Origin of the sequence: Bradyrhizobium sp. HKCCYLRH1030, assembly GCF_051168395.1 — a bacterium.
Taxonomy (GTDB): Bacteria; Pseudomonadota; Alphaproteobacteria; order Rhizobiales; family Xanthobacteraceae; genus Bradyrhizobium.
This window is the reverse complement of sequence record NZ_JBNPUY010000008.1, coordinates 285,102-384,142: the sequence shown is the minus strand read 5'-3', so window position 1 is coordinate 384,142 and position 99,041 is coordinate 285,102. Positions and strand designations below refer to the sequence as shown.

The following is a 99,041-nucleotide window of genomic DNA, read 5'->3' as shown; positions in this document are numbered from 1 at the left end:
GGCGGCTTGCCGTCCTCGGCGCGGGCAAGGCCGAGCCGCGCCCGCATGTCGACGACGGTCACGATGCGGCCGCGCAGGTTCAGGACCCCGGCGATCTCCGCCGATGACAGCGGCACCCGCGTCACCCGCTCCGGCATGAACACGTCCTGTACCCGGGAGATCGGCAGGCCGAACAGCTGGCCGCCGATCATCGCAGTGACGTATTCGACGGCGGCGCCCTCGGTGGTTTCGATCTTGCTGCTCATCGCACGCTACTCCTGTCCGCTTGCTGTCACGCGGCCCGCCGGTTGGCTTCGGCGCGGGCACGTTCCTCGATCTGTTCCTTCAGCGCCGCGATCAGGCCGGGCCGGTCGAACTTGGCGATGTAGTCGTAGAGGCCGGCCTGGCGGCCGCGCTCGATCGCCGCCGGCGACACCAGCGACGACACCGCGATGACCGGCATCTGGCTCAGGTTCTGGTCGGCGCGGATCGCCTCGGTGAACTCGAAGCCGTTCATCTCCGGCATCTCGATGTCGGTGACGACGATGTCGAAGCTGTGCCCGGAGCGCAGCGTGGCCAGGCCCTCGATCGCCGAGGCCGCCGTGCGCACCTTGTAGCCGGCCGACTTCAACACCGGCGCCAGCATGTTGCGGAAGAACGGCGAGTCGTCGACCAGCAGCACCGACTGCGTCTGCGCGTCGGTGTGCATCTCCTTGCGGATGAACCAGTCGGCGAAGGCCATCGGCAGGAAGTGGCCGACGTCGATCACCTCGGTCGCCTGGCCCTTGATCACCGCCGAGCCGAGGATGCCATCCTTGGCGCCGGAGACCTGGATGTTGAGCCGCTCCTCGACGATGTCGATGATCTCGTCGACCACGAGGCCCATCGCGCGGGTCTCGTCGGCGAACACCAGGATCGGCTGCGAGCCCGACGTCTGCACCGACACGCCTTCCATCTGCACCAAGGGCATCAGCTGGTCGCGGTACTGCACCATGTAGCGGCCGTTGGAGATCTCGATCTTGTCGGCCGCGATCTCCTCCAGGCGCGTGACCAGCGCCAGCGGCACCGCCTTGGGCTGCGCCGTGCCGGCGCGGAACACCAGCAGCGAGGTGAGCTGCTCGCCGCCGATGGCGTGATGCGCGGCGTGCTCGTCGGACACCGCCTGCGAGGCCGAGCCGGCGGCGCCGAGCGCTTTCGCAATGCCGTTCGGATCGATGATCATGATCACGGCGCCGTCGCCCAGGATGGTGTTGCCCGAGAACATGTCGATGTGACGCAGCTTGGTCGACATCGGCTTGACCACGATTTCCTCGGTGTGGAACACGCAGTCGACCACGATGCCGAAGGTCTGGTTGCCGACCTGCGTCACCACGATGAAGCCGTTCTCCGGATCGGTCGACGAGCCGTCGTCGATCTTCAGGAGCTTCTTCAGATGCATCAGCGGCAGCAGCTTGTTGCGCAAGCGCAAGACCGCGGTGTCCTTGATGCGCTCGATGCGGTGCTCGGAGTTGGCGCGCGCACGCACCAGCTCGACGACCGACAATTGCGGGATCGCGAAGCGGTCGCCGCCGGCTTCGACGATCAGCGCCGAGACGATCGCGAGCGTCAGCGGGATCTTGATGGTGACCGAGGTGCCCTCGCCGAGCACCGACTTGATGTCGATGGTGCCGCCGATCTGGTCGATGTTGGTGCGCACCACGTCCATGCCGACGCCGCGGCCCGAGACCGAGGTGACGGCGGCCGCGGTCGAGAAGCCCGGCTCGAAGATGAACTTGTGGATCTGCGCTTCCGTCATCTTCTCGAGCTCGGCCTCGGTGACGAGGCCGTTCGCCAAGGCCTTGGCCTTGATGCGCTCGGTGTTGAGGCCGCGGCCGTTGTCGGCGATGCAGATGATGATATGGCCGCCTTCGTGATAGGCGGACAGCCGGATGGTGCCCTGCTCGGCCTTGCCGGCCGCGGCGCGCTCGGCCATCGTCTCCAGGCCGTGATCGGCGGAGTTGCGCACCATGTGGGTGAGCGGGTCCTTGATCAGGTCGAGCACCTGGCGGTCGAGCTCGGTGTCGGCGCCGTGCATCTCGAGCTCGATCTGCTTGCCGAGTTCGGTGGCGAGGTCGCGGACGATGCGCGGCAGCTTCTGCCAGGCATTGCCGATCGGCTGCATGCGCGTCTTCATGACGCCCTCCTGCAGCTCGGCGGTGACGTTGGACAGCCGCTGCAGCGGCACCTTGAACTCGGTGTCCTCGTTGCGGCGGGCGATCTCCAGGAGCTGGTTGCGCGTCAGCACCAGCTCCGAGACCATCGTCATCAGATGTTCGAGCGTGTCGACGTTGACGCGGATCGACTGGTTGGCGACCTTGTCGTTCTCGTGCACCTCGCCGTCGGCATTGACCTTCGGCCGCGCCGCCTTCTTCGGCTCGGCCTTGGCCTCTGCTTCCGCCTTGGCAGGCCCGGCCTTGGCGACCGGCGCCGGGGCAGCGGCCTTGGGCTCAGGCGCCTTCTCATGCGCGGGCGGCAACTCGATCGCGGTCTCGCGGAAGGCCCGCTCGAGTTCGTCGAGCGACACTTCGCCCGGACGCAGCGGACGCTCCAGCGTCTGGTCGATCAGCGAGCCGTGCGTCACCGCGGGGGCGGGCGGCGCGGCCGGCACCAGCGGCGGGGCCGCTTCGCCCGCGGCCATCGCCGCCATGCCGCGCTCGACCATCGCCTCGAGCTCGCTGATGAGGTCGCGGTCCTCGCCCTCGGGCTCGGCCTCGTTGGCCTCGAGCTGTCCCAGGATGTCCTTGATGCGGTCGATCGTGGTCAGGATCAGCGTCACGGCCTCGCCGGTCACCGGCATGCCGTCGCGGAATTTGCCCATCAATGTTTCGGCGGCGTGCGCCAGCGCCTCGAGCCGTGGCAGGCCGAGGAAACCGCAGGTCCCCTTGATCGTGTGCACCAGCCGGAAGATGTTATCGAGGATCTTGGCGTTGTTCGGCTCCTGCTCGAACCGCACCAATTGATTGTCGACGGTATCCAGGCTCTCGCTGGTCTCCGTCAGGAACTCACGCAACAGGTCATCCATGAAACTGGCCTTCGCACGCAACGGAACGCGACATGACGCGCCCTTCAAACCGTGGCCAGTTTCGGTGCAAAGCGTTTAATATTAGTTGAGTAAGCGCAAATGAACGGACTCAACAAAGAGATAAGATGCATCCGGACAAATTCGGACACATCGGCAAGGCTTGATTAACCATGGTGAATGGATTGTTGCGTCTGTCCCACGACACGAGGTCGCAGGGACTGACGCGGCAGGACGTCCGCCCGATCAGGCCGCCTGCACGACCATCGCATTGCCGTCGGCGGTGAGCGTCACCTTGAGGCCGCAGGCATCGGCGAGCAGACGGGTGTAGTAGGGCTGCACCGCGTGGGCATCGATGGTCGATTGCAAGTCGCCACCGAGCAGATTGACGATGTTCTGCGGCAGCCGGGCATTGAGCCCGGTGGCGGCGACACGGAAGCTCATGGTCTCGCCATCGCCGATCGGGTCGACGGTCAGCATGCCGCCGCGCGGGATCGTCTGCTGCGCCACCACCATCATGTTGAGCAGCAGCTTGACCCGGTTCTTGGGCAACAGCAGCCGCGGCAGATTCCAGGTGATTGAGGTCTTGGCGTCCTCGATGTGGCCGCGCGCCATGGTCTGGGCGTCGCCGAGATCGATCTGCGCGCCCGCAGAGCCGGCCGCACCAAAGGCGAGGCGGCAGAATTGCAGCCGGGCCGACGCCGTCTTGGCGCTCTTGCGGATCAGCTCCAGCGCGAAGTCGCGATCCTCCGGCTTCGGATTGTCGTCGAGCACCTCGAGCCCATTGACGATGGCCCCGACCGGACTAATCAGGTCGTGGCAGACCTTCGAGCAGAGCAGAGCGGCAAGTTCGAGCGTATCGGGAGCGGGTATCGGATTGGCGATCTCGGGAGAGGACGTGCCGGACATTCGATGTTCCTGAAATCCGCGAACCTGGGCGAATCATGCTTGCGTTAACGCTTGATACACTGCGAAAGCATGGACCGCCACCGAACTGAGAGCGGCACACGGGAAAGTACGTAGCGGTTTTCCCGGCAGCCGCAATGAACGTGCGAACGGCCGTACCCGGATGCGCCGGGCGCCAGAACAGGGATACGATGATGCCAGCTGCGTACGGAACGGCCGGAAGGAGCACCGCGCAATGACGACGGCACCGACTGCAGGAACCGTCGGGGTCGAGGCCGCCGCGGCGCTGATGACGCCCCTGACGGAGCTCGTCGTCGAGGCGGCCTACGCGATCCTCGCCGTCAACCGGCGCGCCATGGCCGTCACCGACAAATCCGACGGCTCGCCGGTCACCGAGGCCGATCTTGCCGCCGACCGGGTCATTGCCGAGGGGCTGGCGCGGCTGGCGCCCGCGATTCCCGCGCTGTCGGAGGAGCGGGTCGGAACGAGCGCAGGACCGTTCGAGGGCAGCTTCTTCCTGATCGATCCGCTCGACGGCACCAAGGAGTTCGTCGCCGGGCGCGGCGAGTTCACGGTCAATCTGGCGCTGGTTACCGACGGTAGCCCGCTGCTCGGCATCGTCTGCGCGCCGGCCATTGGCCAGATCTGGCGCGGCCTGGTCGGCCTTGGCGCCGAGCGGCTGTCGTTCACCGAGACGGGTCTGGCGGCCGCCGAGCCGATCCGCACCCGGCCGATGCCGCCGCAAGGCGCGGCATGGGTCGCCGCGGTCAGCCGGTCGCATGGCGATGCCCGCACCGAAGCCTTCATTGCGGCGCGTCCGGGCGCGGTCCGCCTGCCGCTCGGCTCGGCCGTGAAGTTCGGCCGGCTCGCCGAAGGTCTGGCCGACATCTATCCGCGGCTCGGCCCGACCTCGGAATGGGACGTGGCGGCAGGCCACGCCGTGGTCGCAGCCGCCGGCGGCACCGTCACCAGCGAGACCGGCGCGCCGTTGCGCTATGGCGAGCGCCCCGACGGCTTCATCGTGCCGTCCTTCATCGCCTGGGGCGACCCGGCTGCGGTGAAGGTTTGAGACAGCCCTGCCGCGCTATTGCGGCAGGTCGCCCTCGAGCGCCGGCCAACGGGCCTCCGCACCCGGCAGATAGCGGCTCGGGTCGGCCGCGAAAGCGTCGCGGCTCTCTTCGCGGTTGAACAGGAACAGCCGTTCCTCGACCACGACGAAGAAGCGCGGGTTGCCGGCCACCGTCACGCCGCGAGCCACATCGGTCGGGTCGTAGCCGCCGAATTGCGGGCCATAGACCTCCGGATGGGCCAGGAACGAGGCGCGATTGCCCTCGTTGCGAAACCGCCAGACCACTCCACCCTGGGACGCCTCGAAATCCGGCAGCCCCGGCATGGCCCTGCCATCCACGAAATAGGAAACAGGGTCGAAGCCGTCGATCGCCAGCCCGCTGAAGCGGTCGGAGATGATGCGCTGCGTCGTGGCCGCCGGCGCGCCGACCGGCGGCAGCGCAGCGAGCGCGATAGCGGCAATTACAAGGCGAAACAGCGACTTTGACCCGGTCTGGGGCGGTTGTTGCCGTTGTGCGGTCATAGTTGGTGCCGATAACATGGGAGTCGCAGGGGCATCGCCCCTCGCCCGACAATCGCCCGATGTGATTGGCGTCAGGTTAAGGCGAGGCTCGGGCAGCCGATAGCAGGGGATTTCCATCGATGAGTTTCGCATCCCGCCTTGCCGCCACGACGTTCGCGGCCGTGCTGGCCATGACCGCGTCGGTCGCCGCGCAGCAGGCGCCCCCGCCTGCCGCGCCGCCGTATCAGCAGCCCGCCCCCCCGCCGCGCCCTGCGCCGAGCCCGGACAGCTTCAACCCGGACGAGCTCGTCAATGCCGGCCACCGCTTCTTCGGCAACGTCTCGCGCGGCCTCGCCTCGGTGATCGAGCGCGCCGTCAGCCAATGGGGCCTGCCGAATGGCTACATCCTGGGTGAGGAAGGCGCCGGTGCCTTCGTCGCCGGTCTCCGTTACGGCGAAGGCACGCTCTACACCAAGAACGCCGGCGACCTCCGCGTCTATTGGCAGGGCCCCTCGCTCGGCTTCGACTGGGGCGGCGACGGCGCCCGCACCATGACGCTGGTCTACAACCTGCCGGCCACCAGCGCGATCTACCAGCGCTTCGTCGGCATCGACGGCTCGGCCTATATCGTCGGCGGCTTCGGCATGACGGCGCTCACCGCCAACAACATCGTGCTGGTCCCGATCAGGTCCGGCATCGGCCTGCGGCTCGGCGCCAATGTCGGCTACCTCAAGTTCACGCCGAGCGCGACCTGGAACCCGTTCTGAGGCCGCCGCCGATACCGCCAATTGATGCCGCGAGGACACGTTCTCCCGTGACGGATCAAGGTTAACACGGCATTGGGCTGGCGTTGAATCAGCCCGCCGTGCATTGTGATTCCGTTAATCATTTCTGACCGGGAGTTGTGCGTCATGGTCGAGCCGATCATGTATTTTGCGATCGGTTTTCTGATCGCCATGCTCTGTGCGCTGATGATCGTGCCGCTGGTGCACAATCGTGCGGTGCGGCTGACGACGCGCCGGCTCGAGGCGGCGACGCCGCTGTCGATGGCCGAGATCCAGGCCGACAAGGACCAGCTGCGCGCGGAGTTCGCGATGTCGGCGCGGCGGCTGGAGATGAGCGTCGACGCGCTCAAGAACAAGGCCACCGGCCAGCTCGCCGACCTCGGCAAGAAGACCGACGCCATCAACCGCATGAAGATCGAGCTCGGCGAGAAGAACGCCGCGATCTTTGCGCTGGAGGCGCGCGAGAAGGCGCTGAAGGATCAGCTGCGCGCCACCGAGGAAGAATTCGCCGCCAAGACGGAGGCGCTGCGCGCCGCCGAGCAGGCGCTGAAGGAGAAGCAGGCCGAGCAGGTGCGCCTGACTGCCGAGCTCAACGACAAGGCTTTGCTGGCCGACAGCCGGCAGGTCGAGCTGGTGTCCGTTAGGACCCAGGTCGAGGAGCTGCGCAGCCGCGTGGCCGACGCCGAGAAGGAATTCTCCGCGACCCAGACGCGGCTCGCGCTGGAGCGCGACGAATCCGACACCGCGACCAAGGCGCTCAACGACGCCCGCGCGCGGGTCGAGAATCTCAGCCAGCGCGTCACCGAGCTCGACCGCCAGCTGATCGTCCAGGTCAAGGAAGCCGAGATGCTGGCGAGCCGCGTCGCCGACCTCGAGGGCCGGCTGTCGACCCAGGGCAAGCTGCTTGCCGAACGTGATTTCGAGAACAACCAGTTGCGCGAGGCCAACGTGGCCGCCGACCGCGCCTTGAAGGAGCTGCGCGAGGAGCTGGCCGGCATGGGCAGCGGCAAGTCGGCCGCGTTCGAGCGGCTCAAATCCGAGAAGGCCGCCCTCGAACAGCAGCTGCAGGCCGCCCGCGACGAGCGCACCAAGCTGCAGCGCGAGATGAACGCCATCCAGCAGCAGGCCGAGAGCACCTGGGCCCAGGAGCGGATGGAGAACGCGCTGTTGCGCGAACGTATCAACGACATCGCCGCCGAGGTCGCCAAGCTCGCGATGCAGATCGAGGGCCCGAACTCGACGATCGAGGCCATGCTGGCCGCCGAGCCGGCCCCCGCCAAGCCTGCCAACGCCAATGGCGTCGCCGCGGCGCCGGCTGCTGCGGCCGGCGGTGCGCCCCAGGGCGGTACCCTGGCCGACCGCATCCGCGCGCTGCAGTCTCATGCCTCGCGAGCACGGCAGCTCGGGGCCTGAGGCCGCCGGATCGGAGCCGAGTGCGGCGGATATCTGCCCCTCGCTTCAGTATGGAGGCCGGCCCGCGAGAGGGCCGGTTTCGGCCCCGATCGAGGACGGGCCACCGCACCCCGGCAGTTTTCCTCGCCATCTCCGCCGCAAATCCTTGACACCCCCTGCCCGCGCTTCGTAAATCGCGGGCTCCGACGGACTGCTTCGGCGGCTCGCTGGCTCACAGCCACGACCGCCACCGGCAACCGGGCGCATAGCTCAGCGGGAGAGCGTTCCCTTCACACGGGAGAGGTCCAAGGTTCGATCCCTTGTGCGCCCACCATTTGCCGTCCCCATCCTTTTCCTTTCATGCGATCGCTTGTGCTGGTTTGGCCCGTCGTCATGCCTCCGGCGACGCGATGGTCACGCAGGATTGAGCGGGATCAACGACTGCGTCGGCGCCTGGCTTATGTTAGCTGTCTCGCTCTGCGACCGGAAAGGTAACTCCATCTCGATGCGGCTCGTCCGTACCATCCTGGCGTTCGCGATTGCCCTGTCCGTGGCGATGCTGCCGATCGGCGCATCGGCGGCTGTGATGGCGTCGTCGGACGAGATGCAGACGAGCATGCAGATGGACGACGGGGCCGGCATGTCGATGGACGAATGCTGCCCCGACGACATGAAGGGCACCGGCTCTCCGTCGCACAACACCAAATGCAGCATGGGTTTCTGCTGCGCGGGAGGGACGGTTGCGCTCGGCGATGTCAGGGCCGTTGCCTTCGCGCCCCTCGCCGTGAGCGCGACCAGGATCGCCATTCCCGCCGATCAGGTCGCTTCCCTTCACAGCGGCAGTCCTCCGTTCCGACCTCCTCGAGTCTGATCTCGCACGAGCCGACGCGCACAATGTCTGCGCGCCGATGACTGACGTGCGCGCCGCGGGCGCCACGGCCGAGATCCATTCATGAGGACAGGACCATTCTTTCCAGAATCAGCACCGCGGCCCTCGCCGCCACCCTTTCGCTCGCCGCACCGGCCGCCATCGCCGGCGCCGCCGACTACAGCTTCGAGCCCGTCACGGCCGAGATGAAGAAGGGCGACGACGTCACGGTCGCCGTTCGTCTCACCCATAAGCAGACCGGCAAGGCCGTAACTGACGCGGTCATTTTCAAGACACGCGTCGACATGGCGCCGGACGGGATGGCCGACATGGTGTCGGAGGTGGCGCCGCTGCCGTCCAAGGAGCCCGGCGTCTACGCCTTCAAGACCGACCTGCCGATGGCCGGGCGCTACCAGGTCACACTCTCCGCGAAGGTGCAGGGCGAGCCGGAGACGGTCACCGGCAAGGTCGTCGTCAAGGCGACGAAGTGAGCCTGCGGGGCGCTCCCCGACGAGCGCCCCGCCCTTCCCAACGGATCGCGCGCGTCGCGCGCCTCACGGTGATGTCATGAACACATTGCGTCTGCTCGCGGCCGTTACGCTCGGCGCCGGCCTTGGTTTGGGTGGTCTCTGGTCGATCCAGACATCGCCGCCGTCGCTCCGCCCCCATCTTGCCGCCACGGCGGCGGAGCGGATGCCGCTGTATTATCGCGATCCCAGCGGCGCCCCTGCCTGGTCGGCAGGCCCCAGGAAGGACGAGCGCGGGCGGGACTACCTGCCGGTCTACGACGACGATCAAGCCGCGCCCGCCCCCGCCAAGCCGACGCAGCAGGCGGACTCCTCGCGCCGGATTCTCTACTACCGCAATCCCATGGGCCTGCCTGACACGTCGCCTTCTCCGAAGAAGGACCCGATGGGAATGGACTACGTTCCCGTCTACGAGGGCGACGATGCCGAGGATGGCGTGGTGAAGCTGTCGCCCGGCAAGATCCAGCGGACGGGCGTGAGATCCACGCCGGTCGAGCGGCGCACGCTCCGCATCGCCGTCAAGGCACCGGGAACGATCCAGCTCGACGAGCGCCGAGTCTCCGTGATCGCGATGCGGGCCGAGAGCTTCGTGCAGAAGGTCGCCGACGTGACCACGGGCACGCGCGTAAAGGCGGGCCAGCCGCTGATGGAGATCTACAGCTCTGCGATGGCCGCGGCCGCAGCCGAGTATCTCTCCACCATCAATTCCAGCATCGTCGGCGGCAACGCAACCTACGGCCGCGGCGCGCGCCAGCGCTTGACCAATCTGGACGTCCCGGAGCCGGTGATCATGGCGATGGAGAGGTCGCGCGTCGCACCGATCACGGTTCAATGGTCGGCGCCGCGCGATGGCGTCGTGCTGGAGCGCAATGCGACCGAAGGCATGCGCGCCAATCCGGGCGACGTGCTGTTCCGGATCGCCGACATCTCGACGGTCTGGGCCTTGGTCGATGTCGCCGAACGCGACCTCGGCAGCATCGCCGTCGGACAGCCCGTGACGATCCATGCGCGCAGCTTCGCGGGCCGAACCTTCGCCGGCTCGATCGCAGTCGTCTATCCCCAGGTGAACAAGGACACGCGGACGGCGCGCCTACGGATCGAGCTCGCCAATCCGGACCTCGCGCTGCTCCCCGACATGTATGTCGATGCCGAGATCGACACCGCGGACCCGGCGCCGCTCTTGGCCGTGCCCGCTGATGCCGTGCTCGACACCGGCAGGCGCCAGGCGGTCCTCATCGACAAGGGCGGCGGCCGCTACGAGCCGCGCGCCGTGACGCTCGGCCGGCGCGGCGCCGGCTATGTCGAGGTGCGCGATGGCCTGTCGGATGGCGAGGCGGTCGTCACCTCGGCCAACTTCCTGATCGACGCCGAAAGCAACCTGAAGGCCGCGCTGAAGAGCTTCGCGGACGCCGACGAAGCGCAATCCGCCGGCAGCGACCACGCCGGCATGGGAGACCACAAATGATCGCCCGCATCATTGCCTGGTCGGCGCGCAACCTGCTGCTGGTCCTGTTCGGGACCGGCTTCGCCGCAGCAGCCGGGCTCTACGCACTCATTCACCTGCCGCTCGACGCAATTCCCGATCTGTCGGACACCCAGGTGATCGTCTACACCGAGTATCCCGGTCAGGCGCCTGAGGTCATCGAAGACCAGGTCACCTATCCCCTGACGACCGCGATGCTCACGGTGCCGAAGTCGAAGGTCGTGCGCGGCTTCTCGTTCTTCGGCGTGTCGTTCGTCTACGTCATCTTCGAAGACGGCACCGACATCTACTGGGCGCGCTCGCGCGTGATGGAGTTCCTGAACAGCGCCGCCTCGCGGCTTCCGGCGGGGGTCACGCCGACGATCGGGCCGGACGCGACCGGCGTCGGCTGGGTCTATCAATACGCCGTCATGTCGAAGGAGCTGAATCTCGCCGACACCCGCACGATCCAGGACTGGAACCTGAAGTTCGCGCTCGCCAAGGCCGAGGGTGTCGCCGAGGTCGCGAGCATCGGCGGCTTCGTCAAGCAGTACAACGTCGTGCTCGATCCGCAGCGCATGCGCGACCGCGGCATCAGCCTGCAGAAGATCCGCGACGCGATCCGCGCCAGCAATGCCGATGTCGGCGGCCGGACGGTCGAGCTGTCCGAGTTCGAATACGTCATCCGCGGCAAGGGCTATCTGAAGAGCATCAACGATCTCGGCAACATCGTGCTCAAGAGCTCAGGCGGCACGCCCGTGCTGCTGCGCGACGTCGCCAATGTCGAGCTTGGCCCCGACGAACGGCGCGGCATCGCCGAGCTCAATGGCGAGGGCGAGGTCGCCAGCGGCATCGTACTACAGCGCTTCGGCGTCAACGCGCTCGACGTGATCGAGAACGTCAAGAAGCGCCTGCATGAGATCGCGAGCAGCCTGCCCAAATCGGTCGAGATCGTTCCGGTCTACGACCGCTCGAACCTGATCTATGCCGCCATCGACACGCTGAAGCACACGCTGCTCGAGGAGAGCATCGTCGTCGCCTTCGTCTGCATCGTGTTCCTGCTGCACGTCCGCAGCGCCCTGGTCGCCATCCTGATGTTGCCGGTCGGCGTGCTGATGGCGTTCGGCGCGATGAAGCTGCTCGGACTCGGCTCGAACATCATGAGCCTGGGGGGCATCGCGATCGCGATCGGCGCCATGGTGGATGCCGCGATCGTCATGATCGAGAACGCCCACAAGCATCTGGAGCGTGCCGAGCCCGACGCATCACGCGTCCAGATCCTGATCGACGCGGCCGCGGAGGTCGGCCCCGCCCTGTTCTTCAGCCTGCTGATCATCACCGTGTCGTTCATGCCGATCTTCACGTTGGAATCGCAGGAGGGCCGGCTGTTCAGCCCGCTCGCCTTCACCAAGACGTTCTCGATGGCGGCAGCGGCGCTACTCTCGGTGACGCTGGTGCCGGCGCTGATGGTGATCTTCGTGCGCGGCAGGATCGTTCCCGAGCATCGCAATCCGATCAACCGCTTGCTGATCTGGATCTACCGGCCGGTCATCAAGGGTGTGCTGCGGGCCAAGACGCTCGTGATCCTCGCCGCGGCCGCCGTGCTCGCCATCACCGTCTGGCCGGCACGCCAGCTCGGCACCGAATTCATGCCGAGCCTGAACGAGGGCACCCTGCTGTACATGCCGACCACCCTGCCCGGCATCTCCGTCACCAAGGCCGCCGAGCTGATGCAGATGCAGGATCGGATCATCAAGTCGTTCCCCGAGGTCGCCTCTGTCTACGGCAAGGCCGGGCGGGCGGCGACCGCCACCGACCCTGCGCCAACCGAGATGTTCGAGACGGTCGTCAACCTCAAGCCAAGGGAGCAGTGGCGTCCCGGCGTCAAGATCGACAGCCTCGTTGCCGAGATGGACAAGGCGCTGCAATTCCCCGGCGTCTCCAACGCCTGGACCATGCCGATCAAGGCTCGCATCGACATGCTCTCGACCGGCATCCGCACGCCGATCGGCGTCAAGGTGATGGGAACGGACCTCACCGAAATCGATCGGCTGGCGAAGCAGATCGAGCGGGTGATCAAGACCGTGCCCGGAACGTCCTCGGCCTATGCCGAGCGCGGCATCGGCGGCTATTATCTCGAGATCACGCCCGACCGCGAGGCCCTCGCCCGCTACGGCCTGCTAATCCAAGACGTCCAGGATACGATCGCCGCCGCGCTCGGCGGCCAGACGGTCACCACCACGGTGGAGGGCCGGCAGCGCTTCAGCGTGAACATGCGCTATCCGCGCGATCTCCGCGACAATCCGAAGGCCATCGCCAGCGACGTCCTGGTGCCGATGCCCTCGGGCGGCGCCGTGCCGCTCGGCGAGGTCGCCAAGATCAATCCGGCACGAGGCCCCACCTCGATCCGCACCGAGAACGGCCAGCTCGCGACCTACATCTATGTCGACATCCGCGACCGCGACATCGGCAGCTACGTCGCCGACGCGCAGCGCGCCGTCACCGAAAGCATTCAGTTCCCGGCCGGGTACTACGTGGTCTGGAGCGGGCAGTACGAATATCTGCAGCGGGCCGCCGCCCGGCTCAAGATCGTCATCCCTGTCACACTCACCATCATCTTCCTGCTACTGTATCTGAACTTCAGGGCCATGACCGAAACCCTGATCGTGATGCTGTCGCTGCCGTTCGCGCTGGTGGGCGGCATCTGGATGATGTGGTGGCTCGGCTTCAATCTGTCGGTCGCCGTCGCCGTCGGCTTCATCGCGCTTGCCGGCGTCGCCGCAGAGACCGGCGTCGTGATGCTGATCTATCTCGATCACGCGCTGGCCGCGGTGAAGGCGAGGGGCAGCGTCGAGGGCCGTCAGCTGAATCGGCAGGATCTCCAGGACGCGATCATGGAAGGCGCGGTCGAGCGCGTGCGCCCGAAGATGATGACCGTTGTCGCGATCATGGCGGGCCTGTTGCCGATCATGTGGAGTACGGGCACAGGGTCAGAGATCATGCAGCGCATCGCCGTGCCGATGATCGGCGGCATGATTTCGTCGACCCTTCTCACCCTGATCGTGATTCCGGCCATCTTCGGCCTGGTCAAGGGACGCAGCCTGTCGACCAGAACGGGGACGACGGCAGATGCCTCGGGCGGGTCGCAGGACGTGCAAAGGGCAGCTTGATCCACCGACCGCGAGAGGAGCGACGATGAGAAATTTCGCGACAGGAGCTCCGGTGGTCGCGGCGGCGCGGCGAAGGCGCCCGATCACGGTCAGCGACTAGCCGTACCGGCGCTGACAACGAACGATCGTCACCCCTGAGCCCGCCGACCGTTGATGTGGATCAACCTGAATGGCCCACGTCTGGCCATTGTTGATCGCCCCCTGAAGGAGGACTTGGTCATGCAAAAATTGCCCCTGGCTTTTCTGTTGGCGTTTTCTGCTTTGGCGCATCCCGCCTTTGCTCAATCCTCTAGTGACCATTCGGCCCATCATCCTGATCAGAAGGAAGCGCCAGCAACTGATGCCGGCAAATCGACCAGCGGGGCGAGTTCGTCACAGACCATGATGGGCGGCGGCATGATGAAGATGATGGACGGCATGCCGATGTCCAACATGATGCCGATGATGTCCGGCATGACGCGGCCGTCCGACGATTGTATGGGCGGCATGGAGGTGCTCGATCATGTGGAGGGACGGATCGCGTTCCTGCGGGCGGAGCTCAAGATCACGGACGCCCAGATGCCGGCATGGAACAGTTTCGCCGACGCGTTTCGCGCGCGTGCGAAGACGCTCGGCGATCTGCGGACTGCGATGATGTCGCAGGCCGGCTCGGAGACGGTGCTCGACCAGCTGACCGCACAGGAAAAATCGCTATCGGCTCGCCTCGACGCCACGCGAGCGATCAAGACCGCCCTGAGCGACCTCGTCGCAACCTTTTCCGACGAGCAGCGAAAGGTGGCCGACGAACTGCTCGCGCCCAATCTCGCCATGCCGCCGATGGGGATGCGGGGCGGCCGAATGAGCTCCATGCGGATGCAGCGGGGCCATTAGGAGAGGACCTGCTCCATGAAGCCGTCGACTCCGCCTCCGCCTGGCGGTCGTCAATCCGAACGGGGGATCCGCGGCGCTCGTCGGTTTCGTGCAATGACCGGTACGACGGGGTTGCCTGGGGCCGATCGGCAAGCGGATACGCCGCGAGCGTCGCATTCGACGTCTGCGGTCGACATGGGAAGTTGACCTATATAGGGTACCCCCCTATATTATCCCGATGTCGCACACCATCAAACACAAGTCCAAGCTCCTCGCACGGGTCCGGCGCATCAAGGGCCAGATCGATGCGGTGGAGCGCGCGCTCGAAGCGGAGTTGGGCTGCGCCGACGTGCTCATGCTCGTCGCGTCGGTCAGGGGCGCAATCGGAGGCCTGACCACCGAGCTGCTGGAAGATCACATCCGGCACCATGTCGTGGACCCCGCCCACGAAAGCGATCCCGACAAAGCCAAGGGCGCCGCCGACCTGATCGAAGTGGTCCGGACCTATCTGAAGTGAGACTGGCATGACCGATCTGTCTCAACTGCTCCAGCAAGGCAGCGCGCATGCGTGGCTGTTCGTGCCCAGCGCGATTGCCCTGGGTGCGCTGCATGGCCTGGAGCCCGGTCATTCCAAGACCATGATGGCCGCCTTCATCGTCGCAATCCGCGGCACCGTCCTGCAGGCCGTGCTGCTCGGCCTCTCGGCGACCATCTCCCACACCGCGATCGTATGGGTGATCGCACTCGCCGGTCTTCACTTCGGTCAGGAGCTTTCGGGCGAGCGCAGCGAAGCCCTTCTGCAACTGATCTCGGCCGTCGTCATCATCGGCATCGCGGCCTGGATGGTCTGGCGCACCTGGCGGGACCAGAGTGGACACCATGACGATCATCACCATCACGACGCGCTGCGATCGGTCGCGCTTGCCGGCCACGCGCTGTCGGTGGAGATCTTCGAAGATGGCGTGCCGCCGCGTTGGCGGATCCGGAACGAGACCGGCGCACTCCCACCCGCCGATACGCTCCACGTCACGACCGTTCGTGGAGACGGCCACGAGCAGCAGTTCAGTTTCCGGGCCAGCGGCGACGCCTTGGAGAGCATCGAGGAGATCCCCGAGCCGCACGCGTTCAAGGCACGCATCACGCTTGCTGGCGCCTCCGTCGAGATCCTGTTCGAGGAGCACACCCACGATCACATGGACCTCGGCGACGAGGACGATGCCCATGCGCGCGCCCACGCCGACGACATTCGACGGCGCTTCGCCGGCCGTACGGTCACGACCGCACAGATCGTCCTCTTCGGACTGAGCGGCGGTCTGATCCCTTGCCCCGCCGCCATCACGGTCCTGCTGTTGTGCCTTCAACTGAAGCAGTTCAGCCTGGGCTTCATCCTGGTGCTCTGCTTCGGCATCGGCCTGGCCATCACCATGGTGTCCGTCGGTGTTCTGGCCGCACTCAGCCTTCGGCATGTCGAGCGCCACTGGTCCGGCTTCAGCCGCCTCGCGCACCAGGCGCCCTATCTCTCGGCTGCTCTGATCGTACTGGTCGGGACCTATACGGGTTGGCTGGGACTGCACCAACTGATGACTTGAGGCGAAAGCGCGACCTAAGCCGATGCGGCGCCACAGAGGATTCATGGGCGAATTTGTCCCTGAATGTCGGCCGGACTAGCCTCTCATCGGCAGATCGAACCGCCGCCGATCGATCGCCTCGCGCTCCGACAGTCCCGCCGCCCGCGCAGAGATCCGGCGCGTAGATCTGACAGCGGCGCTCCTGGCTCTCCGTAGCGGCGTCGATGCGAGATCATCGATGTCGCGCGCAGCTTCCAGGCAGCGCCCGAGCTTGGCGGGAATGCCGAGGTCCTGGTCGTGGGCTCGAGCGACCTCCGCCAGGATCTCGGCACCGCGCTGAGGCCGATTGGCATGACATTCATTCCCATGACGCCGCGAGCCCACCGCATCGCGATGAGAGCCCGAAGCTCGCAGCCGCAGTTGGAGGCTGCTGCGTCGATGCACTGGGCCAAATTGGCCTCGCTCACCCGCGCATGGGCTCCCTGCGTCCGGCACAATCGTCACAGAATGCCCTCGCCGCTGCCCGTGCCGCCGGTGCAAGTCGGCTTTTGCGGGGCGGAACTCTCACGTTTTCCTGATTCCTGCGTCAGAACGCCGCTGGTCGAATTCGCCTATGGTCCGGCGCGTTTCCAACCCACGGAGGTTTTCCGCATGCGTAAACTGATCATCGCTACCGCCGCCCTCGCGTTCGTCTCGTCGGCCGCTCTTGCCCAGTCCACCGAGAAGCCGATGACGACCACCGGCCAGTCGGCGAAGAGCGGCGACGCCATGGGCGGGGGCGACGACATGAAGATGAGCAAGACGAAGAAGAAGTCGGCGAAGAAGTCGTCCGGCGACGCCATGTCGAAGTAAGGCGTGGGAGCGCCTGTCCGCAGGCTCCACATGCGCGACGAGATCGGGCCGCTCCTCTCAGGGGCGGTCCTTGTTCATTCGCGTCGACCGGCGATCGCGCACCTCTTCTGCGAGATGTCTCAGCCGGCGGCGAGTCCCATCTGCTGCAATCGCCCCGCGAACCAGGCCGACAAGACCGGATCGATCCGGGCGCCGACATAGACCTCCGGCGTGATCACGCTGCGGCGGTCGAGAATCACCAGCACGCCGATCCAATAGGCGAACCACAGATGCGGATCGGTCAGCGCCATCAGCTTGTGGCGGTCATGCGCCAGCGGCTGGTGGTTGCCGGCCTTGCGGACCTCGATCGCCAGCAGATTGTCGGGCACGGCACGCTTGTGCACGACGATGTCCGGGTAGACCGATTTTCCCAGCTCGTCGTCGGTCGAGACGATGGTGCCACGCGGCAGCAGCATGGCGCGGTCGCCGAGCCGGTTGTAATCGCAATCGACGTCCCACCCCAGGAAGTTGCGTTCGAGATGCACCGCCAGCCGATGCGTCAAGGCGCGCTCGCCGAGATCACGGTCGAGGATGAAGCGCTCGCGCGCATAGAACTCCTGCAGCGCAGAGATCAGCCGGTTCAATTCACTGTGCATGCCGCTCAGATACAGGAGAGAAGGACACCTCACCATCAACACGCGATCGGCGTGAGTCGCCAACCCCATAAATGAGGCGATGCGCCTTCCCTCGGCCGGCGGCCGTTTTGCGGCCGCCAGCGTTGCGGATTTACATCTGCACTTCGATCAGGCGCGGACCATAATCGGCGTTCGCCTCGGCCAGCGCGGCATTGAACTCGTCGGCCGAGGTGACAGCGCGGCCAGGGACGCCCATGCCCTTGGCCATGGCGACGAAGTCGAGCGTCGGACGGTCGATCTTGAGCATGTCCTGGGCGCGCTGGCCGGGCTCGCCGGCGCCGACGCCGTCGAACTCGCCGCGCAGGATCTGGTAGATCCTGTTGGCGAACACCACCGTGACGACGTTGAGGTTCTCGCGCGCCTGGGTCCACAGCGACTGGATCGTGTACATCGCGCTGCCGTCGCCCACGAGGCACATGACCTTGCGGTCCGGGCAGGCCACCGCGGCGCCGGTCGCGACCGGGGTCGAGAAGCCGATCGAGCCGCCCATGTTCTGCAGCCAGTCATGCGGCTTGGCGGCCGCTGTCGGCGGGAAGAAGCCGCGGCCCGTGGTGATGGATTCGTCGACGACGATCGCGTTCTCGGGGATCGCATAGGCGATCGCCTGGGCGATGGTGGTGTGGTTCAGCGCGCCGGTGGGCTTGATCAGCTCGGCGAGCGGCTGCGGCTTCACGTCGGCCGGCTTGGCGCCGAGATGGCCGGCCAGCGCCTCGAGCGCCGCGGCCGAGTTCTCGCCCCAGGCGGTCATGCGGTGTACCTCGGTGCCCTCGGCCTTGAGCATGCTCGGCTTGTTCGGATAGGCGAAGAAGGCGACGGGGTCGTTGGCCTCGACCAGCACGATGTGCTTGTAGTTCTTCAGGATCGGCAGCGCCTGCTCGATCACGTAAGGGATGCGGTCGATCGAGAAGCGGCCGGCGCCGCGCGCCATGCGCGGGTGATAGGTCTGGCCCATCACGCGGCAGCCGGTCTTGCCGGCAATCTGCTGGGCGAAGGTCAGCGCCTGCTCGGTCAGCGCGCCCGCCGTCATCAGCACCAGGGTCTCGGGGCCGTGGGCATGCAGGATCTTGGCCGCCTTCTCCACCGCGTCAGCCGAATAGCTCGGGCGCTGCGCCTCTCCCGGAACCTGGGCAATGCCGTCGGCCTCGTTCCAGGCGGTGTCGGCGGGCAGGATCAGGGTGGCGATCTGCGGCGGCGCGCTCCTGGCGGCGGCGATCGCGGCGGCGCCGTCGGCGGCCACAGCCTTGGCGCTCGGCGAGGTCCGCACCCAGTCCGACATCGGCCGCGCCAGGCCCTCAATGTCCGAGGTCAGCGGCGCGTTGAAGCCGATGTGGTAGGTGGCGTGCTGGCCGACGATGTTGACGATGCCCGAGCGGGCCTTCTTGGCGTTGTGCAAATTGGCAAGGCCGTTGGCGAGGCCGGGGCCGAGATGGAGAAGCGTCGAGGCCGGCGTGCCCTTCATGCGGAAATAGCCGTCGGCGGCGCCGGTCACCACGCCTTCGAACAGGCCGAGCACGCAGCGCATGCCCTCGACACGGTCGAGCGCGGCGACGAAGTGCATCTCGGAGGTGCCCGGATTGGTAAAGCAGACGTCAACGCCGCCCGCGACCAGGGTCCGCACCAGGCTTTCCGCACCGTTCATCCTATTCTCCTGCTGATTCCGCGCGCCATTTGCAATGCTGGGCAGATCAATCATTGTTCGCCCGCGGCGTCAAAGGGGCTGGCCGCATTGCTGCCATCGCCGCGGTGCTCATGCGCGGGCTTGGCTAACAGGATGTTGGTCCAGGACGCGCGCGATTTTCCGTGGGATTTGGGTCACGGACCGTCGCCACATACCGGCCTCACGCCGCCGTGGGTTGCGAAGTGCAACCGTTTATGGCCTGTCTGCGAACGGAATTTGATGTTTGCCAGGGGATGGAAATGAAGCGCTGTTTGGCTTTGGGAATTGCTGCGGTCGCGTCGGTGGCAAGCGCCGGGATGGCGCGGGCGGAAATGTTCGACACCAGGGACCTCTTCGGCGGCGGGCCGAACTTCTACCAGAGCGGCGTGAGCCCGATTCCGCGCCAGACCGTGATGTTCCAGAGCCAGTATGCGCCCGGCACGATCATCGTGAACACCAGCGAGCGCCGGCTCTATCTGGTCCTGCCCGGCGGCCAGGCGTTGCGCTACGGCATCGGTGTCGGCCGTGACGGGTTCCGCTGGAGCGGCGTGCACCGCATCACCGCGAAGAAGGAATGGCCGGCCTGGACCCCGCCGTCGCAGATGCTGCGGCGCCGGCCCGACCTGCCGCGCCACATGGCCGGCGGCATCGAGAACCCGCTCGGCGCCCGCGCGATGTATCTCGGCTCCACGCTGTACCGCATCCACGGCTCGAACGAGCCCGAGACGATCGGCCAGGCGGTATCGTCGGGCTGCTTCCGCATGACCAATGACGACGTCGCCGACCTCTACGACCGCGTCTCGGTCGGCACCACCGTGATCGTCAAGAACTGAGAGCCGCACGCGACCACGACGATGAGGCAATGTCACAGCGCGCATCCTCGCCGGCAGCACCGGTGCTCCGGGCGTCCCCTGCGGAGCGCGGTGGCTGCCGCGCTGGCTGCGCTCGTGACCGTGGTGGTCCCGCTGCCGGCGTCGGCCGCCGAAATTCCGGCGATCGCCGCCCGCCAGCGCATCGAGAAGAAGAGCTTCACCGACGCCGAGATCACCGACGGCTTCTTCAAGACCGCCTTCGGCGCCGAGTATCACCTGGCGGGCCGGGTTGACCGCATCCGGAAATACAGCGCGCCGGTGCGGGTGTTTGCCGACGGCCGCCGCGCCGACCGCAAGGCGCAGCTCGCCAAGGTCGTCAAAGATATCGCCGCCCGCATCCGCAACCTCGACATTGCGATGACCGAGACCGACGGCGACGCCAATGTCCGCGTCAAGCTGGTGCGCGACCGCGACCTCTACCACACCATCAGCCAGGCCTATGGCAGCGAGCGCGCGCGCGAGATCAAGACCTCGCTGGATCCGCAATGCCTGTCCGGCTTCCGCAAGAACGAGGCGTTCGAGATCGAGCGCTCCGACGTCATTCTGACCGTCGACAACGGCGATTTCGTCTTTCTCGACTGCGCCTATGAGGAGCTGCTGCAGTCGCTCGGGCCGATCAACGACACCTCGAGCGTGCCCTGGACGATGTTCAACGACAACGTCTCGATGGGCTATTTCGACGTCTACGACCAGTACATCCTCAACCTGCTGTACGACCCGCGCGTCAAGGCCGGCATGACGCTCGCCGACGTCAAGGCGGTGCTGCCGGACGTGCTGGTCGATGTGCGGGCCTGGGTGAGGAAGACCAACAATCTGGCGGAGTGAGCGGTCGGTTGATCCGAACGCGCTTGTGATCGCCTCATTGAGAGCCCGGACGCCGCCTCAGCCTCCGCTGTCGTCCCTGCGAACGCAGGGACCCATACGCCGCGGCCTCTGCAAGTGGCAAGCTGAGCGACGCCCGCTTCCAACAACAAGGTTCGGTGGTTATGGGTCCCTGCGTTCGCAGGGACGACACCGAATGTATGGCAACGCTGTCGGCACAAATCGACGCCAAGCGCAGCCGTCGCCCGAACGCCAAACGCGTCCCAATGCCTAGCGACAAATCCCCTTCAGCGCCTTCCACTCCTCCGCACTGAGCAGCGGCGGGCCGCTCGGCGGCCGGTCCTCGGCGCGCATGCGGGCGAGACGGTCCTCGCTGAGCGGATGGCTGGCCCACAGCGACGGGCGCTTGCCGTCCTCCTTGCCGGTGATGCGGAACAGCAATTCGCCCATCGGGCGCGTCGGCCGTCCGAGCTTCTGCATCACCTCGATGGCGAAGCCGTCCGCGGCCGCCTCCGCCTCGCGCGAATAGGACGCGTTGATCATGGCCCGCGAGGCGAAGATCGCCGCACCCGCGCCGGTGACGTCGCCGAACAGCAGGCCGATCAGGAACGAGCTGCCGCCATTGTGGATCAGCTGCCTCAGGTTGTCGCGGTGCTTGAGGTGGCCGAGCTCATGCGCCAGCACGCCGGCGACCTCGTCGGGGTCATTGGCCTTGTCGAGCAGCCCCCTGAACAGGAAGAATCGCCCGCCCGGCAGCGCGAAGGCGTTGGGGATCGGCGTGTCCAGCACCTGCGACGCGATGCTGTCGTCGAGGCCGGCGGGGCGGCGCAGCGCCGTCACCAGCTTGGCGAACGCGGCCTGCCCCGCCGCCTCGCTGCAGAGCTTGTCGCCGAACACGGTCTGGATCTGCACCACGGCGGCCTCGCCGAGATGCCGCTCCATGGTCGGCGGCACCAGGGGCGTCAGCCGGTCGGAGGCGAACGGAATCACCACCAGCACGACGGCGACGATCGAGGCGGCGGCGGCCAGCGACCAGCCGACGATGCGCGTGATGGCGCCGCGGGTCATCCTGTTCTGGTCGATGTGGCTGCAGCGCGCGATCAGCTCGGCCGACAGCGCTGCGTCGCGGATCTCCAGCCGCGCCAGCGGCGACGCCGACAGGCAGCTCATGCGCAGCGTGCCGCTCGGCCCATCGACGCGGCGGATGTCGGCATAGGGCCAGGAGACGAAATTGTCGGCGCTGCGCATCACCAGCTGATTGGCAAAGCCGATCGTGACTACCTGCCGCCGGTTGGACAGGCCGTCGAAATAGACCGCAGGGCCGCCGAGCGGAGCGGCAGGCTCGACCGGCGTGGCGGCGGCCGGCGCAGCAGCGCCCGCCGGCCCGGAATCAGAATCCGGCGACGTCGAGTCCATCGGCAAATCCTTCGCCGAGCGCGCTGGCCAGATCGCCCTTGGCGGCGACATTGGCCATGGCCTCGATGCCATGCACTTGAACCGACTGCAGCACGGTCGCCCACATGTCGCGCACCAGATAGAGCCGCATCACGACGTTGAGCGCCAGGATCCAGGCGACGTAGCCCAATCCGACCAGCACCAGCATCGGTATGTTGTCAGACAGCGCCTGCACCTGAGGCAGGCCGTCGCTTCCCGGCCCCAGCAGTTTGATCATCAGCGCTGCGACGCCACTGAAATAGGCGCCGGAGGCGACCGACAGCAGAAACCACCAGCCGATCACCTTCCAATACAGACCATAGAACGCGTTGCCGGGCAGGTCCGATTCCAGACGCACGCCGCCGAAGCGGATGCCCGACAGCCACCAGCGCCACTCGATCGCTTTGAACTGCGCATAGACGAACGGAAACAACGGAAACAGCAGCAGCGCAAACGGCGCGATGACCCACAGATACCAGGCGCGCTTGAAGAACTCCCAGCCGCGTCCCTCGAAGTCGCCGCTGAGATCGCCATAGTGCGAATGCCGCATCTTGTAGCGCTCGAGCGCGGCGGCGCGCCACGGCCAGGCCAGCCCCAGCGTGACCACCGTCAACAAGGTCCACAGCATGGCGCGCCCGGCATAGGCCCAGCCCGAGCCGGTCATCCAGAATCGGATGCCGCGCCAGACCGTGCGCGTCAGGCGGTAGCGGCGCGCGCGGAAGATCGCGAACTGGCCGAAGGCGTAGAAGGCGATCACCAGCGGCACGCTGGCGAAGGCCTTGAAGCGCTCGGCCTCGACGCCGACGAGGAAGTAGGCAAGGTAGATCGGGACCAGGATCGCCATCGCGAACAGGAAGCCAATCAGGAGCTCCTTGCCGCGGCCGGTATATTCGGCGGCATCACCGTCGACGGCCGTGTTGACCCAGAGATGACGGCGGATGTCGGTCGCCAGCCAGAACCGGTAGAAGCCCAGCGTGATCAGTTCGATGGCCGCCCCGCGGCTGACCAGCCGGAAGAACTCGCCACGCGCACCTGAGAAGGTGGCGGTGAGAGGCGGAAGCGGCGGCGGCTGCTCCGGAACGTAGCTCATCTGGTTCACGGCTCAAGCCTCCGACACCCGCAAAAGATCTACAATATACCTCGATGGTTCGTCGCCGGGACGACTTCGAGGTTCGACGTATTTTCTACGCAAGTCGGCCGGAAAAAAACACCGGCCTCGACGAGGATGACTAAAATATCTGCATCCGGCCGGTTGGCGAACGCATGTCCCGCATATGCCAACCGCTTGGTCTGCGCCTCAAGACGTCTTCTCGAACAATTCCCGCCCGATCAGCATGCGGCGGATCTCGCTGGTGCCGGCGCCGATCTCGTACAGCTTGGCGTCGCGCAGCAGCCGCCCGGTCGCATAGTCGTTGATATAGCCGTTGCCGCCGAGCAGCTGGATCGCATCGAGCGCACATTGCGTCGCCTTTTCGGCGGCGAACAGAATCGCGCCGGCGGCGTCCTCACGCGTCGTCTCGCCCCGATCGCAGGCCTTGGCCACGGCATAGACATAGGCGCGCGCGGCATTCATCGTCGTGTACATGTCGGCAACCTTGCCCTGCACGAGCTGGAAGGTGCCGATCGGCTGGCCGAACTGCTTGCGCTCGTGCACGTAGGGTAGCACCGCGTCCATGCAGGCCTGCATGATGCCGAGCGGACCTGCCGCGAGCACCGCGCGCTCGTAATCGAGGCCACTCATCAGCACGTTGACGCCGCGGCCGACCTGCCCCAGCACGTTCTCCTCCGGTACCTCGCAATCCTCGAACACCAGCTCGCAGGTGTCGGAGCCGCGCATGCCGAGCTTGTCGAGCTTCTGCGCGGTCGAGAAGCCCTTCATGCCCTTCTCGATGATGAACGCGGTGATGCCGCGCGGGCCTCCTTGCGGATCGGTCTTGGCATAGACCACCAGCGTCTCGGCGATCGGACCATTGGTGATCCACATCTTGTTGCCGTTGAGGACGAAGCGGTCTCCCTTCTTGTCGGCGCGGGTCTTCATCGACACCACGTCGGAGCCGGCCTGCGGCTCGGACATCGCCAGCGAGCCGACATGCTCGCCCGAGATCAGCTTGGGCAGATATTTGCGCTTCTGCGCCTCGTTGCCGTTGCGGCGGATCTGGTTGACGCAGAGGTTGGAGTGGGCGCCGTAGGACAGGCCCACCGAGGCCGAGGCGCGCGAGATCTCCTCCATGGCGATGCAGTGCTCGAGATAGCCGAGGCCGGCACCGCCATACTCTTCCTCCACCGTGATGCCGTGCAGACCGAGCTCGCCGATCCTGGGCCAGAGATCGCGCGGAAACTGGTTGGAGCGGTCGATCTCGGCAGCGCGCGGCGCGATCTGCTCTTGCGAAAAGCTCGCCACCGTCTCACGAATCGCGTCTGCGGTCTCGCCGAGATCGAAATTGAACATGCGCTGCGCGTTGGCGATCATGGGGCGGCCTCCTGCTAGTCTTCTGCTTTGCAACAATCGCCCAAAGCCATATTCCGTGACGTGGCGCTTGTCACGCCCGACGTCCGGACAAATACCAGCGTTGCGACGCAAGACCGGCCCGGCGGCCCCACTCCGCGCTTGCCCCGCGCTCCCGGGCAGGATGTAATCGCACCCAACATCGCCGGACAGCTCAAATCCGGCCATCAGGGAGACGTCCATGCACGGGACCACCACGACGGCCGAGGCACAGCGACACGCCGCAGCAGTCGAGCGCGTCGACGACACGGCCGCCAGCCGCGCCGCATCGTTGCCGCTCGCCGAATTCGACCCCGGTCATCCGGAGTTGTTCCGTACCGACACGCACTGGCCCTATTTCGACCGGCTGCGTCGCGAGGATCCGGTGCACTACTGCAAGGAGTCGATGTTCGGTCCCTACTGGTCGATCACCCGATACGACGACATCATGGAGATCGAGACAAACCACGCGGTGTTCTCCTCGGCGTCCGCGCTCGGCGGCATCACCATTCGCGACGTCGATCCTGACCTGCGCCGCGAGAGCTTCATCGCGATGGATCCGCCGCGCCATGCCGCGCAGCGCAAGACCGTGGCACCGATGTTCACGCCGACACATCTCGACGAGCTCGCGATCAACATCCGCAAGCGCTCCGCCGAATGCCTGGACAATCTGCCTGTCGGCGAGGTGTTCGACTGGGTCGATCGCGTCTCGATCGAGCTGACCACGCAGATGCTGGCGGTGCTGTTCGACTTCCCCTGGGAAGACCGCCGCAAGCTGACGCGCTGGTCGGATATCGCGACCACGATCCCCGGCCCCGATGGGCTTGTCGCGACCGAGGACGAACGGCAGGCCGAACTGATGGACTGTGCGCGCTATTTCGCCCGGCTCTGGCAGGAGCGCGTCAACCAGCCGCCGAAGAGCGACCTGCTGTCGATGATGGCCCACAGCGAGGCGACCCGGAACATGGACCCGAAGAACTTCCTCGGCAATCTCGTGCTCCTGATCGTCGGCGGCAACGACACCACGCGCAATACCATGTCCGGCAGCATCTATGCGCTCAGTCAGAACCCTGATCAGTACCGCAAGCTCAAGGACAACCCCGCGCTGATCGACAGCTTCGTCCCCGAGGTCATCCGCTGGCAGACCCCGCTCGCCCACATGCGCCGCACCGCGCTGGAAGACATCGAGTTCCGCGGCAAGCAGATCAAGAAAGGCGACAAGGTCGTGATGTGGTACGTCTCGGGCAACCGCGACGAGGCCGCCATCGAGCGTCCCTACGACTTCATCATCGACCGTGTCAGGCCGCGCCAGCATCTGTCATTTGGCTTCGGCATCCACCGCTGCGTCGGCTTGCGATTGGCCGAACTGCAACTCAAGATCATCTGGGAGGAGATCCTGAAACGATTCGATCATATCGACGTGATGGACGAGCCGAAGCGGGTCTATTCGAGCTTCGTGAAGGGATACGAGACGTTGCCGGTACGGATTGCAGTGTGAACTGATTGCGATGCAGATCAACTTTGCCGTCATGCCCCGCGCAGGCGGGGCATCCCGTATTCCGGAGAACGATATTGCAATATGATTGACGTCTCGACGTACTGGATCGTCCGCCTTTGCGGAGGATGACGTGAGTACGATCGGTACGGCAGCAAGAAACAGCAGCAAGAAAAGGACCACCCCATGACCGTCCAGGCCGCGCTTCGCTCCGATAAGGCCGATCTGCTGCGCGACGCGCGCCTCGAGGCCTACTCGACGCCGATCGAGGACTTCCATCCCGGCGCGCCCCGGCTGTTCCAGAACGACACGATCTGGCCGTGGTTCGAGCGGCTGCGCAAGGAGGCGCCCGTGCACTACTGCACCAAGGCGCCGATCGAGCCCTATTGGTCGGTGACGCGCTATCACGACATCATGCATGTCGATACCAACCACGCGTTCTTCTCGTCGGACGTCAGCAATGGCGGAATCATGATCCGCGACGTGCCGCCGGGCTATGAGTGGCCGAGCTTCATCGCGATGGACGAGCCCCGCCATGGCGAGCAGCGCAAGACCGTGCAGCCGATGTTCACGCCGGACCATCTCGACGAGATGGCGGTGCTGATCCGGCAGCGCTCGGCCAAGGTGCTGGATTCGCTGCCGCGCAACGAGACCTTCAACTGGGTCGAGAAGGTCTCGATCGAGCTGACGACACAGATGCTGGCGACCCTGTTCGACTTCCCGTTCGAGGAGCGCCGCAAGCTGACGCGCTGGTCGGATGTCTCCACCGCCCTGCCCAAGAGCGGCATCGTTTCGTCGGAGGAGGAGCGCCGCCGCGAGCTCGGCGAATGCGCCGAGACCTTCGGCCGGATGTGGAAGGCGCGTCAGGCCGAGCCCGGCCGCGACCTGATCTCGATGATGGCGCACAGCGAGGCGACGCGGCACATGACGCCGGACAATCTGATGGGCAACCTGATCCTGCTCATCGTCGGCGGCAACGACACCACCCGCAATACGATGACGGCATCGGTGCTGGCGCTGAACGAGAACCCGGCCGAGTATCAGAAGCTGCGCGACAATCCGGCGCTGATCGAGACCATGGTGCCCGAGGTGATCCGCTGGCAGACGCCGCTCGCCCACATGCGCCGCACCGCGCTGGTCGATACCGAGCTCGGCGGGAAGACAATCAAGAAGGGGGACCGCGTCGTGATGTGGTACGTCTCGGGCAACCGCGACGGGGAGGTGATCGAGAACCCGGACGCCTTCATCATCGACCGCAAGCGGCCGCGCATTCATCTCTCATTCGGCTTCGGCATCCACCGCTGCGTCGGCATGCGACTCGCCGAGTTGCAGCTGCGCATCGTCTGGCAAGAGATCCTCAAGCGCTTCGACCGCATCGAGGTCGTGGGCGAGCCGAAGCGGGTCTATTCCAGCTTCGTCCGAGGCTATGAATCGCTGCCGGTGCGGATCCCGGGGTGAGTTCCTGTTACTCCCGCCACTCCACATGACGATCGCGTGGTCGGCCGCATGGGGCCTCATGGTTCGAGACGCGCCGCGAGCGGCGCTCCTCACCATGAGGGTGTGGAGCCGCGCAGCGGCGTCTCGAACCATGAGGCCTCCCCAGCCGAACCACGAGGCCCTAGGCTGCCTATGAGAATCCAGCATGGCGGGTTGAACGAGATTCAATGGGCTTCGACGGTCGTTTCTGGCTAAATCATCCGCAGCACCATCGGTGCTCATGAACCTCAGGACGCCATGGCCGCTTCCGACACGCCCACCACCGACTGGCCGCTCGCCATCTACGAGGCGCTGAAGGCGGCCGACGTCCGTCAGCTCTGCTACGTCCCCGACGCCGGCCATTCCCGCCTGATCGGCCTCGCCCATGACGATCCCGCGATCGCCACCACGGTCCTGACCACCGAAGAGGAAGGTGTCGCGCTCTCCGCCGGCGCCTGGCTCGGCGGGCAGCGCGCAGTGCTGCTGATGCAGTCGAGCGGCGTCGGCAATTGCGTCAACATGCTGTCGTTGCTTCAGAGCTGCCGCTTCCCGTTCCTCGCCTTCGTGACGATGCGCGGCGAGTGGGCCGAGTTCAATCCGTGGCAGGTGCCGATGGGCAAGGCGACGCAGGCGGCCTTCGAGATCATGGGCGTCACGGTGTTCCGGCTGGAACGTCCCGAAGACGCCGGCGAGATGGCGGCCGCTGCAGCGAGGCTCGCGTTCGACAGCGATCAGCCGATCGCGGTGCTGATCTCCCAGCGCATGATCGGCGCCAAGAAGTGGACGGAGGCGAAGTGATGGGAGCACCGCTCGACCGCCGCACCGCCGTCAAGGCGCTGCTGCAGGACCGTGGCGACCTGCTGGTCGTCAGCGGCCTCGGCTCATCGTCCTACGACGTGTTCGCCGCGGGTGATCACGACGCCAACTTCTATCTGTGGGGCGCGATGGGCGGCGCGGCCATGATCGGCCTGGGTCTCGCCCTGGCGCAGCCATCGCGCCCGGTCGTCGTCATCACCGGCGACGGCGAACAACTGATGGGGCTCGGCAGCCTCGCGACTGCAGCCGCGAAGAAGCCCAGGAATCTCTCGATCGTCGTGCTCGACAACGCCCATTTCGGCGAGACCGGGATGCAGATGAGTCATTCCGGGCTCGGCGCGAATCTCGAGCTGATCGCGACCGGAGCCGGCTTTCCCTCCGTCAGCACGCTCGAGGACAGCGCGGCGCTCGACGCCTTCCGGCCGAAGCTGCACGCGTTCTCCGGGCCGCACTTCACCCGCGTCGCGATCTCGACCGATCACGTTGACCGCGCGCTGCCCCCACGCGACGGTGTCTTCCTCAAGAACCGTTTCCGCGGTCATCTCGGATTTCCCGTCAGCTAGAACGTCGCCGCAGGCGGCCTGCTCTGTCGCTCCGGCAAGGCTGCTCGGCTGCAACGCTGGCATTCCAAGCTTGCCAAGCGTGACCCGCTTGGTCATAGGCTATCAGGAAACAAGTCCAGGGAGAGAGCCCAGGCCGCGTCACGGCGGCCGGCGGAGCAACACATGACAGACCAGCATCAGCACGACGATTACGCCGATATCCGCGACGCGGTGGCCAAGCTGTGCGCGCAGTTCCCTGGTGAATATTGGCGCAAGCTCGATCGCGAGATGGCCTATCCCTCGGCCTTCGTCGATGCGCTGACCGAGGCCGGCTATCTCTCCGTGCTGATTCCCGAGGAATATGGCGGGGCGGGATTGAAGCTGTCGGCCGCTGCGGCGATCCTCGAGGAGATCCAGCGTGCCGGCTGCAATGGCGGCGGCTGTCACGCCCAGATGTACACGATGGGCACGGTGCTGCGCCACGGCTCCGCCGAGCAGAAGGCGAAGTGGCTGCCGAAGGTCGCCAGCGGCGAGTTGCGGCTGCAGGCTTTCGGCGTCACCGAACCCACTTCGGGCACCGACACGACGTCGCTGAAGACGGTCGCGAAGCGCGACGGCGACAGCTATGTCGTCAACGGCCAGAAGATCTGGACCAGCCGCGCGGAGCATTCCGACCTGATGATCCTGCTCGCGCGCACCACGCCGAAAGAGCAGGCGCAGAAGCGCACCGATGGTCTCTCCGTCTTCATCGTCGACATGCGCGAGGCCAAGAAGGCCGGGCTCACCATCCGCCCGATCCGGACGATGATGAACCACGCCACGACGGAAGTGTTCTTCACCGACATGCGCGTGCCCGCGGAGAACCTGATCGGCGAGGAAGGCAAGGGCTTCCGCTACATCCTTTCCGGCATGAATGCCGAGCGCATCCTGATCGCGGCCGAATGCGTCGGCGACGCCAAATGGTTCATCGCGAAAGCCACCACCTATGCCAAGGAGCGCGTCGTGTTCGGCCGGCCGATCGGCCAGAATCAAGGCGTCCAGTTCCCGATCGCCAAGGCCTATGCGTCGATGCGCGCGGCCGAGCTGATGGTCAAGGAGGCCACGCGCAAATACGAGGCCGGGCTCGACTGCGGCGCCGAGGCCAATATGGCCAAGATGCTCGCGGCCGATGCGTCGTTCGAGGCGGCCAATGCCTGCATCCAGACCCATGGCGGCTTCGGCTTCGCCGAGGAATACGACGTGGAGCGCAAATTCCGCGAGACGCGGCTGTATCAGGTGGCGCCGATCTCGACCAACCTCATCCTGTCCTACGTCGCCGAGCACGTGCTCGGCATGCCGCGCTCGTATTGAGGTCGGGCCATGCTGCCGCTTGAAGGGATCATTGTCGTCGCCGTCGAGCAGGCGGTGGCCGCGCCGTTCTGCTCGTCGCGTCTCGCCGATGCCGGCGCTCACGTGATCAAGATCGAGCGGCCCGAGGGCGATTTCGCCCGCGGCTACGACGCCGCCGCCAAGGGTCAGAGCAGCTATTTCGTGTGGCTCAACCGCGGCAAGGATTCCGTCGTCGTCGACCTTTCAAAAGCGGAAGGTCGCGCCGAGCTGGAGAAGCTGATCGCCGGCGCCGACGTGCTGCTGCAGAACCTGAAGCCCGGCTCGATGGACAGAATGGGCTTTGCCCGCGAGCGGCTGCGCAAGGACTATCCGAAGCTGATCTGCTGCACCATCACCGGCTATGGCGATACGGGTCCCTACGCCGATCGCAAGGCCTATGACCTGTTGATTCAGGCCGAGAGCGGGCTGGCCTCGATCACCGGCGGGCCGGACGGCCCCTCCCGCGTCGGCATGTCGATCGTCGACGTCGCGACCGGCGCGACGGCGCATGCCGCGATCCTGGAGGCGCTGATCAGGCGCGGCCGCACTGGCGAAGGCGCCGACATCAGGATCTCGATGTTCGACGTGATGGCCGACTGGCTCACCGTGCCGCTGCTCAACGCGGAAGCCGGCAATGCGCCGAAGCGCATCGGCCTCGCCCATCCCTCGATCGCGCCCTATGGCGTGTTCACCTCGAAGGACGGCAAGGACATCCTGATCTCGATCCAGAGCGAGCGCGAGTGGAAGACGCTGTGCGCCAAGGTGCTGGACCAGCCCGGGCTGCCCGACGATCCGCGCTTCGCCACCATGGTCGCGCGCGTGCGCAACCGCGCGCTGACCGACGGCATCGTCGCGGAGCGCTTCGCGGCGCTGTCGCGCGATGAGCTGCTGGCGAAGCTCGCCGCCGCTGATATCGCCTTTGCCGAGGTCAACAGCATGGCCGACCTCGCGGTTCATCCGCATCTGCGGCGGATCGAGGTGAACACGCCGAACGGCGTCGTCAGCTATCCCGCGCCGGCGGCGATCGTGGTCGGCGACGACAGGCACTACGGCGCCGTGCCCGCGATCGGCGAGGCCGCCTCGCCCCGTCAGCGAAAGGGATGATCATGACGGACACGCTCGATCTCGACCATCTTCGGCAATGGGTCGGCCGCAGCGCCGAGGCGACCGACATCGTCACCGCGCAGCTCACCAAGGGGCTGCGCGCGACGCTGTTCCAGGACATCGGCGAGCCGACAGCCGGCGACATCGCGCCCTACACCGTGCATTGGTGCCTGGGCCAGCCGGTGTTTCCGCACGATCAGCTCGGCCCCGACGGCCATCCGACCCGCGGCGGCTTCCTGCCGCCGGTACCCTTGCCGCGCCGCATGTGGGCGGGCGGTGAGGTGCAGTTCATCAATCCCTTGCGCGTCGGCGATGTCGCGACGCGCCTTTCGACCATCACCGACGTCACCCTGAAGAGCGGCTCGACCGGCCAGCTCTGCTTCGTGTCGGTGGAGCATGTCGTATCGACGCCGCGCGGCGTCGCGATCCGCGAGCGCCAGGACATCGTCTATCGCGACATGGGCGGCGCGCAGGCTGCGCCGGCAAAAGCGCCGCCGCCTCCGCCGGTCGCGCAGCACAGCGAGACGCGTGTCTCCGATGCCGTGCTGCTGTTTCGCTATTCCGCCCTGACCTTCAACGGCCATCGCATCCATTACGACCGCGACTACGTCACCAGGGTCGAAGGCTATCCGGGCCTGATCTTCCACGGACCTTTGCAGGCCGCGCTGCTGGTCGAGTTCGCCGCCAGACTCAAGGGCAAGCCGCCGGCCAAGTTCGCCTATCGCGGCGTGCAGCCTTTGTTCGAGGGCAGCGCGTTCTCGGTGAATGCGAATGACAAGGATGGCGGCCTGGAGCTGTGGACCGCCAACGCCGAGCGGCAGCCGACGATGAAGGGCACCGCGAATTGGTGACATAGACTCTGTCGTTCCGGGGCGGTGCGTCGCGACAGAATGGCGAAGCCATTTTGGCGCAGAGCATCGAACCCGGAACCTCGAGGTGAGGGAGAAGAACCGCTCGAGATTCCGGGTTCGATGCTTCGCATCGCCCCGGAATGACGACCCACAAAAGCACCCGAGGGAACGCCTTTGGCCAAAACAACGAAAACAACAACCAAACCCGTCACCGTCAAGCAGGCCACCTTCGAGCTGCTGCGCGCCTTCGGCATCAAAAAGGTGTTCGGCAATCCCGGCTCGACCGAGCTGCCGTTCCTCAGCGACTGGCCCGAGGACATCGACTACGTGCTCGGCCTGCAGGAGGCTTCCGTCGTCGGCATGGCCGACGGCTATGCTCAGGCGACGCGCAATGCCGGCTTCGTCAATCTGCATTCGGCGGCCGGCGTCGGCAACGCGCTCGGCAACATCTACACCGCGCACCGCAACCAGACGCCGCTGGTCATCACCGCCGGCCAGCAGGCGCGCTCGATCCTGCCGCTGCAGGCCTTTCTCTATGCCGAACGCCCGTCCGAATTCCCGCGCCCTTACGTCAAATACAGCGTCGAGCCGGCGCGGCCCGAGGACGTGCCGGGCGCGATCGCCCGCGCCTACTACACCGCGATGCAGCCGCCTTGCGGGCCGACCTTCGTCTCGATCCCGATCGACGACTGGATGCATCCGGCGCAGCCGATCACCGCGCGCAAGGTGAGCCGCGAGCTCGGCCCCGATCGCGCCGCCATGGACGAACTGGTGAGCGCACTTGCCGCCGCGAAGAATCCCGCGCTCGTGGTCGGCCCCGGCATCGACCGCGCCGGCTGCGTCGAACTGATGGTCGAGGTCGCCGAGAAGGCCAAGGCCGCGGTCTGGGTCAGCCCGTTCTCGGCGCGCTGCTCGTTTCCCGAGCGCCATCCGCAATTCCAGGGCTTTCTGCACGCCTCGCCCGGACAATTGTCCGACGCCCTGAAACCGCACGACCTCGTCGTCGTGATCGGCGCGCCGGTGTTCACCTTCCATGTCGAGGGCCACGCCGCGATCTTCGACGGCGCCACCACGCTTTATCAGGTCACCGACGACGCCGAAGGCGCCGCGGTGCCGCCGGTCGGCACCAGCATCATCGCCACGATGCGGCCGGCGCTGTCGCTGCTGCTGGAGCTGCTGCCGGAGACCGGGCGCGCGGCGCCGAAGGGCCGCGTGCTACCCGACGCACCGAAGCCATCCGATCCGATTCCGGTCGACTATCTCCTGCACACGCTGGCGCAGGCGCTGCCGGCGGGCAGCGCCGTAGTCGAGGAGATCCCCTCGCACCGGCCGGTGATGCACAAGTACATGCCAATGCCCGGCGCGGAGTCGTTCTACACGATGGCGAGCGGCGGGCTCGGCTACAGCCTGCCGGCGGCGGTCGGCATGGCGCTGGGCCGTCGCACCGGCCGCACGGTGTGCCTGATCGGCGACGGCTCGGCGATGTATTCGCTGCAGGCGCTGTGGACCGCCACGCAGCGCCGGCTGCCGCTGACGGTCGTCGTCATCAACAATTCCGGCTATGGCGCGATGCGCTCGTTCAGCCAGGTCATGCAGGTGCGCAACGTGCCCGGGCTCGAGCTGCCCGGCCTCGATTTCGTCAAGCTCGCGGACGGCATGGGCTGCGACGCAGTGCGCGTGAACCATGCCGCCGATCTCGCCGGTGCGCTGACGCGAGCCCTCGCCCATGCCGGCACGAGCCTCGTCGAGGTGATGGTCGACGCCGCGGTCCCGCTTCTCTACGCCCAGAAGGGCTGAGCCGCCGTTCGCACAGCGGACGACTTTCACGGCATATGCGACAATGCGTCGCATCTTCAATGGCGGCGGCATGGCTCGCCGCGAAATGCTCATCGGCCCGCCGCAACCGTGCAACCGGCGTTCCGACTGCAACCGTTTGTTTCAAAAGCTTTCTGTTCCCCTGCGCCATCTCGTCGCGGCCGGCTTGCCGCAAACATCGCGAAATCCTGCCGTCAGCTTGCAGGCAGACGCCTTGCTGCTTGCAAGGTCCGACCATTCTGCAAGCCAAAATCATTTTCAAAAGGTTCCATCATCCAATCCAGCGTACCAAGGGAGTTGAGCTGATGGCGGATAAGAAGAATCTTCAAACCGCGGCGTCGAGGACCGATCTCTATCGCCATGTCAGCGTGCTGGCCCTGATGTCCGCTCTGGCGGTGACGGCGCTGCCGCATCAGGCCCATGCGCAGGCCATGACCACCGCCCTTGCCACTTCGGCCACCACCAACGCCGCCGCGAAGGCGGCGCAGGAGGCGGCGGCGAAGGCCGCAGCCCAGGCAGCCGCCAAGGCGGCCCAGGATGCCGCTGCCAAGGCAGCAGCCGCTGCCGCCGCCAAGGCCGCGCAGGACGCCGCCGCCAAGGCTGCGGCAAACGCTGCCGCCAAGGCTGCAGCGAACGCTGCCGCGAAGGCGGCGACCGACGCGGCGGGGAAGGCCGCAGCCAGCGCCGCTGCGAAGGCCGCGGCCGGCGCCGCCGCCAAGGCTGCGAACACCGCTGCGACCACGGCCGCCACCACCGCCGCGGCGACCGCGGCGAGCACCGCCGCCAAGACGGCGGCCGTAACGACCGGCACGGCTGCGGCCAAGCCCGTCGCTGCCGCCGCCACGGCCGCGACGACCGCCGCCAAGCCCGCCGCTGCCGCCACCGCCGCAACGACGACCACCGGTATGGCCAAGACCGCAGCCGCGACCAGCACCACGACGAGCGCGGCGAAGCCGGCCGCTGCGGCCGCCGCGGCAGCGACCACCACCGTCGCGGTCGCCAAGGCCACCGCGACACCCGCAGCCGCAGCGACGCCGGCCAAGGCGGCTGCCGCGGCGTCGAGCAGCACCGATGCCGTCGCCAAGGCCAACGCAGCGGCCGCGGCCGCCGCGCAGACCGCCGCCGCCGCCGAGGCGCAGGTCGCTGCCGACCGCAAGGCTATCGACGTCGCCCGTCAGGCCGAGCAGAACGCACGCGGCGCCGCGATCGAGGCCCAGGAGCAGGCCGAGAAGAACCCGACCGCCGCCAACCAGGCCGCGGCGACCGCGAACGCTGCGAAGCTGACGGCAGCCTCGGCCGCGCTGCAGGCCGCGTTCCAGAAGCTCGACAAGGACATCGACGTCTCCAACGAGGCCAAGGAAGCCGCCAACGCCGCCAAGGACACCGCGCGCGAGACGGCCGAGGCCGCCGGCAAGGCGGCCCAGCAGGCCGGCCAGGCGGCCGGCAACGCCAACAATGGCGGCAATGCCAACAATGGCGGAGCGGCGGCCGGCAACGGCAACAACAACAATAACAACAACCAGCAGAACCAGGCGGCCCAGGAAGCCGCCGAGCAGGCCGCGCTGCAGGCGGCGTTGAAGACCGGCGAGCAGGCACGCGCGGTCGCCCAGCAGAAGACCCAGGCCGCGCAGGCGGCTGCGACCCAGAACCAGAAGACGGTCGAGGCCGCGCTGAACCAGAAGATCGGCACGATCGATGCGACGGTGGAAGCGGCCGAGCAGAAGGTGAACGCCGACCGGCAGGCGCTGGAGCAGGCGCGTCAGGCCGCGCAGCAGGCCAAGCAGGACGCACAGGAGGCCGCCGAGGTCCTCGAACGCGCCAACAATGCGGCCAACCAGGCCGCACTGGCGGCGGCCCAGGCCAAGGCGCAGACCACCGCCAACGCCTTCAACCAGGCCAATGCGACGCTGAATGCCGACAATCAGGCCCTGACCCAGGCCCGCGAGACCGGCGAGCAGCAGGAGCAGGCGCTGCGGGCCGCGGCTCAGCAGCAGATCCAGGCCGGCTACACCGCCGCCCAGCAGGCCACCCAGGCTGCCTGGGCCGAGGCGCAGCAGATCGGCAACGCTGCGCTGGCCGCGCTCGAACAGTGAGACCGCTGCGCTCCGCGCCGCCTGTCGGCTTACGCCGGGCGGCGCGGACACGGATAACGATAACAAGACCATCACCAGCCGCATGCCGAACCAATCCGGGACGACCCACGCGTCGGCGACCTGACCTCATCCCGCCGCGTGAGACGCCCGGGTCCCCCCCCCCACCCGACCGGCATGCATTGCCTTCAAGCCCCGTCCCCTGCGGGGCTTTTCTTTTGCGCGCGACAGACCAGCCGGTTGTGGTCGATGCAGACCAGCCGCGTCGTTCGCAATCCGGTCAGACATCCGTCGCGGCGTCTGGGTCCCCGTCGGCGTCGCACCCGCGCTGTCGCGCGGCTTGCCCGGGACGACGGCGGAGATGCAGGGCGGCGAAGGTGCGCCACCGGACCCGGCCGCTGCTCAATATTGGAATCGCACGCCGACGACGCCGACCACCGTCATGAAGTTGTTGAGCGCGATGTTGGAGCGGGTCCATTCGGTACGGACCTCGCTCTTGAGCTGAACGTTCCGGTTCATCTTGTAGGTGCCGCCGGCGGCGACGAACATGCGCTGGTCGACGCGGCCGATGCCGACGAACTGATCCTGGCCGTAGCCGCCGCGCAGCGTTCCGATCAGCCACGGCTCGAACTGATGGTCCATCTGCAGGATCACGTCGCGCGACAGGATGCCCGAGACGTTCATCGCCGGCGTCTCCGAGGCCTGCGAGCGCGCCACCAGCACGAAGGTCGTGGCGTCGGTCGCGGCCCAAGCGAGCGTCGCATCCGCGATCACGCCGTTGATGTTCGGCATCAGCGGCGAGTCCATGCGGCGCGAGAGATAGCCGACCGAGGCCTCGCCGGTCAGCGATCCCATGTTGACGACGGCGCCGCCGCGCGCGGTGATGCCGCTGGAATCGCGGCGCTGGCCGTTGAAGTCGACCTGCAGATCGTGGTTGCGCCGATCGAAGCTCATGTCGACGAACGGCGAGATGTTCGGCGTGAGCACATAGGTGACGCGGACCTGCGCGCCCGGCTGGGTGTAGTTGCGGTCCTGCGTCCGCAACGGCACGTTGGCCAAGATCAGCGCGTCGTTGAACATGACACGGTCGGCCGATCCCTTGAATGCGATCTCGGCGGGACCGATCTTCTGCAGCACGCCGGCGCTGCCGCCGAACGTCGTGGCGCGCGGCAGCTTGAGCGCGCCCGGAAGCGCCAATGCATCGTTGACGAAGCGCGCCTCGCCGGTGATCGCGGTGCCCTCGGTGACGTCGTAGCGCCCTTGCGCCCGCGCCTCGAACGTCGGATGGCTGAGCGAGCGGACGTTGCTGTCCTCGGTGTAGGCGCCGCGGAAATCGGCGTTGAGCTGATGCCGCTCCCATTGCGAGCGGACCGCGACCTCCGTCGCCACGATGGCGACCGGTGAGCCCTGCCCACCGTTGCGCCGCGTGGGATTGGTGTCATAGCCGGCCTGGATCTCGACGGCCGGTTTCACCAGGAACGACCCGACCGTCACGCCCGTCGGATCATAGGGCTTCGCGTCGGCGGTCACCGGCTGCGGCTTCACCGTATTCAGGTTGCGATCGGGAAGAACGTCGCGGTTGCGCAGCACGGCCGCGGGCTGGGCGGCTGCCACGGTCTCGTCTGGCTTGGCCGGCGGCGCCTCGGCGACTGCCGCGGGCCTTGCCGCGATCTGCCGTGGGGCCGGTTGCGGCGCGGCGCGTTGAGCGTCTCCCGCCGGCTCGGCCGTGGCCATGCGCGCGCCACGGGCGGGCTGAAACGCGGAGAATCCAAAGCTGCCGACCGGCGCGCCGGGCCTGCCCGGCGCGGCCAGCGACGGCGCACCGGCCTCGCGCACCGGACGCAGCAATGCGCTCACGCCACGCGGGTCCTGGCGCATCATCAGCGTCCGGCTGTCGTTGGTGATCCGCGGAACGTTGTAGTAGATGCTGCGCGCCGTCACGTGACGGAAGAACAGCCGGTCGGCGCGTCCCGGGACGACGTCCGTCGGCTTGGCCTTGATGGTCTGCTGCGCGGACGCGCCGTCCACCACCATCACGGTCAGCAGCAGCACCTCGACGAGCGCGAGCGTGACCCCGCGGTGGGATCGCGTCACCATGAGCCGCTTGGTCCGCACCGCGAACGCGCCGGTCTTGTGTGGTGAATGAGCCTGCAAAGCAATGCCGGGGGTATGCCAATATCACGCGACGACGTCGGGTCAGGGCGCCGTCGCGATGAATACGCAGCGCATGCACGCGACGAAGCCCCTTGCCTTGGAGATAGCCGGCAAACGTCGGCGGAAGTTTTGCCGAGCTGGGAACATTTCAGGCGAGATTGAGAGCTGTTCGCAACGAGCCGCCGCGGAGCGGCGCCGAAGCATCTTCGCGTTCGTAGAAAGCACTAATTAGTTGAAACGGTGACGATCGCTGCGCGGCTTCGCGGAAGCTGGCGAAATTCCGACTTCAGCATGAAGCTGTTTCGACCACGATCGCTCGCGTCCGAGACCGCTCGGCGATCGCGGGCCTTGCGCCATCGGCGACAGCCGACGCCTTTCAGATTCAGACCGCGAGGAAGCCGCCGTCGGCCGCCAGGACGTGGCCGACGACGTAGCACGACGCGTCTCACCGCGATGCAGCTCGGCGCGGTCCTGCACCTGGAAAAATCCGGCGTCAGCCGCATGGTCCGCAAGCTGATCGACAGCGGCGAGTTGCAGGAGACAATCGATTCCGGCGACGCCCGCATCAAGCCGCTCTGCCTCACCGCGAAGGGACGGAAGAGGGTGGCCACGCTGCACGCCTTCGGCCGCCAGCAGGTCCGCGGCGCCCTGTCGGCCCTGTCGAAGACCGAGCGGCGCACGGTGCGCGAGGGCCTGTTGCTGTACGCCCGCGCGCTCGAAGCCTGGCGCGCGGCAGAGCAGGACATGCAACCGTCGGAGCCATGAGGGCGCCCGACGGGCAGATTGCGCATACACACCATGACGAAACTGCCCGTCGTGTTGAAATGCCGCAGCATGCGGCCTTGCGCCGTCGGGCAAATCAGGACGATCTTTCCGCGCATCCCGCCTCACCACGGAGGGGCGTTGCGCGCGATCGTCACGACACGCGAGGCGGGATGCGATGGCCGTGGCCATGCCGCAGCGTAGCTTGCTACGCGGACGAACGGCGTGGCCGCGGACGTGAAGTCGCAGCGTCCTGACACCCCGATGCTGGTGTTACGTTCGCGATGGCGCTGATGCACCGCGCGGACAATGGTGGCCAACAGCCCGGCGCACCAGGGAGACTGCGTATAAGCGTGAAGACCATCGCGCAGGGAATGCCGGTGATCGGCTGCACCTGTGGTACCTGCCGCCTGCATTTTTTGCTGCAGGCGGGCCATGGGTGAGGCCTTCACCCGGCATTCCCTGCGCCCTTCGAATCTTGAAGGGACAAGTCAACTGTACAGCTCGGGCATGATGTGCCGCGAGAAGGCGCAATGATGTCTATCGATGTCGGATCAAGTCCGCTGCCCATGATGTCCGCACGATCTCTCCTTAGCGTCATTCCGGCGAACGCCGGATCCATACGCCGCGGTCGAAAACCTCGGGCGAGATGGTCGACGCGCGTGGCTCGAACTGCACCCTGGGACTATGGGTCTCCGTGGTCGCGGGGACGACCGCGGAGGGCGTTGAGGCCGGGCGCCGTCACGTCGACCGACGATGGTCGCAGACCTACTTCCCGAACTCCTCGCGCATCTTTGCCTGGATCTTCGCCATGCCGCCGAGCCAGCGGTCGTAGTTCTCGGTCTTCTTGCGCATGTAGCCGAGGACCTGCGGATGCGGCAGGATCAGGAAGCTCTCCTCGGCAAGGCCTTTCAGCACGTCCTGCGCGACCTGCTCCGGTGTCAGATCGCCGTCGCCGGATTGCGGGCCCTTCGGAATCGATCGCAGCATGTCGGTGTCGACGCCCTGCGGGCACAGGATCGAGACCTTGATGTTGTCGGCCTTGTGCGAGATCGCGAGATTCTCCGCAAATCCCACCGCGGCATGCTTGGTGGTGGAGTAAGGCGCGCTGCCGACCTGCGACAGCAGGCCGGCCGCCGAGATCGTGTTGAGGAAATAGCCGCCGCCGCGCGCCTTGTAGCGCGGGATCAGATGCCGCGCCGCGTAGACATGCGCCATCACGTGAATGGCCCAACTGCGCGCCCACGGCTCGTCGGAGGTGCCGCCGACATTGACCGACAGCGGGTCAAAGCCGCCGCCGATGCCGGCATTGGAGCAGAACAGCGCAATGGGCCCGAACTGCCGCTCGGTTTCCTCGATCACGTGCCGGATGTCGGCTTCCTGGGAGACGTCGCATCTGAAGGCGGCGCCGCCGATGCCATCAGCGACGGCCTTGGCGCCGGCTTCGTCGAGATCGGCTACGATCACCTTGGCCGCACCGGCGGCCGCGAAGGCCTCGCACAGCGCCTTGCCGATGCCGCGGGCTCCGCCGGTGACCACAACAATCTTGCCGGTCACCTGCATGCAAAGCCCTCCTCGTGGAATTTTCTAGGTCAAGACCAGGTCGAGCACTGCGGTATAATGAAAGCCGGCGCCCAGCAACACGAAACCATGCCAGATCGCGTTCTGGAAGCGCAAGCGCCGCCACGAGTGGAAGATGACGCCGAGGCTGTAGAGGATGCCGCCTGTGAGCACGCAGGCCAGGACCGAGGGCGGCATCACCGAGATCACCCGGTCGTACATCATGACGCCGCTCCAGCCGAGCGCGAGATACAGCCCGATCGAGAGCGCGTCGAAGCGGCCCGGCCAGCGCAGCTTCAGCACGATGCCGAAGATGGCGACGCCCCAGACCCCGAGCAGCAGCGCGGCCGAGAACACCGTATCCTTCAGGGCGGCGATGAACGGCGTATAGGTGGCTGCGATCAGCACGTAGATGGCGGAGTGGTCGAAGCGGCGCAGCACCCATTTGGTCGGCGACACCGGCCACAGATTATAGGTTGCCGACAGCGTCAGCATCGAGAGCAGTCCCGCGACGTAGATCGACACCACCACGATGTCGACGGCGCTGGCATAGATCGAGGTCAGCACGACGAGCACGGTTGCGGCGACCAGGCCGGCGGCGATGCCGACGACGTGGACGACGCCGTCCGCGATCATCTCGACCTTGTCGTAGTTCCAACGCATCGCGCCGGTGGCGGCATGGACGGAGGTCGAGGCGAACTGCTTCAGTTGAAATACGGTCATGTCAGAACCTGGTGCCGGTTTTCCGGGACAATTGTGCCGGAAGGATTATGGTTTCCAGTGGTCAACGTTCCGTTCAAAGTCTGGTTCTATCCGGAAACGGGCCGGAATTGTGAGCTTGAATCCGGCGTTTTGCATCGCCACCTGTCAAAAATCGCTCACGCCCTTTTCAACTGGCGAATTCCCCTCCTCCCATGGTGACCTTTTCCGAACTCGTCGAGGAAGCGCGGCTGTCGGCCCGTGCCCTGCTCGATTATGGCGAGAGCTTCCTCAACCCGACCGTCCGCCTTGGCGTCACCGGGCTGTCGCGGGCCGGTAAGACCGTGTTCATCACGGCGCTGATCCACGACCTCGTTCGCGGCGGGCGCATGCCGGTGTTCGAGGCCTTGGCATCGGGCCGCATCGCCCGCGCATATCTGACGCCGCAACCCGACGACGGCGTGCCGCGCTTTGCCTATGAGAGCCATATGCGGGCGCTGGTCACCGAGCGACGCTGGCCGAGCTCGACCGTCGACATCAGCGAGCTCAGACTGGTGATCGAATTCCAGCGCGCCAATGGCGCCGAGCGGACGCTCACGCTCGACATCGTCGACTATCCCGGCGAATGGCTGCTCGACCTGCCGCTGCTGAACAAGAGCTATGAGCAGTGGGCGCGGGAAAGCCTCGCGCTGTCGCGCAGCGAGCCGCGCGCGCATGTCGCCAAGGACTGGCACGCGCATCTGGCGACGCTCGCCCCCGAAGGCCGCGAGGACGAGTCGGCGACACTTGAGGCCGCACGGCTGTTCACCGACTGCTTGCGTGCCTGCCGCGACGAGCGCTTCGCCATGAGCCTGCTGCCGCCCGGCCGCTTCCTGATGCCGGGGAATCTCGCGGGCTCGCCGGCGCTGACCTTCGCGCCGCTCGATGTCCCGGCCGACGGCCAGGCGCCGGCCGGCTCGCTATGGGCGATGATGGCGCGCCGCTACGAGTCCTACAAGGACATCGTTGTCAGGCCGTTCTTTCGCGACCATTTCGCCCGGCTCGATCGCCAGATCGTGCTGGTCGACGCGCTGGCGGCGTTCAATGCGGGCCCCGAGGCGCTGCACGATCTCGAGGCCGCGCTGACCGGCATTCTCGATTGCTTCCGCGTCGGACGCGGAAACATGCTGACGGCGCTGTTTCGGCCGCGCATCGACCGCATCCTGTTCGCGGCGACCAAGGCCGACCATCTGCATCACACCAGCCACGACCGGCTCGAAGCTGTGCTGCGGCGCGCGGTCAACCGCGCGGTGGCCCGAGCCGAGAGCACGGGCGCCGCAATCGACGTGGTGGCGCTGGCCGCCGTCAGGGCGACGCGCGAGGCGCTGGTCGCCCGCGGCCGCGACAAGCTGCCGTCGCTGCTTGGCACGCCGGCGGCCGGCGAAAGCGCCAATGGCGAGATCTTCGACGGCGACACCGAGGTGGCAACCTTTCCGGGCGAGCTGCCGGCCGATGCGGAGGAGCTGTTCAAGGGCGGCGCCTATCGCGGCCTGTCGAGCGCCGCCGCCGACGGCACCGACTTCCGCTTTCTTCGCTTCCGTCCGCCTTTGCTGGCCCCCGATCCTGGCGGCGAGCCCGCTTTGCCCCATATCCGCATGGACCGCGCCCTTCAGTTCCTGATCGGAGACCGGCTGCAATGAGCGAACGCGCCAAGCATCGTCGTCCCCAGACCTTCCGGCTCGATGATCCCGACGTCGTCGTGGTCGATGCCGAAGAGGCCGCCCGGCCGGGCCGCGGCACCATCCAGGTCACGCCAGAGGCTGATCCGGCGCAATTGCCGGTGCCGGTCGAGACCGTCCTGCCGGCGCGGCGCAGCTTCGGCTGGGGCGCACTTTTTTGGGGCTCGGTCGCAGGCCTCGTCCTGCTCGGCCTCGGCCTCGGCGTCGTCAGACTGATCGAGGATCTGTTCGCACGCAGCGAGGCCCTCGGCTATGTCGGCGCGGGGTTCGCGGCCGCAGCCGCGATCGCATTGGCGGCCGTCATTGCCCGAGAGACTTACGGGCTGGTGCGTCTCGCCACCATCGAGAAGCTGCACCAGCGCGCGGCCGCGGTGCTGCTGTCCGACGATCGCGCCGAGAGCCGCGAAGTGGTCGCCGAGCTGTTGCGGATCGCACATGCCAATCCCCGCCTGGCGCGTCCGCGTGCCGCGCTCGCCGGCCACGCCGACGACATCATCGACGGCGGCGACATGATCAAGCTTGCCGAGCGCGAGCTGATGGCGCCGCTCGACAGCGAGGCGCGGCGTCTGGTGTCGGTTGCGGCGCAACGGGTTTCCGTGGTCACGGCCGTGAGCCCGCGCGCGCTGATCGACGTGCTGTTCGTCTTCGTGGCAAGCTTGCGGATGATCCGGCAGCTCGCGCGGCTCTATGGCGGCCGTCCCGGCGCGCTTGGCATGATCAGCCTGTTGCGCCACGTCGTCGCGCATCTCGCCATCACCGGCGGCATGGCCGCGAGCGACAGCCTGATCCAGCAGGTGCTGGGCCATGGCATCGCGGCAAAACTGTCGCAGCGGCTCGGCGAAGGCGTGCTCAACGGACTGCTCACGGCGCGGCTCGGCCTCGCGGCCATCGACGTGACGCGGCCGATGCCGTTCGCCGCGCTGCCGCGGCCGGCGCTGGCGGATCTCGCCAAGGATCTGCTGCGCAAGCAGGACGACCAGTAATGAGGCTCAGGCCCGCGGCGTGGAATCGAGGACGCCGGCGAGCCAGCGCCATTGGTACAATGGCGAGTCCGGTGGCGGCGCCAGTTCGGGAGTCCAGCCCGTCAGCCTGCCGAACGCGTAACTGTCCATGACGCGGCCGCGCCAGCTCCGCTCGACGTGTCCGAGCGGCTCGCGGTGCGCGGTCGTGTCCGCCAGCAGCGGGCCGGTATTGTCCGGCTCGCGCACGACATAGAGGCCGGCATGTCCTGCGATCAGGTCCATGCCAGGATCACGGAAGCCGATGAAGCGGGCCCGCTCGTTGATCTGGAGCACCGGCACGCGGCCGCGAAAGAACCACCGCATCATCGCATAGGTGCGATAGTCGGAGGTCGCGATCCAGGTCGCGCCGGTCTTTTGCAGCTCCTGCTCGACCCGCGACGCCACCTGCTGATAGCCCGCCTCGGCGCCGATCGGATCGGCCCGCCCGAGAAAATTCCACGGCGCGACGACATAGTAGAGAAAGATCAGGACCACCATGGCAATGCCGCTGACGACGGCGATCCGCGCCCAGCGCACGGTCGATCGGACGAACCAGGCGGACGCGCCGTCCTGCGGCAGCTTGACGATGTTGATCGCGACCGCCGCAAACCCGATCGGCCACATGAACATCGGCCAGGTGTCGCCGATCCGCAAGGTAAACGATTTCCAGAGGAAGTAGAGAAACGGCACCAGCACCGCCGTCGACAGCAGGATGGCGACCGGCTCACGCGTGCGGTAGCCGCGCCAGGCCGTGAAACTCAGCGCCGACAATGTGACCGGCAGCAGGACGAAGCCGACCTGTCCGAACTGCAATCCGAGATAATCGCCAAGCGTCCGCAACGAAAACTCATGCGGCGCGGTGGCGCGAACGAACTGGAAGCGGAACGAGGCCCAGTCGTGCTGTACGTTCCAGATCAGCACCGGCGAGAACACCGCCAGCGCAATCAATGCTCCGCACCATGGATAGGGACTGAGAAGCCAGCGGCTGCGCCAGGCCGGAACGAGCAGGAACGCCGCCACGCCCGGCAGCAGCATGACCACCGTGAATTTGGACAACAACGCCAGTCCGCCGAACAGTCCGGCGGCGAGCCACCAGCGTTCATCGCCGCTCTCGGCGAGGCGCACCAGCGCCCAGATCACCGCGAGTGCAAACGGGATCGCCGCGACGTCCGGCGCCACCTTGGCCATCAGCAGGCCATAGTAGAGCGCGGCCTCGGGCAGCAGCACCGCGAGGATCACGGCCCGCATATCGTGAGTGGTACGGCGAACGATGTCGGCGAGCAGGAGCTGCGTCACCCCCATCGCGAGGATGCCGGCAAAGCGAACGCCGAGATTGGTATCGCCGAACAGGGCAGTGCCCAGCCGGATGAACCAGGCGATCATGGGCGGATGATCGAGGAAGCAGAGCTGCAGCTCCTTCGACCAGGTCCAGTAATAGGCCTCGTCGGTGCGCAGATCGAGCGTCCCGGCATAGACGATGCGGATGATCGTCATGCTTGCGATCACGGCCGCAGCCATCAGCCACGCAGCGCGCGTGGATCGAGAATTTGGGCTGTCGATGCCTGGGGAAATGGCCGTCACGCGGTGCTTTTCCCCGACTCCGGCGGGCGAGTCAACGTTCGCGCGCAGCTCGCGCCGCCGGATGACCACCGCCACCAGCCCTCTAGGACAACAGGGAATAAATCTCTAGCATTGCGGCTCCAGATCATACGGACCACATGACCATTTCGATTTACCATCGTTTGCGGTCGACCTGTCGCGGCATCGGTGTGCGGCAGGTGCGGCTGATCTGCGGCTTCATACTCTTCAGCTACCTGCTCAGTCATTTTTTCAACCATGCGCTCGGCAACATCTCGCTGCAGGCGCTCGCCGAGGGCGTGTCCTATCATGTGGCGTTCTGGCAGTTTCTTCCGATCGCCGTGCTGTTCTATGCGGCCGCTCTTACCCATGGCGGGCTCGGCGTGTGGGCGCTTTATCAGCGCCGGCAATTCAGCCGCCACACGATGGAGCCGCTGCAACTGCTGCTCGGCCTAAGCATTCCGGCGCTGATCTTCAGCCACATCGCCGGCGTCCGCTTCGGACAGACCCTGTACGGACAGGAGAAGCTGTACCCGCAGGTCCTGTACTCGTATTGGACCGGCCCGTCCTGGCGGATCTGGTTGATGTCGGCAGCCCTGCTGACGTCATGGACGCATGGCTGCATCGGGCTGCACTTCTGGCTGCGGCTCAAGCCGTTCTACAAGCGCGCGGCGCCGTGGCTGCTCGCCTGCGCCGTGCTGCTCCCGGCGCTAGCGCTGCTCGGCTTCTATCGTGGGGGCCGAGACGTCATCGCCGCCAACGCAACACCGCAGTGGCGCGCCGAAAATCTTTCGTTGAGGCAGACCGGCACGCCATCTGAACAGGCGGTGCTGGAGACCATCATGAACGGCTTCCTGATCGGCTATGGCGGCCTGATCGGCTTGGCGCTCGCCGCGCGCGGCGTGCGAGCAGTCCATGAGCGACGTGGCGGCATGGTCACGCTGTCCTACAACAATGGCCGCTCCATCCGGGTGCCAAAGGGTTTGTCCGTGCTTGAGGCCAGTCTGCGCAACAACGTACCGCATGCCAGCATGTGTGGCGGCCGCGCGCGCTGCTCGACCTGCCGCATCAGGGTGATCGGAGATCCCGGCGCGCTGCCGCCGCCCTCGCCTCGCGAGGCCTTCGTGCTCGCGCAGATCGGCGCGGCGGACCCGTCGGTCAGGCTGGCCTGCCAGTTGCGCCCCACCGGCGATCTTTCATTCTTCCAACTGTTCATGCCGAACCCGACACCCGGCGAGCGCGGCAGCTCGCGCGCCGGAATCGGGCAGGAGCGCTACCTCGTCAGCCTGTTCGTCGACATGCGTGGATCGACCGGCCTCGCTGAGAAACGGCTGCCGTTCGATGTGGTGTTCATCGTCAACCGCTTCCTCAGCGCCGTCTCCCAGGCCGTGCTGGCGAATGGCGGGCAGCCCAATCAGTTCGTCGGTGACGGTATGCTCGCGCTGTTCGGACTAGCCACCGATTCACATGTCGCCTGCGGCCAGGCGATCCAGGCGGCGCGTGACATCGCGGCCAACATCGCCGAGCTGAACGCGTTCCTCAGCCATGATCTGCATGACCCGATCCGCTTCGGCATCGGCATTCACGGCGGCGAGGTGATCGTGGGCGAGATCGGCTATCGGGACCACATGGTGTTCACCGCGCTGGGCGACGCCGTCAACGTCGCGTCACGACTGCAGGACATGACGAAGACCCTCGGCTGCCAGGTCATCATCTCGGACGAGGTCTACGCGCGGGCGCGACTCGGCTCCGACGTGCTGCCGCAGCGCGAGGTCGAGATTCGCGGCCGCGCCGAGCCGATGCGCGTCAGGACGGCCATGGACGCCGCTGAACTCGCGATGCTCTCGGACGAGGGGACGGCTGCGTGACAAGTTGCGTTGAACCTGTTTGCAGCCTGCGCTGTCATACCGAGAACGGTTGCAGCGGGTCCGCGGTGACTGGCGGAACGGTGGCACTGCGGTCAAAAGCCGCAAAGTCGCCACGATATCGATCATTTCGGGCCAGAACCGCCCGCTGTTTGCGCTATCACGCCTGTCACAACCGCAGTAGTCTCGAATTCCGGGCCTGACGGTTTGCGGGGACCGCGGCTCGTACTCGGATTGGTCCCGCGGAGGCGACGTATGGCTAAAGGTACGGTCAAGTGGTTCAACCCGACCAAGGGCTATGGCTTCATCCAGCCCGCGGCCGGGGGCAAGGACATTTTCGTTCACATCTCCGCAGTGCAGAAGGCCGGGCTGGCGACCCTCAACGAGGGCCAGACCATCGAGTACGACGAGATTGCCAACCGCGGCAGGAGTTCGGCCGAGAACCTGAAAGTGTAGCGGATCAATTGGCGCGCCATTCCGCCTCGCGGCTATTCGGCGCGATCGTTTCCCTCACCAAGCCAGCATGATTGTCGACACGTCGAAATAGACAGGAGCGGTGCCCGCTCCTGATCACATCTTTGCGTTTGTTTGTAGTTTCAGCTCCCTCCCCGCCATTGCCTCGCCCGCCCGACCCGGGTCAAATGCGCCTCGAACCGCGCCGGCAACGTAATTCCAGCGCGCGGAAACAAGCGACGGGAGCGACGCAACATGGACGACAAGGGCATTTTCCATGGCCTGAAGGTGCTGGACTGCGCGAGCTTCATCGCGGCCCCCGCAGCCGCCACCGTTCTTTCCGACTTCGGCGCTGACGTCATCAAGATCGAGCCGCCCGGCGCCGGCGATCCCTACCGCAACCTGCCGAACCTGCCGGGCTATCCGCGCAGCGAGCATAACTACGCGTGGTATCTCGAAGCCCGCAACAAGCGCAGCCTCGCACTCGACCTGTCGAAGCCGGAAGCGCAGACCGTGCTGCAACGGCTGGTAAGTGAAGCCGATGTCTTCATCACCAATTTCCCGCCGTCGGTCCGCGCCAAGCTCGGCCTCACCCACGAAAAGCTGGCGCCGCTCAATCCGCGGCTGATCTATGCGTCGTTTACCGGGTATGGCGAGAAAGGCGAGGAAGCCGACAAACCCGGCTTCGACAGCAATGCCTATTGGGCGCGCTCTGGACTGATGGACCTGGTCCGTGCCGACGAGAGCACGACACCCGCCCGCTCCGTGGCCGGCATGGGCGACCACCCCTGCGCAATGGCGTTCTATGGCGCGATCGTCACGGCGCTTTACCAGCGCGAGAAGACCGGCAAGGGCTGCCATGTGGCCTCCAACCTGATGGCCAACGGGGTCTGGGCCGCCTCCGTGCTTGCTCAGGCCAAGCTTTGCGGCGCGACCTTCGTTGAGCGGCGGCCGCGCGAACGCGCGCTGAACGCGGTCGCCAATCACTACAAATGCCAGGACGGCCGCTGGATCATGCTGTCGCTCCTCAATGAGGAGAAGCAGTGGCCGATCCTCGCCCGCTGCCTCGGCCGAGAGGAGCTGATCGACGATCCGCGCTTCGTCACCAAGGCCGATCGCCACGCCCGCTCGGTCGAACTGATCCACGAGTTCGACGCGGTGTTCGCGACCAGGCCGCTGGCCGAATGGCGCCGGATCCTCGACGGCAGCGGGCTCGTGTTCGGGGTGGTCGGGATTCTCGACGACATTCCAAACGACAGGCAGATGATCGAGAACGAGGTGCTGGTGCCGTTCGAGAACGACACCATGCTGACGGTCAACAGCCCGATCTTCATCGACGGCCAGCGCAAGGTCACCCCGCGCAAGCCGCCCGGCATAGGCCAGCACAGCGACGAGATCCTGCGCAGCGCCGGCTTCGACGACGAGGCCATCCGCGACCTGCGCGCGCGCGGTGCGGTGGCCTGAGCTAGCGCGTCGCGATGAAGCACATGCCGAACCGCGTCGCCGGGCCGGTCTGACAGGACAGGTTCGCGGCGCAGGTCCAGGTCGAGAAGCTCTTGTCGTTGTCCGCGGCCGCGGCGTGGCTCGCGTAGCAATGCCCGCCCCAGCCGTCGTTGTAGACCGTGCCGGCGAGCTCATCGCTGCCGCGCAATTGCGGGCGGCTGGCGAAGCCGCGCGAGAAATCCGGAGTCCGCCCCTCGGCAAAGGCGGTGAGGATGTCGCGCCGGCGGACCTGGTCGCCGAAGAAGTGCGGCGAGCCCGGCACCACGACGGTGTTGGACGGCTTCTCCGCCATCCAGTCGACGCCGGGAAAGTGAAAGCCGCCGATGCCGCGGGTCTGATGGCAGCCGCCGCAGCTCGAATCGTTGAGGCGTCGCTCGAAGCCTGCAACCGACCGGATGTTCTGCAGCACGATGCCCTGCGCGGCCGCCTTCTCCAGCGCACCGACCACGTCGGCCTCGGTGAACACCGCGCCCTGCCCGGCCGCGCTCCCCTGCACCAGCCCGTAGGCCGGCAGCAGATCGGAATTGACGAATCCGACCGGGGTCGGCGCCACCGCAACCTTGGCCAGGAACTGCTCGGGGATCACCGCGGTGCCGCGGTCGAGCTCACCGAGATGGACGGGGTCGAGCAGCCAGGCCTTGAACTCGCGCGCCAGCGCGGCATCCGCCAGCAGCCGGTCGCGATCGACCTGATCCTCCAGCACCGCCTCCTCGAACGTCCCGCTCGCGGCCTGATAGTCGAACACCTTCATCATGTAGTCGGTGCGGAAATCGCGGATCGCCGATTTCGGCGCATGCGCGATCTGCAGGTTGGTCTCGATGCGATGGATGTTCTCCGACCTGATCAGCGCCAGCGGGCCGTCCGGCGCCGTCAGCTTCGCGGCAAGCTCAGGCCCGGTCAGTTGCAGATCGGACGTCGCCAGCCACCGCTTGGCGATCTCGGCACAACTCGGCGAATTGCTCTTGGCCTCCGCATCGCTGCGCGCCTTGAGCACGATGTTGAGCGTCATCGGCAGCCGCGGCGAGGCGACCTCGCCATCTTTGGCCTCGGGCGGCGTGGTCCGCGTCAGGCGGTACAGCAGCCGCACCTCGCCGCAATGGTCGGGATCGACGAAGGCGCGATCCATGCGATTGACGACGCCGGCCAGCACGAAGCGGGCATCGGGCGAATCGAGCACAGTGCGGTCGAACAGCTGGAACGCGTAGGACGTACCGATGCCGATGCTCTCGTTCGGCAACGTCGTCTTGTGCTTGTCGACGTAGCGGTCGAACTCCGTGTCGAGCGCCTTGCGTACGGGCATCATCGACGGCAGCGCAAACAACGCCGCGTCGGTCAGCGGCGCATCACTGGCGTGCGCAAGCATCTTCCCGAGGCCGAACGCGCCGTTGTCGAGCTCACGCAGCGCGAACGGCTCGAGGATGGCGGCGCCGCGCTCGACCGGCGGGCTCTCGTCCGCATGAGCGAGCGGGCCGCAGCACAGCATGACAAGGCCGAATACCGACAGTCGCAAGACGCGCCTCCTCACTTCCACGAACATGCAATTGAGGGCCTGCTAGTCCTCGAAGATAGCCGAAAGGCGGGCGGCTTCGGACAATTGTGCGACGAGGCGCCTCACGTCGCGGTGAGGCGCCTCGTCCAGATTCGTCTCCAAAAACAGATGGTCCGTCAGCGCGCGACGACAAGCCCCTTGGTGGTGACGACCACCCAGCGACCGTCCTGCTTGCGAATCGCGTCGACCTTGCCGAGGCCCGGCACGGGATCGCCGGCATAGACCTCGTAGAGGCCACCGCGGCCCTCGATCAGCGCGCCGCCACGACCGACGTCGCGCAGCACCCAGCCCTCGACGACCTTGGGCTTGGTGGCCTCCGTGCGGTTCGGCTCGGGGCGAGCGGTCTCCGCCCTGGCCGGCTCGGCCCGGCTCGCCTCTGCCCTTGCTGCTTCGGTCCTGGCTGCCTCGGTGGTCCTGGCCGCGTCGGCCCGGCTCGCCACGCCCGCGGGCGGCGCCGCCGCATTGATCGCCCCCACCGCCTGCGGCGCGGACGCGGCGCTGTCACGCGCGGGGGCTTGCGCGGTCGCGGACGCCTGCGCGGCGCGCAGCCGGTCCACGGCCTCGCTCAGACGCTGCAACTCGCTCGGCTTGGCCGACGATTTCGTCGACAGATCACCGAGGATCTTCTCGAGCCGGTCGAGACGCTCCGCGGACTTGTTGAGCTCGACGAGGCTCGTCTGATTGGTCTGGTCGAGGCTCGCCTTCAGCGCGGCGACATCATTGTCGATTCGCGCCACGGTCGCGCCAAGCGTGGAATCCGCAGCCTCGCCGGCCGTCGCATCGGCCGCGTCGCCGCCGCCGGAGCGCGTGACGAATTTGGCCGTGACCAGACCACCGGCAACGCCGCCGACAACCATCGACAGCAGCAGGATCGCAGCCATGGCCGGTAGGCCGAGCCTGCCGTTCACGGCATGCGGCGGCGGGGTCTGGCCCGGCTGCGGAGGTGGCAGCGTCGCTCCCGCAGCGGCCGTGCTGGCCGCCGTTGCGGCAGCGGCCGCCGGCTTGGACGCCGCATTGAACTTGAAGGGCTCGGTCTTGAACTTCGCTTTGGCCCAGGCCGCGGCCTTGTCGACCGCGGCAAAAGCACCCGCCCTGGTCGCCGGTCCGGCATCCGCCTGGACTGGCGTGACCGGGCGCGTCGCGGACGCCCCGGGTTTGGCCGCGGATGCCTGCTTGGCAACGGGCTCCGACTTGGCATCCGGTTTGGCATCCGACTTGGCAACAGTCTCCGGCTTGGCAGCCGGCTCAGGCCGAACGACGGCTTCTGTCTTGGTGGCAGCCACCGACTTGATCGGCGCGTCCGGCTTGATGGCCGTCTCCGGCTTCGGCGCGGCCGCTGCCATCGGGCCGACTTTCGGCGCATTGGCCGCGAGCATCGACAGCTTCGGTGTCTCGACCTTGAGGAGTTCACCGGCCGCAGCCGTCTTGATCGGGTCCGACTTGACCGGCTCCGTCCTGATCAGATCCAAGATCGTCGAGGGAGGTTTCGCAGCACTCGAGGCCACTGCGGCTTCGACTTTGCCCGGCGCCGCAACGTTGCCCCCCACCGCCTGGGGCTTGGTCAGCTCCGGCTTGACCTTGTCGGATTTGCCCTTGTCGGACTTGACCAGGTCGAGCCGCGCGGGCTCGGGTTTGGCTCGCTCCGGCTTCACCGCTTCGATCTTGGAGGGCTCGATTTTTTTCTGCTCGGCCGTGAGGGTTTCGACCTTGACCTGCTCGGGCTTGACCGGCTCGACCTTGGTCGTCCCGATCTCGGTGTCGGCCATCACCTCGGTCTTGATCTCGGACTGGCTGGCCTCCGGCTGTGGCTCGGGCGCGGTCACCGCTTCCACGATCTTCGCCTTCGGGTCGATGCCCGGACGGTCAGCCGCCGGCGCTTCGTGATCCGGCGCGATCATGGGCGGGGCGACGGTCGCGATCGCAGGCACGGCCAGATCGACTGCATCGGGGACTGCGGATGTCTTCGGCATCGGGTCGACACTCGCACTGGCCTTGCCAGTGGTACCGGCCACGCCAAGGCTGGCCCGTTCGGGCTTTTGGTCGCTCACGTTCAGAGTCTCCGCATGACGTTGAGCACTTGGTAACCTTAGTTAGCGTTCGATTGATTGCCAAAATCTTACTTTTGGAAGGCTTACCTGAGTTTTAGGGATTCATACGGGGCGGATTTGCGCCGACAAAGTGGAGCAGATGTGGCGGACGTTGCCCGATTATTCAGCTCTGGCGGACGCGCCCGGGGGCAGCAAGCTCGATCGGCACGCGGCGCAGCGCGGTCGACGCGGCGTCAAACGGAGCCGCTCTCGCGGCGCGATTGCGCCCGAGCTTTGCCGATCATTCCCTCCTCGTCAGTCGGAGGGCGCAGGGAAGGCCGGGTGCCGACTGGCACCCGTGGCCCCCGTGCGGAAAGATTGCACGGGGCAGGAACCACAGGTTCAGCCGGAGCGACCCAGCCTTCCCTGCGCGATGGTGTTACGGCTGCTTCGTAGTCTCCCCGGTGCGCCGGGCTTTCTGGTCACCGTCATCCGCACGAGGCGAAGCCTGCATGCGAACTTGGCATCGGCGTCGGGATGCCAGGACCCTACGACTTGACCGTCCGTACCTCGCTTGCTCGCCGGCCCGCTCGCGCAGAGCCCCAAGCCTGATACGGCCACCGCTCCCCGCTGCTACGCCTCGTGACGATCGGCCGAGCCGCCCCTCCTCATCGCGAACGGGATGGCCGGGATCATCGTCGTGATTTGCCCGACGCTGCAAGGCGGCACACATGCGACAAACTGGCTCGACGGGCAGTTGGCGCATGGACGGATTGCCGGAATTGCCCGTCGGGTGGGTGGGCGATGGGCGACTGCAGGCTCGCGAATGTTGTAGTCCTGCAATGCAATCGACAGATGGAAGGCGTGCACCGTCAGCGAAATCACCTCCGGCCGAAGCGGCAACCACCGATTGCATAATGTCCCGTACAGCCCGCCGTTTTCGATGAACGCTCTGGTTGCTTTCGTAGACTAACACTCTGCGTTCGGGCTATTTTTCATTTCCAGCATTTCAAGGGGAGCGCTCATGCGAAAGCTCATTTCTTCGATCGGATTTTTGTGCGCCGCGTTTTTGATCCTTGCCTCGCCAGGGGCTCACGCGCAGGCGACGCGGACCTGGGTGTCCGGCGTCGGCGACGACGTCAACCCGTGCAGCCGCACGGCGCCCTGCAAGACCTTCGCCGGAGCGATCTCGAAGACCGCCGCGGGCGGTGAGATCGACGTGCTCGATCCCGGCGGCTACGGCGCCGTCACGATCACCAAATCGATCACGATCGACGGCGGGGGGACGATGGCCTCGATCCTGGCATCGGCGACCAACGGCATCAACGTGAATGCCGGCGCCAACGACGTCATCATCCTGCGCAATTTGAGCATCAACGGCGCCGGCACGACCCTCGGCCTCAATGGCGTCAATTTCCTGGCCGGCCGAAAGCTCGTCGTCGAGAACTGTACCTTCGAGAACTTCTCGCAAAGCGCGATCTCGGTCGCGCCGACCGGTGCGGCCCAGGTGGTGATCGCGGACTCCTCGCTCAAGGCGTCCGCGTTCGGCGTCACGGTCTCGACCGCGAATTCGAGCAGCGCGATCAGCGTGCTCGTCTCGAACACCAAGGCCATCGAAAATGGCAATGCCGGGATATCCGCCACGGTCCCGGCCGGAAAGCCGGGGATGGGCGTGTTTCTCGACCGGCTGACCTCCGAGTTCAACAACACCGGCGTTCTGGCGAGCGGCAGCGGCGCCATCGTGACGTTGGGAAATTCCGTCATCCAGGGCAATTCCAACGGCGTCGTCCAGACCGGCGGCGGCTCCGTCTCGTCCTTCAAGAACAACGCAATCAGCAACAACGGCGTCGACGGCACGCCGCTCACGGGGATCAGCCTGAACTAGCGACGCCGCCGCGGGAAACCCGGCATTTGGCGAGCTGCGCCTGCCGGACAACGTGCAATCACATCAGTGAGGTCCCGTTGCCGGCGGGACCTCGCTCGATTGCGTCAATGCTGGCGCTCAAACGCCGGTGGCGGCCGCGTGCTGGGCCGCCATCTCGGCATCCGCGGCGGTGACGCGCTGGAACGCCGGACGCTGGGTGATGCGCTCGGCGTAACGCGCGAACACGTCCTTGCGCGGCACGACGCCGAACATCATGGTCCAGTTGAAGGCGACGCCCCACAACACGTCGGCGGCGGTCATGCGCTCGCCGAGGAGATACGGCCCCTTGGCGAGCTGCTGCTCCAGCGCGCCCAGCATCGTATCGTAGTCGGCATAGGGTGACTGCGTGATCGGGGCCGGTTCGCGCTTCATGAAATGGTCGATCACGGCGGGCTCGAACGACGCACCGTAATAGGCGATCCAGCGCAGATAGGGCCCGCGCATGGCATCGTCGAGCGCCGGCGTCAGGCCCGCTTGCGGAAACAGATCGGCGAGATAGATGAAGATCGCGACCTGCTCGGTCACGATCTGGCCGCGATGTCCGATCGTCGGCACCTTGCCGAGCGGATTGACGGCCAGGAACTCCGGCTTGCGCTGCTCGCCCGCCTTCATGTTGAGGACATGCAGATCGTAGGGCGCGCCCAGCTCCTCGAGCAGGACGCGGGTGCCGGCGGCGCGGGTCTGCGGCGAGTAATACAGCGTGATCTTGTCGTCGGCGGTCATGATGGTGTCCTCCCATTGCCGGCTGCGGTGCTGGCTTGTCGCACACCATACCTGACAAGGTGTGTCAGGTATGTTTAAAGAAGGGCATGCGCGCGAGCCGGCTGCTCTCCATCCTCACCACCTTGCAGGCCAAGGGACAGGTCACGGCGCCCGAACTCGCAGGCGCCTGCGAGGTCTCGGTGCGCACGATCTATCGCGACATCGACGCGCTCGCCGCGGCGGGCATCCCGGTCTATGCCGAGCGCGGCGCCGAAGGCGGATTCCGCCTGCTCGACGGCTATCGCGTGCGGCTGAACGGGCTGTCGCCGACGGAAACCGACGCACTGTTCATGGCGGGCCTGCCGGGCCCCGCCGCCGCGCTCGGGCTCGATGGCGCGATGAGCGCGGCGCAGACCAAGCTGGTGGCGGCACTGCCGCAAAGCCTGCGCGCCAATGCCGGCCGCATGCAGGCGCGCTTCCATCTCGACGCGCCTGGCTGGTTCGGCGAGTCCGAGGAGCCGACGCATCTGCGCGCCATTGCCGACGCCCTGCTCCGCGACGTCATGGTCGACGTCCGCTATCAGACCTGGCGTGCCGAGAAGCGCCGCCGCGTCGCGCCGCTCGGCCTCGTGCTGAAGGGCGGCAATTGGTATCTCGCCGGGCAGGTCGAGCGCAGCGTGCGCACCTATCGCGTCGCGCGCATTCTCGACTGTGCCGTGACCGACGAGTGCTTCGCGCGACCTGCAGACTTTGACCTCGCCGCCTATTGGCGCGCCGCGACGGAGCGGCTGGAGGCGGAGCTGCATCCGAAGCAGGCGACGGTGCGCCTGTCAGCGCTCGGTGTGAAGCTGCTGGAGGTGTGGAGCCAGCCTTACGTGCGCGCCCGCACGCGCCTCGCCGACGACACCGATGCCGACGGCTGGCGCATCGTGACGATCCCGATCGGAACGACGCTGTGGCATGCCGCCGGCGAGCTGCTGCGCTTCGGGCCCGAGGCCGAGGTGCTCGACCCGCCCGAGCTGCGTGCGAAAATGGCCGAGCTGGCGCGGGCGATGGCGGAACGCTACGGCGCATGAGCTGCGACGGCGTGAGTTGCGGACGTATTTTCCATCCGCATCATTGGCGAGAGGGGTGCGCGCTCACGTCCAGCCAGGATGAGCGCGACCGGCAAGTGAGCGCGACCGGTATGATCGGAGCTAAAGCACCACTGGTGTGTCGGGCAGCTCGTTGGGATCGCCGGCATGCGGCGGGTAGTGCCTGGCGAGCTCGCGTGACACCGCGGCAATGCCATCGACCACGCCCCGCTCAAAGCGGCCTGCGCGAAACTCCGCTTCCATCGCGCGGCAGATCGTCTCCCAGCCTTCGGCGCCGACATGTCGATGAATGCCGCGATCGGCGATGATCTCGACGTCGCGATCGGCCAAGAGCAGGTAGATCAGGACGCCGTTGTTGTGCGCGGTGTCCCAGATCCGCAGGTTGGAAAAGATGTCCAGCGCGCGCTCGCGCGGCGGCTGGTCGCGCCACAACGGCCGGCCGTCGAGCGCGCCCTCGACGACGAAGCGAAGCTGGCCGGCATGGGTGCGCTCGCCGTCCTTGATCGCCTGCTCGATGCGTGCCAGCACAGCCGGCGTGAAGATGCGCTTCAGCTGCCAGTGATGATGCAGGAGATGCCGGCCGATCCGCCTGATGCTCATGGTCGCGCGCCTCGTCCTCACCAGTTGCCCGAGGCGCCGCCGCCACCAAAACTGCCGCCGCCGCCCGAGAAGCTGCCGCTGTCGCTCGAGCTGCCGCTGCTCCAGCCGCCGGATGACGAGCCGCTCGACCAGCCGCTGCCGCGGCGCCCGCCCGACGTCGGCATCGACGAGGACAAGCCGCCGGCGATGAAGGCAATGACGATGCCGGCCACGCTGGACAGCAGCGCAAGCGTGGTCGATCCCACAAGCACCCAGGTCAGAATCCCCAGCGCGCCGCCGGTCGCAAGCGAACCCAGCAGCCGCCCGAACAAGGCCCGCAGCACGCCACCAATAAAGATCGCACCGAAGAAGGCGACAGGTGCGAACGAGGAGATGGTGTCGATATCAAGATCCGTGCCGTGCGAGGCCTGCGGCTGCGGCACCGGCAGACTCTCGCCATTGATCACGCCGATGATGCGGTCGACGCCGGCGTCGATGCCGCCGGCGAAATCGCCGCTGCGAAATCTTGGCGTGATGACCTCGTCGATGATGCGCCGCGCGGTGACGTCGGTGAGGCTGCCTTCGAGGCCGTAGCCGACCTCGATGCGCAGCTTGCGGTCGTTCTTGGCGATCACCAGCAGCGCGCCGTCGTCGACCTTCTTGCGCCCGATCTTCCAGGCCTCGGCGACGCGGAGCGAAAACTGCTCGATGGTCTCCGGCTGCGTCGTCGGCACGATCAGCACCGCGACCTGGCTGCCCTTGCGGGTTTCCAGGTCCTTCAGCTTCTGCGTGAGGCCTGCGATCTCCGAGGAGGACAGCGTGCCGGTCTGGTCGACGACGCGGCCGGTGAGCTGCGGCACCGCGACGTCCGCCAGCACGATCGTCGCGAGGCAGACGAACAGCGTCGCAAGCAGCGCCTTGAGGACCGGCAGCGCGCGCACGATTCCCTGCTCCGGCTATTTCGACGGCGCAGGCGACGGCGCGTTGAAATCGACCTTCGGCGCGACCGATATCTCGCGCTCGTTCTCGACGGTGAAGTTGGCCTTTTCCTTGTAGCCGAAGACCATCGCGGTCAGGTTGTTCGGGAAGGTGCGGATGCCGACGTTGTACTCCTGCACCGCCTTGATGTAGCGGTTGCGCGCCACCGTGATGCGGTTCTCGGTGCCTTCGAGCTGGGACATCAGGTCGCGGAACAGCGCGTCCGATTTGAGCTGGGGGTAATTCTCGGTGACGACCAGCAGCCGCGACAATGCTCCGGTCAGTTCGCTCTGCGCCGCCTGGAACTTCTGCAGCGCCGCGGGATCGTTGACGACGTCGGGCGTGGCCTGCACGCTGCCGACCTTGGCGCGGGCGTTGGTGACGCCGAGCAGCACGTCCTTCTCCTGCTGGGCAAAGCCCTTGACGCTGTTGACCAGGTTGGGCACGAGGTCGGCGCGGCGTTGATACTGGTTGACGACCTCGGACCAAGCCGCCTTGACCTGCTCGTCATTGGTCTGGATGGCGTTGTAGCCGCAATTGGTCAGGCTCAGCGTCATCAGTGCCGCCAGCACGGTCAGCAATCTCCGCATCGCGCGTCCCCCTCTTCATCCGGTTGTACCGCCTTCACACAGCACAGCTTTGGCGACGGCGCAATGACGGCAGCCGGCCGCCGGACATGGGTCGCGGCGGCCGGTGCGTCGGTTCAGGGAGGTTCCGGGTCTGCCGCGGATGCGGGTCATTCGCGCGGAATGACCGGCGGAGAGAGGCAATGTCGTCTTTGCAGCGGGACTCGCGGCTGGATGATGGGCCTGCGCCAACCACACACCCCGTCATTCCGGGGCATCCGCGCGCCCCGGACGACACCATAGGCGCTTACGCTCAACTGCCCTTGCGGTCGCGTAGCTGGGTCACGAACATGTCCTGCCAGCTCGCCGGTTTGACCTTGATCGAGCCGACGCCGTGCATGAACTCGGCGATCTTCAGCACGCCCTCCGGCGTCGACGAGAACCAGGTGTCCTTGTCCTGCAGCATCTCCAGCACGTCCTCCTTGGTGGTCTTCACCTTGGCGGTGCGGGCATAGATCTCGGCTGCGGCAGCCTTGTCGTTGGCGATCAGCGTGCAGGCCTCGTCGAGCGCATCGAGGAACGCCTGCACGACCTTGGGATTGGCGTCGACGAAGCGCTTGGGCGCGAACACCACGTCCATCGTCATCCGTCCGAGCACGTCGGCGGAATTGGCAACGCGGCGAATCTTCGAATCCTTCAGCTCGATGTAGGAGAACGGCGGCGAGGTGAAATGCGCCGTGATCTCGGTCTTGCCCGAGGTGAGCGCCGCCAGCGCCTCCGGATGCGGCAGGCCGACGGTCATCGGATCGAGCTTGGCGTAATTCTCCTTGCCGAACTCCTGCGCCGCCATCATCTGCAGCATGACCGCCGACAGCGAGGTCTTGATGCCCGGCAGGGCGATCTTGTCGCTCGGCTTGAAATCCTTCAGCGACTTGATCTCAGGATTGTTGGTATTCATCCACAGCGAGGTCGAGCTGAGGCCGCTGACGCCGACCACCTCCACCGCCGGAATGCCCTTGGCCTTGGCCCACAGCGTGATGAAGCCGGGGGCGCCGGTGCCGGCGATGTCGAGCGAGCCGGCCATCATCGCGTCGTTGATGATGTTGCCGCCGTCGAGCATCTGCCAGTTAACCTTGAACGGACCGAGCCCGGCCTTCTCCGCCTGCTTCTCCATCAGCTTCTGATCCTCCATCACGATCAGCGGCAGATAGAGGATGCCGTAGCCCTTGGAGAGCCTGATCTCCTTGACCTCGGCCTGCGAAGCACCGGTGGCGCCGAGCAGCGCGGTGAGGCCGAGCGCGGCGGCCGTGAATGATTTGCTCCAGGACATGGTCGTCTCCTTCCCTGTTGTTGTGCTTATAACTCGAAATTCAGTGCTGCATGCCCCAGCGCCGCACCGTCTTGCGCTCGATGGTCGCGAACACGACGTTCTCGACGACGAGGCCGATGAAGATCACGGTGAACAGGCCGGCGAAGACGTTGGCCGTCTCCAACTGGTTGCGGTTCTCGAAGATGAACCAGCCGAGGCCGCCGGACCCCGAGGACACGCCGAACACCAGCTCGGCCGCGATCAGGGTGCGCCAAGCGAAGGCCCAGCCCACCTTCAGGCCGGTGAGGATGGCCGGAAATGCGGCGGGGATCAGGATGAAGCGCACCAGCTTCAACCCGCGCAGGCCGTAGTTCAGGCCGACCATGCGCAAGGTGTTCGACACCGAGCGGAAGCCGGAATGGGTGTTGAGCGCGATCGCCCACAACACCGAATGCACCAGCACGAAGATGATGCTGCCCTTGCCGAGGCCGAACCAGATCAGCGCCAGCGGCAGCAATGCGATCGCCGGCAGCGGATTGAACATCGAGGTCAGCGCCTCCAGCATGTCGGCGCCGATCCGCGAGCCGATCGCGATCGTGGTCAGCACGGCCGCCAGCGCGATGCCGATGCCGTAGCCGATCAGCAGCGTCTCCAGCGACACGAGGGTGCGCGCAGGGATGATGCCGTTGCCGATGTTCTCGAAGAAGGCTGAGAGCGTGTCGGTGAAGGTCGGAAACAACAGGGGATTGCCGAGCCACAGGCCATAGGCCTGCCACAGCGCGGCGAGCGCCACCAGGATGATGGCCTTGCGGACCGCACCGACGTGGTAGATGCGTTCCAGCCAGGACAGGCTCGCCTCGACCTTGACGTCGCCGAGGGGCGTGTCTGCATTGACGATTTCGGGGCGCAGCGCCAGCGTCTCGCTCATGGATGCTCTCCTCGTCTCAGTGTTGGCCGAACAGCATGTCGTTGATGCGCCCTTCGAGGGCGACCTGTTCGGGCGAGCCCATCGTGCCCGGCGGCACGCTGTTGAGCTCGGCGCGGACGCGGCCGGGATGCGGCGACAGCAGCAGGATGCGGGAGCCGATCTTGATCGCCTCCTCGATCGAATGCGTCACGAACAGCACGGTGAAGCGGGTGTCCTGCCAGAGCTGCAGCAGCTCGTCCTGCATCTTGCGCCGGGTCAGCGCGTCCAAGGCGGCGAACGGCTCGTCCATCAAGAGCACGTCGGGCTCCATCGCCATGCCCCTGGCGATCGCGACCCGCTGCTTCATGCCGCCGGAGAGCATATGCGGATAGGAGTCGATGAACTTGGTGAGGCCGACCTTGTCGATATAGGACTTGGCGCGCTCGTTGGCTTCCGCGGTGCCGAGCCGGCCGCTGGCGGTCAGCGCGAACACGACGTTCTCGCGCACCGTCTTCCACGGCAGCAGCTGGTCGAACTCCTGGAATACCATCATGCGGTCCGGGCCGGGCTCGCTGACATCGTGGCCCTTGAGGCGGATGCGGCCCTCGGTCGGCTTCAGATAGCCGCCGATCGCCTTGAGAAGCGTGGATTTGCCGCAGCCGGAGGGGCCGAGCAGCACGAAACGGTCGGAATCGAAGACCTTGAAGTCGACGCGGTAGGTCGCCGTGACCAAGGTGTCCGGCGTCTTGTACTGGAGCGTCACGCCCTCGACCGAGAGCAGCGGCTCGAACTGAGATGGCGATTGATGGACGGTCATCGTCCTCCCCTCCTTTATATTGCAATGCGAAATTTCGCTCGGTGCACTTCGGCGCCCTTATTCGAAGTGATAGAGGAGGAGACTGACGCGAACCTGACTCCGAGGCGGACAACAAGACCTTGCGCATCCTGCTGGTGGAAGACACGCCCGAGATCGGCGCCGCCGTGACCAGCCGGTTCGAACGGATCGGCTATGCCGTCGACTGGGAAAAGGACGGCCGCACCGCGAGCGAGCTGATCGAGGTGCAGACCTATGACCTTATCGTGCTCGACGTGATGCTGCCGAACATGGACGGCTTTGCCGTGCTCAAGCACCTGCGCAAGCGCGGCCTGCGCACGCCGGTGCTGGTGCTGACCGCGCGCTCGGCGGTCGACGACCGGATCGGCGCGCTCGACCTCGGCGCCGACGACTACCTGATCAAGCCGTTCGACTATCGCGAGCTGGAGGCGCGGGCGCGGGCGCTGCTGCGCCGGGCCGCCGGCCAGTCCGACAATCTGCTGACCCTGGGGCCGCTGGTGATCGACCGCGCCGGGCGCACCGCCAGCGTCGCCGGCCAACCGCTGGACCTGACGCGGCGCGAGCTGACCGTGCTGGAAATCCTCGCCGCACGCCCTGGGCGTTACGTCGCCAAGGAGGAGCTGGTCGAGCAGCTCTTCAGCTTCGACCAGGATCCGAGCCCCAACGCCGTCGAGCAGTTCGTCGCGCGTCTCAGGCGCAAGCTGGCGGCGACATCCGTCGAGATCAAGACCGAGCGCGGCCTTGGCTATCAGCTCCACGCTTCGTGACCTCAGGACCTCGCTGCGCGCGCGGCTGCTGATCGCGATCGGCGCGATCCTGGCCGTCGGCGCCGTCGTGCTGAGCCTCGCCGCCTGGCAATATGCAGCCACCGCCGCGCGCGACGCCTATGACAAGCTGCTCGCCGGCGGCGCCGTGCAGATCGCCGAGAACATCTACATGCAGGGTGGCGTCGTGACGCTGGATCCGCCGGCGGCGGCGTTTGCGACATTGTCGGCCTATGACCTCGTGTTCTATCGCGTCACCGATCCGCGCGGCGTCGTCGTCGCCGGCTATGACGATCTCGCCGTCACCGCGCCCGCCAGGGCGCTGCGTGAGGGCGTCGTCCTGCGAGACGGCATCTATCGCGACCAGGCGGTGCGCATCGCGGCCGTGGCGCGCAAGCTCGACGGCGCGCCCGGCGACGGCTGGAGCGAGATCGTGCTGGCGCAGACCCTGCGCGCCCGCGACGCGCTGACCTGGGATCTCGCCTCCAAGGCGATCGGCCTGATCGCTGCGATGAGCCTGCTGGCGCTGGTGGCGACTGCGCTCTGCCTGCGGCTGGTGTTCGCGCCGCTGACGCGGATCGAGGCCGAGATCGTCAAGCGACGGCCGGACGATCTCAGCCCGATCGCGATCACGCCGCCGCGCGAGGTGCGCGCGCTGGTCGGCGCGATCGACGGCTTCATGCAGCGCCTCGCCGAGCGCATCGCGCTGATGCAGCGCTTCATCGCCGACGCCACCCACCAGCTGCGCACGCCGCTGGCGGCGATCGATGCCGAGGTCGAGCTGCTGAGCGATCAGACCAAGGACCCGAGGGCGCTCGACAGGCTGCGCGGCCGCATCGCGGATCTCGCCCGCCTCACCAGCCAACTGCTCGATCACGCCATGATCCAGCACCGCGCCCAAGCACCGCGCTTCGCCGCGGTCGATATCAACGCGCTGGCGAAATCGGTGCTGTCGCAGAGCGTGCCGCTCTCTCTCGATCGCGAGGTCTCCGTCAGCTTCGTGCCATCGGAGGACGAGGTGATGCTCGCCGCCGACGCCATCAGCCTGCGCGAGGCGCTCGCCAATCTCATCCACAACGCACTGGCGCATGGCGCGCGGACCCGGCTGATGGTGACGGTGGAAAGAACCGCGACGCATGTTGCGATCATGGTCTGGGACGACGGACCTGGGATCGCAGCCGACGCGCAGCAACGCCTGCTGACCCCGTTCCAGAAGGGCGACGGCTCCCACGGCTCAGGCCTTGGCCTCGCCATTGCGAGCGAGGTCGCGCAGGCCCATGGTGGCCGGCTGCGGTTCAGCGGAGTGGCAGGCGACTTCAGTGTGCGACTGGAGCTGCCGGTGGATCGGTCGACAGCAGTCGATCCACGTCCAGATTCACAGCTCAAACAGCAGCGGACATGACGTCGTCGTCCCGCGGCGGATCACGCCCGGGTCTTGCGATCGACATGCCCTTTCGAAGATCGAGAGCGCGCAGGGAAGGCCGGGAGCCTTCCAGCGTGCACTTGCAAAGTGTAAGGGCTTGGCGGAATGAGTTGGCAGAATAGCGAGACCGTGGAATTCTGACACGAACTCCGTCGAGGATCGTTAAGCCCATCTTTTGGGAGAACCTCTCATGGCCTGGGTGATCTTATTCATTGGCAGCCTTTGCGAGGTGGGTTGGCTGATCGCTCTCAAATATTCCGAAGGTCTCTCGCGCCTGCCGTCGATCCTGGTCACCGTGGGTTTTATGGGCGCCAGCGTCGGTTGTCTTGGCCTCGCCGTGAAGACGATCCCGATGGGCACGGCCTACGCCGCGTGGACCGGCGCGAGCATCGCCGTCGCCACTCTCTTCGGAATCTATCTGTTCGACGAGCCGACGACCGCGACCCGGCTCGCCTCGATTGGTCTCATTGTACTTGGCATCGTCGGACTGCGCCTCGAGTCCGGATAGGCGTGCCAATCCTCAAAAATAGCTCTCGAGCGCCCCGCGCCGCCTGATGTCGAGTGTCGCGCAATGGAATGCGCCGCCAAATGCGGCGTAATGCAGGAATTCGCAGGGGATCGGCTCGAAACCCCATTGCTCGATCGCACGCATCGTTCGCACATGATGCGGATCAACGATGATGCGCTTTTCGTCCACCATCAGTACATTCATGTTGAGCCATTTTCCGCAGAGCGACGTGATATTGAGCAAGCGATCGGTGATCGGATCAGGCTCGGGAGCGACGAGAATGTCCCATTTCTTCAGTATGTCCGGGAGGCGGCTGACGTCGATGTATTCGGGATTGATCAGAAGCCTGCCCGGCCCCAGCGGCAAAATGGTCGTGTCGATGTGCATCGGGTTACGACAGCGGCTCTCGATCTCGTGGATGCGATAGCCGTCGCCGAGATGGCGGCGCAGCCATTCGATGCCGGATGCATTGGTGACATTGCTGAGGGTTACAAACAGATCGCGCCCGCAGCGGACGAAATCGGCAGCGTCGAACACCGGTTCGAATTCAGTCAGAATATATGACATCGGCTCACCGTTTTCGGGCCGTCTGAAATCGGCGTTATACAGTTCGTCCGTGAGTTGCGGCCGTGGCGCGGCAGTCCAGCGGGCGCCGCGACGGAAATAGTCCTTCAGGACCGGACGAAAGGAATGGGTCTCGAAATAGCGGCTGGGCCACGCCATGGGCGTTTCAATGATTTCGTCTCCGATCACCAGCATGCTATCGCGCGGGCAGGAGTTGCAGAAACCGCGCGAAGACCATTCGGGCGTGCTGAAGCGCTTCTTGAAATCAACCGGTTCCGGCCGGGTGACCACCACGCCAAGCGACTGCAACAGCGCAATAAAGCCATCGAGCTCGCGCTGAGCCGGTTCAATCATCATCCTTGGATAGCGAAAGCCCCCGAGCAGCGCTTGCGCCCGTGCAGCCATTCCGGGAATGTTACAGGCGACGACCGGATGAGCGGATGGAATCGTCGCGCCTTCGAGCCTTCCGACAATCACTTCCTCGAGTGGATCCCACTCATTGTGCGAGTTGACCGGAGAAATCCTTACCTTGCGGTCGGCATCCGGGCCGCTGTCGTGCGTGATCATGGCATGACCAAAGCAAGAGGTGCTGATGTGGCACGAATACTCTAATGCGGTAGCATCGCCGGCGCATAGCCTCAGTGCAGCAATGCACCACAATCCGTCCTTAACAAACGGCGCGGCGCTTCCAGCCCAGTGCGGTGGCAGGGCTTCACGGCGAGCGCTCCGCAGTCATGTCGCGCGGCGTGCGAGCGCCACAACGCGGATATAAAGATGACGTTGTATCTGTCCGTAGGGCTCTGCCCTGTCAGGAGCCGCCTTTCTTGAATTCCAGCGGCGCGGCCGGCTTGAACTGGCTGCTCACCTCGCCGACCAGATCCCTGTCCGCCCCGGACAGGTCGAGCTTGCGGATCGGAGCGCCGACGGAAAGGTCCAACAGCGGCAAGTTGACCCAGACGATGTTCGGGCTGAGTGTCGATTCGAAGAAATAGAGCCGGTCGGTCGAGTCGGCGACGGCGCGCCAGATCGTATGCGACGCCTCCGGTCGCTTCGGGTCTGGCCGCACGAAAGGCTGCGCCACGTTGCGCATGACGGACAACATGCGGGCCACGGTCTGGCGGGTGTCCGACGGCTTGGTCTGGTTCTGGATGTAATAGGCGGCGCGGACGAAGCGGTCGGCCGCTTCGCTCGTCCCCGGCAGCGCTTCGGTGCCGCCAAAGACGTGGTATTTCTTCAGATTGGCGAGCTGCTCGGGGAAGGGCGGCGAGTTCGTCATGACCAGATAGCGGCGGTCGTGATGAACGCGCACCTTGCCGCCATCGACGATTTCGATGATCGCCGAATCGCCCGTCGCGTCCGAAAGCGACAAATGCACGGTCGCCGTCGCGTATCCGGGCATGCCGGCGGCGATGAGTTGATAGCGACCGGTTTCGATGTCGGCCACCGCCTCGGCAACGGTGGCAAAGTTGTCGAGGTTGTATTGCGCCCATAGCGACAGCGCGAGGCCGGGGCGCTTGAGATCGCGCTTTCCGTAATCGCTCTCGGAGAGCCACAGCAGGTTGGCGACAAGACCTTTTTCATTCATGCCGTCGGCGATCGCCAGATTATAAACCGCCCCGCCGACGCTGCCGTATTTCGACGTCCAGCTCAGTTCGTTGTCGTCGCCGCTCTCGCCTTTGCGCGCAAGGCCGCGCGGGAAGGCCCAGAGATCGGTGCGCATGTCTTCGGGCCAATCCATGTTGCGCCCGGTGACAACGGCCTGACCATTATCGGCCCAGAGGACGCGCGAACACGCGTCCGCCAGAGATGATCCAAACGCGACGATTGCCAAAGCCATCGCCCCGCTCATCACGCCCGCACACCGTCGCATGGTCGCGCTCCTCGTCGTGTTCAATACAATCTAGAGGCGAGTGCGAGTCGGCGACCTTGATCTGGGTCAATCATCGTCGGTCGCGGCGCCGCGACGATTCGCATGAGATCGCTGTCTTGCCGAGCGTGGCGGCGCGATCCGACAGCATCGTCCCCTCAGGTGCACAATTGCACCGAAAATCTCGAGATTCCGGATTCAGCCCTGACGGGCTGCCCGCGGAATGGCGAGCTATGACGGCAGCAAGATCAGTCGCCGCTGCGCATGCAGGGGCGCGACCAGATGCGGGCGTAACCCTCGCCGCCCTCGTCACCGAACAGCCCGGCGCAGATCGGCGCGTTGAGCGACGCAACAGGAGCACGTCCGGCGCGGGAGCGTCCCGCGCGCTCGCTCAGGCCGGCGCTTTGACCTTTGCCGCCTTCGCCTCGGAGATCGCCGCCCACACCTTCTCCGGCGTCAGCGGCGTCTGCAAATTGGTGATCCCGAGCTCGAACAGTGCGTCCATCACGCCGTTGGTGACGCAGGGCGGGCCGCCGATGGCGCCGGATTCGCCGCAGCCCTTGGCGCCCAGCGGGTTGGTCTTGCACGGCGCGGAATCGTCGAGCGTGACCACGATCGGCGGCACGTCGTCGGCGCGCGGGATGCAATAGTCCTGATAGGTGGCGGTCAGGAGCTGGCCGTCGGCATCGTAGGCGACGTTCTCGTACAGCGCCTGGCCGATGCCCTGGGCGACGCCGCCATGGATCTGGCCGGCGACCAGCATCGGATTGACCGCGACGCCGACGTCGTCGACCGTGGTGTAGCGCACCACGCGGCTGATGCCGGTCTCCGGATCGATCTCGACCTCGCAGACATGCGTGCCGTTCGGCCAGCTCGGACCGTCGACCTCGCCCTCGCTGTCGACCGACAGCTTGGCGCCCTGCTCCTTCCCGGCGATGTCGAACAGGCTGATGCGGCGGTCGGTGCCGACGACGGTGAGGAAGCCGTCGCGATATTCGATGTCCTCGACCGCGGTCTCCAAGAGGTTCGACGCCTTCTCCCGCGCCTTGGTGATGAGGTCGTTCGACGACACCGCCACCGCCGTGCCGCCGACGAACAGCGAGCGCGAGCCGACGCTGCCGAAGCCGGTGGCGAGATCGGTGTCGCCCTGCACGACGTCGATCTTGTCCAGCGGAATGCCGAGCGTATCGGAGATCATCTGCGTGTAGGTGGTCTGCAGGCCCTGCCCCATCGCCATGGTGCCGGAATGCAGGATGACGCGGCCCTCGGAGGTCGCGTGCAAGGACACCTTCTCGGTGTGGGCGCGGCCGCCGGTCCATTCGATATAGCTGGTCAGGCCGCGGCCGTAGAGCATGCCGCGCTTCTTCGCCTCGCGCTTGCGCGCGTTGAAGCCGTCCCAATCGGCAAGCTTGGACGCGCGCTCCAGCATGTGGGCGAAGGCGCCGGAATCATACACCTGGCCGACGGCGTTGGTGTAGGGGAGCTGCGCCGGCTTGATGTAGTTGGTCTTGCGGATGGCGCGCGGATCGATCCCGATCTGGCGCGCGGCCGCATCGAACAGCCGCTCGACGATGAACACCGCCTCGGGGCGTCCGGCACCGCGATAGGCGCCGACCGGCGCCGTATGCGTCATCACGGTCTTCACCTCGAAATGCACCAGCGGCAGATCATAGACGCCGGTCTGCACGAACGGCCCGAGCACCAGCGGGATGATGTTGGCCGCGCCCGACGAATAGGCGCCGGTGGCGCCGATCGAGCGCACCCGATAGGCCAGCACCCTGCCCTTGGCGTCCAAAGCGAACTCGGCGGTGGAGGTGAGGTCGCGGCCATGCGTGCCGCCGACGAACTCGTCGGTGCGCTCGGCGCGCCAGCGGATCTTCTTGTTAAGCTTGGTGGCGGCATAGGCGACGATGCCGTCCTCAGGATAGAGGTTGGTCTTCTGGCCGAAGCCGCCGCCGATGTCGCCCACCAGCACGCGCACGCTCTCCTTCGGGCGCTTCAGCACGGCTTCCGCCAGCACGTCGCGAGTCGAGGCCGGGGTCTGCGACTGCACGTGCAGCAGCAGCCGGCCGGTCTTCTTCTCGATCTCGGCGATGGTCGAGCGCGGCTCCATCGCCGAGGGCACCAGGCGCTGGCTGGTGATGTCGAGCGAGACCTTGTGCGCGGCGCCGGCGAACGCCGCCTCGACCTTGGCGGCATCGCCATAGCTCATCGCGGCGACGACGTTGTCGGGCGCCTCCGCCCAGACCACGGGCGCGCCTGGCGCGATCGCCTTCACCGGATCGGTCACCGCCGGCAGCACCTCGTAATCGACGACGATCGCTTCCGCGGCCTCCTGCGCGACCGTGCGCGAGGTCGCGACCACGGCGGCGACCGCCTCGCCGGTGAAGCGGACGATCTCATGGGCAAGCAGGCGGCGCGGCGGCACCGTCATCGGCTTGCCGTCGGGACGCTTGAAGATTGCCAGGGTCGGAATGGTGCCGACATCGTCAGCGACGAGGTCCGCGCCGGTGTAAATCGCCTGCACGCCCGCGATCTCGCGGGCAGCGGCGGTGTCGATCGACAGGATCCTGGCATGCGCATGCGGGGAGCGCAGCACGTAGAGCCACAGCGCGCCGTCCTCCGCCTTGTCGTCGATGAACTGCCCCTTCCCGGTCAGCAGCCGCTGATCCTCCAGACGCTTGAGGGGCTGCCCCGCACCAAACCGCATATTGTTGGGAAGAATGTTCATTCGTCAGTCCTTGGTCAGTTCAATGAATTTGGCAGGGTCTTAGCGGATCGGCGTTGCGGTGGCCAACACGTGTTTAAGCTGATGCGTCATGACGAACCGTCATTCCGGGGCGCGCGCAGCGCGAGCCCGGAATCCATAACCACGACCGGTAGTTTGGAGGCTCGATGTCTCCCGGTCTGCCCACCCGAGAGGTCGCGGAGTATGGATTCCGGGCTCAGCCCTTGGGCTGCCCCGGAATGACGATGAGGAGAGAGCGGGGGCCAAAGCCGGGGCTAGCTCACCCCAGGCTGCGCAGTACCTCTTCGACGACCTTGCGCTGCTCGGGCGAGAGCGGGGCCTGCGGCGGCACGGGATCGCCGACGTCGTAGCCCTGGATCGACAGGCCGGCCTTGATGCAGGCCGCGAGGTTGAAGCGGGCGAAGGCCTCGTTGACGCGCCACAGCTTCTTCTGCAGCAGCATCGCATCGTCCCAGCACGACGCCTTGCAGAGATTGTAGAGCTCGACGCTCTGGCGCGGGATGATGCAGGCCGGCCCGGCCATCCAGCCCTTGCCGCCGATCAGCATCACCGCGGCCGGAATGTGTGAGGACGCCGCGAACACCTTGATGGCGTCGCCGCAGCGATTGATGATCGACAACAGCCGGCCGGTGTTGGTCGAAGCGTCCTTGATGTAGTTGATGCGCGGATGCTCGGCGAGGCTCGCGATGACGTCGAGCGACAGGTCGGAACGCTGGAACTGGGGATTGGTGTAGATGACGACGGGAACGTCGACGGCATCGGCAATCGCCCGGAAATACGCCTCGATGCCGGCGTCGTTGACCGGGAAGTAGGCTTCGAGCACCGCCAGGATGCCGGTTGCGCCGCGCTTCTGGTAAGCCTTGGCCTGCGCCACCGCGTCAGCGATCGCAGTCGAGGCCACGCCTGCGATCACGGGAACGCGGCCCTGGGCGGCATCGATGGTCGTCTCCACGACGGTCATGCGCTGGGCACGATCGAGATAGGCGAACTCGCCGGTGGAGCCGAGCGGCGTCAGGCCGTGCACACCGGCAAGGATCAGATCGTCGCAAAGACGCCCCAGCACCTCCGTACGGATCGTTCCATCCGCGCCGATCGGCGAGGCCAGGTAGGGAAAGACACCATGAAATTCAGTCATGCGGCCGGTATAGCGGCCGGGTCGCTGGTTCCGCAAGGCGGCCGCCGAAGCGAGAGGCGCCCTTCTCAGGCCCGGCCTGTTGCCCGCAGCGACATCTGCCTCAGGGACCTGACACCAGCGGACAAGAGCCGGTGTGTAGCAGCGCCACACTGCCGCGATGGAATGCGGGGTGTTGCCGCAAACCGAGCTGCCAATCAGCTCACGTTAAATCCGGCTTCAAACTTTCTCTCCACCATAGGTGCATGTCCCGCGGCGGAGGCGGTCAGAGGGCAGCGATTCAATCTGGGATTGCGCGCACCGTGGCGAAGAAGGACGAGCGCGATGACCTCAAACACGGCAAAAATGGCTACGAACTTCGCCATTTTCAGTCATTTTTCCGCCGGATTGACCAACCATCATGCGAAGCGGAAAGAGTTAGTACGAGTGCTCCAGCGTAAATTCGCCGTAGGAATTTCGATCGGAGACGAGGGAAGCCTGCAGCGAGAACGACGATGAAGACGCTTTACGATTTACTCGGAGCTCTTCCGGACGATGACGCTGACGATATCCGGGCGGCCTTCCGCAAAGCGGTCAAAGAGAGCCACCCCGACGTCAATCCCGGCGATCCGGATGCCGCGCTGCGGTTTCGACAGATCATCCGCGCCAACGACATTCTCGGCGACAAGGAGCAGCGCACGGCCTATGACCGGCTGCTCGGCGCCGCGCAGGACGAGCATCAGCAGGATTCCAAGCTGGCCGTCGTCGCCAAGGTCCACAAGGTCGCGTCCGGCGTAATGGCGCTGGCCGGTGCGTCCGCCGTGGCGCTAACCGGCTACCTGCTGTTCACCCACATGTCGTCGGCTTCCGTCGCGCCGCTCAAGCCGATCGTGGTTGCGACCAACAAGGTCAAGCCGAACGAGGTTCCCGCCAAACCGATCGATAGCGCCACCGACGCGGCGACGACCGGCGATGCGGCCGCGAATTCCGGCGGCGAGACGGCTGCCAGCGCAACGGTCGGCAGCGCATCGGGCAGCAATGCCTCGGTATCCGATCCGCTTCCGCTACGCGTCAGCAAGATCGACACGGTCTATTCTGCCGAGCAGGAGCGTGCGCCCTGCGCGGCAGGCGCGACCGCGCCATGCACGGCGGATACAATGCTCGCCGGGGGTACGGCTTCGAACGAGGCCCAGGCCCATCACGATCGCGGCATGGCCGCGTTCCAGAAGGGCGACTTCGCGGCGGCGCTGGCCGATCTCGACGCGGCGATCCAGCTCGATCCCCGCTACCATGAGGCCTATATCGACCGCGGCATCGTGTTCTATCGCATGCGCAAGTTCGACCGCGCCTTTGCCGACGTCGCGGCCGCAAAGCGCATCGAGAAGACGAACCGCGCCGTACTCGACGCGATGGCGAAGCGTCAGCCGCTGCGGCCGCTGAAGCTCGAGCCGCCAAAGTCCGACATCAAGGCGGAGACGCCGAAGGCAGAGGCACCGAAAGTGGCGGCGGCGGCGCCGATGCCCTCGCGGATGTCGACGGCGACGCCGGTCTATCCAACCACCGACCCCAGCCGCGCCCCCTGAGCGATTGACGAAGATTTAAGGTAACTCCGAACCTTCGTCGCGCGAATCGTTCGCGCCCATCAACTGTTAGGAAAGGTGTCCCATGGTGTTCCCATGGGACATGGGCTGCTTTCCAGATTCATCCATCCGAACCCGGCGATCCGGCGCGAGCTCGTCGATCTGCTGTACACGTCTCTGCCGCAGGTCATGTCGATCAACGCGGCCGCCATCACCGGCTCGGTCACGCTTGCGGTCCTGCACGGCGATCCCGGCTACATCGCGATCACGTTCGCGATCATCGTCAACGCCATCGGTCGCGTGGTCAGCCTGCTGCGCTACAAACAATATGCGGGACGCCTGTCCGATCGCGACGTGATCCTCTGGGAGAAAGTCTACGCCGCGGGCGCCGCCGCCTTCGGCCTTGCGCTTGGCGCTCTCACCTTCCGCGCGTTCCAGCTCAACGATGCTCCGGGCGCATGGATCGCCTTCGGCCTGTCGATGTCCTATTGCGTCGGCATGGTGTCGCGCGCGGCGATCCGCCCGTGGGTCGTGCTGACGACAACCGCCGTGCTGCTCGCCCCGACGCTCATCGCCGGGTTGATGCGCCCGGAGCTGCCCTATCAGCTCGGGGCCGTCCTGCTGGTGCTGTTCTGGTTCTCGATCCGCGAAGCCTCGCGCCATCTCAGCACCGCGTTCATCGAGCGGCTCGAGGCCAAGCACGCGCTGGCCCGCCAGGCCAACCATGATTTCCTGACCGACCTGCCCAACCGGGCGGCCTTCCTGGCTGCGCTCGAACGCACGACCCGGACTGTCGCGATCATTGCCATCGATCTCGACGGCTTCAAGCCCGTCAACGACCGCCATGGCCACCACGCCGGCGACGACCTGCTGCGTCAGGTCGCAGCCCGGCTATCGAGCTGTGTCGGCCAGGGCGGTCTCGCCGCGCGCTTCGGCGGCGATGAGTTCATGCTGCTGAAGCCGGTGACGGGCGGCGCGGACGGACGCGACGAGGCGCTGGCGCTGGCGCGCGAAGCAATCCGCTCGCTGTCGATGCCATTCCTGCTGTCCGACATCCCCGTGGTGATCGGCGCCAGCGCCGGCCTGCTGGTGAACGACCGGCCGCTCACGGACGAGTCCATGGACGAGGTGCTGCGCCAGGTCGACAGCGCGCTCTATGCCGCCAAGCGCGCCGGGGGCGGCTGCTGTACCTGGGCCGAGGCCGCGGACGGCGCATTGCGGCAGGCGGGCTGACGCGCGGCCTTCGATCTCAGGCGACGATCACCTCGTGCAGCAGCGCGTCGATCTCGCCGGCGTCGAGCTCACCTTCGAGTCCGATCAGCACGAGCTGGGCCGTGAGGCCATCGGCGGGCGACACCGGCGACGGCGCCAAGGTGCCGCGCGTCGCCACCGACTGAAACAGGATCGGCTGTCCCGGATGGTCGGTGAACAGCAGGATGCCCTTGATGCGCAGGGTGCGCGGCGCGAGCTTTCCGATCACCTGCTGGAAGCGGGCCAGCGACAGCGGAGCACGGGAGGTCCAGGTGAGGGTTGCGAAAGGTTGCGACATCGTCGGCACCTGCTTGGGCAGCTCTCGCGGCGCGCGAATGTCGCGGCTGAACAGCAGGTCCGGCGCGACGACGCCATGCGCGATCTCGAAGATCGCCGATTGCGGCTTGGTGCCGCCGACGACGGCGCGGGCCGCATCGAGCGCGGCGCGGTCGAGCAGATCGGCCTTGGTCAGCAGCACGAAATCCGCGGCCCGTAACTGCGAGCGCCACAGCACATCCTGTTCGATCTCGGGATCATCGCGCAGCCGCTGCGGGTCGACCAAGGTGACGACGGTCTCGAGCGGCGCCACCTTGAAGATCACGGGATCCATCAGGCTGCGGATGATTTCGGCGGGATCGGAAATGCCCGATGTCTCGATCGCAATCGCGTCGGGTGCCGGATCGCGCTTGATGACGGAGGACAGCGTGCGCAGCAGGTCGCCCTGCAGCGAGCAGCAAATGCAGCCGTTCTTGAGGCTGATCACCTCCTCGGTGACGGTGCCGAGCAATTGCGCGTCGATGTCGACCGCGCCGAAGTCGTTGACGACAGCGGCGATGCGCCGTCCGTCCGGATTGGCGAGCAGATGGTTGAGGAGGGTCGTCTTACCGGCACCGAGCGATCCGGCGACCAGCAGGACCGGGACGATCATGACAGGACCGGACGGCGTACCGCCTGCCCCGGCCTGACGTCGCGAACGAGCTCGCCATCGGTGATGACGGCGCGGCCATTGACGAGCAGATGCCGCACGCCCTCGGACGGCCGGTTCATGTTGAGGAAGTCGGCGCGGTCACGCAGGCTGGCGAGATCGAGCACGGCGATGTCGGCGTCGCAGCCGGCCTGCAGCCGTCCCTTCTTGCGCATCGCGGGCGTCGACGGTTCCAGAATCCGGGCCGGGATCAGCGTGCACTTGGCGAGGCCCTCCATCAGCGGCACCGCCTTGCGGTCCAGCACCCATTCGCGCAGGAATTTGGTGAACGTCGCCGATGAGCGCGGATGCGACACCGCGTCATCCGGCAGCGGCCAGGCGTCGCCGGTGTAGTCCGTGCCGTTGGACAGGATCCACGGCATCGCATCGGAGGCGATGGCGCCGCCCGGAAACAGCACGGAGACATCGAGCAGGTCGCGGTGGCGCTGGTTGACGGCGACATCGAGGAAATGGATCAGCACCAATGCGCCGGGATCGTCCTGCTGCCGCGCGAGCAATTCGTCGCGGCTGCCGAGCCGATGGCGCTCGGCGACCATCTCGATTGCGTCATAGCCGGTGCCCATGCGCTGGCAGAACGCGGGATCGGCGAAGAAGCCGGCGCCGACCACGGTCGAGCCGGTGCCGTAGGGATAGGCTTCGGTCGTGACCTTCAGGCCTTGCTTCTGCGCGGTCTGCACCAGCTCGGCGCAGCGCTCGACATCCTGCAGGCTGGTGCTGTTGAAATGGCAGATGTGCATGTGGGCGCCGGTCGAGCCGGCCAGCCCGATCAGCCGCGTGTAGGCATCGACCGAGCTGCGCGGATCGACGTTCGACATATAGGCGATGTGCGTGTAGGTCGGCACGTCGTGCTTGGCCGCCAGGCTGCACAGCTCCGACAGCTCCTTCATGCCGGTGCCGGGCGCGTAGGCGTTCGGGAAGGCAATGCCGAGACCGCCCTGCTCCAGACCCTGCCGCGTGCGCTCGACGATCTCGGCGGTCTCGGCAGCCGTGGCGACCTCCTCGACCCAACGCTTGTCGCGCATCGCCTCGCCCATGCCGGCGATGTTGGACGCGGTCTGCTGCGTCGTCATCGTCGCGATCCGCGCGAACACCCAGCCCGACGCTGCGCCGTAATTCAGAAGGCGGCCGATCGCCGCCTGCTCGTCATACCAGCGCGCCACCGGCATCACGCCGATCTCGAGCTCCAGCGTCGTGGTGACGCCGTCGAAGGCCTGCATGCGGTCGGCCGGCAGCGACTGGCCATGGGCGTGCAGATCGATGAAGCCGGGCACGACGGCGAGGCCGGCCGCATCGACCACCTGAACGGCGGCCCCGCCGACATCGCCCACGGCAGCGATTGCGCCATCCTTGATGGCGACATCGGCCGTGGCGTCGAGCTTCGTTTCCGGGTCGAGCACGCGACCGCCGCGAATGATCAGATCGTAGTGAGGCATGAAATCAGCTGGGCTCGCGAAGTGGAACTGCGCGCAGGCCTAACACAGATGCGCGGCGATGAGAACGCGGCGGGAGAGATCGATGCTCTCCGAGCCATGCGTGGCGCACTTATCAGTTCGTCGAACTGGGGCGCCGCTCTTCCCCTTGCGCAAGGGATCGGTCAGGATTGCGAAGAACGACCTCTCGGCATCCGCCGTTCGACAGAGGAGACCCGAATGGCTTCGCACACACGGCGCATCGCCGACTTCACCTGCGAGAAGCAGCCGGCGACGGGCTCGCGCGGCATGGTGGTGACCAATCATCCGCTCGCCTCCAGCGCCGGTGCCGAGATGCTGATGCGTGACGGCAACGCGATCGATGCCGCGGTCGCCGCACTGTTCGCGCTGACGGTGGTCGAGCCGATGATGGTCGGCATTCTCGGCGGCGGGCTGTCGCACATCCGCCTTGCGGATGGACGGCACATCGTGCTCGACGGATTGAGCACCGCGCCGCGGCGCGCCACGCCAGGAATGTATGATCCGGTCTCCGACGAGATCACGCTGGCGCGCGAGACCCGCGGCCGCCGCAACGTCGCAGGCGCGCTCGCGGTCGCCGTGCCCGGCGCGCTGAAGGGATGGTGCGAGGCCCTGTCGCGCTTCGGCCGGCTGCCGCTGGCCGAAGTGATGGCGCCGGCGATCCGGCTCGCTGAGCACGGCTTCATCGCCAGTCCCTATCTCAACGATTGCGTGCGGCTGGTCGCGGACGACCTCGCGCGCGATCCGCATCTGTCGACGCTGTTCGTGCCGGGCGGCGAGCCCGTCAGTCCAGGCACGCGCGTGATCCAGACCGACTATGCGGCATCGCTGCGGCTGATCGCGGAGCAAGGACCGGACGCTCTCTATGGCGGGCCGCTCGGGATCGCGCTGGCCGACTACATGGCCGACAATGGCGGGCTGATCGATGCGAGCGACCTCGCCGCCTACAAGGTGATCGAACGCGCGCCGATCCGCGGCCACTATCGCGGCCATGAGATCATCGGCCCGCCGCCGCCCTCCTCCAGCGGCGTGCACATCGTGCAGATGCTGAACATCCTCGAGGGCTTCGACGTCGGCGGGCTCGGCTTCGGTTCGGCCGATGGCGTGCACGTGCTTGCCGAAGCCTTGAAGATCGCCTTTGCCGACCGGGCGGTCGCCACCGCCGATCCCGCTTTCGTCGACGTGCCGGTCGAGCGGCTGACGTCGAAGGCCTATGCCGCGCAGCGGCGGGCGCAGATCGACATGAGCCGGGCCCGGAGCTTCGGCCCGGGCCTTGCGCCGACGGAGTCCGCCAACACCACCCATGTCACGGTCGCCGATGCCGAGGGCAACGTCGTCGCGGCGACCCAGACCATCAACGGCCTGTTCGGCGCCTGCGTACAGATCCCGGGCACCGGCATGACCGCCAACAACTACATGTACAATTTCGATCCGCATCCGGGCCGCGCGCTGTCGATCCAGCCGGGCAAGCGCGTCTTCACCTCGATGGCGCCGATGATGGCGCTTCGCGACGGCCGCTTGCGCTATGCGCTCGGCCTTCCCGGCGGCCTGCGCATCTTTCCCTCGGCCTTCCAGGCGCTGGTCAACCTGATCGACCACGGCATGTCGCTGCAGGAGGCCGTCGAGGCGCCGCGGCTCTGGACGCAGGGCGGCGTGCTCGAGCTCGAGCCGGCGTTTCCCGACCATGTGGCGCGGGAGCTCGCCGCACGCGGGCACGAGATCAAGCGCGAGCCGGTCGTGGCCGGCGGCATGAACGCGATCGCGTTCGGCGACGACGGCACGCTGACAGGAGCCGCGTGCTGGCGCGCCGACGGCACCCCGATCGCGATCTCCGGCGGGCGCGCCCGCGCCGGGCTTCGCTTCGCCATCGCGTGAGCTCTACAGGCGCTCTCGCATCATCCGCGCGATCGCCTCGCCGATCACGACGGTGGTGAAATGCGTGTTGGCGCGGCAATCGGACGGCATGATCGAGGCATCGGCGACGCGCAGGCCGGCAATGCCCTTCACGCGGCCGTCCGGATCGACCACGCCGTCGCCATCGTCGAATCCGCTCATGCGGCAGCTCCCCGCCGCATGCTGGATGTCGCCGGTGACCTGCCGCAGCAGCGCATCGAGCTCGGCCTCGGGCAGCGCAGCCGCCTGCGGCAGCGTGAACTCCGTATCGCCGAGGCGAATCCAGTCGGCGATGTCGCGCAGCGCCGGCTGCACCGTGATCACGGCCAGCCGCTTCACCGCGTCCCGCATTCGCGCCACGTCGCGCGGATCGGCCAGCATGTTCTCCTCGACGATCGGATCCACGCTCGGATCGGTCGAGGCGAGCTTGAGCGTACCGCGCGAGAAGGCGTTGAACAGTCCGGCGCCGATCGCGCCGGGCACGCCGATGCCGCGATGGTTGAACGCGATCAGGATCATGTCGCGCTTGCCGCCGCCGGCGAGGCCCGACGAGTAGGTGACGCAGCAATTGGTATGGCGCGTGTCGCGGTCGGTCGGACGCAGCGCCTCGCGGAGCTGGATGGTGGTGCGGAACAGCGGATGATCGAAGAAGTGCCGGCCGACCGGAAGATCACGCACGACCGCAATTCCCATCGCCAGCAGATCGGTCGCAGGGCCGATACCCGAGCGCAGCAGGATCGCGGGGCTGTGGATCGCGCCGGCACACAGCACGACCTCGCGCGCCGCGACGTTTTTCACGCCTTCACCTTCGACGTGGACGCGCACGCCGGTCGCCCTGCCGTCGCTGATCAGCAGCCGATCGACCAGCGCCCGTCCGCGGATCTCGAGGTTCGGACGGCCGCGGGCCGGCTCGAGATAGCCCTCATTGGTGGAGATACGGCGGCCGTTGCGGCTGTTGATCGGATAGCAGGCGACGCCCTCGCCATCGGGCCCGTTGAGATCGTCGCACCAGCGATAGCCGCTCGCCAGCGCGGCTTCGCGCAAGCCACGATCGATCGGGCCCCATGTGTCAGGCGGTGCGCGAGTGACTGGAAGCGGGCCGCCGCGACCGTGCCCCTCGCGATCACCGAATGCGAGATCGTCCTCGATCACCGCGAACAGCGGCATGATGTCCTTGGCCGACCATCCCTTGCAACCATTGGCCGCCCATTCATCGAACGCATCGGCCACGCCGCGGATCGCGATCTGGCCGTTCATCATCGAGCTGCCGCCCAGCCCCTTTCCGCGCCAGTAGAAACGCATGTCCTGCCCGGCGACGCGGCGGGACATCAACTCCGGCCACTGCCATTTCTCCTGGAAGGCGCGATCATGGATGATCGGAATCGGGTTGGGCGTCACGATCTCCCACGGCGCGTCGTCCGCGCGCCAGTCCGCGCCGGCTTCGAGCAGCAGGACCCGCGTCCGGGGGTCTTCGGACAGGCGCGCAGCGACGACCGCTCCCGCGGAGCCGCCGCCGACCACAATGACGTCATACATGGACTGAATTCTCGCTGTTCTCAGGCACCGCAACCATGACGGCCAGCTTGCGCCGCCGAGAGCGATCCGTGAAGCCCTTGAAAACTCAGGCCGTCAGCATGCCGACGCAGAGCTGCGGCGCATCCTCGGCAACGAGACAGGAGGCGACGGCGATCACCTCGCGCGCCGATTTCCAGGCGCCGCCGCCACCTGCCGGGCCATTGGTGTAGAGCGTCTCGACCTCGTTGCCGATGCGGATCGCCTCCGCCATCGTCTCGGTCCGCCCGGCGACACGAACGCGCACCTCGTAGGGCTCGGCGCCCTGTGCGCGATCGTCGCCATGCAGCGCATTCAACCCGATCAGGTCGCAGCGCAGCTCGTTCACCGCCACGCCGGTGAGCGCGAGGCGCTCCCTGACGACATCGAGCGCAAGGCGGCCGCGCGTGACCGCGCCAGGGCCGGCATAGGAGATCTGACCCTCGCCGATATAGGAATCGAGATAGCCGACCGAGGTCTTCAGCAGTCCCGTCTTCGGCCGGCCGCGACCGCCGACCACCCTGACCCGGTCCGGACCAAGCTCCTCGACGGTCACCTGCGAGAAATCCGCCACGACGTCGGGTTGGAAATATTGCACGGGATCGTGGATCTCATAGAGCAGTTGCTCCTTCACGGTCGCCGGCGTGACGCAGCCGCCGGAGCCCGCGACCTTGGTCACGATCAGTTCGCCATCCTCGCGCACCTCGCCGATCGGAAAGCCGAGCCGGGCGAGATCGGGAACATCCTTCGCTCCGGGATCGGCGAAATAGCCGCCGGTGATCTGTCCAGCGCATTCGAGCAGATGACCGACGACGGTGCCCTGCCCGAGCCGGTCCCAATCATCCAGGGCCCAGCCGAACTCGTGGATCAAAGGTCCGAGAAACAGCGCCGGGTCGGCGGCGCGCCCGGTGATCACGACATCCGCGCCGGCCGCGAGCGCCTCCGCGATCGCGCCCGCCCCGACATAAGCGTTGGCCGAGACGACCCGATTGCCGAGTGCCCGGATCGTGTCGCCGGTGTCGAGCATGACATCCGCTGTCTTCAACGGCTCCAGAACATCGTCGCCGGTCACGGCCGCGATCTTCAGCCCCTTCAGTCCAAGCCGGCGCGCGATGGTGCGGGTGGCTTCGGCCGCGGCGACCGGATTGGCCGCCCCCATGTTGGTGATGATACGGACCTTGTTGGCGCGGCAGATCGGCAGCACGGCCTGCATGCGCGCCGCCAGCAGCGGATCATAGCCGGCGGCCGGATCCTTCATGCGCGCCTGCTGCGCCAGCGCGATCGTGCGCTCCGCCAGGCACTCGAACACGAGATAGTCCAGGCCGCCCTTCGCCGCAAGCTCCACCGCAGGCTCGATCCGGTCACCGGAATAGCCCGCTCCGGCGCCGATCCTGATGCTCCGCATCGGCCGCTCCTCCTGACATCGTGCGCCGTTCGTCGGCTTCTGCCGGCCACATTAGCGGCCGCGGTCCGAGCTTGCCAGCGTCCGCGTGGAACGGTCAGGCTGCCATCGTGCTGCTAGTCCGCGAGCGCCAGCGTCGGCGCCTCGCTGCTCGCCGTGCATGCGACGGCAACGGCCATGTGCTCGTCGGCCCAGCACCAACGCTGGCCGCCGGCACGCTTGGCCGCATAGAGCGCGCGATCGGCCTGGTCGAGCAGCGCCTCGGTGTCCGCCTGCCGATCCTCGGTGACCAGGATGCCGGCGCTGGCGCCGATCTGAACGCGCGTTCCAGCCAGCGTGAAGGGTTGCGACAGCGCCGTCACCGCCGCTTGCGCGAACACGAGAGCGGCGTCACGTCCCACCGCGGGCAGCAGCAGCATGAATTCGTCGCCGCCGAACCGCGCCGCCAGGCCCGTTTCGCCGAGGCAATCCTGCAGACGTGCGCCGACCTGGCACAGCAGCTCGTCACCGGCCTGATGGCCGAACCGGTCGTTGACGAGCTTGAAGCCATCGAGATCGACCGCGATGATGGCGACGGGGCGATCGCACCGGCCGAGCGCGGCGATGAACGCGGCGCGGTTCGGCAGGCCGGTGAGGAAATCGCGCAGCGCCTGCCGCGCCAAGGCCTGCTGCGCCGTGATCCGCTCGGTGAAGGCGGCCGTGAGTCGATACGACGTGCCGCGCAGCGTGATCCAGAACAGCACCACCATGCCGGCGCCCATCCGGTACACCGGCTCGGGCTGCATCAGGCAGGCCACCACGGTCGGAATCAGCAGCACCGCCGAGGAGGTCATGACGATCCATGGGCTGACACGCGACACGATGCCGACGCAGAAGGCCATCGACAGGCCGAAGCACATCCAGATGCCCGGCCCGTCGCCGATCTGAAACGCGCGTGCCGACAACGCACCGACGGCCAGACCGAAGGCGGCGGCGCCGAGGCCGTAGAGGCGTTCCCAGCGAATGATCGCATCGTGATCGAGCCGATCGAAGCGCGCGGCGAACATCCGTAGCTTGAGAACACGAAGGGCGCCGATCACCAGCAGCACCACCGTGATCGCGGCGTAGCCCGGATCGCGCGCAACCCAGGCCATCACGCTGCCGATCACGACGGCGGCGGCCGAGATCGTCCCGACCAGCGGCATCGAGCTGTACAGCAGATGCGCGAGATCGCGACGAATGTCCGGGTCCAATCGATGCATCGCAATTCCAGTTCGCCAAGCGCGCGCACTCTCGTACCCACGCCTTAACGAAATCTCGCTGCACCCGCGAAGGGCTGCCATGCGCCGCGGATGCTTAAGAGATCCTCACCGCGACGATGACAATGCAAGTGGATACAATGCGAATGATGGTACGCGCACGCGCGCATGAGCGATGCAGGGCTGGGATCAGCTCGCCCAATTGTCTCGGAATTCGCCGAACAGCGTGATGCCGCCGCATGCATAGATCGTCTGTCCGGTGATGTAGCTCGCTTCGGACGAGGCGAGAAAGGCGAACACGCCGGCGATCTCTTCCGGGCTCGCCACCCGCCCCATCGGAATGTGGGACTCGACCGCCGCGCGCTTGGCCGGGTCCCCGGTCCAGGCCGCGTTGATCGGCGTGTCGACGGCGCCCGGCCCGACCGAATTGACGCGGATGCCGCGCCCGGCGAATTCGAGCGCCAGGGTCCGCGTGAGGCCCGCCATCGCGCTCTTACTGATCGAATAAGCGAGATAGCCGGGCTTCGGAATGATCTGGTGCACGCTTGAGGTGTTGATGATGTTGCCGCCGCCGCGCGTGACGAAATGCGCCAGCGCGTGACGCGCGCAGAGCACGGCACCGTTGAGGTTGACCTCGAGGATCTTGCGATACGTGTCGACGTCGAGCGCCTCGCTGGGCGATTCCCGCTGAAAGCCGGCATTGTTGACCAGGCAGTCGAGCCGGGGCCAGCGCTTCAGCACCGTCTCGAACATCTCGGCGATCTCGGCCTCGACGCCGATGTCGGCCTTCACGGCAACGTGATCACGCGAGCCGTGACCATGCGCGGCAGAGGCGGCCTGCACCAGCGCCAGGGTTTCGTCGCCGGACGGCGACGGGCCGCCGAAATTGATCGCGACATGCGCACCCTCCTCGGCAAACCGCACCGCGATCGCGCGGCCGATGCCTTGCGTTGCGCCCGTCACCAGCGCGTAGTGTCCGACGAGACGCGACGCCCGTTCGGCTGGTTGGTCAGATGGCTCCATGTCTCGACTCCGTGAAAATGATCTCGCCTCAGCGCGCTGCGATGACTCGCGTTCGGATGACAAGGCTATCAGGAGTCTGGTATCGCTCCACTCCGTATCCGTCGTTGCGCACGCAGGCGTGAGACGTCATGTATCTCGGCATCGATCTTGGAACATCCGCGGTCAAGACGATCATCGTCGATGACACGCAGCGCGTCGTTGCGAGCCGCAGCCACGCCTTGACGATGGACGTGCCGCGACCGGGCCGGGCCGAGCAGGACCCCGCCGCATGGATCGGCGCGGTGTTCGCCACGCTCGATGCGCTGAAGGCCGATCATCCCGGCGCGTTGGCGGCGGTGGACGCCATCGGCCTGTCGGGCCAGATGCATGGCCCGGTGCTGCTCGATGCCGCGATGAATCCGTTGCGGCCCTGCATTCTCTGGAACGACGGCCGGTCGGAGCGCGAATGCGCTGCGCTGGAGCAGCGCTGGCCCGCCTTGCGCACGATCACCGGCAACAAGGCGATGCCCGGCTTCGCCGCGCCGAAGCTGATGTGGATCGCGGCGCACGAGCCCGAGATCTTCGCGGCCACGCGGCTGGTTCTGCTGCCGAAGGCCTATGTCCGGCTGGTGCTGACGGGCGATGCGATCGAGGACATGTCCGATGCGTCCGGCTCGCTCTGGCTCGATGTCACCAGGCGCGACTGGTGCGACGAGGGCCTCGCCGCCACCGGCCTCACCCGTGCGCAGATGCCGCGCCTCGTCGAAGGCTGCGCGCCGGCAGGCCGGCTGCGCAGTAACCTCGCGGAACGCTGGGGCATGACGAAGCGCCCAACCATCGCGGGAGGCGCAGGCGACAACCCGGCCGGCGCCGTCGGCATCGGCGCGATCCGGCCGGGCGCCACGTTCATCACGCTCGGCACGTCCGGCGCCGTGATCTCGCCGGTCGACGCCGTCACGGCCAATCCCGAGCGCGTCGTTCACACCTTCTGTCATGCCATCCCGGCGATGTGGATACAGGCTGGCGCGATGCTGTCGGCGGCCTCATGCCTCGCCTGGGTCGCGCGGCTGCTCGGCGCGAGCGAGACCGAGCTGCTCGCCCCGCTGGGCGCGGGCCCCGCCGCGCCGTCGCCGGTCAGCTTCCTGCCCTATCTCGCGGGCGAGCGCACGCCGCATGACGATCCCCATGTCCGCGGCCTGCTCGACGGCCTGAGCCACGCCACCGACCGCAACGCCATCGTCCAGGCGGTGCTCGAGGGCGTTGCCTTCGCACTGGCCGACTGCCGCGACGCGCTGACGGAAACCGGGCTCGTCATTGCCGAAGCGGATGCGATCGGCGGCGGATCGCGCTCGGACCTTTGGCTGGCGATCCTGGCGAATGTGCTCGGCATTCCCGTTCATCGGCTGGCCGAGGGCGAGACCGGCGCCGCCTTCGGCGCGGCGCGGCTGGCACGTCTTGCCGTCACCGGTGAGGACATCGGCGCGGTCTGCACGCCGCCGGCGCGCGTGCGGACCTTCGCTCCGGACGTCGCGCTGTCGGCAGCCTATGCCGAGCGGCGGCCGCGCTGGCGACAGCTCTATCGTCGGCCGAGCTAACCGGATCTCCGAAAGGCATTCGTCGCGGCGACGTGTTGCGGCGGCGTCTCTTTCATATTGTATTCGGCAACAGCCTCTAGTTTAATGGCTTCCCGCGCCAGCGATCAACGAGCCGCGGACGACGAGACGACGTGCATTGGGAGGCACGATGAGCGGTCCGATCCTCGAGATGCGCGGGGTGTCGAAGTCATTCTTCACCATCAAGGCCCTGCACAAGGTCGACCTCACCGTCTACGCCGGCGAAGTCCATGCGCTGATGGGCGAGAACGGTGCCGGCAAATCCACGCTGATGAAGATTCTCTCCGGCGCCTATCGCCCGGATCCCGGCGGTGAGATCCGCATCGAGGGCCGGCCGGTGCGCATCGAAGGGCCGATGGGCGGCCGCAACGCCGGCATTTCGATCATCTACCAGGAGTTGTCGCTGGCGCCGAACCTGACGGTCGCCGAAAACATCTATCTCGGCCGCGAGCTGTCGCAGAGCGGCCTGCTCGCGCGCAGCGCGATGCGCGAGGGCGTCGGACCGATCCTGGACCGGCTCGGCGCCGATTTCACGGCCTCCACCTTGGTGGCCGAGTTGTCGATGGGCCAGCGCCAGCTGGTGGAGATTGCCCGCGCGCTGCATGCACGATCCAAGATCCTGATCATGGACGAGCCGACCACCTCGCTGTCGGCCGGCGAGAGCGAGAAGCTGTTCGCGCTGATCCGCCAGCTCCGCGCCGAAGGGCTCGCCATCATCTACATCTCGCATCGCATGGACGAGGTCTATGCGCTCGGCGACCGCGTCACCGTGCTGCGCGACGGCCGGCTGGTCGGCTCGCTCGACAAGCCGGAGATCCGCGCCGACAGCATCGTCCGCATGATGGTCGGCCGCGACGTGTCGTCGTTCTACAAGAAGGACCACGACCCGCACGCCAAGCGTGATCGCGCGGTGCTCAGCGCCGTCGACCTCGGCGACGGCCATCGCGTCAAGAATTGCTCGCTGACCGTTCATGCCGGCGAGGTGGTCGGCCTCGCCGGGCTGATCGGCGCCGGACGCACCGAGCTCGCGCATCTCATCATCGGAGCCGCGCCGAAGACGACCGGACACATCGAGCTCGACGGCGAGAAAGTCAGCATCGACACGCCGCGCGATGCGCTCGATGCCGGCATCGCCTATCTGACCGAGGACAGGAAGGCGCTCGGGCTGTTCCTCGACATGTCCTGCGCCGACAACATCAACCTCGCCGTGATCGGACGGGACGCGAAGCCCGGCGGCATTCTCGACCGCGACAAGGCGCGCGCACGCGCCGACGAGGCGTTCAGCGCGCTCGGCATCCGCGCTCCCAATCCGGGCGTCACCGTCGGCGGCCTGTCGGGCGGCAATCAGCAGAAGGTGCTGCTGTCCCGCCTGCTTGCGACCGCGCCGAAGGTCCTGATCCTGGACGAGCCGACCCGCGGCGTCGATGTCGGCGCCAAGTCCGAGATCTATTCGATCATCGACAATCTCGCCAAGTCCGGCACCGCGATCCTGGTGATCTCGTCCGACCTGCCGGAAATTCTCGGCATCTGCGACCGCGTGCTGGTGATGCGCGAAGGGCATCTGGCCGGCGAGCTGCAGCAGAGCGCGACATCCCCCATCACCCAGGAAGACATCATGGCGCTGGCCACCGGGACGGAGCACGTCGATGCCTGACAACAGTTCGTCGCAAGCCAAGACCGCGCCTTCATCCGGCCTGCCGTCCGCATCGGACAACAAGCAGCAGCGGCTACGGCTGATGATCCGCGCCGCCGGCATGCTGCCGGTGCTGCTGATCCTCTGCGTCGGCTTCCACATGCTGTCCGACGGACGCTTCTTCTCCGGACAGAATCTCGGCATCGTGCTGCAGCAGGCCGCCGTGAATACCGTGCTCGCCGCCGGCATGACCTTCGTCATCCTGACCGGCGGCATCGATTTGTCGGTCGGCTCGATCCTCGCCGCGGCTGCCATGGCCGGCCTGACACTGTCGAAGATGCCCGATCTCGGCGCACTGTGGCTGCCGGCCGCGGTGCTGACGGGCCTTGCCTTCGGCGTCGTCAATGGCGCGCTGATCGCGCTATTGCGGCTGCCGCCGTTCATCGTGACACTCGGGTCGCTCACGGCGGTGCGCGGTCTCGCCCGCCTGATGGGTGGCGACACCACCGTGTTCAACCCATCGATTCCCTACGCCTTCATCGGCAACGCCTCGCTGACGATCATTCCCGGCGTCGTCTCGATCCCCTGGCTGTCGGTGATCGCGCTGCTGGTGATCCTGGGCTCCTGGCTGATCCTGCGCCGGACCGTGCTCGGCGTGCACATCTATGCCGTCGGCGGCAATGAGAGCGCCGCGCGGCTCGCCGGCATCAAGGTCTGGGCGGTGCTGATCTTCGTCTACGGCATGTCCGGCCTGCTCGCCGGCCTCGGCGGCGGCATGCAGGCGGCGCGGCTCTATGCGGCGAACGGTCTGCAGCTCGGCCAGTCCTACGAGCTCGACGCGATCACCGCCGTCATTCTCGGCGGCACGTCGTTCGTCGGCGGCATCGGCTCGATCTGGGGCACGCTGGTCGGCGCGCTCATCATCGCGGTGTTGTCGAACGGGCTCATCTTGGTCGGCGTGTCCGACATCTGGCAATACGTCATCAAGGGCCTCGTGATCATCGGCGCCGTCGCGCTCGACCGCTACCGGCTGCAGGGCTCGGCCCGCACCTGAGACAACATGGCGGGCGCCACCGGGGCCCGCCACAACGCATTCTTCCACGGCCACTGGTCCGCCGTGCGTAGACGAACAGGAAGGACCAGGGAGGAAACACATGGTCAAGTCGATGTTATCAGCCGGTGCCGCGCTGGCGCTCGTGATGAGCTCCGCGCCGTCATCGGCCAAGGAGCTGAAATCGATCGGCGTGTCGCTGGGTTCACTCGGCAACCCGTTCTTCGTCGCGTTGTCGAAGGGCGCCGAGTTCGAGGCCAAGAAGACCAATCCCAACGTCAAGATCACCGCGGTCGGCTTCGAATATGATCTCGGCAAGCAGGTCACCCAGATCGACAATTTCATCGCCGCCGGCGTCGACATGATCCTGCTCAACCCGGGAGATCCCAAGGCGATCGGCCCGGCGATCAAGAAGGCGCAGGCGGCCGGCATCCTCGTCGTTGCGGTCGACACCGCGGCCGAGGGCGCCGATGCCACCGTGACGACCAACAACGTGCAGGCCGGCGAGATCTCGTGCCAGTACATCGTCGACAAACTCGGCGGCAAGGGTGACGTGATCATCGAGAACGGGCCGCAGGTGTCGGCGGTGATCGACCGCGTCAACGGCTGCAAGAGCGTGTTCGCCAAGGCCCCCGGCATCAAGGTTCTCTCCAGCGACCAGGACGGCAAGGGCTCGCGTGAGGGCGGCCTCACGGTGACGCAGGGCTATCTCACCCGCTTCCCGAAGATCGACGCCATCTTCGCCATCAACGATCCGCAGGCGATCGGCACCGATCTCGCTGCGCGTCAGCAGCAGCGCACCGGCATCATCATCACTGCGGTCGACGGCGCCCCCGACATCGAGGCGGCGCTGAAGGATCCGGCCTCGCAGCAGATCCAAGCCTCGGCCTCGCAGGATCCGTTCTTCATGGCCCGCCGCGCCGTGCAGATCGGCGTCGGCCTGCTCAATGGCCAGAAACCGGCCTCGACGGTCGAGCTGCTGCCCTCCAAGCTGATCACGCGCGACAATGTCGGCGAGTACAAGGGTTGGACCTCGGAGCGGAAGGAATAGAGTTCGATCGTCGACCCGCATCTGATTGAAAGCATCGAGAAGCGCCGCCCTCTCTGGGGCGGCGTTGTGCTTGGAACCACATTCTGTCTCGTCGGCGTGCCTTCAACGACCGATCGCCGTAGACTCGCACGTCGATGGCAGATGTGGCAAACAACGTTCTCGACGGGGGAATTCAACCTGCGCTGCGCCTTGTCGCGTTTGCGACAAGACTCCCCTGTTTGTCCCGCTTTCCGCTGGTCCGGAACTTGCGTGGGCCTGCCTGACCGCATCAATCAGCAGGCGATCCGATGGCTTTCACCGCAGTCTGTCCGACAAGCGCCATGACCGAAGGCGGCATGGGCCTGTACCAGGTCGGCAAGAAGAGCGTGCTGCTGCTCTGGCCCCGTGGCGGCGAGCTGAAGGCCTATCGCGGCCGCTGCCCGCATGCCGACGTGCCGCTGGCGGAAGCGACCTTCGACGGCCGGACGATCACCTGCCCGCATCATCAATGGGGCTTCGACGCCACCCACGGCAAGTGCGTCACCCATCTCGTCCGCAATGCGTTGCACGCCTACCCGCTGCAGGTCGAGGGCGATGAGATCCAGGTGGATGTCGGGCCGGTGAAGCCGGCACGCGCCGCGAGCTGATCGGGCCCAGGCCGGCCGGGCGCTCGACGGTCGCGCGGCAGACACCTGCCCGCACACCGCCGCAGCTATCCCGTTGCCATCAGCCGCTTCATGAACTGGTCGACCTCGCGACGCAGCGTCTCGACCTCACCATGGACCCGCTCGGAGGCATTGTTGACCCGCGCCGCGATCCGGCCGGTGTCGGCGGCAGCGCTGCTGATCGCGCCGACATTGGACGCGACCCGTGCCGTGCCGGACGAGGCTTCCTGAACGTTGTGTGCGATGTCTCGCGTCGCCGCCGCCTGCTGGTCGACCGCGGCCGAGATGGCGGAAGCGATCTCGTCGATCTCGGCGATCGTTCGCGCGATCGCCTCGACCGACGCGACCGACGTGGAGGTCGAGTGCTGCATCTCGTTGACCTTGGCGCTGATCTCTTCGGTCGCCTTGGCGGTCTGATCGGCAAGACTCTTGACCTCGGCCGCAACGACGGAAAAACCGCGCCCGGCGTCGCCGGCCCGCGCCGCTTCGATCGACGCGTTGAGCGCCAGGAGATTGGTCTGTTCCGCGATCTCGCTGATCAGCTTGACCACGTCGCCGATCCGGACCGCGGCATCGGCCAGTTCGCGGATCTCCCCGCCGGCACGATTGGCCTCGCTGACCGCACGCCCGGCGCTTTCGGTGGAGCGTGAAACCTGCCGGCCAATTTCGGCGATCGAGGACGCGAGCTGATCGGCCGCGCCCGCCGCCGTCTGAACATTGGACGACGCGCGCCCCGAGGCGGCGATCACATCCTCGGTCTGGCGGCTGGTTTCCGTCGCGGCCGTCGCGACGTGGCCGGCATCGGACTCGAGATCCTCCGCCGCACCGACGAGGCTGACGACGATCTGATCGAGTTGGGTGCCGAACTGCCGGGCCAGACCCGAAATGTCGACCACCCGGCGGCCGAGGCTGTCGGTGCCCTGGTTGATGATCGCCGCGGACCGGCGGAATGCGCCAGGCAGGCCTCGCGCCATGATCTTGCGGAAATGCTTGCCGCGGCTGGCATAGTCCATCGACGCCGACGCTTCGCGCACGAAGGCGTCGGTGATGTCGAGCATGTCGTTGATCGATTTCTGCAACAAACCGATGTCGCCGTGCTGGCGCCGGCTCAGCACCCGCGGCTCGAGGTTGCCTTTGGCCGCGCTGTGACACACCATGGCCGCTTCCGCGACCACGGCGGCCGCCAACCGCAGCTGCCACAGGGCAAGGCCGAGCAGCAGCGCGACCGCGATGAGCAGCGCTCCGCCTGCCGCGGGCGGGGTCGCGCCGGCGACGACGAGCCAGGCCAGCCCGCCGAGTGTCAGCAGCGCCGCCGCCGCGATCGCGATCTGCGCCTTAGAGAGAGAGCACGAACTCATCATATTCAACGCCTTGTTGTTTGATCACCGCGACCATCATGTCAAAGCTTGCGCGCAGGCCGTCCTTGGCATTGGCGTGGCGCGCCTCTTCGTCGCACAGCGCCTTGTAGATGGACTTGAGCCGCTCGATCGGCGCACGCTCGGGTCTGCGGCGGTTGGAATGGTAGCCGATGATATTGCCCTGGTCGTCCAGCGTCGGCGTCACATGGGCGAGCACCCAATAATGGCTGCCGTCCTTGGCCAGGTTGACGACATAGGCGAAGATCTCGCGCTTGGCCTCCAGCGTGTCCCACAGCAGCTTGAAGACGCAGCGCGGCATCTCGGGATGGCGGATCAGGCTGTGAGGCGCTCCCAGGAGCTCGTCATAGCTATACCTGGCCATGCGAACGAAGACGTCGTTGGCGTAGGTGATGCGTCCCTTGCGGTCGGTCTTCGAGACGATCAGGTCTTCTTCGCCGAGCATGTGCTCGATTCCCGTCGGCTTCACAACGTGGGCCATGGCTGGTCCTCCTTGCGGTCATCACGATGCGGGGCGGACAGACGGGATGTCCCGGCCTTCACGGACGGTCCGGTCGACGCGCTGGCGGAACCGGCGTCGTCCGGCATGCGGCCGGGTGTCACCGAGACCCCCATCGACCGGCTTTCGTCGGCTCAGGAAAAAGGCTGTCCGCCTCACCGGCCTCAATCTGACGTTAACTGTCAAACATCGCGTTAACCGGGAGGTCCGCCAAACTACAGAGACCGCCCGCGGCAGGGACGGGACGCGCCGGCTCGATGGTCGGCGTTGGGTCTGGACCGCTGGCCGGAGGATCGCATCGGCCGTCGCCTTGTCGGAAGATGTGGCACAAGGACCAGGAGGTGCGTACGTGACGCCACGCAACCTCGTGAGACGCGCACGGACCGGTCGGGGCGCTCATGCCCGACCGGCCCGGCGCCCCCTGCCTCAGAAGAAGCCGAGCTTCTTCGGGCTGTAGCTGACCAGCATGTTCTTGGTCTGCTGGTAGTGGTCGAGCATCACCTTGTGGGTCTCGCGTCCGACGCCGGACTGCTTGTAACCGCCGAACGCCGCATGCGCCGGATAGGCGTGATAGCAGTTGGTCCAGACGCGCCCCGCCTGGATGTTGCGGCCGAAGCGGTAGCAGGTGTTGGCGTCGCGGCTCCACACGCCGGCGCCAAGGCCGTAGAGCGTGTCGTTGGCGATCGCCAGCGCCTCGTCCTCGGTCTTGAAGGTCGTGACCGAGACGACCGGCCCGAAGATCTCCTCCTGGAACACGCGCATCTTGTTGTGTCCCTTGAACACCGTCGGCTTGACGTAATAGCCGCCGGCGAGATCGCCGCCGAGCATGTTGCGCTCGCCACCGATCAGGAGCTGCGCACCCTCGTTCTTGCCGATGTCGATGTAGGACAGGATCTTGGTGAGCTGCTCCGAGGAGGCCTGCGCGCCGATCATGGTGGCGGGATCGAGCGGGCTGCCCTGCACGATCGCGCCGACGCGCTTCAGCGCGCGCTCCATGAAGCGCTCGTAGATCGACTCGTGGATCAGCGCACGGCTCGGGCAGGTGCAGACCTCGCCCTGGTTGAGCGCGAACATCACGAAGCCCTCGATCGCCTTGTCGAGGAAGTCGTCGTCCTCGGCGCAGACGTCCTTGAAGAAGATGTTGGGCGACTTGCCGCCGAGTTCGAGCGTGACCGGGATCAGGTTCTGGGACGCATATTGCATGATCAGCCGCCCCGTCGAGGTCTCGCCGGTGAAGGCGATCTTGGCGATGCGGTTCGACGATGCCAGCGGCTTGCCTGCTTCGAGGCCGAACCCGTTGACGACGTTGAGCACGCCCGGCGGCAGCAGGTCGCCGACGATCTCCATCAGCACGAGGATCGAGGCCGGTGTCTGCTCGGCCGGCTTGAGCACGACGCAGTTGCCGGCGGCGAGCGCGGGCGCGAGCTTCCAGGCCGCCATCAGGATCGGGAAATTCCACGGAATGATCTGGCCGACGACGCCGAGCGGCTCGTGGAAGTGATAGGCGATGGTATCGTGGTCGATCTCGGCGATCGAGCCTTCCTGCGCGCGGATCACGCCGGCGAAATAGCGGAAGTGATCGATGGCGAGCGGGATATCGGCGGCGGTCGTCTCGCGGATCGGCTTGCCATTGTCCCAGGTCTCGGCGAGCGCGAGCTTGTCGAGATTGGCCTCCATGCGGTCGGCGATCCGGTTGAGGACCATCGCGCGCTCGGTGACGCTGGCGCGGGCCCAGCCGTCCTTGGCGGCATGCGCGGCGTCGAGCGCGGCCTCGATGTCAGAGGCATCGGAGCGCGCGATCTGGCACACCGGCTGGCCGGTGATCGGCGAGATGTTGTCGAAATATTTGCCGGCGTTGGGGGCCTTCCAGGCGCCGCCGATGAAATTGTCGTAACGCGCAGCGAACGGCGGCTTGAACGCCGCATTGACGTCAACCTTGGTCATCTGTCTCTCCCATTCACGCCGATGCACACGGCGTTGGAGACAGGCTCGATCAAACCGACGCAACAGACCAGAGGCCGGAGCGAGCGCGTCCGAGGAAGTGTCGCAGTTCTGCGACATCTTGGCTGCGATTCGACAGCCGCGGCGCGTTCACCGCTCGAGCCCGAGCCGCTTCATCTTCCGGTGCAGGGTGGCGCGCGACATGTCGAGCTCCTTCGCCGCCTTCGAGACGTTGCCGCCGGCGCGCGCCAGCGCGCGCTTCAGAACAGCACGCTCGGCGGCGTCGATGTCGTCGCCCTCGGTGGTTGCGTCCTTGATCAGGTCGCCGGCTGGCACCGGGCGCGCCAGCGCGGACGAAGAAAGGTTGAGCGCACGGCGCGCCGCCCGTGTGGCACCGATGACGAGGTCGTTGCGATCGACTGCCAGCAGCGAGTTGATCTCGCGCTCGCTGTCCGGCGTGAGCACGATGCGGGCGTGCGGAAAGGCCTGGCGGAAATTCTCCGCCTCGATCAGGCGCGCGGCATCCGCGACGGTGGTCGCGATCAGCCGGCTGAAGCCTTCGGTCAGATCGGCACGACAGGAGGAGACGTCGAGCGCGGCCTTGAGCTGACCGTGCTCGTCGAAGATCGGCGCCGTGGTGCAGAACAGGCGCGCGTTGCGCGACAGGTAGTGCTGATCTCGGTCGATGGTCAGCGGCCGCTTCTCGACCAGGCAGGTGCCGATGGCGTTGGTGCCCTCGTGCCGCTCGCTCCACACCGCGCCGGTCCACAGGCCCCAGGATTCGAAGGTGGCGTCGTCCCCGCGGGCGCCGCGGCGCTCGAGCACGGTGCCGTCGGCATCGGCGAGCAGCACCGAGCAGCCGACGCCCCCAACCGCCAGGAACAGCCGGTCGAGGCTCGCCTGCGCGATCGCGAGCAGCCGCCCGAGCCGCGCGCGCGCGTCCGCGATTTCGGCGGCAGTCAGGCGAGCCGGCAGCTTCGGCGTGGCGGGATCGAGCGCATGGAGATGGCCGGAGCGGCGCCATGATGCCGCGAGCGCCGAGACCGCCGGCGCGCCTCTGTCGGCTCTGCTGTCTGCGTCAGCCTTCGCATCCCCCTTGGCCAAGGCCTCCAGGACGCGATCCGAATGGGCATTCCCGGGCGAACGCCCCATGTCCCTCCTCCCGGCTCTGCCCGCGTTAGCGCGGCTTATTGCTAGACTAGCGCAACTACAGCACCGCGGTTTGACCGGCGTCAAGGAACGCCGACCAGGCTGCAATCCTTCGCTCGCCGCCGGGGCCGCGACCGATGCCTCACTTTCCCCGGACGACTACGGGGGTGTCGCAACACTGCGACACTCCCTCGCCCGAACTGGTCCGTGCGCCCTGAAATGGAGCCGGTGCCTTAAAGCGCATTAATCCTCAGTCCGGATGGTTCCCGCACGCGCTTCGCACCGACGAACGTCATTGCCCGGTGTCGCGAGGCAACCATGAGAGGGAAACATGCGCCTATCCTTTGCGGCAATACGCTCCATCCAGACCAAGATCGCCTTGATCGCCGGCTTCTGCCTGGCGCTCACCTGCGTCATCCTGATCGGCTACGGTCTGTTCTCGACGCAGAGCATGAACCAGTACGTCAACCACGAGGTGATGCAGCTCGTCGATCGCCAGACCAAGGAAAGCCTGATGAACCGGGCCTCCACCGAGGCCAACGTCATCAAGGCCGAGCTGGAGGTCGGGTTCGACGCCGCGCGCACCCTGGCGCAGTCCTTTGCGGTGTTGGCGGACGCCAAGAACGGGACCGCCACGAGCGCCCGCCGCGCGCAGCTCAACGCCGTGCTGCGGCATGTGCTGGAGCTCAATCCCGCCTTCAACGGCACCTATTCGGCCTGGGAGCCCGACGGGCTGGACGGCAACGATGCGGCCTTCAAGGCCAACAAGGAAATGGGCTCCGACCACACCGGCCGCTTCCTCCCCTATTGGACGCGAAGCGCCGGCGGCGCAATCGCCGTGCAGCCGCTGGTCGAATACGACAGCAGCGAGCGCCATCAGAATGGCCTCGTGAAGGGCGCCTGGTACATCAACCCGAGCACCACCGGGAGGGAGAACATCCTCGGACCGCTGCCCTACATCGTCCAGGGCAAGCCGGTGTTCCTGGCCACGATGTCCGTTCCCGTCATGATTGACGGCAAATTCCGCGGTCTCGCCGGCGCCGACTACAATCTCGACTTCGTGCAGAAGCTGGCGGTCAAGATCAACACCTCGCTGTTCGACGGCAAGGGCAAGGTCGTGATCCTCAACGACACCGGCCTCGTCGTCGCCGACAGCGCCGACCAGAACGTCATCGGCAAATCCGCCGCCGAGGCCGACTCGCGCTGGGCCGACAGCGCCGCCATCGTTCGAACCGGCAAGGGCACCGTTCTCGACGAGCCCAACAATCCCAACGTCGACATCTACGCCCCGATCACATTCGGTCTCACCGACACGCCCTGGTCGGTCGTGATCTCCGTCCCGCGCGACGTCGTTCTCGCCTCCGCACGGCAGCTCGACGCCTCGCTCAGCGGCCGCTCGACCAACAACACGCTGTGGCAGCTCGGGGTCGGAACGGTGATCACGGCGCTTGCGATCTTCCTCATCTGGGTGGCGGCACGGGGCATTGCCCGTCCGATCCAGGATTGCGCCGCGTTTGCCAATGGCATCGCCAAAGGCGACTTCAACCAGACCCTCACCATCGAGCAGGCCGACGAGGTCGGAGCCCTCGCCACCTCCCTGAAAGCCATGCAGGGCGACCTGAAGCAGAGCATCGCGCAGCGCGCCGAGGACCAGGCCGCCGCCGACGCCCAGCGTCGCCACGAGATGAGCCAGATGGCGGATCAGTTCGAGGCGTCCGTCGGCAGCATCGTCGAAACCGTGTCGGCTGCCTCGAGCACGCTGGAGACGTCGGCCGGCTCGTTGAGCGCCACCGCGGAGCGGGCGCAGACGCTGGCTACGACGGTCGCCGTGGCATCGGAGCAGGCGTCCACCAACGTGCAGTCGGTGGCGTCCGCGACCGAGGAGATGGCCTCCTCGGTGACCGAGATCAGCCGCCAGGTGCAGCAGTCCGCGCGCATGGCCAACGAGGCCGTCACGCAGGCACGCTCCACCACGGGGCGGGTCGGCGAGCTGTCGAAGGCGGCCGCGCGGATCGGCGACGTCGTCGAGCTCATCAACAGCATCGCCGGCCAGACCAACCTGCTCGCCCTCAACGCCACCATCGAGGCGGCACGGGCGGGCGACGCCGGACGCGGCTTTGCCGTGGTCGCCACCGAGGTCAAGGCGCTTGCCGAGCAGACCGCGAAGGCGACCGGCGACATCGGCCAGCAGATCGCGGGCATCCAGACCGCCACCCAGGAGTCCGTCGGCGCGATCCGCGAGATCAGCGAGACCATCGAACGCCTGTCGGAGATCTCGGCCACCATCGCCGCCGCAGTCGAGCAACAGGGCGCGGCGACGCAGGAGATCTCACGCAACGTCCAGCAGGCGGCCCAGGGCACGCAGCAGGTCTCCTCGAACATCACCGATGTGCAGCGCGGCGCAAGCAGCACCGGGACCGCGTCCTCCGAGGTGCTGTCGGCCGCGAAGCTGCTGTCGCGTGACAGTGGCCGCCTGAGGGACGAGGTCGGCAAGTTCCTGAGCTCGGTCCGCGCGAGCTGAGCGCCGGCCGACCAAAACCGAAAAGGCCGCCTGGATGAGCCAGGCGGCCTTTGTCGTGTGGGATGCAATGCGTCTGCTGCTGATCTCAGCGGCCGCCGCGCGACAGCATCTCGAAGCGGTAGTTGACACCGACCATCGCCGTGTGGAGCTGGGTCTTCTGGCTGACGACGTTCGGCCCTCCGGTGATCGCGGCTGCGCCCGGCAGCGTGCCGGTCACGGTGCCGAAATCGGCGTAATCATATTCGGCGAAGGCCGACCAGTTGCGGGCGAACATCCACTCGACGCCGGCGCCGACCGTCCATCCGCTGCGGTTGAACGCCACGCTCGCCGACTGCCCGGTGGCGGTGTTGACGACCGAAACGTTGGTCCGTGTCCACGCCGCACCACCGCGCACGTAGGCCAGGATCTCAGGTGTCACGAGATAGCCGGCACGCACCGTGGCGGTGTAGAGGTTGCTCGTCCGCGTGTTCATCGTCAGCGCCGGCCCGAGCGGGCTCGACGCGTTGATGATGCCGATATCGGCCATGGCCTGGATGCCGACGACGAAGCGGTCCATCTGATAATCGCAGCCGAGCTGCAGGCCGCCGATGACGTCGCTGCCATTGCTCGAGATGGCGGTCGGAATCTGCACGGCAGCGACGGGCAGCGGCGCCACGTTGCCGCCGCCTGCCACCGGCGGCTGGTTCTGCGGCGGCGGGTTGCCATTGTTGCCCTGCGGCGGCGGGTTCGGCTGGCCGCCGCCATTGTTCGGCGGCGGATTCTTCGGCGGCCAGGGCTTGTCCGGATGATACGGCCATCCGCCATGATGGTAGTTGCCGCCCTGCTGCTGCCAATGATCCTTGTCGGGCTGCTTGTCGCCATAGCCGCCCTTGCCGTCATCATTGTCGCGCGGCTTGCCGCCCCAGCCATAGCCGCCATGCTTGTCGTCGTCGCGTTGATCCGGCTTCAGCCAGGCGTAGCTGTCACGCTCGCTCTTCAGCGGCTGCTTCGACCAGCCGAAACCGAGTGGCTTGTCGTATCCGTCGTCCTTCTTCCCACCCCATCCGGAAGCCGGCTTGTCGTGATCGTCCTGCCGATCACGGTGCAGCCAAGCCGATCTGTCGGAGTAGCCGTTTGAATGCAGCTGCGACCAGCCGCTCGACTTGTCATGGTCGTCGTCGTGATGCTTGTCGAACCAGCCGCCACCATATTTGACGTCGTTGTAGTTGTTGTCCTTGTTCTTGGATGGCGCCGACGGCCAGGACGACTTGTTGTCGCCGCCTTTCGATCCAACCTTTGGCCAGTCGTGATCCTTGTCGCCGTACGGCTTGCCGGGCTGCCACCAGCCCTTGTCGCCGCGCTCACAGATCGGGGGCTTTTGCGGCGGCTTATGCGGCGGCTTCCATCCGCCGTTATTCCCGCCGGGGTTGTTCGGCGGCGGCGGGTTCGGCGCAGGGTTTGCAACCACAGGCGGTTTGACCACAGGCGGGTTGTTCGCGTTGCCGACCGGCTGCTGCACGGGCTGAACGGGCGCGGCGGCGGCATTGGCGACCTGGCTCCACGTCTGCTGCTGGCGCGACCAGGCCATCCCGGCATTCGCGCCGGCATGGCAGCCACTCCACCTGTAGGCGAAGACGTCAGGCGGCGGGAGCGGGGGAGGCAGGGCGAGATCAGTCGCCCAGACCGATGTCGTACTTCCTGCGAAAGTAGATAGGCAAAGGCATACGCCAAATACGCGACGCATCGAACTCACAACTCCTGAACACGTGCCGCAACAAACGGCGGCCGCATCAGGAGGGTGAGATTGTGTCGCGAACTGAATTGAAAAATGTCATTCGGAAGGAATGCAGATCGGGCCCCCGACGCGATCGAGATTCGGCTTTGACTGTTGCACGCAAGATGCAGGATTCTGGCGAAAAGAAGCAGCGCGCGACACGATTGCGACAAACGGCGCGATGCGCGATGCCGTCGCGGCTCATGAGTTCATTCGTAGACGAA

Annotated in this window: 81 protein-coding genes and 1 tRNA gene; 44 read left to right on the top strand and 38 right to left on the bottom strand. The window is 66.6% G+C overall.

The window, feature by feature from the left end; all coding sequences use genetic code 11:
• The 3 genes from ACQR1E_RS24425 to chpT all read right to left on the bottom strand — a co-directional run.
• Positions 1-245, bottom strand: a 245-nt coding sequence (locus ACQR1E_RS24425) for a chemotaxis protein CheW (RefSeq protein WP_316194032.1), incomplete at its 3' end; no start/stop codon positions are given.
• Positions 246-271: 26 nt separating this feature from the next.
• Complete coding sequence (locus ACQR1E_RS24420; RefSeq protein WP_315714011.1) at positions 272-3,040, bottom strand: hybrid sensor histidine kinase/response regulator; 2,769 nt, start codon at positions 3,038-3,040, stop codon at positions 272-274.
• 243 nt (positions 3,041-3,283) lie between these two features.
• Positions 3,284-3,946 carry a histidine phosphotransferase ChpT gene (chpT, locus tag ACQR1E_RS24415; RefSeq protein WP_315752676.1) on the bottom strand — a complete coding sequence of 221 codons (663 nt, stop codon included), beginning with the start codon at positions 3,944-3,946 and terminating at the stop codon, positions 3,284-3,286.
• 232 nt (positions 3,947-4,178) lie between these two features.
• On the opposite strand from chpT, the gene cysQ reads away from it, so the two are divergent.
• The gene (gene cysQ / locus ACQR1E_RS24410) at positions 4,179-5,012 is read left to right on the top strand and encodes a 3'(2'),5'-bisphosphate nucleotidase CysQ (protein WP_315752675.1); all 834 of its coding nucleotides are present in this window, start codon (positions 4,179-4,181) and stop codon (positions 5,010-5,012) included.
• Between the two features lie 15 nt (positions 5,013-5,027).
• On the opposite strand, the gene ACQR1E_RS24405 is transcribed toward cysQ, so the two are convergent.
• Positions 5,028-5,534, bottom strand: a complete 507-nt coding sequence (locus ACQR1E_RS24405) for a YHS domain-containing (seleno)protein (RefSeq protein ID WP_315752674.1) — start codon at positions 5,532-5,534, stop codon at positions 5,028-5,030.
• Between the two features lie 119 nt (positions 5,535-5,653).
• On the opposite strand from ACQR1E_RS24405, the gene ACQR1E_RS24400 reads away from it, so the two are divergent.
• From ACQR1E_RS24400 to ACQR1E_RS24350, 11 genes are all read left to right on the top strand, one after another.
• Complete coding sequence (locus tag ACQR1E_RS24400) at positions 5,654-6,280, top strand: DUF1134 domain-containing protein (RefSeq protein WP_315714007.1); 627 nt, start codon at positions 5,654-5,656, stop codon at positions 6,278-6,280.
• Positions 6,281-6,424: 144 nt separating this feature from the next.
• Positions 6,425-7,711, top strand: a complete 1,287-nt coding sequence (locus ACQR1E_RS24395) for a hypothetical protein (RefSeq protein WP_315714006.1) — start codon at positions 6,425-6,427, stop codon at positions 7,709-7,711.
• A 238-nt stretch (positions 7,712-7,949) separates the two neighbouring features.
• Positions 7,950-8,024, top strand: a tRNA-Val gene (locus ACQR1E_RS24390).
• 171 nt (positions 8,025-8,195) lie between these two features.
• Positions 8,196-8,561 carry a hypothetical protein gene (locus tag ACQR1E_RS24385; RefSeq protein WP_315752732.1) on the top strand — a complete coding sequence of 122 codons (366 nt, stop codon included), beginning with the start codon at positions 8,196-8,198 and terminating at the stop codon, positions 8,559-8,561.
• 95 nt (positions 8,562-8,656) lie between these two features.
• Positions 8,657-9,049, top strand: coding sequence for a FixH family protein (locus ACQR1E_RS24380; protein WP_315714005.1), 393 nt, complete (start codon positions 8,657-8,659; stop codon positions 9,047-9,049).
• Positions 9,050-9,125: 76 nt separating this feature from the next.
• Entirely contained in the window at positions 9,126-10,550 is a 1,425-nt protein-coding gene (locus ACQR1E_RS24375) for an efflux RND transporter periplasmic adaptor subunit (protein ID WP_434897661.1), read from the top strand.
• Positions 10,547-13,717 (top strand): efflux RND transporter permease subunit, encoded by a 3,171-nt coding sequence (locus ACQR1E_RS24370; protein WP_434897660.1) that lies wholly within the window; start codon positions 10,547-10,549, stop codon positions 13,715-13,717. The genes ACQR1E_RS24375 and ACQR1E_RS24370 overlap by 4 nt, the downstream gene beginning before the upstream one ends.
• Positions 13,718-13,870: 153 nt before the next feature.
• Entirely contained in the window at positions 13,871-14,587 is a 717-nt protein-coding gene (locus ACQR1E_RS24365; protein ID WP_316175444.1) for a Spy/CpxP family protein refolding chaperone, read from the top strand.
• A gap of 217 nt (positions 14,588-14,804) precedes the next feature.
• Positions 14,805-15,083, top strand: a complete 279-nt coding sequence (locus ACQR1E_RS24360) for a metal/formaldehyde-sensitive transcriptional repressor (protein WP_315714001.1) — start codon at positions 14,805-14,807, stop codon at positions 15,081-15,083.
• Positions 15,084-15,090: 7 nt separating this feature from the next.
• Positions 15,091-16,155, top strand: coding sequence for an urease accessory protein UreH domain-containing protein (locus ACQR1E_RS24355; protein WP_434897659.1), 1,065 nt, complete (start codon positions 15,091-15,093; stop codon positions 16,153-16,155).
• 276 nt (positions 16,156-16,431) lie between these two features.
• The gene (locus ACQR1E_RS24350) at positions 16,432-16,986 is read left to right on the top strand and encodes a hypothetical protein (RefSeq protein ID WP_315713999.1); all 555 of its coding nucleotides are present in this window, start codon (positions 16,432-16,434) and stop codon (positions 16,984-16,986) included.
• A 119-nt stretch (positions 16,987-17,105) separates the two neighbouring features.
• Here the strand turns inward: ACQR1E_RS24350 and ACQR1E_RS24345 are convergent, their stop codons facing one another.
• Positions 17,106-17,621, bottom strand: coding sequence for a hypothetical protein (locus ACQR1E_RS24345; protein ID WP_315713998.1), 516 nt, complete (start codon positions 17,619-17,621; stop codon positions 17,106-17,108).
• A gap of 130 nt (positions 17,622-17,751) precedes the next feature.
• Complete coding sequence (locus ACQR1E_RS24340; RefSeq protein WP_434897658.1) at positions 17,752-19,299, bottom strand: acetolactate synthase large subunit; 1,548 nt, start codon at positions 19,297-19,299, stop codon at positions 17,752-17,754.
• 278 nt (positions 19,300-19,577) lie between these two features.
• Here ACQR1E_RS24340 and ACQR1E_RS24335 point away from each other — a divergent pair, with 278 nt between their 5' ends.
• Positions 19,578-20,150 (top strand): L,D-transpeptidase, encoded by a 573-nt coding sequence (locus tag ACQR1E_RS24335; protein ID WP_316201373.1) that lies wholly within the window; start codon positions 19,578-19,580, stop codon positions 20,148-20,150.
• Positions 20,151-20,171: 21 nt separating this feature from the next.
• Positions 20,172-21,014 carry a DUF2927 domain-containing protein gene (locus tag ACQR1E_RS24330; RefSeq protein ID WP_410051222.1) on the top strand — a complete coding sequence of 281 codons (843 nt, stop codon included), beginning with the start codon at positions 20,172-20,174 and terminating at the stop codon, positions 21,012-21,014.
• A 267-nt stretch (positions 21,015-21,281) separates the two neighbouring features.
• On the opposite strand, the gene ACQR1E_RS24325 is transcribed toward ACQR1E_RS24330, so the two are convergent.
• The 3 genes from ACQR1E_RS24325 to ACQR1E_RS24315 all read right to left on the bottom strand — a co-directional run bounded on the left by ACQR1E_RS24325 (position 21,282) and on the right by ACQR1E_RS24315 (position 24,915).
• Positions 21,282-22,427 (bottom strand): M48 family metallopeptidase, encoded by a 1,146-nt coding sequence (locus ACQR1E_RS24325; protein ID WP_434897657.1) that lies wholly within the window; start codon positions 22,425-22,427, stop codon positions 21,282-21,284.
• Positions 22,402-23,535: a DUF898 family protein gene (locus tag ACQR1E_RS24320; RefSeq protein ID WP_315714374.1), complete on the bottom strand. Its 1,134-nt coding sequence runs from the start codon at positions 23,533-23,535 to the stop codon at positions 22,402-22,404. The genes ACQR1E_RS24325 and ACQR1E_RS24320 overlap by 26 nt, the downstream gene beginning before the upstream one ends.
• A gap of 207 nt (positions 23,536-23,742) precedes the next feature.
• Complete coding sequence (locus tag ACQR1E_RS24315; protein WP_315713993.1) at positions 23,743-24,915, bottom strand: isovaleryl-CoA dehydrogenase; 1,173 nt, start codon at positions 24,913-24,915, stop codon at positions 23,743-23,745.
• Positions 24,916-25,132: 217 nt separating this feature from the next.
• Between ACQR1E_RS24315 and ACQR1E_RS24310 the strand changes: the two genes are divergently transcribed.
• The 10 genes from ACQR1E_RS24310 to ACQR1E_RS24265 all read left to right on the top strand — a co-directional run bounded on the left by ACQR1E_RS24310 (position 25,133) and on the right by ACQR1E_RS24265 (position 36,490).
• The gene (locus ACQR1E_RS24310) at positions 25,133-26,428 is read left to right on the top strand and encodes a cytochrome P450 (protein WP_316225860.1); all 1,296 of its coding nucleotides are present in this window, start codon (positions 25,133-25,135) and stop codon (positions 26,426-26,428) included.
• A 183-nt stretch (positions 26,429-26,611) separates the two neighbouring features.
• Positions 26,612-27,883, top strand: a complete 1,272-nt coding sequence (locus ACQR1E_RS24305; protein WP_434897656.1) for a cytochrome P450 — start codon at positions 26,612-26,614, stop codon at positions 27,881-27,883.
• Between the two features lie 276 nt (positions 27,884-28,159).
• Entirely contained in the window at positions 28,160-28,699 is a 540-nt protein-coding gene (locus ACQR1E_RS24300) for a thiamine pyrophosphate-binding protein (protein WP_315752662.1), read from the top strand.
• A complete protein-coding gene (locus ACQR1E_RS24295) occupies positions 28,699-29,280 on the top strand; it encodes a thiamine pyrophosphate-dependent enzyme (protein ID WP_316201380.1) in 582 nt (193 codons plus the stop codon). Before ACQR1E_RS24300 ends, ACQR1E_RS24295 begins: the two co-directional genes overlap by 1 nt.
• 162 nt (positions 29,281-29,442) lie before the next feature.
• Positions 29,443-30,609, top strand: coding sequence for an acyl-CoA dehydrogenase family protein (locus ACQR1E_RS24290; protein WP_316165728.1), 1,167 nt, complete (start codon positions 29,443-29,445; stop codon positions 30,607-30,609).
• Positions 30,610-30,618: 9 nt separating this feature from the next.
• A complete protein-coding gene (locus ACQR1E_RS24285) occupies positions 30,619-31,731 on the top strand; it encodes a CaiB/BaiF CoA transferase family protein (protein ID WP_434897655.1) in 1,113 nt (370 codons plus the stop codon).
• Positions 31,732-31,733: 2 nt separating this feature from the next.
• Positions 31,734-32,582 carry an FAS1-like dehydratase domain-containing protein gene (locus tag ACQR1E_RS24280; RefSeq protein WP_434897654.1) on the top strand — a complete coding sequence of 283 codons (849 nt, stop codon included), beginning with the start codon at positions 31,734-31,736 and terminating at the stop codon, positions 32,580-32,582.
• A gap of 174 nt (positions 32,583-32,756) precedes the next feature.
• Positions 32,757-34,379 (top strand): benzoylformate decarboxylase, encoded by a 1,623-nt coding sequence (mdlC, locus tag ACQR1E_RS24275; RefSeq protein ID WP_434897653.1) that lies wholly within the window; start codon positions 32,757-32,759, stop codon positions 34,377-34,379.
• Between the two features lie 43 nt (positions 34,380-34,422).
• Entirely contained in the window at positions 34,423-34,698 is a 276-nt protein-coding gene (locus ACQR1E_RS24270) for a hypothetical protein (protein WP_315713984.1), read from the top strand.
• Positions 34,699-34,702: 4 nt separating this feature from the next.
• Positions 34,703-36,490 carry a hypothetical protein gene (locus ACQR1E_RS24265; RefSeq protein ID WP_434897652.1) on the top strand — a complete coding sequence of 596 codons (1,788 nt, stop codon included), beginning with the start codon at positions 34,703-34,705 and terminating at the stop codon, positions 36,488-36,490.
• A 399-nt stretch (positions 36,491-36,889) separates the two neighbouring features.
• Here ACQR1E_RS24265 and ACQR1E_RS24260 read toward each other — a convergent pair whose 3' ends face one another.
• Positions 36,890-38,584, bottom strand: coding sequence for an outer membrane beta-barrel protein (locus tag ACQR1E_RS24260; protein ID WP_434897651.1), 1,695 nt, complete (start codon positions 38,582-38,584; stop codon positions 36,890-36,892).
• Between the two features lie 510 nt (positions 38,585-39,094).
• Here ACQR1E_RS24260 and ACQR1E_RS24255 point away from each other — a divergent pair.
• Complete coding sequence (locus ACQR1E_RS24255) at positions 39,095-39,406, top strand: MarR family winged helix-turn-helix transcriptional regulator (protein WP_409977923.1); 312 nt, start codon at positions 39,095-39,097, stop codon at positions 39,404-39,406.
• 765 nt (positions 39,407-40,171) lie between these two features.
• Here ACQR1E_RS24255 and ACQR1E_RS24250 read toward each other — a convergent pair.
• Positions 40,172-40,966: an SDR family oxidoreductase gene (locus tag ACQR1E_RS24250; protein WP_315752654.1), complete on the bottom strand. Its 795-nt coding sequence runs from the start codon at positions 40,964-40,966 to the stop codon at positions 40,172-40,174.
• 24 nt (positions 40,967-40,990) lie between these two features.
• Positions 40,991-41,686 carry a PAQR family membrane homeostasis protein TrhA gene (trhA, locus tag ACQR1E_RS24245; protein ID WP_315826059.1) on the bottom strand — a complete coding sequence of 232 codons (696 nt, stop codon included), beginning with the start codon at positions 41,684-41,686 and terminating at the stop codon, positions 40,991-40,993.
• Between the two features lie 191 nt (positions 41,687-41,877).
• Here trhA and ACQR1E_RS24240 point away from each other — a divergent pair, with 191 nt between their 5' ends.
• On the top strand, positions 41,878-43,341 hold the full coding sequence (locus ACQR1E_RS24240) for a YcjX family protein (RefSeq protein ID WP_434897650.1): 1,464 nt from the start codon (positions 41,878-41,880) through the stop codon (positions 43,339-43,341).
• Positions 43,338-44,363: a YcjF family protein gene (locus tag ACQR1E_RS24235; RefSeq protein ID WP_315752651.1), complete on the top strand. Its 1,026-nt coding sequence runs from the start codon at positions 43,338-43,340 to the stop codon at positions 44,361-44,363. The genes ACQR1E_RS24240 and ACQR1E_RS24235 overlap by 4 nt, the downstream gene beginning before the upstream one ends.
• Positions 44,364-44,369: 6 nt before the next feature.
• Here the strand turns inward: ACQR1E_RS24235 and ACQR1E_RS24230 are convergent, their stop codons facing one another.
• On the bottom strand, positions 44,370-45,875 hold the full coding sequence (locus tag ACQR1E_RS24230; RefSeq protein ID WP_316203696.1) for a glycosyltransferase family 39 protein: 1,506 nt from the start codon (positions 45,873-45,875) through the stop codon (positions 44,370-44,372).
• Positions 45,876-46,099: 224 nt separating this feature from the next.
• Here ACQR1E_RS24230 and ACQR1E_RS24225 point away from each other — a divergent pair, with 224 nt between their 5' ends.
• The 3 genes from ACQR1E_RS24225 to ACQR1E_RS24215 all read left to right on the top strand — a co-directional run bounded on the left by ACQR1E_RS24225 (position 46,100) and on the right by ACQR1E_RS24215 (position 49,741).
• Positions 46,100-47,827 (top strand): adenylate/guanylate cyclase domain-containing protein, encoded by a 1,728-nt coding sequence (locus tag ACQR1E_RS24225; protein WP_434897649.1) that lies wholly within the window; start codon positions 46,100-46,102, stop codon positions 47,825-47,827.
• Positions 47,828-48,079: 252 nt separating this feature from the next.
• Complete coding sequence (locus ACQR1E_RS24220; protein ID WP_315713975.1) at positions 48,080-48,280, top strand: cold-shock protein; 201 nt, start codon at positions 48,080-48,082, stop codon at positions 48,278-48,280.
• A 252-nt stretch (positions 48,281-48,532) separates the two neighbouring features.
• Positions 48,533-49,741 carry a CaiB/BaiF CoA transferase family protein gene (locus ACQR1E_RS24215; protein ID WP_315713974.1) on the top strand — a complete coding sequence of 403 codons (1,209 nt, stop codon included), beginning with the start codon at positions 48,533-48,535 and terminating at the stop codon, positions 49,739-49,741.
• Between the two features lies 1 nt (position 49,742).
• Here the strand turns inward: ACQR1E_RS24215 and ACQR1E_RS24210 are convergent, their stop codons facing one another.
• Entirely contained in the window at positions 49,743-51,317 is a 1,575-nt protein-coding gene (locus ACQR1E_RS24210) for a hypothetical protein (RefSeq protein ID WP_409977922.1), read from the bottom strand.
• A gap of 128 nt (positions 51,318-51,445) precedes the next feature.
• On the bottom strand, positions 51,446-53,377 hold the full coding sequence (locus ACQR1E_RS24205) for a hypothetical protein (RefSeq protein WP_434897648.1): 1,932 nt from the start codon (positions 53,375-53,377) through the stop codon (positions 51,446-51,448).
• A gap of 1,003 nt (positions 53,378-54,380) precedes the next feature.
• Between ACQR1E_RS24205 and ACQR1E_RS24200 the strand changes: the two genes are divergently transcribed.
• Entirely contained in the window at positions 54,381-55,241 is an 861-nt protein-coding gene (locus ACQR1E_RS24200; protein WP_315752647.1) for a hypothetical protein, read from the top strand.
• A 117-nt stretch (positions 55,242-55,358) separates the two neighbouring features.
• Here ACQR1E_RS24200 and ACQR1E_RS24195 read toward each other — a convergent pair whose 3' ends face one another.
• Positions 55,359-56,003 (bottom strand): glutathione S-transferase family protein, encoded by a 645-nt coding sequence (locus ACQR1E_RS24195; protein WP_315713970.1) that lies wholly within the window; start codon positions 56,001-56,003, stop codon positions 55,359-55,361.
• A gap of 86 nt (positions 56,004-56,089) precedes the next feature.
• Between ACQR1E_RS24195 and ACQR1E_RS24190 the strand changes: the two genes are divergently transcribed.
• Positions 56,090-57,058, top strand: coding sequence for a helix-turn-helix transcriptional regulator (locus ACQR1E_RS24190; protein WP_315826052.1), 969 nt, complete (start codon positions 56,090-56,092; stop codon positions 57,056-57,058).
• Between the two features lie 120 nt (positions 57,059-57,178).
• Here the strand turns inward: ACQR1E_RS24190 and ACQR1E_RS24185 are convergent, their stop codons facing one another.
• The 6 genes from ACQR1E_RS24185 to ACQR1E_RS24160 form a co-directional block, all read right to left on the bottom strand.
• Positions 57,179-57,676 carry a TPM domain-containing protein gene (locus ACQR1E_RS24185; RefSeq protein ID WP_315713968.1) on the bottom strand — a complete coding sequence of 166 codons (498 nt, stop codon included), beginning with the start codon at positions 57,674-57,676 and terminating at the stop codon, positions 57,179-57,181.
• Positions 57,677-57,693: 17 nt separating this feature from the next.
• Positions 57,694-58,596, bottom strand: a complete 903-nt coding sequence (locus ACQR1E_RS24180; RefSeq protein ID WP_315826051.1) for a TPM domain-containing protein — start codon at positions 58,594-58,596, stop codon at positions 57,694-57,696.
• A gap of 15 nt (positions 58,597-58,611) precedes the next feature.
• The gene (locus ACQR1E_RS24175; RefSeq protein ID WP_315713966.1) at positions 58,612-59,223 is read right to left on the bottom strand and encodes a LemA family protein; all 612 of its coding nucleotides are present in this window, start codon (positions 59,221-59,223) and stop codon (positions 58,612-58,614) included.
• A gap of 289 nt (positions 59,224-59,512) precedes the next feature.
• Positions 59,513-60,529: an ABC transporter substrate-binding protein gene (locus tag ACQR1E_RS24170; protein WP_315713965.1), complete on the bottom strand. Its 1,017-nt coding sequence runs from the start codon at positions 60,527-60,529 to the stop codon at positions 59,513-59,515.
• Positions 60,530-60,569: 40 nt separating this feature from the next.
• On the bottom strand, positions 60,570-61,436 hold the full coding sequence (locus ACQR1E_RS24165) for an ABC transporter permease (protein WP_316169448.1): 867 nt from the start codon (positions 61,434-61,436) through the stop codon (positions 60,570-60,572).
• A gap of 16 nt (positions 61,437-61,452) precedes the next feature.
• Positions 61,453-62,232: an ABC transporter ATP-binding protein gene (locus ACQR1E_RS24160; RefSeq protein ID WP_315713963.1), complete on the bottom strand. Its 780-nt coding sequence runs from the start codon at positions 62,230-62,232 to the stop codon at positions 61,453-61,455.
• 119 nt (positions 62,233-62,351) lie between these two features.
• On the opposite strand from ACQR1E_RS24160, the gene ACQR1E_RS24155 reads away from it, so the two are divergent.
• From ACQR1E_RS24155 to ACQR1E_RS24145, 3 genes are all read left to right on the top strand, one after another.
• The gene (locus ACQR1E_RS24155) at positions 62,352-63,017 is read left to right on the top strand and encodes a response regulator transcription factor (RefSeq protein ID WP_315713962.1); all 666 of its coding nucleotides are present in this window, start codon (positions 62,352-62,354) and stop codon (positions 63,015-63,017) included.
• Complete coding sequence (locus ACQR1E_RS24150) at positions 62,992-64,416, top strand: sensor histidine kinase (protein WP_316194783.1); 1,425 nt, start codon at positions 62,992-62,994, stop codon at positions 64,414-64,416. Before ACQR1E_RS24155 ends, ACQR1E_RS24150 begins: the two co-directional genes overlap by 26 nt.
• 211 nt (positions 64,417-64,627) lie before the next feature.
• A complete protein-coding gene (locus tag ACQR1E_RS24145) occupies positions 64,628-64,945 on the top strand; it encodes a DMT family transporter (protein WP_315713960.1) in 318 nt (105 codons plus the stop codon).
• A gap of 12 nt (positions 64,946-64,957) precedes the next feature.
• Here the strand turns inward: ACQR1E_RS24145 and ACQR1E_RS24140 are convergent, their stop codons facing one another.
• The 5 genes from ACQR1E_RS24140 to ACQR1E_RS24120 all read right to left on the bottom strand — a co-directional run bounded on the left by ACQR1E_RS24140 (position 64,958) and on the right by ACQR1E_RS24120 (position 71,622).
• Entirely contained in the window at positions 64,958-66,076 is a 1,119-nt protein-coding gene (locus ACQR1E_RS24140) for an amidinotransferase (RefSeq protein WP_315826049.1), read from the bottom strand.
• Positions 66,077-66,317: 241 nt separating this feature from the next.
• Positions 66,318-67,358, bottom strand: coding sequence for a linear amide C-N hydrolase (locus ACQR1E_RS24135; protein ID WP_434841782.1), 1,041 nt, complete (start codon positions 67,356-67,358; stop codon positions 66,318-66,320).
• Positions 67,359-67,767: 409 nt separating this feature from the next.
• Complete coding sequence (locus tag ACQR1E_RS24130) at positions 67,768-70,107, bottom strand: xanthine dehydrogenase family protein molybdopterin-binding subunit (RefSeq protein ID WP_316169452.1); 2,340 nt, start codon at positions 70,105-70,107, stop codon at positions 67,768-67,770.
• 277 nt (positions 70,108-70,384) lie between these two features.
• Positions 70,385-71,260: a dihydrodipicolinate synthase family protein gene (locus ACQR1E_RS24125; protein ID WP_434897647.1), complete on the bottom strand. Its 876-nt coding sequence runs from the start codon at positions 71,258-71,260 to the stop codon at positions 70,385-70,387.
• A 194-nt stretch (positions 71,261-71,454) separates the two neighbouring features.
• Positions 71,455-71,622, bottom strand: coding sequence for a hypothetical protein (locus ACQR1E_RS24120; RefSeq protein WP_315713955.1), 168 nt, complete (start codon positions 71,620-71,622; stop codon positions 71,455-71,457).
• 129 nt (positions 71,623-71,751) lie between these two features.
• On the opposite strand from ACQR1E_RS24120, the gene ACQR1E_RS24115 reads away from it, so the two are divergent.
• Together ACQR1E_RS24115 and ACQR1E_RS24110 are read left to right on the top strand one after the other, a co-directional pair.
• Entirely contained in the window at positions 71,752-72,819 is a 1,068-nt protein-coding gene (locus tag ACQR1E_RS24115; RefSeq protein ID WP_315752637.1) for a J domain-containing protein, read from the top strand.
• Positions 72,820-72,912: 93 nt separating this feature from the next.
• Positions 72,913-74,049: a GGDEF domain-containing protein gene (locus ACQR1E_RS24110; RefSeq protein WP_315713953.1), complete on the top strand. Its 1,137-nt coding sequence runs from the start codon at positions 72,913-72,915 to the stop codon at positions 74,047-74,049.
• Positions 74,050-74,065: 16 nt separating this feature from the next.
• Here the strand turns inward: ACQR1E_RS24110 and ACQR1E_RS24105 are convergent, their stop codons facing one another.
• Complete coding sequence (locus tag ACQR1E_RS24105) at positions 74,066-74,995, bottom strand: CobW family GTP-binding protein (protein WP_315826046.1); 930 nt, start codon at positions 74,993-74,995, stop codon at positions 74,066-74,068.
• Entirely contained in the window at positions 74,992-76,485 is a 1,494-nt protein-coding gene (locus tag ACQR1E_RS24100) for an amidohydrolase family protein (protein ID WP_316203704.1), read from the bottom strand. Before ACQR1E_RS24100 ends, ACQR1E_RS24105 begins: the two co-directional genes overlap by 4 nt.
• A gap of 216 nt (positions 76,486-76,701) precedes the next feature.
• Between ACQR1E_RS24100 and ggt the strand changes: the two genes are divergently transcribed.
• The gene (ggt, locus tag ACQR1E_RS24095) at positions 76,702-78,375 is read left to right on the top strand and encodes a gamma-glutamyltransferase (protein WP_316203705.1); all 1,674 of its coding nucleotides are present in this window, start codon (positions 76,702-76,704) and stop codon (positions 78,373-78,375) included.
• A gap of 3 nt (positions 78,376-78,378) precedes the next feature.
• Here ggt and ACQR1E_RS24090 read toward each other — a convergent pair whose 3' ends face one another.
• The 4 genes from ACQR1E_RS24090 to ACQR1E_RS24075 form a co-directional block, all read right to left on the bottom strand.
• Positions 78,379-79,929, bottom strand: coding sequence for a GMC family oxidoreductase (locus tag ACQR1E_RS24090; RefSeq protein WP_315752633.1), 1,551 nt, complete (start codon positions 79,927-79,929; stop codon positions 78,379-78,381).
• 85 nt (positions 79,930-80,014) lie between these two features.
• Positions 80,015-81,349 carry an acyclic terpene utilization AtuA family protein gene (locus tag ACQR1E_RS24085; protein WP_434897646.1) on the bottom strand — a complete coding sequence of 445 codons (1,335 nt, stop codon included), beginning with the start codon at positions 81,347-81,349 and terminating at the stop codon, positions 80,015-80,017.
• A 113-nt stretch (positions 81,350-81,462) separates the two neighbouring features.
• The gene (locus ACQR1E_RS24080; protein WP_434897645.1) at positions 81,463-82,587 is read right to left on the bottom strand and encodes a diguanylate cyclase domain-containing protein; all 1,125 of its coding nucleotides are present in this window, start codon (positions 82,585-82,587) and stop codon (positions 81,463-81,465) included.
• A 186-nt stretch (positions 82,588-82,773) separates the two neighbouring features.
• Complete coding sequence (locus tag ACQR1E_RS24075) at positions 82,774-83,607, bottom strand: glucose 1-dehydrogenase (RefSeq protein WP_315713946.1); 834 nt, start codon at positions 83,605-83,607, stop codon at positions 82,774-82,776.
• Between the two features lie 128 nt (positions 83,608-83,735).
• Here ACQR1E_RS24075 and xylB point away from each other — a divergent pair, with 128 nt between their 5' ends.
• From xylB to ACQR1E_RS24050, 5 genes are all read left to right on the top strand, one after another.
• Positions 83,736-85,181: a xylulokinase gene (gene xylB / locus ACQR1E_RS24070; protein ID WP_434897644.1), complete on the top strand. Its 1,446-nt coding sequence runs from the start codon at positions 83,736-83,738 to the stop codon at positions 85,179-85,181.
• 148 nt (positions 85,182-85,329) lie between these two features.
• Complete coding sequence (locus tag ACQR1E_RS24065; RefSeq protein ID WP_316165753.1) at positions 85,330-86,853, top strand: sugar ABC transporter ATP-binding protein; 1,524 nt, start codon at positions 85,330-85,332, stop codon at positions 86,851-86,853.
• Positions 86,846-87,886: an ABC transporter permease subunit gene (locus ACQR1E_RS24060; RefSeq protein WP_315713943.1), complete on the top strand. Its 1,041-nt coding sequence runs from the start codon at positions 86,846-86,848 to the stop codon at positions 87,884-87,886. The genes ACQR1E_RS24065 and ACQR1E_RS24060 overlap by 8 nt, the downstream gene beginning before the upstream one ends.
• A gap of 100 nt (positions 87,887-87,986) precedes the next feature.
• Positions 87,987-88,934: an ABC transporter substrate-binding protein gene (locus tag ACQR1E_RS24055; protein ID WP_315713942.1), complete on the top strand. Its 948-nt coding sequence runs from the start codon at positions 87,987-87,989 to the stop codon at positions 88,932-88,934.
• Positions 88,935-89,221: 287 nt separating this feature from the next.
• Positions 89,222-89,560 (top strand): Rieske 2Fe-2S domain-containing protein, encoded by a 339-nt coding sequence (locus tag ACQR1E_RS24050; RefSeq protein WP_315713941.1) that lies wholly within the window; start codon positions 89,222-89,224, stop codon positions 89,558-89,560.
• A 65-nt stretch (positions 89,561-89,625) separates the two neighbouring features.
• Here the strand turns inward: ACQR1E_RS24050 and ACQR1E_RS24045 are convergent, their stop codons facing one another.
• The 4 genes from ACQR1E_RS24045 to ACQR1E_RS24030 form a co-directional block, all read right to left on the bottom strand.
• Positions 89,626-90,936: a methyl-accepting chemotaxis protein gene (locus ACQR1E_RS24045; protein WP_434897643.1), complete on the bottom strand. Its 1,311-nt coding sequence runs from the start codon at positions 90,934-90,936 to the stop codon at positions 89,626-89,628.
• Positions 90,914-91,435 (bottom strand): PAS domain-containing protein, encoded by a 522-nt coding sequence (locus ACQR1E_RS24040; protein WP_315752630.1) that lies wholly within the window; start codon positions 91,433-91,435, stop codon positions 90,914-90,916. Before ACQR1E_RS24040 ends, ACQR1E_RS24045 begins: the two co-directional genes overlap by 23 nt.
• Before the next feature lie 444 nt (positions 91,436-91,879).
• Positions 91,880-93,397 carry an aldehyde dehydrogenase gene (gene adh, locus ACQR1E_RS24035; RefSeq protein WP_315713938.1) on the bottom strand — a complete coding sequence of 506 codons (1,518 nt, stop codon included), beginning with the start codon at positions 93,395-93,397 and terminating at the stop codon, positions 91,880-91,882.
• Between the two features lie 147 nt (positions 93,398-93,544).
• Positions 93,545-94,546: a helix-turn-helix domain-containing protein gene (locus ACQR1E_RS24030; RefSeq protein WP_315713937.1), complete on the bottom strand. Its 1,002-nt coding sequence runs from the start codon at positions 94,544-94,546 to the stop codon at positions 93,545-93,547.
• A gap of 328 nt (positions 94,547-94,874) precedes the next feature.
• On the opposite strand from ACQR1E_RS24030, the gene ACQR1E_RS24025 reads away from it, so the two are divergent.
• The gene (locus tag ACQR1E_RS24025) at positions 94,875-97,064 is read left to right on the top strand and encodes a methyl-accepting chemotaxis protein (RefSeq protein ID WP_434842680.1); all 2,190 of its coding nucleotides are present in this window, start codon (positions 94,875-94,877) and stop codon (positions 97,062-97,064) included.
• Between the two features lie 85 nt (positions 97,065-97,149).
• On the opposite strand, the gene ACQR1E_RS24020 is transcribed toward ACQR1E_RS24025, so the two are convergent.
• Complete coding sequence (locus ACQR1E_RS24020) at positions 97,150-98,631, bottom strand: outer membrane protein (protein WP_315713935.1); 1,482 nt, start codon at positions 98,629-98,631, stop codon at positions 97,150-97,152.
• Between the last annotated feature and the right edge of the window lie 410 nt (positions 98,632-99,041).

Coding starts and splice junctions, on each gene's coding strand:
- ACQR1E_RS24420 (WP_315714011.1), bottom strand. CDS start 3,040: ATGGATGACCTGTTGCGTGAGTTCCTGACGGAGACCAGCGAGAGCCTG.
- chpT (WP_315752676.1), bottom strand. CDS start 3,946: ATGTCCGGCACGTCCTCTCCCGAGATCGCCAATCCGATACCCGCTCCC.
- cysQ (WP_315752675.1), top strand. CDS start 4,179: ATGACGACGGCACCGACTGCAGGAACCGTCGGGGTCGAGGCCGCCGCG.
- ACQR1E_RS24405 (WP_315752674.1), bottom strand. CDS start 5,534: ATGACCGCACAACGGCAACAACCGCCCCAGACCGGGTCAAAGTCGCTG.
- ACQR1E_RS24400 (WP_315714007.1), top strand. CDS start 5,654: ATGAGTTTCGCATCCCGCCTTGCCGCCACGACGTTCGCGGCCGTGCTG.
- ACQR1E_RS24395 (WP_315714006.1), top strand. CDS start 6,425: ATGGTCGAGCCGATCATGTATTTTGCGATCGGTTTTCTGATCGCCATG.
- ACQR1E_RS24385 (WP_315752732.1), top strand. CDS start 8,196: ATGCGGCTCGTCCGTACCATCCTGGCGTTCGCGATTGCCCTGTCCGTG.
- ACQR1E_RS24375 (WP_434897661.1), top strand. CDS start 9,126: ATGAACACATTGCGTCTGCTCGCGGCCGTTACGCTCGGCGCCGGCCTT.
- ACQR1E_RS24370 (WP_434897660.1), top strand. CDS start 10,547: ATGATCGCCCGCATCATTGCCTGGTCGGCGCGCAACCTGCTGCTGGTC.
- ACQR1E_RS24365 (WP_316175444.1), top strand. CDS start 13,871: ATGTGGATCAACCTGAATGGCCCACGTCTGGCCATTGTTGATCGCCCC.
- ACQR1E_RS24360 (WP_315714001.1), top strand. CDS start 14,805: ATGTCGCACACCATCAAACACAAGTCCAAGCTCCTCGCACGGGTCCGG.
- ACQR1E_RS24355 (WP_434897659.1), top strand. CDS start 15,091: ATGACCGATCTGTCTCAACTGCTCCAGCAAGGCAGCGCGCATGCGTGG.
- ACQR1E_RS24345 (WP_315713998.1), bottom strand. CDS start 17,621: ATGCACAGTGAATTGAACCGGCTGATCTCTGCGCTGCAGGAGTTCTAT.
- ACQR1E_RS24340 (WP_434897658.1), bottom strand. CDS start 19,299: ATGAACGGTGCGGAAAGCCTGGTGCGGACCCTGGTCGCGGGCGGCGTT.
- ACQR1E_RS24335 (WP_316201373.1), top strand. CDS start 19,578: ATGAAGCGCTGTTTGGCTTTGGGAATTGCTGCGGTCGCGTCGGTGGCA.
- ACQR1E_RS24330 (WP_410051222.1), top strand. CDS start 20,172: ATGAGGCAATGTCACAGCGCGCATCCTCGCCGGCAGCACCGGTGCTCC.
- ACQR1E_RS24325 (WP_434897657.1), bottom strand. CDS start 22,427: ATGGACTCGACGTCGCCGGATTCTGATTCCGGGCCGGCGGGCGCTGCT.
- ACQR1E_RS24320 (WP_315714374.1), bottom strand. CDS start 23,535: ATGAGCTACGTTCCGGAGCAGCCGCCGCCGCTTCCGCCTCTCACCGCC.
- ACQR1E_RS24315 (WP_315713993.1), bottom strand. CDS start 24,915: ATGATCGCCAACGCGCAGCGCATGTTCAATTTCGATCTCGGCGAGACC.
- ACQR1E_RS24310 (WP_316225860.1), top strand. CDS start 25,133: ATGCACGGGACCACCACGACGGCCGAGGCACAGCGACACGCCGCAGCA.
- ACQR1E_RS24305 (WP_434897656.1), top strand. CDS start 26,612: ATGACCGTCCAGGCCGCGCTTCGCTCCGATAAGGCCGATCTGCTGCGC.
- ACQR1E_RS24300 (WP_315752662.1), top strand. CDS start 28,160: ATGGCCGCTTCCGACACGCCCACCACCGACTGGCCGCTCGCCATCTAC.
- ACQR1E_RS24295 (WP_316201380.1), top strand. CDS start 28,699: ATGGGAGCACCGCTCGACCGCCGCACCGCCGTCAAGGCGCTGCTGCAG.
- ACQR1E_RS24290 (WP_316165728.1), top strand. CDS start 29,443: ATGACAGACCAGCATCAGCACGACGATTACGCCGATATCCGCGACGCG.
- ACQR1E_RS24285 (WP_434897655.1), top strand. CDS start 30,619: ATGCTGCCGCTTGAAGGGATCATTGTCGTCGCCGTCGAGCAGGCGGTG.
- ACQR1E_RS24280 (WP_434897654.1), top strand. CDS start 31,734: ATGACGGACACGCTCGATCTCGACCATCTTCGGCAATGGGTCGGCCGC.
- ACQR1E_RS24270 (WP_315713984.1), top strand. CDS start 34,423: ATGCGTCGCATCTTCAATGGCGGCGGCATGGCTCGCCGCGAAATGCTC.
- ACQR1E_RS24265 (WP_434897652.1), top strand. CDS start 34,703: ATGGCGGATAAGAAGAATCTTCAAACCGCGGCGTCGAGGACCGATCTC.
- ACQR1E_RS24260 (WP_434897651.1), bottom strand. CDS start 38,584: ATGGTGACGCGATCCCACCGCGGGGTCACGCTCGCGCTCGTCGAGGTG.
- ACQR1E_RS24255 (WP_409977923.1), top strand. CDS start 39,095: ATGCAGCTCGGCGCGGTCCTGCACCTGGAAAAATCCGGCGTCAGCCGC.
- ACQR1E_RS24250 (WP_315752654.1), bottom strand. CDS start 40,966: ATGCAGGTGACCGGCAAGATTGTTGTGGTCACCGGCGGAGCCCGCGGC.
- trhA (WP_315826059.1), bottom strand. CDS start 41,686: ATGACCGTATTTCAACTGAAGCAGTTCGCCTCGACCTCCGTCCATGCC.
- ACQR1E_RS24240 (WP_434897650.1), top strand. CDS start 41,878: ATGGTGACCTTTTCCGAACTCGTCGAGGAAGCGCGGCTGTCGGCCCGT.
- ACQR1E_RS24235 (WP_315752651.1), top strand. CDS start 43,338: ATGAGCGAACGCGCCAAGCATCGTCGTCCCCAGACCTTCCGGCTCGAT.
- ACQR1E_RS24230 (WP_316203696.1), bottom strand. CDS start 45,875: ATGACGATCATCCGCATCGTCTATGCCGGGACGCTCGATCTGCGCACC.
- ACQR1E_RS24225 (WP_434897649.1), top strand. CDS start 46,100: ATGACCATTTCGATTTACCATCGTTTGCGGTCGACCTGTCGCGGCATC.
- ACQR1E_RS24220 (WP_315713975.1), top strand. CDS start 48,080: ATGGCTAAAGGTACGGTCAAGTGGTTCAACCCGACCAAGGGCTATGGC.
- ACQR1E_RS24215 (WP_315713974.1), top strand. CDS start 48,533: ATGGACGACAAGGGCATTTTCCATGGCCTGAAGGTGCTGGACTGCGCG.
- ACQR1E_RS24210 (WP_409977922.1), bottom strand. CDS start 51,317: ATGTTCGTGGAAGTGAGGAGGCGCGTCTTGCGACTGTCGGTATTCGGC.
- ACQR1E_RS24200 (WP_315752647.1), top strand. CDS start 54,381: ATGCGAAAGCTCATTTCTTCGATCGGATTTTTGTGCGCCGCGTTTTTG.
- ACQR1E_RS24195 (WP_315713970.1), bottom strand. CDS start 56,003: ATGACCGCCGACGACAAGATCACGCTGTATTACTCGCCGCAGACCCGC.
- ACQR1E_RS24190 (WP_315826052.1), top strand. CDS start 56,090: ATGCGCGCGAGCCGGCTGCTCTCCATCCTCACCACCTTGCAGGCCAAG.
- ACQR1E_RS24185 (WP_315713968.1), bottom strand. CDS start 57,676: ATGAGCATCAGGCGGATCGGCCGGCATCTCCTGCATCATCACTGGCAG.
- ACQR1E_RS24175 (WP_315713966.1), bottom strand. CDS start 59,223: ATGCGGAGATTGCTGACCGTGCTGGCGGCACTGATGACGCTGAGCCTG.
- ACQR1E_RS24170 (WP_315713965.1), bottom strand. CDS start 60,529: ATGTCCTGGAGCAAATCATTCACGGCCGCCGCGCTCGGCCTCACCGCG.
- ACQR1E_RS24165 (WP_316169448.1), bottom strand. CDS start 61,436: ATGAGCGAGACGCTGGCGCTGCGCCCCGAAATCGTCAATGCAGACACG.
- ACQR1E_RS24160 (WP_315713963.1), bottom strand. CDS start 62,232: ATGACCGTCCATCAATCGCCATCTCAGTTCGAGCCGCTGCTCTCGGTC.
- ACQR1E_RS24145 (WP_315713960.1), top strand. CDS start 64,628: ATGGCCTGGGTGATCTTATTCATTGGCAGCCTTTGCGAGGTGGGTTGG.
- ACQR1E_RS24140 (WP_315826049.1), bottom strand. CDS start 66,076: ATGATCACGCACGACAGCGGCCCGGATGCCGACCGCAAGGTAAGGATT.
- ACQR1E_RS24135 (WP_434841782.1), bottom strand. CDS start 67,358: ATGAGCGGGGCGATGGCTTTGGCAATCGTCGCGTTTGGATCATCTCTG.
- ACQR1E_RS24130 (WP_316169452.1), bottom strand. CDS start 70,107: ATGAACATTCTTCCCAACAATATGCGGTTTGGTGCGGGGCAGCCCCTC.
- ACQR1E_RS24125 (WP_434897647.1), bottom strand. CDS start 71,260: ATGACTGAATTTCATGGTGTCTTTCCCTACCTGGCCTCGCCGATCGGC.
- ACQR1E_RS24120 (WP_315713955.1), bottom strand. CDS start 71,622: ATGGCGAAGTTCGTAGCCATTTTTGCCGTGTTTGAGGTCATCGCGCTC.
- ACQR1E_RS24115 (WP_315752637.1), top strand. CDS start 71,752: ATGAAGACGCTTTACGATTTACTCGGAGCTCTTCCGGACGATGACGCT.
- ACQR1E_RS24110 (WP_315713953.1), top strand. CDS start 72,913: ATGGGACATGGGCTGCTTTCCAGATTCATCCATCCGAACCCGGCGATC.
- ACQR1E_RS24105 (WP_315826046.1), bottom strand. CDS start 74,995: ATGATCGTCCCGGTCCTGCTGGTCGCCGGATCGCTCGGTGCCGGTAAG.
- ACQR1E_RS24100 (WP_316203704.1), bottom strand. CDS start 76,485: ATGCCTCACTACGATCTGATCATTCGCGGCGGTCGCGTGCTCGACCCG.
- ggt (WP_316203705.1), top strand. CDS start 76,702: ATGGCTTCGCACACACGGCGCATCGCCGACTTCACCTGCGAGAAGCAG.
- ACQR1E_RS24090 (WP_315752633.1), bottom strand. CDS start 79,929: ATGTATGACGTCATTGTGGTCGGCGGCGGCTCCGCGGGAGCGGTCGTC.
- ACQR1E_RS24085 (WP_434897646.1), bottom strand. CDS start 81,349: ATGCGGAGCATCAGGATCGGCGCCGGAGCGGGCTATTCCGGTGACCGG.
- ACQR1E_RS24080 (WP_434897645.1), bottom strand. CDS start 82,587: ATGCATCGATTGGACCCGGACATTCGTCGCGATCTCGCGCATCTGCTG.
- ACQR1E_RS24075 (WP_315713946.1), bottom strand. CDS start 83,607: ATGGAGCCATCTGACCAACCAGCCGAACGGGCGTCGCGTCTCGTCGGA.
- xylB (WP_434897644.1), top strand. CDS start 83,736: ATGTATCTCGGCATCGATCTTGGAACATCCGCGGTCAAGACGATCATC.
- ACQR1E_RS24065 (WP_316165753.1), top strand. CDS start 85,330: ATGAGCGGTCCGATCCTCGAGATGCGCGGGGTGTCGAAGTCATTCTTC.
- ACQR1E_RS24060 (WP_315713943.1), top strand. CDS start 86,846: ATGCCTGACAACAGTTCGTCGCAAGCCAAGACCGCGCCTTCATCCGGC.
- ACQR1E_RS24055 (WP_315713942.1), top strand. CDS start 87,987: ATGGTCAAGTCGATGTTATCAGCCGGTGCCGCGCTGGCGCTCGTGATG.
- ACQR1E_RS24050 (WP_315713941.1), top strand. CDS start 89,222: ATGGCTTTCACCGCAGTCTGTCCGACAAGCGCCATGACCGAAGGCGGC.
- ACQR1E_RS24045 (WP_434897643.1), bottom strand. CDS start 90,936: ATGAGTTCGTGCTCTCTCTCTAAGGCGCAGATCGCGATCGCGGCGGCG.
- ACQR1E_RS24040 (WP_315752630.1), bottom strand. CDS start 91,435: ATGGCCCACGTTGTGAAGCCGACGGGAATCGAGCACATGCTCGGCGAA.
- adh (WP_315713938.1), bottom strand. CDS start 93,397: ATGACCAAGGTTGACGTCAATGCGGCGTTCAAGCCGCCGTTCGCTGCG.
- ACQR1E_RS24030 (WP_315713937.1), bottom strand. CDS start 94,546: ATGGGGCGTTCGCCCGGGAATGCCCATTCGGATCGCGTCCTGGAGGCC.
- ACQR1E_RS24025 (WP_434842680.1), top strand. CDS start 94,875: ATGCGCCTATCCTTTGCGGCAATACGCTCCATCCAGACCAAGATCGCC.
- ACQR1E_RS24020 (WP_315713935.1), bottom strand. CDS start 98,631: ATGGCCTGGTCGCGCCAGCAGCAGACGTGGAGCCAGGTCGCCAATGCC.